A 115,343-nucleotide genomic window follows, 5' to 3' on the forward strand; every position below is an offset into this window, starting at 1 on the left:
ACGCTTTTTCTACCTTCTTTGATTCGGTGATGTCGCGAGCAATGGCATAGGTCAAACCTTTTTCAACAAGAGGACGAGATACCCAACTCAACCAGCGATAGCTTCCGTCTTTGCATCGATACCGATTGACGAAATTAATAACTTTGGCACCCATTTTCAGTTCCCGGCTGATTATATCCTGGGTTTTCTTAAGGTCCTCGGAATGAATAAAATCTAAAAAGGGTTTATTCAACAATTCATCTTCAGTGTAGCCTAATATTTCTGTAAATGCTGAATTGACCTTGTGGAATGTGGCGGTATTGATATCGGCAATACAAATCATGTCTAATGACATGTTAAATATATTGTCTATATCCTCCATTGCCTGTTTCAAATCCGTTATATCAATCCTGTATCCAGCCAGGTATTTTTTTTCTCCCTGCTGGATGCAAAATTTGTATGTGACATAATGTTTGCCGTTAAACTCTTCATAAATTTTCAGTTGCTTCCCGTTATTAACGACATCAATATCCTCGCGTGTAATTTTTTCAGCGAACTCATGAGGGAAAAGTTCACCCATTGTCTTGCCAATCATTTCAGGTACAGGAATACCCCACGTATCAACATAATTATCACTGGCATACAGAACTTTACTTTCATTGTAGGATACTGTTTTGAGAAATGCGGAGATAGGCGAATGCTTGATAAAAAAGGACAGAAGTTCAGAAGACCTTTGGGTGGTTTCATCCATGAGCTTTCGCTCAGATTCCGCCAGCTCCAACTCCCTGACCCGTTGTTCCAACTCTTCATAGCTTGGTTTTCTAAGCATTAAAGATCCCAATTTTCATCAAATTTATACGATTTTTTTTGTATCACTATATTGTTTATTGAATCATAAATGAGATACTTTGAATAGAATTTACGAAAATTATGAAGAGAAGGATTCATTGGTAATTATACGCATTTAAGTGGTTCATCCGGTTTAAGCGTATTTTCGACATAAAAATGTGGACATACTTATACTTCTCTTACAGAGACTTCACTCAACTGATAAAGGAGGTAACCATATGTCCACGAGCATATTGTATCACGGTTTTGGCATTCGAGGTTATCACTATGTGCGTACAGAATCCCAACAAGGAACGATTGTCTTTACTATTTTGAAAGACCGGACTGCGCTCCGCTGTCCCTGCTGCCAAAGTAGCGATGTCATCAAAAGGGGCACGCTGCCTCGTTAGTTCCACAGCTTGTCTATCGGAAGGAAAAAGACGTATATCAAACTACATATCTCTAGGGTTTTCTGCAGTATTTGCGATACTGTTAGGCAAATTCCCCTCGCAACATTTTGGTTCAGATGATTGAGTAAGCTGCATCATTCAAGCTCTTGAATACCATATATAGAGGTCGCCCTTTTTTTTACCTGAGGTTTACTATCAAATAGCATATATCGATCATTTTCTATTCGAAATGGTCGAAGAATACTTCTTAATTATCTATAAGCAGTAGCTTATAGTATCAACACTGAGATTTAGAAACCTGTAATAACGCCCCCCCCAGCCACTTAACAACCTGAATAATTTACTCTAATACTAATCATACACATGATGTAAGCTCAGTAATTATCTATTACGAAGGTTCTCATTTTTTAAGAACTGCCCCTCGTTTTTTGCTCTTGTTTCCGAAGGGCAATCACCATACGCCGCAATGATTGTCTCGTCAGATGCCCGGATGTTGTGATAGGAATACATCCATTTTCCAATACGGCAGATTACGATTTATTGATTCAGGGGGTCTGCTCGGGCACCCACAACGGGATGGATAGCGTCAACCAGCAGGAGTCGCCTTCAAGACGGTTTTTTACGTTAAACTCGTGAAAATAGCGAAGACTCACAGAAACAGGTAACGGCCCGGCCTGAATTGTCCCAGATAAACCCGGACCGAAAGCGCTTACCCTGCCCTCAAAGTCACCGAGCGTTGCGCCCGCGCCGCTATCACCTGAGATTTGCTGGTAGTGGTAGCCATTCAACCCGATTGAGAATGCCGGTGTGAATTGATAAAATGCAGATGCCTCGAGGTGAAACTCGGTGCCTGTCTCGTAATCCGTATCGTCGTTCTCACCATTAAAAGTAATACCGGTAGCTGCCGACAATTCAATGCTGTTTTGCGGAAATGTCCACGTCCCGGCGACGCTGATATCGCCAGCCCATCGGTTCAGGGCAACATTGGCAAGCCTACCGGCATCGTAGCTGCCGACAGGTACATTCACACTGGCGCTAACGAGGTAGTGATGATTATCTCCATGCCAGCCAACGAGTGCACTAAATGCAGGATCGCCAACAGCCCAGCGATCGTCGGAGAGAGAGACAGGCCCCCGGACGCCAATACCGGGGATTACTAAGGCAGCTTCTGCGCTCACATCCGAATTACCGTAAACAAAGGTTCCCGAAAAAGCAAGATCACCACCTAACACGTCAAAAGGGGTCAACCAGAGTACTGTCGGCAGCGCGAGGAAGACGTCGGCATCGAGCCCCAGGGAGAGTGTACCGCCGATAGGCAGACTTCCTGAACCGGAAGCATCGGCGCTGTAGTAGTAGGTAGGTAGGGAGAAAATAATGCCTTCCATCTGGGGTAAAATCCCTGCACCCTGGCCGCGCTGGCCCATCAGGTAAAAACTGCTGCCTCCCTCGGCGGCAACAGCCGAGCCTGCAGACAAAGTGAGCAACGTTGCGGCCAAGATCGCAGTCAGATGCAATGAACGCCTAGTCTGCCGGAAAAAAAGAGACAGCCAGGCCTTGGTCCGAAAGAGCGCGGGTGTTGCCAATACAGTGGTAATGGCCCGCTGTTTAATTTCCAAAGATTTCATCAACATTCTCCTAAGGTGTTTGAAAGTAAGGACAGCCATAGCGACCGCTGCATCATTTCCATCAGTTAATGGTTCATATTACGCATACTACACACATTGCTTTTGCCGCCTTTCATCCTCATTGAGCCACCAAATGCCCGGCTATTTGGTGGCAGTATAAGCAATATGAATTTTCTCGATCTTGCCGTTGAATTTGAACGGCGCGCGATCAAAGTAATCCAGTGATACCGGGGATCCCAAATCAGCACCTACATCAAAGGTTTCAGAGGCAGTATGAACAGCTGGAACCGATCGTTCAATGCGTCCCTGTCCAACCTGTTTTCCGTTGACAGTCAAGGTAACGGTCGCCGGGGCCATGCGCTCCTGGGAGTCATATCGTGTTTCTACCTCGATCTTGACTTTACCAGTTGGGATTGCTGAATCAGAGGCTATCTTATAGCGATTCAGGGTCATGGCATTATACTCGGCCTTTAAAAATCCCTTGTCCATGTAAACAGTGAATCCTGAGGAAATACCGCCTAAGGCAAAAAGGACTCCTTCGGCATCATGACCAATTGCTGCATCGATCACCGCCAGGGTCGAGCGTCCACTGGCAAATTTGGGGGCCATCGCCTCTGGAATCCGATCCTGTCCTTCATAAAAATACCATTCGGTCAACGGCGAAGAGGGCAATTCACTGGGATTGAAAAACACCGTGTACATGGAAGCACCAATGGGATATACAAGGTTCTCTGTTGCTTCTTTAGCAAACAAGGTTTTTAATTCAGCTAATTTCTCTGGGTTAATTTGGGCCAGATTTTCCGATTGTGAATAGTCTTTATCCAGGTTGTACAGCTCCCATTCCTCTTTCTCTGGCTCCCAATTCATCACGCCGGTGATGTCGGTTGACCAAGGTGCCCTGGGACCGAAAGTTCCGGCAAACCATCCCTCATGGTAGATCCCCCTGCTGCCAAGGATTTCGAAATACTGGGTCTTTTTGGTGGTCTCGGCATCGGGCTGATTGAACGTATACACCATGGATGTTCCATCGAGGGGCTGCTGCTCTATGCCATCAACCTCCTTTGGAGGGGTGATGTCGAGTATTTCGTAGAGGGTGGCGGCAATATCGTTGACATGATGAAATTGGGAACGGACTTTACCATCATGTTTGATTTTTTTCGGCCAGGATATGACCAGTGGCGTCCTGGTTCCGCCGAACTGCGCTGCGACCAGCTTGGTTCCCTGAAACGGTGCTGCTCCCGAATAAGCCCAGCCATGGTGATACATGATGTCAAGTTTGGGTCCACCCAGCGCATCCATTCCACCGTAATTCTTCTTAAGAATATCGATCTGCTGTTCGATGGTTGAGGGCATCGCATTCTGGGCCAGCAATTCACTGATTGTGCCGTTCATGCCTTCAGCCGAGGGGCCGTTGTCGGAAAGGATATAGAGAATCAGGGTGTTGTCCAGCAGACCCTGTTGTTCGAGTTCATCGACGATCTTGCCGTACTGTACATCGGTGTGCTCCAGGAACCCGGCAAAAATTTCCATCAGGCGGCTTTGGAATTCCCGATTTGATTGTGGAATGTCATCCCATTTCTGCATACCTTTTGCCAGCGGATTGAGAACGGCATCTTCTGGAATCCAGCCCATAGCCTTTTGTTTTTCGAAGGTCATACTACGCAGGGCTTCCCAGCCTTCATCAAATTTTCCTTCATATTTATCCGCCCACTCTTTGAAAATATGGTGAGGACCATGAACCGCCCCGGGCGTAAAATAGAGCAAAAAAGGTTTGCCCGGGTTGAGGGTGTTGCTGGTTCGCATCCATTCGATGGCTTTTTCCGCCATGTCCTCGGTCAGATGATATTTGGGATCATGGGGCGCTTGGACAGGATTGGTATTTTCGAACAGCACGGGTTCATACTGTGAGGTTTCTCCGGCGATAAAGCCGTAAAAATAGTCAAACCCGAGCCCAGTGGGAAAGCGGTCAAACGGACCCAACCGAGTAAGATCCGTCACCGGTGTATTGTGCCACTTGCCAAATGCTGCGGTATTATAGCCGTAATATGACAGCACCTGAGCAAAGGTTGCTGTCGATTTGGGGATCTTACCGACATACCCGTCCCAGTCCGATGCCAGTTCTGCAATCTGCCCGGCACCGACACGGTGATGGTTACGCCCGGTCAGCAATGCGGCCCTTGTGGGCGAACACATGGCGGTGGTATGAAAGGCGTTGTAGCTGATACCTGATGCGGCCAGTCGGTCGAGCGTTGGCGTATGGATAGGGCCGCCGAACGTGCTGGGATTTGAAAAACCAGCATCATCCGTCATGAAAATGACGATGTTGGGGGCATCTTTGGGCAGATGATTTTCTGCTTTGCGCCACTGGTGTTTTGAGTCCTTCAGGGTTTTGCCGACCACACTGGCTGACCCCGGCTCGGGAAAAGGTAACACATCCTGAGCGCTGACCATCCCTACACACAAGAACATCGACACAGTCACCACTGAACATATACCGTGTGTTTGTTTCATTGTTTGCCTCCAATAGCTTGATTTTATGTAGCCAGAAAGAGTCTTTTCTCTGAGCGACGATCATCAACGCCCCTTCATCACCTCAACGAGGACCTGGCCGCGAGTACCCGAGGGCGGCTTGGTACCCGCTACGGCGGCGAGGGTCGGAGCCACGTCAATGGAGTGGATCTCCCGAAAAACTTTCCGTGGTTCGATTCCGGCACCGGCGAAGATGACCGGCACAAAGGTGTCGTAACGCCAGGGTGACCCATGCGTGGTCGCCACCGTGAGCCCATCGAAGTCATTGATAAACCAGTGCGGCTCGAAGACTATGAAGATATCGCCGGATCGGCGCGGATTGTAGTTGTTCAGCACCGATTGCAGCAGCGGCGTATCGGGAAACTCGCCATGAGCCATCGCCGTGCTGGAAACGGCCAGAGCGACGCCCTTGAATTTGACGAGCTCTGCGGCGATCGCTTCCTCGACCTCACCGAGTGAGAGCCCCTTTTCGGCGATAAGCTCGCGGTCCAGATAGAGGTAAGGGTGGGCATATTGCCGGATCAGCTTCTCCCCGACCCCGAAGCGTTTCTTCAGTGCAGCGAAGCCTGCCTCCTTTTCCCATGAGTCAGGGTCCACGTAGCTGGCCTCGAAACCATATTGTTGCAAATCCCCCGGCGCCTCCGGACTACCATGGTCGGCGGAGAGCACAATCAGGGTGTGCTTCAGCCCGACCTTTTCGTCGACATACGCGAGGAGCTCTGCAAGCGTGCGGTCGAGCCGCAGCAGGTTGTCCTCTGCCTCAAGACTCGATGGTCCGAATAGGTGGCCGACGTAATCCGTTGAGGAGAAACTGACGGACAGGAAGTCGGTTACAGAGTCGGCCCCAATGGCTTCGTTCTCTATCAAAGCCTTGGCAAACTCAAGGGTCAGCTCATCGCCCGCCGGGCTCAAGGTGAGAAAGGTGCTGAATCCCTTCCCATCCGCCGGTCCGAAGGGATGCGGGAAGGTCCGGCCGAAGGGTGGCATGTCCAACTCCCAGGCCTGGTCGTCGCGGTCGCCAAACAGATAGCCCGAACGGTCCTGGAGAAGTTCCCAGGAAGTGTCGGCAAAACGAAGAGTGGGGTCGGTCTTGTTGAAGGCGGTGACCCATGTGGGATATTCCTCGTAGTAGAAACGGCTGGTGACGAATTCTCGGGCATTCTTTGAAAACCAGAAGGCCTTACCGGCGTGACCCGCGAACGAGACCGCGCCGCGATCCTTGACCGAGACGCCGAAGACCTTGGCCTTGCCGGCTGTGTGGATCATCAGCTCGTCGCCGAAGGTCGAGACCAGCATCGCTGCGGGTGACCGTCCGTCAGTGCCCGCCACCTTCTGGGTGGGGTCGACCTCCGACTTCTTGTCGACGTCCGCGCCCTCGGTCAGCAGTCCGTAGCGGTCGTCCTCGATATTATAGGTCAGGGAGCCGGTTCCGCGATCAAACCAGATATTGCCGATCATCCCGTGGGCCGAAGGGTGGGCGCCGGTCGCAAGGGTGGCATGTCCGACTATGGTCTCGGTGTTGGCGTGCATGTGGTGGGCATTGCCATAGACGATTCCCTCTTCTAAGAAATAGCGAAATCCGCCGTCGCCCATGCGATCAAGAAACCGCGCTGGCATGTCGCCGCGCAACTGGTCGACCGTGATCTGAAGAATCAGCTTCGGTTTTTCGGTTTCCGCCGACGCGGCGCTCTGTGTAACGACTGACAGGGTGATGCCTGCAAGCGCCAGCGCGAACCAGGTCGTGAAATTATTTTTCATAACTCATTCTCCGTGGTTGGTCTCGTTGAGTGTTCCAAGTATTTAATTTGTAATTTCGCGTTTCCCTGTCGTCATAGCTATAGCCTGGAAAGAGTCTATCTCGATCGGATCGGCCACGGCGGCGGATTCGGCGGAAGAAGTAGCGGTAGAGCTTTCTTTCTTGACCGCCGGCGGCGACCAGTCGCCCGAGAGCGCCTCGGGTTCGGGGCCGTAGAGGCGCATCACGAGGTAGAATGGTCCTTCCGGAGCCGGCAGCCAGTTTGCTTCCAGGTCCTTGCCCGGAGACTCCTTGGAGATGTAAAATACCAGCGAGCCATCCTCTCCACGCACATATTCTTCCAAGCTTGGCGAGTTGAGCAGGTAGCGGTCGAGCGGGTTGTCGATGAAGAGCTGGGTCTTACCATCGTACATCGTCACGGACCAGAACGCCTTGACCGGCGGCAGGGCGTCCTTTTCGAAGGTCAGAGTGTAGTTTTGCTTCGATGCATCGAGTGGTTCCCCATCCGCATCAACGATGTAGGTCGGGTAGATCGCCTCGGCGGCGGAGTTGCCATAGAGGCCCGTGTGAGCCGCCGCCGAACGTAGCATATCGGTGCGGTCGAGCTTGTAGTTCTTCTTGGTGCTCTTGGTGAGAAAGTCCCGAGTGCCGAAGATCTTGCCGCTGACGAGTGGGTCCTTTGTGGTAGCCCCGACAAATTTCTCGATCGCGGAAAAGCCCTCCTTGACGCCGACCTTCAGGGCCTCCTGCATCTCCGCCGGCAGGGCCGAGAAATCAAAGTCGCCCACAGTACCGATGCCGATGCTGGCAAGCTTGTCCCAGAGCTTCTTCTCACCCTCGCCCTCGCCGGGCGAACCGAGCAAGCCCATCATGAAGTCGAGGTAGCCGAAGAAACGCTCGTCGAACTGGGAGCCCTCGTCCCACTTTGGGAAGTTCGGCTGCGGCGCACCAGCCGGGGCTTCTTTGCCAAGGAAGTCGCTGAGCGGCTGCAGGCCATAGCTGGCCTGGATTGCCTTGACCTTATTGAGGTCGTCGGGTCCAAGCAACTGGGTACGGGTCACATTGAACACAAAGCCGGTTTCGCTCTTGATCACGTCGGTGATCCCCTCCGGTTTCTCTCCGTTCCAGTCCGGTCCGGCGATGAGAAACTTGCCGGCGTCGTTACCGGTGGTCAGGGTGCCGACGTAGGCGAAGTTGTAGGTGTATAGGTCAACCAACTGGAAGTGATAGAAACGGTCGGGCTCCATTTCCGGTACGCTCAGAACCAGCGGCTCGCTACGAACATCCATCCAGAACATGCAGTAAGGCGTGTCGGTATTCGGGGTGACGACCGCCTTGTCCTCTGGAGTGAACAAACGCGCCACGCAGGACATCTCGTTAAACGGTCCCTTGTAATCGGGGCTCTTTGAGTCGATGGTATAATTCCACATCGTCTTGTAGTTCATCACCATCGGGAAGCCATAAAGGTAGGCTTGCTTGGCAATAACCTTGGCCTCAGCGGCAGTAAGTGTGTTTTCGGCTGCAGTTGCCACCGTATGGCCTAGAAGGGCCCCTACCAAGAATGTTGATGCGATCAGCGCCGTTACCAGTCGTATTGTATCACTGACTCTCTTCATGATTTCTCCTTTTGTGAACAGCGATGTTCAATCAACACGCGAAAGTGCTGGCGGCACCCAACCACCATCCCGTACGCTCTCTTTCGGCACATACAGGCGCATCGCCAGCTTGAACGGACCGGTTTTCGGTGCAGGCAGCCAGTTTGCTTCCTTTTCCTTACCCGGCGATTCGCTCTGAATGTAGATGGTCAGTGAACCATCAGAATTAGGTTTCATGCCGCTTCTGTCGCCGATTGCATACCGGTTCAGTGGGTTGTCCACCAGGTACCCTTCAATGTCGTAAAGAGTCATTGACCAGAACGCGTCCGCCGGTGGCCAACCACCCTCCTTGAAGGTCAGTGTATAGCGATGCTCGCCGCTGAGCGGTTTTCCGTCGGCATCGTTCAGCGCCAGCGGATAAAAGGCATCCTCGAGTAAGTTTCCGCCGATACCGACGAAGGTCCACGCGGCACGATACGCGTACTTCCTGCCATAACGCCCCATGTCATAGGTCAGTCCCCACTGGTTGACCATCTTGCCGAGACTTTTCATCTCGGCCGCCATGGCAGCCTTCCCCAGGGCCACGCCCTCCTCAAGGGCTGCGACAACATCGGCACCGAGTCCGTCGGTGGAGAATGGCGCACCCGGCGCGATGCCCAGCGAGTGCAGCTTTTCCAGGGTCGGAGCATCCTCGTCATAGGCCGGATTGGTCGCCAGGAGGCGATTGAGGTTGCTGAAGAATTGCTCGGCATTCAGGGCCATCACCTGCTCGTTGACCAGGGTCTTACCATCGGCTCCTTCCTTCAGGGGCACATTGGCCGGCGGTGTGTATGGCTTACCCCAGGCAGACAGGGGCGTCAGCTTATACTCGTCCTGGATCCGATTGACAGCGGCGTAGTCGTCGGCACCCGCGCAGTAGGTGCGACCGCCGATGCCGCCGAGATTCGTCGGCGAGCGCAGCAGCTCCATTCCCTCCGGGACCGTTCCCTTCCAGTCCGGCCCCGCGACAAGAAATACGTGTGGGGCGTCTCCACTGTGCGTCCTGGAACCGGGTACCGCCGGCACTCCATTCCAGGCGTCGACGATCTGCATCATCCAGTAGCGTTCACCCATGGCCGGCACGGAAAGCACGAGCGGCTCGGCCTTGAGATCAATCCAGGCGAGCGAGTAAAGGTTGTCGACGTTAAAGCCGACAATCGAGCGGTTCGATGCGTCGACGAACTTTCGGTAGTGAACAAACTGATTGATAGGTGCCCGGGCCTCGCCCGCCTCTGTTACGTAGGTGCTGTAATCGACCTGCTTCTCGAACATGACCAGCGGCAGCCCGAACACCCAGGCTTTGGTGGCAAGGTTTCTTGCAACGTCCGGCGCAATCGTATCTTGTGCACCAGCATTTGAATCCAGAGCAATTACCATTGTGAATGCCACAACGATAGACATTATAAATGTTTTCATCATAGATATAGTATTCACTGTTCTCACATCCTCTTTTCGAATTTCTATTGCATTGACCCTATGATCCGCTAGTTGCAGCTAATAACGGCATTTGCCTGGATGGTTTGGATAAACTGGCCTGTGAGTCCCCCGGAATGGATTCCACTCAGGCAAATTTAAAGACCACGATACTCACAGTCTGTGTTTTTTCTTTTCCCTGCAAAACAAAGTTAGGATTGAGGTACAAATCGATTCGGCCAGTTGTAGGCACGATCTCTCACTCGTTGTTTTTTTTGAGCACCGGTCTCGGCATCGTCCACTCGCCGCTCATGATTTCCGGCCCAGGGAGATAATAGCGTATGGCCACGTCGAAGGGTCCGGCGGGGACCTCCAGGCAGTTCACATCGCCGTCTTCGCACTTGACCTTGAAGCGGAAGGTGTAGGTGCCATCCTCATTTTTGACGGCGGTCGTGTTGTTGATGTGGTAGCGGTCCTCGCCGTTGGGGTGGAAACGACCGGTGGCGGAGTCATAAACGGTGACCGACCAGAAGGCCTTGACCTTGGGCACCTCCGTCGTCAGCGCGTATTCACCCTTCGAGCCGTCGAGGGTTTCTCCGGCCTCGTCGTTATACCATGACTCATAGGCACTGTGGGAGGTCGCCGGTCCGCCCCAGCCCTCCTTGGTGCCGGTGGCGAAGTTCAGATACGAAACGTCCTTGCCAGGTTCCTGACCTGGTCCGGCGATCATCTCACTATACGGAACGGTTTTCTTCGCTTCCTGCATGCGCTTTTCGGCTTCCGGCGCCACCCGTTCGTCGAAATCGCTCAATACATCGACCACGGGGAACTGGCCGATGGTGGGGCCTTCAATGGTCATGCCATCGTAAACGCTAAGGGCATCGTTAAGGTCGGCCGGGTCATTCTTGTCCTTGACCTCGATCCGCGTTATGACCGCAGACAGGAGCGACGGCACTTTCACTGCCTCACCGGTGATGTTCGCGGGCTCTTCCCCATGATAAAGAGTGTAGGCTCCTGCAGGGCGGATGATGTTGCGATAGTTCGCATTGCGGTCGTCCTGCAGCTGGAAAGCGCTGAAACGCTCTTGGGATGGCGCCGCAGAAGTAAGCACGACGGGCCCCTCCCCCAGGTATATCCAGGCCATTCTATAGAGGGTGTCATTGTTACTTCTGACGATCTTGTCCTCGCCGGCCTTGAGCAGGGCTCGTGGCGTATTGACCCAGGTGTTCAGCTTGGACGGATCCCCCCCGGTTTGCAGTAACACGTAGCGATAGGTCTCCTGATAGGGAAACCGCCGCAGGTACTCTTTGACATGCGCCTCAAAGTCTGTCCCGGACACCTTGGCTTCGATGCTCTTTGAATCAGCTGTGACAGATTTCTTGTCAGCGCAATTTGCCAGTATTGGAGCGAGAAGGGCCCCGACCAATAATCCTGTTGCGATCAGAGTGGTTGTTTTTCCCATAGTGTTACTCCTTGTTTATTTCGAGGCCTCTTGATGTGCTACTTTGATTCCACAGGTATCGCTTTTGGAAATTTCCATGTACCATCGAGAATCTCCTTTCGCGGTCGGTACATGCGGACGATGTAGTTCCAGCCGGGCGCAACAGGGAGGAAGTTGTCCTGCCCGGGGTCGCCACCAAAGTGGATGGTGACACTTCCGTCCTCATCCTTCTTCGAGGTGACACTGTTGTAGGAATAGGCGTCGTGTTCGTTGACGATGAACATGCCTTTGTCGTCGTAGACGGTCACCGACCAGAAGCCGTCTACCGGTACGTCCTTAACGGTCATGATGTAGGGGGTATTGCCATCATTCTTTTCAGGAACGCCGGCAGTATAGGTGGAGTCCTGATTCGGCAACCCACCCCAACCGTAGGCGGCGCAGAGCAGCCAGTAGATCGGGTCGAGTTCTTCCTTTCGGCCAAAACAGGTCCCGGTGGGGGGCAAGGCGGCCGCGACGACATTGATCTTCTCCCGCATCGCCTCGACTTCCTCCTTCTTCCAGCCGGGATACTCGAACTTGCCCTTATCCGCCTGCTTTACGATGATGGCGTCCTGCAGGGCATGAGCCGCCTTCACATCTTTCTCGTTGTTGGGATCGAGAAAGGTCCGGACCAGAAGAAGCGCGTATCGGGTACCGACTGTCTTTTCATCGAGGACGACCTCTTTCGGGCCGTATTCCGCCCAGATAGAATGATCCTGGCTGACGATCATCAACGACTGGTAGCGGTCTCCGGGGTCAGGAAGGGTAATGGTCAGCGGCGAGGTCACGTCGAATACCGACCAGGAATAGAGCGTGTCCCGGTTGGGACGGACCGTGTCCTTGCTGGTGACATCGTAGGCTTCTCTCACATGAGCGAACTTCCCGAAAGCGTCCATATTCTCGACATAGGTTCGCATCTGCAGGTCGGTCTCCGCGCGAACGTAGTTCTGAATCGTCACTTTGGGAGAGTCGGCGGCCAACACGCAGAAACAGGGAACGATCGCCATTGCGAAGGTCATCCATATGGCGATCAAACTCTTTCTTATCATCGTCATCATACTCCTTGTCCTCATCCTCTTTGGTTGATCGTATTTTCTCACATGACACTATTTAGTAATTTTTGGTCACCTGTAATGCATACGCACACCAGGCCATGTATTAGTCAGGCTGCAGACAGTTTCCGACATCCCCCGAAATAGTTTCTGGATTGGTACTAATTTAGATTGTCGTCTTTATAATATTTTGTTCCCTTGGCTGTGAGTTCCAACGCCAGGCCATCATCAGTCAGTTGGTAAAGCCATACGCCGGGTGAAATAGACAAGGCGCCGGCAAAGGCACCGCCCTCACCGCTTGCCTGGGCCGCAACGGTAGCCTGACCGCCAAACTCCCAACCTGAGCTGATAAACCTGTCAAAATCACTCTTATATTCAAATACCCAGATCAGCCTGAATTTTTTTATCCCCATTCCAAGCCCGGCTTGTACTTCGATCATTTTCATGTAGGTGTTTTGCCCGGTCGCGTTGTCTACCGCTAAACCTTTACCTGTGCCACCACCTGCAAATAAGATTTTCAGTCCGAAATTATTGAACACTGCATAGCCGGCAGCTTTTGTTATAGCATTCTTGGTGGAAGGATGGATTCTGTATAAACGCTCAAGCGTATCATTTGCCATTTTCTGAATGTCTGATCTTTGCTGTTCAACCTGTTTGTTAGTCACCGCCTGCAAAGGCGCTACGGTTATGGTGAAACTTAAAAACGACAAGAGAACAGCAACGATTCCTGGTACGAATAATCTGCGCACATTCATTAGAGTATCTCCTCCATACTGAGTTTGCTCATTCAGCTCTTAAGATGCCTATTAATTCAACATCTCAGCCTTGGGTGGGGCCCAGTTTCTCATCTTCTCCATGTCGGGCACATAGACCCGAAGGATAATGTCAAGATTTTCATCTTTGCGATTAATGGGCAGCCAGTTCTCCACAGGTACGTTTTCAGGTTTTTCCGCTGCAACATATATTTCGATACCGCCCTCTTTGTTCAACTTCATACCGCCGTTTTCCCCAACGCTATACTTTTTCCGGTCATTGGGAATGAAAAATCCGTTTGCACTATCATAAAGAGTGAGTGACCAGAAAGCCTTGGCGGGAGGCAGGTCGTCTTTTGCCATGCGAATGATATAATCGTGCTGTGCATTCATGGGTTGACCGTCACTGGTGGTCACTGGAGGGTACATTGCTTCTGTGGCCGGCAGCCCGATCGGGCCGACAACGGATTGCATAACCAGCACGTCCAGCGAAATATTGCCTTTGAGCTTGAACATGCTCATGCCGCTCTTTGCTGTTTCTGCAGGATCCATAGCACGGGCAAATTCAACTTTCCTGAGCTTCTCGGCAATGGTTCTGATTTTTTTTGCGTCAATACTGGCTATTGTATCAGCATTAAATATTTTTCCGGGTTCAACACCTAATGGTTTAAGTTCTGCAAGTAATGCCTGATCCAGTTCATTATTTGGGTCAAAAGTGGTGTGGTTAACCACAAACTGCATGACATTCAGGAAATTGTTTTCATACACATCAAGGTCAGTCTTACCGACCTCAGGAAATGTTACATCATTGATTTCTTTCGCTGGCTTTCCAAGGAACTCAGATAAGGTAATAAGCTTGATGGATTGCATCTGTCCGACAATTTTTTCAAATCGGGCTTTATCCGTTGCGTGAGGCATCACCCTGAATACTGCTGAAACAAAATCCCCTGTCATTTCAAAGACTCGGTCAACACCTTCCACCGGACTTCCATCATAGTCTTCGGTGCGTGCTGTATAAAACATGACCTTCTCGGGTTTTTTGAAATCACCTTTTGTAACTGATAGCGGGACGTTGACATAATGATCATAACCAGTGACCATTAACGATACATAACTTGAATCAAACGCAGGCATCTCTATAATGACCGGGTCTTTGCGCAGATCGAGCATGCAGGATATATAGAGTGAATCATTATTGGGACGGGCAATTTCCGTCATCGTATGGTCTTTGAGTTTGGTGTCGACGGCAACAGTATTCCATCCTCCCTGAGTGAGGGCGAATTTGTTATTGACGTTGTACATGGCGATGTACTGGTATGAACGTTTTACGATGTTCATGAGTTGTTCGTCACTCAGATCCACGGAAATGTTTTTGGCGGCCGCAAGTGTTGTTCCAATTACACACGCAGTCAGCAAGACCGTTAAGGTCATTCCTACAAGTGTTCTGTTCATGGCGCCATCTCCTTTTCATCTTTCCTTGTTGGTTGGTGTGTCAATCACTATGCGGTAGACCAGAGAGCATGAAAAACTGATCTACACAAGTACCCGAGCACCTCGCCAATAGTTGATGAAGACTCCTGCATGATGCCGGAATAGTCACCCCGATGTTTACGAGCTCAGTGATCAAAATCGTTATAAGCGATGTCTTTCGCGGCGGCCCTGGAATGTGGTCGACTACCCAAATCCGGTCTCGTTAAGCATGACGATCAGAATGTAGAGGCCGTCCTCCTGCAAATGCAGACCTCAACCTATTTTAGCTCCTTGATAGAATTCAGAATAGCATCAATAGTATTAATAGTATCACAGGCCTCGACAGCAGCCTTATCAGTACCTGCCTTGCTAACACAGTCAGTATATTTTTTGGTCAGGGTAATGCGGGCCTCACTGGTTGCGCCCTCTTCCTTTTTTTGCATCTTAGCGCTGTTTGAAGCACAACCAGCAAAGAAAACCATTAGACCTATAGCTGCCATCAGATGACATGTACGTTTCATTTTCACCACTTTTCTGTAGTGTTATTAATCAAATAGAGAACTTATTGAATAATGCCTCCTACCCATAATCTTTGTTTATTGCAGAACAACATCACGGTAAAACACCTACCCATTCACTCATATCTTCAAATGTATCTAAAATTTCCATGAAAGCCCTAAGACGATGCCGTCCTGCGAGACATCATAGAGATAATCGTCATCGTCATAGTCGACATCGAGATACCGGTAGCCAATCGTGGTTGCAATAGTGTCTGTCCACTGGTAGCCGAGATTAATATTTCCATCCCAGATTAAGTCGGAACCGGCTCCAAACCCGCCAATAATAAAAAAACCGTTGAGAAAAAACTTTGAAGTGCCGAGCATGGTTCTGCCTTTTAGACCGATGATGGGGTCTATCCAACCCTCCCTGTTATCGATCGCGTACCTGCCGAGAGGTCCACCGCTCAGGGACAATTCTGAATCCACCGACCAGTACCTGAGTCCTGCCAGACCATCAAGAAAGGCATTATCTATCTCAAGAAAACGGTAGAATCCAACCGCCGACACAATCCAGGTTTTAGTTCGAGAAGTAAGCGTGGTGAAATACTGACCGGGAATCGGAGCATCCCCTTCAATATCGCTATAGGCCAGATCTATATTAAAGCCAAATGAACCTTTTCGTGCTTCGCCGACCATTAGCAGAGCACCGTTGATATTGCCGAGTATGTCATCTGAAAAGCTTATGTCGATGTCTGCCGGCGGTAGTCCGGGAAGTGTCGCTATCGTTCCCTTTTGTCCGGCAAGCCAGGCATAGGGAGCAATATTAAATTTCCAGGAATCTTCCCCGTTCGAAGCAAAAATCTCTGAAGGAGATAGCGTACACAAAAATAACAGACTGCAAAGAACTGATACAACAACTCCATGGCAATTAGATTTCATGTCACAACCTTTTAGCAGATATTTATTCTCACGAACGGCCATGTCCTTACGATAACGCCCATTGCCCCTACTTTTGAAAAACACGGAGTATCTATTTTTCAGCACGTCCTTTTCGTCTTTCACCAGTCGCTACTTGGGCAGCACGAAATTGGCCTGGAAACGAAAGCGGAAGCCTTCTGCACCGCTATCGGGCGAATCCAGCCAGTAGCCAACGCCAGCCTGCAGGCTGACCGGCAGTTTGCCAATTTTAACAAGCTTGGAGACCGCCGCATTCACTGGTACTGCCCACTGCTCAGTTTCCCAATTATAGGTTGTTTCAGATTGCATGGATAGAGTCCAGGCGCTGGGCCAGGTGTAGGCAACGAACGGCTGCATGAAGCTGTTGCTTATATCAGGCCGATCGGAATCACCGGCAAAGGACCAGACATGATTCACGAGAAAGCCTAGTGTCCACGGTCCATGCATCGTAACGGCCACGCCGCTTGGTCCGGCACCCCATTTTTTGCCGCCAAGTTCGGGTTCTGTTGCCGTCGGCATCAAAAAAACTGCACCGAGACCCCATATGAGCCCTCCGGGCCCGGGACTTTTCGGTGATGCAAAGAGCGACAGGTTAAGATCACCGAGGCCGAATTGAGATCCCGAGTTCAGAAAGATATCTTCCTGATAGGTGACCGGCAGGATTGTTCGGGTAATCATATTCCACTCATCATTCATGGCAAATGGAATGACAGGCTGGATGTTGGTCTGCAGTTTGCTGCCTTCATCTTGCAGGCCGATATCCTGATCATAATTCATCTGGATGGGCAACGTGATGAGATCGGCGATCGGATTGGACAATTCCTGGGCTAGATCGGCATCACTCGCCAGAAGCGACTGGGTGAGCAATAAAAAGACCGCACCCGTCATCATTGGGAAAAAATATTTTTCTCGCATAATTACTATGGTTGTCCTCACTGTTTTTTTGAAATGTATTATACGAACAAGAGTACTCGTCTCTGTCTCCCTCGATCATACTGAACACAAAAAAAGTGTATCTATTCAAACACCTCGGCCCCTTTATCGTCGATATGGGAGGCGTAATGTAATCCGTCCTGCTGTCGAACCAGGCCCCTTACATATTGTCCCTTCTTGTCGTACAGCATGATACCAGCATTGCCGTCCCTAAAGCCGAGACCGATCTGTTGCACCTCTTTGCTGTCTGAAATGAGCAGGCCGTATCCCACCTTCTGGTCGCCTCCCATAGCCAAAATTTTCGAACCTTTAGTATCGACCAGCGCAATACCTGGCATACCATCATCCATGCCCAACCCTATTCGGGGTCTGCCCTCTGCATCCGACACCATAATGCCGTTCCCCTTGCCGTCGGCGGGTACACCAATTCCCAGGACGCGATTGCCTGTGCTGTTGTAAATACTGATGCCGATACCTTCCTCTTTGCTTGAACCAATCGTGATAAGCTGGTTGCCCGAACCATCCCGAATGGTCAACCCTTCGGCTGATATCTGGCCGAACTGTGCATCATGCAAGCCGCTCTTTGCACCCAAGAGAAACAAAGGCACAAACAACAGGCTGAGCATGATCACACAACGTTTCAGTAGTTTGTTGTGTTTTTCAATCCTATCAAGGCGCACCTGAAGCGCTGTTATTTCCCGAACTGAAGATTGCATTGTGGTTCTCCTATATATTTTTTAAAAATCTCAGTAAACGGCTTAATAACCGTAGCCTCGCCTTCGTGCCCTCTCATCATTAAGCAGTGCACCTCCGAGAGCACCTGCACCTGCACCGATCAATGTGGATTTAGTATCTCTTCCGATTGCCTGACCGGCTACCGCGCCGACTGCACCCCCACGCACTGCGCCATGCTGAGCCGGAGTTGCATACGGTGAGCAGCCGACACCCATGAAAAGCATTGATACAAGCAAACTTGCCAAAAGTATTTGCGAACAGATAATCTTCATGCCAGTCTCCTGTTTACAGATTGTCCGAATTTGAGATACAGGCCAGCCCGTTAGGTGGTAGACCGCCCCTGCCCCTTTACATTCCGATAACTTTTGCAACTACATCCTGCTATTTATCTGATTGAGAAAATGAAACGTCTTTCTGATATTTTTAGAAAATTCCAACCCTTAGACGTTGTATTTGGAGCCTACATTTACCGTGTTCAAGATCGTGGCACGCTTGAGATTATACCGCAGCCATACAACTGATATCGAAGCCTCACTTCGTTCGCTTATCTGCGAGCATTATTTTTGGAAATTCCGAAGAGTTTGACAGGTAAGCAAGCAAAGCGAGACTCCGCAGAAAGCCATTGTCGGACAGCCTCCTAGTCAACACGACTCCGAAATTGAAGCACTTCAACACATTATCTATTGTCTTTGCAGGGAGTCTGGAAAAACCCTTTATCATTCAAGCATCTCACAATTTCTTCACTTTTTCCAGAGAAGCGTTTTACGAACTGAAAAATGTTGGGATGGATCACCAGCATAGTCACCCTCCTGTTTACACACTTGGCCATTAAGAGATTCTTTGAAAAAAATGGTACTATGCAGAAGTTGCGTGTTCAGTTGAAAATCGACGTTTCGCTTAACGGCAAATGTTCTATATTTATACAGATTCTCAAACATCATTTCATCTCTTTGAGGGTATGTCAAGGTCGGCTAAAGAGCAAAACATGCCAGATCCAGATGCATATTTTCTGACTATGAGGGTTGGTATGTCGCGCAACCACCAATGATGCAACAAAATGTTAGGCGTCGAGGTGACGATATGTCTTCATCAGTACCCGATCCGGCAGCAATTTCTGAAAAAATCGCCTGTTCCACGTTTCATGCAACCAGGGTGCAGCGTGAATTTTTCTGGCAGGATTAATCTTGACAGTTGATATGGGGAATACGGAATATCAGTATCTGTTATCTGTCATGTTCTCAAATTGTTTCAGCTTTCTATAAAGGGTGGCTATCCCTATACCAAGATTTTTTGCCGCTTGTGCCTTATTGCCGTGTGTGGTCTCGAGAACTTTGAGGATATGTTCCCACTCAACGGCGGCGAGAGTCCTGGAGGCAGTATTTTCATGAAAAGGGGCCGGTCTCTGTAACTCTTCGGGGAGGTCGTCCAGTTCAATACGGTTAGATGACGCGAGTGCAAGTGCATACTCCACGCTGTTTCTCAGCTCACGAACGTTTCCCGGCCAGCTGTAGACCATCATCTGTTTTATCGCCGCAGGGCTGAAGGTGACAGAATCGCGGCCTGTGTGTTGCACAATGCTTTCGGTAAAATGGTTTGCGAGGGCCAGGATGTCTTCCGTTCGCTCACGCATAGGCGGAATTTTTAATTCGATTACTCTGAGCCGATAGTAAAGATCTTGTCTGAACCGGCCATTTTCAACCTCTATTGCAAGATTTTTATTTGTTGCGGAGAGTATACGCACATCGATCGGTCGTGATTTTGAGTCACCTATACGTCGTACTTCACGTTCCTGGAGAACCCGTAATAGCTTGACCTGCATGGGGTAAGGCAGATCCCCGACTTCGTCGAGGAAAAGAGTTCCGCCGTTAGCAGCTTCAAACAGACCAATCCTGTCAGAGACGGCGTCCGTGAATGCCCCTTTGATGTATCCGAAAAGCTCACTTTCTAGGAGAGACTCAGTAAGTGCACCACAATTGACAGCGATAAACGGACGATTGCCGCGGTCGCTGTTGTCATGAATGAGTCTGGCGAATTTTTCCTTACCGACTCCGCTTTCTCCGCTGATAACGATGGTGGAGTCGACCCTGGCAATTCGTTTGGCGAGATCTATTGTTTTACGCATGGCAGTACTACGTGCTGAGAGCTTCTCGTACACGACTTCTTCGTCTACTATTGCGATCTGTCTCTTTCTTACCGTGAGTTGCTTCTCGAGGTTTTTAAGCTGCTGGTTGAGTTCCGGCAAGAGGGAATCAATTGCTTCCGGTTTGAAATAATTCAGCTTATCCTGATACTCCGATTCCCATTGCTCCTTGGGTCTGCCGACAAGACGGCACACCTCGTCCCCTTTTGCCGCACACTCCATTTCTATAAAATAGATATCCTGCCCGGTACGGTTTGAAACATAACCCGATGCAAAAGCAGCCATGGTCCAGCAAACCGGTTCTTCCGGGACACCGTGATGCAGGAGATATTGCTCCGCTTCATATGAATCTTTCCAGGTGGATTTTATTATAATATGGCCGTTTTCATCAGTATCCCTAGCGAGGGAAAGGTGCGTGAGCTGGCCGTGCAGAGTATGCAGTCGCGGTCCGGTGGAACTGTCTTTGTGCAAAAGATCGGGCCAGTCTTTCCTCAGACTTTCTGCTGTACGCCATCCGTGTGCATAGCCGAAACGGGAGAATATCGTTCTCGCGGCCTCTGTGCCTATTGAATCGACAAGCTCCTTCTGCAGTAAGCCAAGTGCCATTGCGTCCAGGAGCACGACCCGCTGGTTCAGTAACCTGATGATGCCGCTTTCAGGTGAAGTTTCGAGAAGATCTTTCAGGTAGAGGTCGTTCGCTTTCATGTCTGCTCCTTATCAAAATGATAATCCTATCTATCAAAATGATATGGTTTGTCAAGAGGGATAGATGAAATCCTCCGAAATTTAGCGACATATAACAGTGGCATGAAATGTGCTTAATCAGCGCATCGTTTATCTGATTAATGTGAGAAAGCGATACCGTATCCATCATTACACAGAGGAGTGTTTTGGCTGGCAGACGTTATTGAATCGATGAAAAAGGAGAAAAAGGAATGAGCAAAGGCACTTCACAAGATGAAACAGCAGTAGATCAATACACTGCAAATGTACTCCAAAACGGTATCTCGCGTCGACGCTTTCTGTCTTGCACGGCGTTGGGGGCCGCGGGTATCGGTATCATGGGGCTTACCGGCCTTGCAGGGAAGAATGCTGAAGCGGCACAGGTAGACCAGTGTACCGAGTTCGCCAAGAGTTCTGATGGTGGCGCGACACTAAATTTCATGCCGAAGCCTCAGCCAATTGCAGACAAAGACATCGCCTCAACGAAGACTTTTGATGTAATCGTTGTCGGTGCTGGTGCTTCAGGAGTTCCAGCCGCCCTTTCTGCCGCGGAAAATGGCGCTAAGGTAGCAGTAATCCAGAAACACCCTATGCCTGTTTCGCAGGGGAATACCGGTTCTGGTATTGTCCTGGAGAAGAGCGACAAGGCTGGCGTCGAGGCATTGGTTGCAAAACTCATGAATGATAATAATCATCGTTGTAACCCTGCCCTTCTCAGGCAATGGGCTTACAACTCCGGTGAGGCAGTAAAATGGGTCGTTGACCGTGCCCAAAAAGGTGGTTCACCGGTCGTCGATCAGGGCAGTAAACCGCAGTTTGCCATTCGCAAGGTCAATGGCTATACGCTGAATTATGTGACCTCATATTTTGGACCTAAGCCGTATACCGCAGGTGACGGTATGCGCGCCCTGGCCAAAACTGCTGCGAAGGCTGGAGTAGAATTCTTCTTCAATATGCCAGCTTCCCAACTGGTTCAGGGCAAATCGGGCGAAGTCATCGGTGTTATCGCCAAGGGCCGGGACGGCAAGTATACGAAGTTCATGGCAAAGAAGGGAGTTATTCTGGCTACAGGTGATTACCAGAACAACGAGGCAATGTGTAACTACTTCATTCCCGATTTGAAACACTTTGGCCGCAAGCAGATGGATCGGACCGGTGATGGTTTCGCCATGGCCTATTGGGCTGGTGGTGTTATTGAGCCTATCGGTCACACCAAGATGTTACATGATTTTGATGCAGGCCCTGCCTCAATGTGCGATATGCCTTTTTTGGCCGTAAATCGTGAAGGCAAGCGATTCGTCAATGAGACAGTCGCGATGTCGCTTTTTAATAACTATCTGCGTGACGCCAAAAACGCCGGACACTATTCACAGGTTTTCGATGCAGATTATATGACACGGGCAGCAGACTGGCCGGGTAAACTGATATCGCCTGAAGGGCTGAAAAATTATATGCCTGATGATCCGTCGCCTAAGCATGGGGTATACGAATCGCAAACTAATACACATGTCGCTGACACCCTCGAAGAACTAGCTAAGAAACTTGAGTGCGATCCGGCAACCTTTGTGGCGAGTGTCAAACGTTATAATGAGCTTTGCGCCTCCGGCAAAGATGACGACTTCGGTAAACCTGCCAACCGCCTGGTTCCAGTCGAAAAAGCACCATTCTATGGTATTCACCGCAGAGTGCGTGTTTCAACACTCTGCTCTGGTATGTTAGTCAACGAGAATCATCAGGCCTTAAATGCTGATGGCGCGCCTATCAAAGGTTTGTATGTGATCGGTAATCTCGGCGGTGGCTTCTACGGTGGTGTCGATTATCCGCTCACAGTCTTCGGACTGTCACTGGGAAGATGCTACACCTTTGGCTATATGGCTGGAAAGCATGTAGCGAAGCTGTAGGCAAATATTACGAACAATGGAAAGGTTAAGACTGTTCCTGTAAAATATTTATGATTGGAGAAATAATGAATAACACTACTCTGCATACGTTCGTGTTTGCCATTGCATGTACTATCTTCCTGGGTGGTATTTTTGCAAACGGCGTTTATGCGACAAGTGCTGCAAAAAAAGAGGTCGTTGCATTGGATCAGTTCCATGCCGGCATGGATGTTACATGCGCAGATTGTCATGGGGACGAGAACCAAAGAAAAGCAGTACCAATGGCAAAGTGTCTGGAGTGTCATGATACGACTGAATTAGCTGAAAAGACAGCGAATATTACACCGACCAATCCTCACAAAAATCGCCATTACGGCACCGAGGCCGATTGTAATCTCTGCCATCAGCAGCATTCGAAGTCGGAAAACTTCTGTCTTCCTTGTCATGCTAGATTTGATTTTGTCGTCCCTTAAGCAATATGGTGTTCCGGTGGTAGGAACGTGGTTTGCTGCCTGATGCGACAAAATAATCGGCATGCGCCAATCCCCGATCTCTCAGTCAGGTGGTGGGCCCATCTGCAGATTAACAAAGCCACCGGTATTGCCGGTGGCTTTGTCATTTGAATCCAATAAACTGGTTAGGGAAAATAGTGAATCAAGTGAGCAAAGGAAGCCTCTGTAGAATGGCTTTTCAATTCCTACAGCGTTATCTGTAAATAAATGGTCATTCTCGGACGGCCTCCGAGGAACCTGTCACTTTATGCGATAATCTACTTGGCAGTCTCAAATACTGTATAGTCAACATGCATCGAGAACCTCTCTCACTTTAACAGCTATTTCTCTTTTAGAAAAAGGTTTGGATATATAAAAAACGCCGTCTTCCAATATGCCTTGATGGGCAATGACATCAGCCGTATAACCGGACATGAAAAGGATTTGGATATCCGGATAAATGCTTTGGATGTGCCTGGATAATTCTAAACCATTCATTTTAGGCATAACAACATCTGTTATTAAAAGAGCGATCTCTTCGATTTGATTTTGGGTCAATAGGATAGCCTCATCTGGACTGGTGGTAGACAGTACATTATATCCCAGTGTCTCGAGTATTTTTTTCACAATTTGCATAATCGAATCATCGTCTTCGACCAGTAATATTGTCTCGTTTCGACCTAACGGAATCTCTACATTATTGTCCATGTGAGCTTCAACAGTTTGGCCTTCATACCGGGGTAGATAAATCCTGAATGTTGTCCCTTTCTTTGGTTCACTGTAGACGTTTATGAATCCGTTATTCTGTTTGACAACGCCATATACAGTAGACAACCCAAGCCCGGTGCCCTCGCCAAGATCTTTGGTAGTGAAAAACGGTTCAAAAATATTTTCCAGGATATCAGGCTCTATTCCACTGCCATTGTCACTGACAGCAAGCAACACATAATCACCAGGAACAAAGCCAGCATGATCATCGCAATAGTCCTGATTAAAGGTGACATTTTGGGTTTCAACAGTAACCTTTCCCACGTCGGCTATAGCGTCGCGAGCGTTAACGCAAAGATTAGCCATGATTTGATCAAGCTGAGATGGATCAAGTTTGACCGGCCAAATTTCTGATCCCGGCAACCATTTCAGATCGATGTTTTCCCCGATAAGTCGCCGAAACATATTCAGCATATTATTGATGCTATTGTTCAGGTCAAGCACTTTGGGAGCTATAGTTTGTCGGCGAGCAAAAGCCAGTAATTGTCGCGTGATATCTGCCGACCGATTTGCCGCTGTTAAAATTGCTTCAAGATTTTTTCGTAGTGGGTCTTTCGGCTTTATTTGTTCAAGAGCCAATTCAGAATAGCCGATAATGATACTGGACAGATTGTTATAGTCATGCGCTACGCCGCCCGCTAATCGGCCAATAGATTCCATTTTTTGAGCTTGATGTAATTGTTCCTCAAGTATTTTCAATTCACTTATGTCAGTCCCTATTTGGAGTCTTACGATGCGACCATCAGTCCACTCAATAGCTCGATCATGATTTATATAGAATTTTCCTGTTATAGGATTCTTGTCTTGCCAGATAACTACATCTGTAGGTTTACCGTTTTCATCTATTAATTTATCATTGCTACAAATTGAACAAGGGCCGGTCTCTCCCCTGAAAACTTCCCAGCAGATTTTATTTGTCAGATCCTGTCCAAAACTTTCTTTCATGTGCTCATTCATAAACAGAATCTCATAACTATTCATATCTGCCACATATATGTTCGCATCAACACTATCCAAAACTGTAAGAAATCTCTTATGTGATTCTAAAAGCGATTGCTCTGCCAGCTTGCGGTCGGTAACATCGGTAACAATTGCTTCTAACGCGATCGGCACCCCATGCTCATTGCGGATTAACAAGTTTCTTTGGTACAACCATTTAACCTCACCTGATTTATGTATAATTTGATACTCATAAGATAATGGAGCATCTCCATTTAAAAGCCTGGCCCACTGCTCTTTAAAATAGTTTCTCCAATCAGGGTGGATCAATCCCTTTATTAATATGGGGGAACGATAAAACTCATCCGGTGTATATCCCAAAAGATCAATAGATGCAGGATTGACATATTCATAGTGCCCCTCAGGCAGAGTCATCCGGTAGATCATATCCTGGGCATTTTCTGTCAATCGTCTGTATTTTTCTTCACTTTTTTGCAGTGAACCGATCAACTCCCGTAGTTGACCAGCCATGTCATTGAATGATTGAGCCAAATGGCCCAGTTCATCACGGCTGGTGATCGGCACCTGGACCGTCAAATCACCAATGGCAATTTTACGGGCGATGTCGGTCATGTTGATAATAGGCTGTGTGAGTTGACGAGCAACCACTATCGCAACGGCCATCACTACGATGCCAATGACTGAGACCAACCATAGCGTACTATTAATCTGTTTTCCGACCGGCTTAAGGAAAGCCTCTCGGGGCTGGACCACAATTACCCGCCAATTGGTTTGCTCAAGCGAGGCTGAAGCGGCTTGAACTGGTTGATTTGAACCTGGCGCCAAGGGGGCGGTGAACGTCGCTGAGCCTGTATTTGATTGCAATGCTTTCTCAAAACCGGGCAAATTGACAATCAGGTTGTCCTGAGAAATTTGGGGAATTTGGCCTGCAGATTGCAGTTTATCGAGTAGTGAATCACTTAATCGGCGGATGGTCTTGAATGCCATATCCTGGTTATTTGAGTGGGCCAGTATGAGGTGATTTTGATCTAATAGTAAACCAAAGGAATCAGGACCGGCCAATCCAGAAGTGTTGGCAATCATGTCTTGCAGAAAGGCGACATTCAATTGAATGCGCAGCACTCCCACCACCTCACCTGCAACATTGAATATCGGCCCGCTGACATAAAAGAATGCCTGCCGGGTAACTTTGGAAGAAAAGAGAACTGGTGAAATGTAGGGGGTACCAGTCTGAAGGGGCTCCCGGAAATAAATTTCCTGGGATTCATCCCTGCCCATACTCCACGAGTGGGTATCCAAAACATTGATACCGGCAGCATCCAACACGGCATAGGGCGTCGACATGAAGAAATTTTTTCGGCTCAGAGTGCGTAAAATCGTTGAGACAAGGGCCTCTTCATGGCTACCTGGACGCTTTTCAGGTGTCAATTTCAAATATTGAGCAAAAGGTTTTAACTGGCCGGCGGCCTGAATTTCCAGCAGGTTTTCGAGCAGAAGCTGATCGATTCGGCTGGCGGTCTGTTCAGATGCTATGGTTAAGGTTTGATTGGCAACGTCCGTGAGGTTCTGGGTGACGCTCCGGTTGTTCAACAACGCCAGGATGATCAACGGTGCCAAGGCCAATATCAAGGTGGTGAGTATGACTTTGACCTGCAGATTGATAGGGATTAGACGTTTCAATATGCTCCCGTGGTAGCCTGGTTAGTCATTGAGGACATGTTGAACCCAACCCCGTTCGATAGCTTCCAACCATTCCGGACGCGGCTCTGGCAGACGATGTTCGGCTAAAATGCCTGAGGGAAGAGTTGCCACCCCTCTTGGCAGTTGGTTAAATTTCTGCCGCCATTCCACTGGCAACAGCATGGGGTCCACGGCGGGGCTATCGCCCCATTTAGTGATCTTATCCAACTGGGCTTCAGGGGATAGCAGGAGGTTAGCCACAACCATGGCCCCGGCCTTACTAGAAGAATTGTAGGGTATGGCGACGTAATGGGAGTCAGCCAGTGTCCCACTTTCAAAAACAAAGGTTCGAGTTAGGGGCGGATAAACGCCGCTGGCGACGCGCCTGGATGCATTGGCCACCTGATAGTCGATATCAAAAAGAACCTCGCCGGCTATGAATAGCGCTTCCTGCTCAGTAGCCGACGCGGGATAGGTCTTTCCTTGGTTCCATAAGAATGGTTCGATCTCATTAAGAACATCGTAACACGCTGGAAGATGTTGATCTGCAATGGATTGATCGTATTCTTCCTGGAAAAACTGATATTTGCCCGCCACCCAGTAACATATATGACAAACAAAGGCGGTTCCGGTAAAGTCCGGCAGGGCCGGATAGGTAAATTTGCCGGGGTTGGCTTTGATCCATTCCACAAGGCCCGGAATTGTTGTGGGCGGAGATTTGACCTTTGCTTGATCGTAAGCGATCACGATCTGTCCTTTGCCATAAGGTGATTCGTAGCCATCTACAGGAAGGCCGAAATCCTTGGCAATGATCTCGTCGTTCCAATCGACAAAAACGGTATTGGGCAAATACCGGGACCATGGGCCATAGAGGAGTTGCTCCTTTCGCATGGCCTGGTAGTTCTCACCATTGATCCAGATCAGATCAACAGCACCGTTCGTATCTTGACCAGCAGCATGTTCGCGCCTGACCGTATCGACTGAGTCGACAATATCGCTGAAAACCGCATTGAGGGTGATCCCGTAGCGTTCACGCAACCGACTGCCCACATAATCGGTCACCCAATCATTCGTTTCCTGACTGCCGCCCCACATGTACCAATTCACAGTTTGCCCTCGGGCCATATTGACAATATCGGCCCATTGTTGGTCTTCAAAACCCGGCGGAGGAGATTCACCTTCCGGGGCTAGAGCCGTTTCTATCGGCAAGGGGGTTGTCTTTCCTGAAGTGGGAGAATCTGCTGGGGTGTCATCACGTTCAGATTGACAACTCACCAACACAAACATCATAAGCAAGACCATTATCATTCGGTAGAATGATGACTTCATTGGCAAAAAACCTCTAAGAGGAAGTATATTGTGAAGCAGGCCACCAATCATCAGCACTGCTATCCAGATGCTGAGATTTTCGTCAACGATAAATGTTCGTTGGGCCTGGGTTTACATATCAGTAAAAATAATGGAGGTAAGTTTTCAATTACAGATATTCTTTTTGCTACAGCAAGTAAAGATGCATCCGGCAATTATCATGCCGAATTGCGAAGTTGTCTAATCCGACCAATCCCTTATAATAGGATATCAACATTCAAAATGCGTGTAAAGGAGAGCCTGCCAGAGATGTATAGTGTAGTTAAAAAAAAAGGGGCAGGTCCGCTTTTGGCTCTTCTTTTCTCGACGAGAAATTCAAGATAGTTCCTAAGAATCTTTCAGCGCCTGTTCTTCTCTTTGCATGTATGGGGTTACACTTGGCAAAATTAATCGAGCACCAAGTATTTCTACTTGATATGTTCCCTGACAGGTAACAATAGGCAAACTAAATTGCGGGCATTATGCATGCTTTAAACCGTGATCTATCCCCAATTACGTTCTTTTCGATTGCTTTCTTATCACCCCATCATCAGATTCCTCAAGTTCTTCTGAAGTGATCAGGCGGTAACGTGTACTTCGTCCTCCACCCGGATTTTGAATCAGAATCTGGCGGGACACGAGTTCCCGCATATCTCTAAGTGCCGTGTCCGGTGAGCATTTGGCGCACTTTGCATATTTCGAGGTGGTCATGTGTCCCTTGAAATTGTCGAGCATGCGATTAATAATAAGGCGTTGTCGCTGATTCACAGGATCAGACTAATCCGGTTCCACAGTTCAGCCTTAAAGAGTACCGAGGATAGTGTATCTTCGGCATTATCAATAGCATGCGAAAAGCAATTTAAAAACCAGGACAGCCAAAACGTAATATCGACACTGCCTTTTTGTTGTCTCTCAAGCTGTGTGTAATATGCTTTGCGTTCCTTCTCAATTTGTTTTGACATAGAATAGAAGCGGCTTGACGTTCCATCTGCCCTTGCCAGGGCCATATCCGCAATTGCACGCGCAATCCGTCCATTGCCGTCTTCAAATGGGTGAACTCACCCGATGGGAGGGGAAATGCCTAAATCAACATTCCCCCTTAATTACAGATATAGAGAGCAACTTCTTAGAGTCCCTTTGATGGTTTAGTTCTCGCAGTCAGCTGATAGAGCCATCTGCAAGATAGCAAAGCCACCCGCTATTGTCAGTGGCTTTGCTATTTAAATTCAATTATTGATATTATTTGTTTTCAGAAGCCAGTAACATTAGACGATTATGCAGGTACACGTTGCTGCCATAGAGTTTGGGAGTGAAGTGTTTGCGGAGGAGGATCTGCACTATCGTAGCAAAGCTTCAATTTTGAGATATACAATTGAGTGAAGATATGGCTGAATCATAGCGTTACCTTTTCAATATCATCAGGTTCCCCGATCCAGGCTTGAGGGCAGGTCGTTCTTTCTCTGTTTACCACTTATGCTACTTCTTCTGTTAATTTCATTACTATTTGCGTAACATGCTTCCCACTGTTATACAGCAGGGCCATAACACAATATTTCATCAACTGAAAAACAAAGAAAATACATGTCACGTAAAATTAAAAAGAATCTGCGTCGCTCAAAACGTTTGCAAGGTGATTCCCAAACCATCCTGATGAAGGCTTCTCTTGACCATCGGGAAGGAAGACTGGCGGAGGCGCAGAAGGGCTACCAGGAAGTACTGAAAAGGACACCTGATTGGGGCCAGGTACTGAATGCTCTTGGAACTGTTTATCTGGATAGCGGACAGCTGGACAAAGCTAAAAAGACATTTACAAAAGCAGCAGAGTTGAAACCTCTGAATATTTCAGCATGCTATAACCTGGCGATGCTACAACAGCGGGAAAATGACCACCAGGGTGCCATTACTATCTACAAGACAGTTCTGGAAGCACAACCTGATTTTGGTCAGGCATGGAACAATCTTGGGGTCGCCTACAGGGAGACTATAAACCCGGATGAGGCATTATCCTGTTTTCAAAAGGCAGTTAAGTTCGCTCCTGAAATGGCCGAAGCATGGAACAACCTGGGGGTGGCGCAGGATGAATTCAATATGGTTGAGAATTCTTCAACGTCATACAAAACAGCAATAGATCTGAGACCGGATTATTCTTCTGCCCACTTCAACCTCGGGATGTCCCTGCAAAAACTTAAACGATTTCAAGAGGCGGAGGAACATTACAAAAAGGTCCTTGAAACTCAACCGGAAGATGAGGCAGCACAATTCATGCTCCAAAGCCTCGGGACGACGAACGCAACTCCTGATGCAGCACCGGTGGAACACGTACGCAGGATATTTGATCAGTGTGCAGGTACATTTGAAAAAATCCTGGTAAATGACCTGGAGTACAGGACTCCTGAGCTTCTTTTTAATTTGGTTACCCCATTGTTAACTGAAGAAATGAATATCCTGGATCTTGGCTGTGGAACAGGCCTGGGCGCCCAACTCTACCGTCCGTTTGCAAAAAAACTCACGGGAGTGGATGTATCTTCAAAAATGGTTGAAAAGGCAGAGGAAAAGAATATCTATGACTTCCTCCATGTTTTTGACATGCTACAAGACTGGAATTTCCCGAAAAAATTTGACCTGATTTATAGCTCTGATGTTTTTGTCTACTTCGGGAACCTCCAGCCAATCATCAAGTCCATATCTTCTGCTCTTGCAAACGATGGACTAATCGCATTTTCCGTTGAAAATCTCCAAGAGAGCAGCGACGACTACCGCCTATTCCCCACCGGTCGCTACGCACATTCCCACCACTATATTAAAAACTGTCTCGAACAATATGGCTTGGAAGTATTGGTAGAAACCGAATCTGATATCAGAAAGCAATCGGGCAATCCGGTCAAAGGATTATTATTTGTTGCCCAAATAAAGAGGTATAAGTAATCGTTTCATAAAGTTACTTATCGTTTTAGTTTACATGTGCCAGGTGTTTAAGATCCTGGCGATAGATGTCTATCAGGCGTAAAGTTGTGTTCATAGTACATCCCCCTTCCTGCCCCTTTGCTGCTCAATCCATCTACAAAAGGTCATAACCCAGAGCAGAGATAGAAAATAGTTACACACCAGCAACCACCTCTACAATCATGATCAATTACTGGTTCTTACATATTATATATATGTAAGAAATAAGGCCCTATGGAAAATTCCGATAAGGCCTCTTTTTATATTAAGTGAGTGCAAAATGTGAACTTCTGCCCTTCCTTACGTATTTCAGTGAGGGGATAATTAGTTTCAGATTGGAGCCGAACAACGCTCATCACACCATCCTTTGCAGTATTTTTTCTCTTTGTTTCTTTTGCCTGAAAAGTAAATGAGGGAATTACTTGTTACCGACTCAAGTGAACAAGTAGTTCTATCTGACCAACCGTTCCACTTCTGCCTTGAGCTTTACTTCTGTCTTCCTGATACGATCTCTTCAGTTTTTATGATAACTCTGTAACCTTGTGGTTTGAAATTAATCCATATAATCTTGCGCTGATCTATAAAAGTTGATACCAAGCAAATATTATGAATGAAAATATACATATCAGTGGCGAAGAAAAGATTTATCTCGACTTACTTGTGCAGCTTAACATGCTTGATCTCAAGAAGACTGCGACCTGTAAAGATCTGCCACTTCGACCAGATGGAAAGGTCATAATAGAGTCATTCGGCAGGAGTTACCTGATCCATCAGGAGGGTGTAACTGTTCACGACGAGAGGCCTATCTCTTTTAAGCAAAAACTGGCTGTAGTCAGCTATCTTTTGTCAGAATCGACCGGAGCACCCTCATTTGATTTTGTCCCCTTTAGTCACCTTGGTGGTTTTAATATCGGCAGAGAACAACACATCAGCAAAAGCGTTAAGCAGCCTTTACTACATACATTCGGTGACGACTACGAGCTTTTGGTTAAAGCGGCATTGAAGATTGGTGGCATTCCAAAAGAGAGTGACAGCTCCAGCAAACATGTGTGGTTGTTTCACGCTCTCCCTAACATCCTCATACAGATCATCTTTTATGAGGAAGATGAAGAATTTCCGGCCGATATTCAGATCTTGTTCGACAGTAAAGCGCTCGATTTATTAGGGCTGAAATGCTTGGGATTCCTGCCTGGATATTTCACACGAACCTTGATTGATGCAGCCAATGGGTACTGAGCCGTTTCTTGAGATACACTTATTTCTCTGGAAATGAATGAACGACTTCAATCATCTCTTTCCTCAACCATTTGTGTTGTTCATCTTCCTGGTAAGATTGATGCCAGATCATATTCATTTTTCCTGCAGAAAAAGGAAAAGGCAGCGGAGCGAATGCAAAATCCCTCATCTCGGTAAGCCTCATTAATACAGGCAGGGTTGCCAGCATATCTGTTCCTCTCAAGTAGGTTGCAAAACTCGAAAAATTTGGAACAGATATCTCTACTCTGCGAGGATGTCCCCTGCTCTCTAACGTATCATCCACCCCTCCCTTAAATCTCCGCAAAAAAGAGAGGCCTATATGTCCGGAATGTAAATAATCCTCCATATCTTTTGGCGCGTCTCTCATCGTTGGATCATAAAAAACAACTGTGTTCATAGGGAAAAGAGGCCTTTGCATGATATCTGCTGAGTCAGGCCTGAACCCGGTAATGCCCAGATCACATTTCTTTTCACGCAGGAGTTCAACGGTTGGTACCTGAGGGGAGATAACCTCGAGACTAAAACGTTTCAGTTTCCCTTTAACCTGTTCATAGAAACGGGGCATAAGCAAACTGGACTGGAAATCGTTGGCAGCGATAACCAGATCTATTTCGCTCTCTAAAGGAGAAAAAGAGGACGTTTGAACAAGGCTTTTCATTTCGCCCAGTATCCGCTCTACCTTTTCAGCCATTTGGTACGAGTAAGATGTTGGGGAGACAGTTCTTCCCGACCTGATAAAAAGCGGATCCCCAACAACTTCACGTAGCTTCTCTACTGTATGGCTCACAGCTGATTGTGTAATACCGAGTTTATCCGCAGCACCCGTGATAGTACCAACTTCCATTACGGTGAGAAATACACGCAGGCTTTTTCCGTCCAGTGACAACCAATCGATTTTCTTCATACATAACATGAGAACCCATCTGTTGTTCTGATGCAATAAAAATCGCATAATGATCCCGACAACCTAAAGGATACATTTCTCAAATTTGGAGACGAACAGATGTTTATTAAAAAAACCATTCTTACAGCAGCTCTTCTTTTTACTGCCTCTTCTGCCATGGCAGGCAACAGTTGGTATATGTCCGCCGACCTGGGCGTACTGCTTCCGGATGGTGAAGCATCCCACGCGGGAACAAACTCGGCCAATACCCCAAGCTATGATTTTGATGAAGGTGTCGTGGCTGGCCTGGCAGTTGGTTATTACATCAATGATGCATTCAGGGTGGAAGCAGAGGCACGTTTTAGAAGCCAGGAAACGGAAGATGGCAATCTCGCAGGCCTTAACTCACGCTCCCCTGAAATGTTCAATCTAGGTGGCGAGGTGGATACAACCACAATCATGGCCAACCTTATCTATGAATTTGACAACACAACCAAATTCACACCGTATATAAAAGGTGGCGTAGGTATTGCCTACTCAGATGCACGAGCAGACCTTGATATTCAACCAACATTTACCACCTTTGGCTTCACTGATCGCTGGCAGTATCCCGATAATGAAGAGACTACCTTCGCCTGGTCCATAGGAGCAGGTGTTGATTACAATCTGACAGAGAACCTCCTTCTTGGCCTTGAATATCAATATATTGATATGGGCGATATATCTACCGGGGTCGACATCAATGGTGATTGGATCGATTATGATCTCAGTTCACACGAAATCACTGTTGGTATCACCTATCTTTTTTAAAACAACTTTTTCTATCCGAAGACTAACAACAAAGGGAGAATACAAATATGCTGAGACAATGTGCATCAATCACACTGGTATTTTCATTAATTGCACTCGGCACTTCAGGATTATTAATGACTTTTCTGAATAGCTACAGTTTTCAACTGCAAATGCACCCTGTGCATAAAATATTCGGAATCATCATGGTTCTTGCCGGGTGTCTTCATGCATACCTGAACTTCAAGCCGATCAAGAACTATCTGAAAAACAAAAAAGTGGTTGTTCTTGGTGCGACCCTATCAGTTGCTCTCATTTTTCTCTTTGTTGTTGGCATAAACAAGCCATTGGACATAGAAAAAATTGAACAGATTCAACATATAATGTCGCAGATGGAGTCACAGCAATAGACCGGTATAACGTAAATCAAAACATATCACAGCAGATGAAAAGAGGTCAGAAAATGAAAAAATTGTGTTTACTGCTCATCACCCTTTTTGTAGTCGCCGCACCTGGCATAGGAATGTCGCAATCCCATTTCTCAGTGGATACATTCGAAGATTTCACCCTTCACACCTATCTGTCAAATGACCCTCTGGGCGATGTTTCCTTTATTATAGAATCAGAGAAAAAACTTGTCATCCTGGAGCCTCAAGGATTCAAACCAAACATTGATGAACTACGCGGCTATGTGAAAAATCTTGGCAAACCTGTCGAAAAAATTCTTGTCAGTTTTCATCCAGCCGGATTGAAGACCTACAAGGAAGGTGAAACAGTAATAACCAAACCTATGGAGGCATTCCTCCACAGTGATGCTTCGAAAGGAATGCTTGCCCATTTTAAAGAGGCATTCAAAGGCCAGATGGATGTAGAAATCATCCAATTTGACGCTGTCATTTCCAGCGACAGCACACTGGAAATCGATGCTGTTTCCTACACCTTGTTCCCTACCTCACTGCCTGGAATGCCGGGAGTCAATATCGATATTGACGGCAAGGTCCTCTATCAACATTTTGCACCGGCTGAGAACAGTCATCCATCACCTTTTCACATCAACAGCATACACGCTATTGATGGCGCACTTACAGATGCACAGAAAGCAAAGGAAAATGGGTACGTACTCTTTGTTGGCTCTCACTTCCCTGGAAAAGGAAAGGTAAATGATCTTGAATTCCATATCACTTACCTCCAAACAATGAAGATTGCCGCAAATGAAGCTGCAAATGGTGAAGAGTTTATCGCAAAGATGAAGAAATCCTATCCTGGACTCGATGGCGAGAAAAACCTTGAGGCCATCACAGGTAAAATATTCAATTAAACGCTCTCTATATCGGTGGTGATAAATCTCTCACGCTATCTGCGTAAATCTGTATTCAACACCACTCATAGAGAAAAAAACACAACCTGAGTGCAGGTGATATACGAGGTATTACACATGAATTTGAATGATGTATATTCAGCCTTATCCAAGATCGGGAGTTTAACCATAACAACTCTTGATGAAGGCACTATGCACAGTCGGATAATCAGCATCTGCGGCGGTGATGATGATGGTATTTACTTTCTGACAATGGACGTTAAGCCATTCTATCGCCAACTGAAAAGTAATCCGCAGATTTCCATTTGCGGCATTTACCCGTCAGGAAGAAAAGAAGGCAAAAATGCAGCTGGTCAACCATACTGGCCTCCAGGATTTATGTTACGTATTACTGGTGAGGCCCGCGAGGTTTCTAACGCTGAAATACACGATAAAGCTGCAGCAGGCAGTGAGTTACACCAGTATTCCCAGGACGAGGCAGCACGTTATCCAGCAATGAAGCTTTTTTGTATGTTTAAGGGAAAGGGTGAATTATTCGACTATGATTTCGAGTTGGAGAACCGTGATCATAAACTCCTGCGTAAACGATTCGCTTTTGGCGGTGAGACTGCAGGCGCGGCCGGGACACGTATTGATCCTGATAAATGTGTTGCCTGCGGCGAGTGTTCTGAGGCGTGTACCTTTAATGCCATTGTGGAAGGAGACGTTTACCAAGTACTGGGCGAGCGTTGTGACGAGTGCGGCAGCTGTATTATAGCGTGCCCTGTAGAAGCAATCGAATGTTCAAAAACTATGTAGTTCCTATCCTTGAGCTGAGTTAGTCACTTTACACGTCCATCAACCTCAGGTTAGAAATTCATGAGATCAGTCTCCAGCACTGACCTCATGAATTTCTCTTCTTGTTTACAAGAGTCTATTCCAGATTATCACCTTCCGGTTAATTCAATATGACTCTTTATCCTCCGTTCACATGGGGGGTTGCCAACTCACGTGGTACACTTTTCTGTGTGCTAACAAAAATACAATCTCGACTTTCCTCCCATTTATAACGGTTCAAGCGTATTACATCAACCGAACGCCCCCTCTTTTATGACGACGATCATAAAAGTCGTTTTATTTTCCTTCGTTACTGAAACAAAGCTACACATTTATGACCATCATCATAGTTCGAAAATCTTCTTTAACGTAAGCAGTGATGACATAAAAAACATGAATGAGCCCTCAATTTAATAAAGATTCGTTTTGGGCATACCACCGCTTTCGGTATCCAGGAGACAGTAATGAAAATATACGATGTTATAATCATCGGGGCTGGCCCAGCCGGTATGACAGCGGCTATCTACGCAATCAGAGCGAACATGTCTGTACTTTTACTCGATAGACTCTCGCCGGGTGGCCAAATGGTTAACACCAATGAGATAGAAAATTATACCGGCACTGGAAAAATAAATGGGGCAGAACTCAGTATGCAGATGTTTGAGCATACTCAGGAACTTGGGGTTGAATTCGATTATAAAACAGTTCGTGGAATACGTGACAACGGTTCAACAAAATCCATTCTCTGTGAAGAGGAAGATACCGTTTATGAAACCAGAACCATCATCCTGGCAACAGGCACTGTTCCAAGAAAACTTGGCGTTACCGGTGAGGAAAACTTCTCTGGAAGCGGTATTAGCTGGTGTGCTATCTGCGACGGAGCTCAATACAGAGACAAAGATGTAGTCGTTATCGGCGGAGGCAACTCAGCAGTTGAGGAATCCATCTACCTTGCTGGAATTACAACCTCTCTCACCATAATCACGATGTTCAATCTGACAGCTGATCCAAAGGCCTGCGATCAGTTACGAAGTCTCCCCAACGTGACAGTCCATCCCTATCAAGACATCCTTGAATTTACCGGGGACGGAGCCTTAGATGGCGTTCGTTTCAAATCCACCAAAGAAGATGACACCGAGCAACACGTTAGATGTGACGGAGTATTCGAATACATCGGGCTAGAAGCCACCTCGGAGAGTTTTGAAAATCTTGGAATAACAAACAAATTCGGGTTTATCGAAGTCGATGATGAGATGAGTACTTCGATTAAAGGGATATACGGTGCAGGCGACATCACCCACAAGAAACTACGCCAGATCGTCACCGCATGTTCCGATGGTGCAATAGCCGCCAACAGTGCCGCAAAATATGTTGAAAGCTTACGAGCCTGATCTTCAATAATACAGAGAGGAAGAGAAAATGATCAAGGAAATCAACACGGAAGAATACGATGCCATGGATAAATCTGACCCAATGCTGGTGAAGTTTTATTCCAAGACCTGCGGCCCCTGCAAGATGCTCGCTTTTGTCCTTAAAGATATCGATAAAATGAATCCTGATTTCAAGATTTTCACAATCGATTTTGACGAAAACAAGGAACTCAAAGAACGATTGGAAGTCAAAGGTTTCCCAACCATGCTTTTCATGAAGGATAGCAAGGAAATACAACGTCTTACTGGCCTTAAACAGAAGCCGGCTATCATTAAAGAAATTGAAGCGATCGCTTAATTCACAATATTTTATATAGGACTAAGGAGAATCTAAAATGGGCAACAAAGTCACTTACACCAGCGAAGATCATCTTATTACCCGTCAGGCGCGTGCCGAAGAAGCATTTTTGGCAGAATTCAAAAAGGGCGATTACACCATCGATAATCCTTATGTCGTTGAAAATCCTTATCTAATAAACCCGCTCTGTGCCATGGTACTCTTCACAACCGCAGAAGAAGTCGCACCAACCATCACCGTCTGCGGTAAGCGTTTTTCTCGTGAAAACCTGAGTCATACTTTTGCACCGGCAAAAGAGCATAAGTTGCCTGTTCTTGGACTCTATGAGGATTTTGTAAATAAAGTAGTTATTTCTCTACCCAATGGAACAGAAACAACTGTAACGATCACCACAGGAAAACTGCCCGAGGCGGTTTGTCGCTGCAGAAACATCACAACTTCTGCAGACTATCTGCAGGACAACTTCATGTTCCTCACCCCAGCCGGAAAGAACCTGCCCACAGCCTATGATTACAAGGGAAATGTTCGCTGGCTGCTCACTGAGAACACAATGTTTGACATAAAACGTGCAGCCAATGGCAATCTTCTCACCGGTTCCAGCAGGTTTTGCCGTATGCCGTACAATGCAACAGGTCTTATCGAGCTCGATATGCTCGGCAAACTTTACAAAGAATATCGTCTGCCCGGAAACTACCATCACGACCAGTTCGAGATGGAAGACGGCAACCTGCTCATCCTGACCCAGGATTTCCACACAGACACCGTTGAAGATATGTGTGTCCTCGTTGACCGAAATAGTGGGGAAATCCTCAAAACCTGGGATTACAAAGATGTCATCCCTCAAGATGTTGCAGGTTCCGGTTCACAGGACGCCCCGGACTGGTTCCACAACAATGCTGTTTGGTACGACAAACTAACAAACTCTCTATCTCTCTCAGGTCGCCATCAGGATGCTATCATCAATCTTGATTTTGATAGTGGCAAACTCAACTGGATTGTCGGTGACCCGGAAGGATGGCCACAAGAGCTGGTAGACAAGTATTTTTTCACCCCGGTTGGTGATGTGGATAATTTTGACTGGCAGTATGAGCAACACGCCTGCGTCATCACCCCGGAAGGTGATGTAATGTGCTTTGATAACGGTCAATACAGAGCAAAGTCCAAAGAAAATTATATTAAGAACAGTGAAAACTTCTCCCGCGGTGTTCGTTACCGAATCGATACCGAGAAGATGGAAATCGAACAGGTCTGGCAGTACGGCAAGGAACGTGGTCAGGACTTCTTTTCACCATATATCTGTAATGTTGAATACTATGCCGACGGTCATTACATGACTCACTCCGGTGGTATCGGTCTCAAAGATGGAAATGCAGCTGATGGACTTGGTGCCTTTCTAGATACAAATGACCCTACAGTTGAACTTCGTTCCATAACCGTTGAAGAAAAAGATGGCGTTGTCCTCTATGAACTGGAAACAGAAGGTAACTTTTACCGTGCCGAAAAACTCCCCATTTATCATGATGGGGACAATGTCACCCTCGGTGCAGGCCAGCTCCTTGGAAGTCTTGACGTGACTCCAGAATTTGATACCGTCCCTGATGCTGAAGAAGTGAACGAACAACCGGACTCTTTTCACAACATCATTATCGAAGAAGACGAAGACCGCTTTGTGTTCCATGGCAAGTTCGAACGCGGTACCCTGGCCATGCTTTGTGTCGAAGGCCCCGAAAAATGTCACAACTATTATATCAATACAGCAGCCGTTCATCACCTTGCTATGTGTTCAGGTGCATTCCTGGAAGATGACGACCGAGATGTTAAGATGAATATCAGCAAAATTGGCCTTACCAAAGGTAAGCTTGCCATTAAACTGATCATCAACGACAAGAAATACGACACAGGAGTTTCCATACTGATCTAAGAGGTACTCCCTCCCCGCCTTGCGGCTGGGAGGGAATACGCGATCAATACAGTGACAGATCCCTCAACATCACAATTTTACCAGGAAACGACTATGTCTAATAGAGTCAAATGGATAATCACGCTGCTTGTACCCTTACTTGTGTATTGTATCCCGACAACAGATGCATTTACGCTTAAAACAAAACTGTTTTTCATATGTACTCTGTTCCCAATTTTAATTGCAGCTTTCGATTTGCTGCCCATGGTCATCTACTCTCTGGCCTTCCCCTTTCTCTATATTTTTGTTGTTGGCGTACCACCAGATATTGCCTTTAAACCACTCACAATGCATGTCCCATATATCATTATCGGCGGGATGATGCTGTCTTTAGCTCTTGAAGAGACAAAGCTGCTTAATAGAATTTCCTACGGAATTCTGAGTGTAACAGGAAAAAGTTTTGCCGGTTTAATCTTTGGTATAATGCTGATTGGTTACGTTCTTTGTTTCCTTATCCCAGATATTGGCACCCGAACAATTATCCTAGCCACCTTTGTTTACGGGATGTGTAAATCGCTTGATCTCAAACCGGGCTCCAGAGCCGGTGCAGCACTTATGATCACGGCTTCATACGCCGCCCTTAACTCAGCTCATAACTACTATCTCAATCAAGCATACTTCCCATGGGGGGCATCTGGACTAGAAATTGAGTTTATGGATTTCATAAAACTCTTTATGGTTCCTCAAACGATTTTTTTCTTTCTGTCGACATTTATAGTGTTGCTTTTCTTCAAGCCTGAGAAAAAATTGGAAACCAGAGATTTCTTCATAGATAAACTCAAAAGTCTCGGTAAAATTACATGGCAGGAAGTCTTTGCTATGGTCATCATTATTATCACACTCTACATGTGTGCTAACAACACCGGCGCGATTGGTTGGATCTTCTGTATTTCTGCATCTGTTTTCTATCTTCCTATCGTTGGCATTGGTAAAGCTGAAAAGCTTACCAAAGTAAACTACCCTCTTTTTCTCTTCTTAGCGGGTTGTATGGCTATCGGTATGGCAGGCGGATTCAGTGGAGGTGGTAAATTTATTGCCGATTCAGTGACCCCACTTCTCACTGGTGCCAAAGAATATACAATTGGTATGCTCTGGTTGTTCGGTGTTCTTGTAAACTTCGTCCTAACACCACTTGCAGGCCAAGCGACATTATCTATGCCTGCAGCGCAAATTGCCAGTAATGTTGGCCTAGACCCAAATATCGGCGTTTTTGCCTTTGTACAGGGTCTTGAACAAGTGCTTTTACCATATGAGTATGTGCTTGTTCTGATAGTTTTTTCATACGGTTACATAAATATGAAGGACTTTGTAAAAGGGTATGGTGGCAAAATGCTACTTAGCATTGTATCCATAATGACAGTCGGTATCGGATACTGGAAACTGATAGGAGCATTCTAGTAGTTTTCACATTTACAACAAACAGTTATTTACTCGCCTCACCTCACCCAGAGCGGAATCTTATTCCCTCTGGGTACCTCTTTATCCCCACTCTTCTTGTAGAATTCAAACATACGACAAATTCTGTCCTTTCATGTATTTATTTCCACCACTGAGTAGTGTAAAATGCTTTGATTTATGTCGGTCTACCTTCAAATTTGAGGTAAACTTTTGGGCCCTTCATGGTGTTTTTACGGAGTGAATATATGATCGAACTGAGTCAGGAAGGGAAAATTGAACTTTTCCAAAATTCTGCTTTTTTAAAGGGAGTAACACTGTCAACTCTTTCTGATCTTGCGAGTATAACCCGTGAAGTACGTTACCCAAAAGGCGCAATTATCCTCAGAAACGGCGAATTTAATAGTGAAATCTTCATCGTTTCCTGCGGCCTGCTAAGAGTCAGTGCCTGCTCTGAAAGCGGTAAACGCATTACCTTTTTATTGGTCAAAAAAGGTGAACCTTTTAATATTGTGAGTCCGTTCATTGACCGTCCCAGGTTTCTTGAGGCAGAAGCTGCCAGGGATTCAAAATGTTTACAGATCAGTGGTCCCTGTTATCTCAAATTTCTTGAGTCCCACCCGGACATCACCCCCCATGTCATCAGCTGGATTGCGCCTGCAATTGACAGTGCCCTCTCAAGAGTTTTTGACCTTATGGAAAAAAAAGTTGAACGTCGTATTATGCGAGTCCTACGAACCCTTTCTGTTAAGTTTGGTTCACCACTCTTTTTCACCAATGCTGAACTTGCTGAAGTGACTGGAACGACCACTGAATCAACTATCAGAGCTGTCAAAATACTTCGCGATCTTGGTGCGATAGAAACGCAACGAGGGAAAATATGGGTCAAAGATCTCAATGTATTTAAAGATGATAGCGAAGAGCATATCCGTATTTAGTCCTCAACTATCACTTAGGGGAATGTTCTAACGTTGGAAGAAAAAGGGACTATCCCAGCTGGAATAATCCCTAATTTGGGTTTATGTCAGAAAATCTATTGTGAACTATTCTGCTGCAAGTTCCTTGGCGTATACAAGGTAGTAATTTCGACCTATAGCACTTCTTTGCTGATCTGCCAGAGCTTTTAAAGCTGTAATTTTAACAGCTGTTGCTTCTTTCTTATACTTCTCCAGAAGCATCAGCATATCGGCGAGTTCCATGGCCCACTGAAACTCCTTGTCTGATACCGCTTTATTCATGTTTTCAAAAAGTACCTTTTCTCCTCCTGCCATATTAGCAAGTCGCTGCGCTTTTTCTCTAGGAACAGTGGGGAATAAATGTGTAGGATTTCCATCGAACCAACCTAAAGTGCCGGCAAAATAGGCCCGAACAGACCAGTCAACTGTTCCCAGGAACTCGTTGAGATAATATTTTTCCGTTAAATTCTTTGGAAGCGTAACATAGCTGACCAACTCATCTGGAGTTAACCCCTTATTCATTCCTTCAGCCGTTTTCTCAACAATGTAGCGAATAGCATCCCTGTAATCGGCTAATGCTTGATTGGCCTCTGGACCGGAAATCGGACGGGTATGACCAGGCACCAGGTGCTCAATAGGGAACTGGGTCATATGATCCAAACTATCCGCCCATACACTGAAGTCTCTGTATACAGTTCCACGGATTGCATAAAGATTAGGAAAAGTTTGATAGAAATTGTCACCGCTGAATAATATCTTTTCTTCAGGCATCCATACAAAGAGCTGATCATTGGTCTCGCCCGGTGCTTTATACAACTCAAATTTGACACCAGACACGGTGATTTCCATGTTGTCATCGAAAAATGTCCGGGTGGGAGCAACAAAGCCTTTGCCTAACCCTTTATTGTTAATGGATGCAGGCCCAAGTCCCATACTAACCTTTTCAGTATGAGGCTCTAATCCCTTAATACCGTATTGGCGGATGGTGCGTTTTTGAAGGATTTTATATGGTCCCACCTTTTTTAGGTTTTTATCATCAAGTGGATTGATCAGGTTGGAACGTGCGATGATTTCTGGATTTGAACCTTCTGCTGTGAATACACTGGTTCCACTGATGTGATCCCGGTGACCGTGGGTATAAATAATGGCTTTGATCGGTTTATCTGTAATTTTTCTAAAAGACTCCAGAACCCCTTCAGCAGACCCTATACTCTGGGTTGTATCGATGATGATCACACCATCATCACCAATGATCATAGATGCAACTGATGCAGCGTGACCTACAGCCACGTACACGTTGTCACCTACTTTTAATACTTCCTTTTTAAACATCTTGGCTGCATGTTCTTTCATTGCGTCAAGATTTTCGCCTGCAATTACGTTTGTGGTTGCGCCAATAAAAAACATTGAAAATGCGGCAACCAAAAAACTCAATGGTGCTCTCATTGTTGTAAACCTCCATGATTAAAATGAACTTCCGCAAGCAACCGGTGCGTATAATTTTTGCCCAGATACCTTTTCGCTTCTGTCTTTAGTGTTGTTTACCGAGAACGCAGAAATTATTGTATGATCGAGGTCATAGAGTATGTGATTTAATGACTGAAAGGGATGGGATGTAGATCAACTTGATAATCAGGAAAATGCATAGCATGAGTACATTACTAATTGTTAAACCCAACCTCATGTGATAGCGAAAGCATCATTTCTGCAGAAACATCCTGTTTATACGCAATACTTGAACAGTTCGTAAAACAAATCTATTATATCTCAAAACGGGTACTTGCCAGATTAAGTCGTTACTACTACACTTGAAAAGTTTTCGATCTACGTATTACACAGGTATTGGATACTCGGCCAAATTCCCCATGACCATTGTGCCTAATTAGTTCTGATAAATCCGGGAAACACTCCTCAAGTGAGGGGTAAAGTACCGTCATGCCATTCATGAAAAGGCGAGAGTTTGCCATGGACCCATTGCTGAGAACCAAATTTCACATACCTCTTCTGCCGCCTGAAACTGTCATACGGCCACGCCTCAGCAACAAACTTTCTGTATCAAACACGCTGTCACTGATCTGCGCACCAGCCGGATTCGGAAAAACCACCCTTGCAAGTGGTTGGCTCAGCCATCAACACGCTCCAACAGCCTGGCTTTCATTAGATGAAAATGACAATGATATCGAACGATTTTGCAGATATCTGTTTACTACCCTGGATCGTACCCGGCCCGTTGTCGCCCAAAAAGCTCTCGCACTTTTGCAATCAACTCATCCAAAGAGATTCACCACAGCAATTACTCAACTGATCAACGATCTGGAGCAGGCAGGACATCCCCTCATCCTCGCCCTTGACGATTACCATCTGATCGACAATCAGGAGATCCATGCAGCCATAACTTTTTTAATTAACCATCAGCCGCAACAACTGCACCTACTGATCATCAGTCGTGCAGAGCCACCATTACCAATCGCCAGGTTACGTGCGAAAAACCAACTGGGTGAGCTTGGAGCTGATGAACTCCGTTTTAACACCGAAGAAGCGAGTACTTTTCTCAACTGTTCCATGGCCCTCAACCTGACAGGAGAGCAGGTTGCCCAATTAGATAAACAGACCGAAGGCTGGGTCACAGGTTTACAGCTGGCAGCTCTGTCGCTGCGAGAACTCCCGGAAGCAACAAACACCTTCATCGACAATCTGTCAGGTGAAGATCGCCATATAGCCGATTATCTTCTCAGTGAAGTTATTATCCATCAGCAGCAACAGATACAGGAATTCCTCATTCAGACATCCATCCTGAAGCGGATGAATGCAGATATCTGCGATAATCTTCTTGGGATTACCAACAGTCAGCAGATTCTTCAGCAGTTAGAGAATGATAATCTCTTCATCATACCTCTCGACAATAGACGGTGCTGGTATCGCTATCACCATCTCTTTGCCCAAATGCTGACCAGTCATCTTCGCAATCGCAGCAAGGAACAGGTCAGCCGTCTTCATCAACACGCGGCAAACTGGTTCATGACCCAGAGCATGTGGGAAGAAGCCATAGACCATGCACTGGAAGCACAGGACTACGATCAGGTCATCAACCACCTGGAGACAAATATCGATCAGATTCTGGCCCGGGGAGATTTCAACATGTATCTCAGGTGGCTGGGTAACGTTCCCCCCGACTACCTCCCCCCGGCTCTGACCTTGCACCAGTTATTTTTTCTTCATGAAATGGGGGAATTTGAAGCATTTGATCTCTGTTTACAGCGCATAGAAAAACAGCTTGGCGAACCTGTTGATGGCATATCAGGTAAACAAACTGTTGAACATGGAATTCTTGCAGCGATCAAGGGCATTCGCTGCGCATCATTTTTTGCCGTAGACGAAGCCTGGGAACATTTCCACAGCGCCCTGAATATTCTTTCCGAAGAGCAAAGCTTCTGGCTTATTATGACTCTTGGTGGCTACGGATTCTGCAACCGGGTCAGAGGCAACTATAACGAAGCGATTCAGATTTTCAAACATGCTGCAGCAATGGCTTTGAGAGCAGATCTCCCTTTTTGTTTTTTTATGGATTCGATAGCTCTCGCCAAACTCAATATGGAATATGGCCATCTCAAACACGCACTGCAGACCTGCCAGACCCTTATAGACTACAAGGCGACTGACGAGGGAGAAGTTCCTTTTTCCGGCCTTGCCCATATCGTTATGGGGCAGCTGCACTACCATTCCGGAGAGTTGGTTCAGTCCGAAAAACACCTCAGGCACGGTTTGAATACAATAGTTAAAGACGGTGACGTTTTTTCAATCGTCGATGCGTATCTCACTCTGGCCCAGTGTCTTCTCAACCAGGGAAAACCGGAGCAAAGCTCAGAAGTTATGGATGAAATGAGCGCCATCATCGACGCACTCGAACCATCTCAGGCCGTGACCATTATCGCGCAATCCTGTAAGGCCCTTATTCACGTACTCAGTGGCAGACCCGACCTGGCCCATAGATCGTTTTTGCAAAGCGATCGCCAATACCTTGCAGGTAAGAGGTATCCGGATTTATTCCCACTGAATTTTCAGGGAATCTACCGAACCAGTCAGCAGTCTTTGACATACTACTCAAACATCATTCACCTCATTGCTGCCAAACTCGACCTTGAAATGGACAGAGCGGGAGATGCGCTTGTACTGCTGAATGAACTCGTTGTACAATTTGATGAGAAGACCAGCCTGTTGTTCCAAGCCGAAGTACTTATTCAGGTTGCCTTAGCGCACCGCTTACTCGGTCATGAGAAAGAGGCGTATACCAGCTTGAGAAAAGCTGTCACCCTGGTCGCACCTGAAAACTACTGCCAGATATTTATACGGGAGGGTCTTCCGGTGTTTGAGCTACTCAACCAGATGAGCAGACAACAGAACTCTGACGCCCCGGAAACAGAACAGTTTATTGCCAGAATACTGGCAAATATTTCTCATTCTAACTCTCGTGGTAAAGGCAAAGCACAGCACTCCCCTTTTGGTCTGACCCCGCGTGAGGTAGAGGTACTCAGCTGCCTGGCACAAGGAGCAAGCTACGCGGAGACAGCTGAACAGCTCTTTGTTTCCATCAACACACTAAAAACACACACTAAAAGAATCTACAACAAATTGGGTGTCGGCAACCGGACCCAGGCCATCAATACAGCGATAGAGCTCAATCTCCTTCCACCATTTTCTCCCTAAACCCGTTGAAGGACTTCTTTCCCGCTCCAGTCCTTGCATTAGATTGCGAAAATGGGAATCAATTGACGTGGTATTATGCCACTCTATTCTCTTTGCCAGTATCAGCAATGACCGCACCAGCAATTGCCGTTTTCATCTCCTCCTTGGTTGCAGACTCACCACGTTCACCCGACATATGTTCTGGTATATGAACTGTAACTTTTCGAGGAGCAAACTGGATATCATTCTTGGCAAAATCTTCCTGAACGGCTCGAAATACCTCTCTTCGTAAAACAAATTGCTCCCCCGGAGTTGTTTTAAATTTCATTCGGACGACAAGAGCTGAATCATCATCAATCATTTTTACTCCCTGGGACTTGAGGGGCTGTAAAAACTTAGGGCCATGCTCTGGATGTTCAAGAAAGCGTAAACCTATTTTTTTGATGATTTTGCGTACTTTTTCAATATCTGTATCTGCCGGCACCCTGAAGTCTAACTTCATCAGAACATAATCGCGGCTATAATTGGTAATGGAGCCCAATTCACCATAGGGGATGGTGTGAACACTTCCTGTAGTGTGCCTGAGGCGAAGGGTTCGAATAGAAATGTGTTCGACAGTACCTTTGTGGGCACCGGATTCAACGAAATCACCAATACGAAAGGCATCATCGATTAAGAAAAAAACACCGGAAAAGATGTCGCGAACCAGCGTCTGAGCCCCAAACCCAATAGCAATTCCAAATATCCCTGCACCAGCCAAAAGCGGACCAATTTCAATACCAATACCAGAAAGAACAACAAAGAGAGTGATAATTGTAATACATATGATAATGATTTTTTTGAGAAGCAGTAAAAGTGTGCTTTTGCGAGAGCCACCAGCCCCACCTTCATCCATTTCTTCCTCTGCCTGATCTCCATTATCCATGTTTTTATCGATCAACTGGTTCAGATATTCCCAAACAAAATAGGCAATAGTAACCGCAGCTGAAGCACTGAATATGGCACCCACTACTCCTTTGGAGAAGGCAAATTCCACACCCCAGATCTCCAAAAGAAAAATCACAAGACCAATGAGGATAAATACCCGTGCTGTGTTGTGCATCTGGATAACCATTTTGCTTGCCTGTCGTGGCTTCGAAAGCTCTACTCCATCTCTATCGTCCTTCACTTGAGCAGGATCAATCTGATTGGAGACCACAATATCCTCAGGGTTTGCAGGATCTAACGGAAAAGCAGAACTGAGAAGACTCCAGATGAGCATTTCTAACAATATTGCCCCGGGAACACTGGCGATGCTCAAAGCAAAGGCTCTGAAGTTGTCATTCCCCATAAGTAAACTCACATCTCGAATAGCAACCATTCCAATCAGGTAGACTGATATCAGGAGATACCATCGTTCATAAATCCAGGCGGTAGCTTTGCTTTCTTTTGCAGATACAGAATGTTCTGCCATAAAATCTGTGAGCGTGTGTCTGTTCTTAAAGATCATGTGTAGCATGATGAAAAAACCAACCCACACCCCAAAGAACTGTAAGAATAGAAATGTTTCATCCGATATACCCAAAATGGATAGGGTAAATAGAGTACGGCCAATGAGAGGAGTGACAATAACAACAGCACTGAAGTAGAAAAATAACACCTGAGCAGCGTAATCTGTTATGGGAGTGATGCGTGCTGTTTTTGAGTTAGGACAAAACACAAAGGCGAAGATTACAACTAACACCCGAGCTGAGAAAATCGGGGCCAGATAGCCGCCGGCAATCATACGGGTGTTGCTTCCTTCAACAAGAGTCAGTGCAATTAAAACCATTGCAGCATAGAAAAAGACTGCAAAATAGAGTCCATTCAAAAGAAGCAGGAGACCGTTTCGGAGAACCTTATTGAAGAAATATTCCACCGGTGCTTGTTCAAAATAGTGTCTAACAGGAGAAGTCAGACGTCTTACATACCTTTCAAGACCAAGCGAAACACCGTAGATCAAGAGCACTTTAAGCAGGGTGAAAAGGACAAATAGAAAACCTTTTCCCTCTGATAAGTTATTCATAGCCAAAGCAACATCACCAGGCAGCCTAAAAAATCCCTCCACAAGACGATCCAGGCCAGCTTCTAACTTCTCGAAAGAGTTTTGAATACTAGTAATCTGTCGTTGGATCCTATGTGTTGTCGACATTCCTGCAACAGCAGTGATTCTACCTGCAGGTTCTTCGTTACCAGAAAATGCTCCTTTGGTTTTGGCAACAATCTCATGGATATCAGCTGAAGCACCACTGGCCAGAACTGGTTCCATTACCTCTTGAGAAGAGCCATGCACTGCAAATCCCAAAGTACATACAAGAATAACAAGAATCGCAATAAAGCCCGGATGAGATTTTTTTGTATTTCGTTTAACACCCGATGGGTGGTTTAGCAGTTTCATTTAGCGCCTATATTTTTCATTGCAAGAGGTAGAATTCTAAGGTGTGCGTCTGGTGCAATCGCAGTATGCCAACTCTATTGAATTAAAAATACAGATGACTTCTCATGTTACACATGAATGATATCGATCGTTCGTCTATTGATGGAAAAAATATGACTGTATTTCTACCACCAATCGTCCGTAGCACTTTCACAGGTGCCACGGATAATCTCTGTATCACTCAGATAGTTGAAGAAGTAGAGACAATTCTTAGTGAAGGGAAAGATCGTGTTCAAACGACATTCTTTGACCTTCTGAAAACGAAAGAGATTTGAGCGTTTTCAGGTTCAGCAGAGAACAAAAGTTGCTGGCGTGATCAGGTATCAGAGTGCTTTTTCAAACGCTCCGTCCATTGTTTCATCTCTTCATCTGACAATGTTGACTGGATTGGGGATTGTGGTTGTGATGTCAGCTCATTGGTAAGTGATTTGAGTTCAGTAACTAGACGGATTTCATCAGATATGTTCCTCCCTACGTCGGTGATGATTAACAGGGAGCCGATAAGAACAAAGACGATTATCAGATGTTCTTTTACGTTGCTGTTTTTGAGCTTTTGTTGACCCATATATTTTTTACCAAGGTTTTGAGGAATCTGATACAAGCTTCGAGTGGCTTAAGCGGACATAGGTAGCTGCACCAGGGGCGGTGGATGAAAAGAGAAGCTAATATCACCAGGCCCAAAAGAAAAAACTGTGGGATGGTTCCTTTCAGGTCGAACAGGGTGCCGAAAATTTCATAACTGGATATGCCTGGATTGCGATACAACATGGCAATAACGATTGCTGCCAGGAATAAGCCGCGTTGCAGCCATTTTAGCAATGCTCTGTAGCGTGAAAGAGAATAGTGCCTGGCGCCACCAATTTTACCTATACATTCCTGAGCGGCACCAAAAGGGCAAACCCAGTTACAATAGGGATTTTTGCTGGTCGCTGTCAAAGAAAAGAAAATCCCTCCGAGCAACAGGTACCAGTAGAGATGGGTATGCCAGTCGGGCCAGAACCCGAGCACCATTTTATTGATAAGGGAAATGGTTAAAGGATTGGTATAGATAAAACCGAAGACAACCATCCCCGTCAGCATAGAGAACCAGCGCAGCTGTTTTTTGTGACGAAACGATTTGCGCCGACCACCAAAGCCAAGGGCAAACAGTCCGAGCAGGACGACTTCAGGCAATCCTAATTCAATCTGTAGAGGTAACTGCTTAGGAACTGAAAATTTGAGATCCTCTATAACCGAATGTCGACTTCCATCCAGGGTAGCTTCTGCGATCCCACGAGAGGTGTAGGTCGCACCACTTACGCCGTCAATATCACGGCCAAGCACAAACTGGGTGTTATACGTTTTACCGATCAACCGGGAGAAAAAATCGTTATCCTGAACCCGTTTAAACCAGCTGGGAGTTTCACGGTGGCGAATAACGGACAACCCTGTAATCTTGCCTTGCAGATCAATTGCAACAGCGAGGTTCATTGGTCCTCCGTAGCCGTCACCTTCTCCGATGGAGATGTAGCCGAGGAGCTGGCCGGAGCTGTAGGCTGTATAGCTCCCATGTGTGGTTTTTTCGATCTGATCGGCCGTAGGCATCGCCTGATGAAGATATGGCTCCACATCTGCATTTTCTATGGTGAACCCAACGGTCCATGCGGCAATAATCAGGAGAATTGTACCCAGCCAAAAGGCAGTTTCTCCCCGTTTCCTTCCAGGAGCTTTAGCCACTGCCGTTGCACTGTATTCCGGGCTGCGATGACTGTTGAGGTGTGCTGGTTTTTCAGTGATGGAATCAGGTTGCATCTTGAGTACCGTAGTTATTACCTTGTTCTCACTCGTGTATTGCCTTACTCACATCCGGATTCTCCTACCCTACAGCAGGCTTGAGAATCCGGACCAGGAGGCTGCCGGGTTACTGGGCAGTTATTCTACGCCTCGCACGAATCGAACGTTGAATGACAACCGCCATGATAATGATCGGCACTCCCAGAAAAATAACGGTTAACCAGGCGGCTCGTGGCTCACCTTCGTTAAACGAGGAGATAAAGGTCTGCCCGAGAAACATAAAAGTCACAAAGGAAATAAGTGTCAGGGTCAGTTCGTGCCAGACCAGCTTGACGTTTTTTTCTTTAAGCAAGGTATAGAGATAAAGCGCCCCGCCTCCCATAATAAAGCCAAGCAGCACATACCAGAACCAGTTCCAGCTGACGATACGCATAATAAATAATCTCCTTTCTCTAAGAACGTGATTTATCTAAACCAAACAGAGGAATATCCATAGGATCAACATCCCAGGGAGACTTCTCTTGTGGTGGTTCCTGGCCGTAGCCAAAGATGTCGTCCATTTCTCTGATGGCATTATTGAGAGCAGGAGCTTTGGCAATAGCGATGCGAACCAGATCATGCATGACCGCTTCATCGAATTTGGTGAAGGGGCAGACTGCCTGGCAACGACTGCAGTCGGGATCTCCACCGAGCATGTAGGAGTAGCATTTCTTGGCGTCCTGATACCAGCCCTTGATACCTTTTGCCTGCCAGGGCTTGTCACCGCCCCAGAATGGTTCATCACTTTTCGGAATAGCTTCAGATGGGCACATCTCAGCACATTTTTTACATGCCTTACAGAATTTAATAATCCCGGCATCTATTGGCTTGGTTTCTGCTAGGGGCAGATCCGTTACGGTCAGCATTACAGTACGGAAATTTGTACCCCACTGCGGGCTTACCAGAATACCGGCGCGACCGTATTCGCCCAGGCCGGACATGATTCCAAAACCGACGCTTCGACCTACGGAGCCGGTATGGCCGCCATAGTACTGATAGCCGAGACCGCGCAGGAATACATTGAGGCGATTGGAAAAGATATTGGCTCTTGAATATGCCGCAGTATTGGCAGATGCCCAGCTCATACGATCTGTATATTGTGCCATCCACAACGATTGAGGAATGACAGCGCAGATGACCCACAAGTCCTTATCCGGTAGTACAAAGGTACCGTCACCTGCATCATAGCCTTTTTCTACGTTCTCAAAGCGTATGAAGCCATAGAGGAGCTTTTTGGTTTTCTCGTTGAGCTTAACAAAGCCCATGTCGGCTGCTCCTAAAATTCGTCCGGCAACGCGTAACATACGTGAATTTTCTTCAGGTGTGCCTTCGTAGCGCGGAACTCCGAACTGTTCGGGAGTGTAGAACATGGTTGGATGTTCCCATCCGTTAAACGACTTAATATCAGGTCCTGTCCAGGAGGGAGCTATTGAGCTGAGCGCCCCCCACCCCCAACAGTTTGCGTCTCCCAAAGCACGATCTCGAATTGAATAGCCGGGAACATTTTTTTTGACTTTCTCCGTTGTCGAGGCAATGTTCTGGGCATGGATTGCCATATACTCTTTGGGATTGTCCCAGGCTTCCGGGTTGAACAGAGATTTATGGACTCCTGGAAAGATCTCCATATTGTCCCAGTCGATTTCTAACGTTGGTACATCGACCTCCTTAACCCACCAGGGCAAGTTGCGATCCGCATAGGGCGATGCCATCATTTCATCGAGATCGGCAAAGGATGTCTCGGCCGTTCCCCCAATCCCGAGAGCACTTGCCCCTGCTACACCTGCTCCCAGACCCAACATTTTCAGGAAATCACGACGCCCGACTGTTGAGTGATAGGTTGATTTTCTCGAACCTGATTGGCTCATAGTTGTACCTCTCACCTGATTTAACGACTTTGCAAGGAAGTTAATTTCTTGCGCTTAGTTTTTTATTGGGGGAATCTTAGAGGGGAGGATGCTATAAAAAAACACCCCTACGGGTGATTTTGATTATTTGCTGATGGTCACCCAAAAGGGTGATGTGTAATGAGAGAATTCGTGGAATCCTATGGCAGTTTATTGTAACGACCCTGATGAGGCATAAAATCTCTGAGAGTGGTTTAAATGAAACGTAAATGCACACCCTCAAGTAAGGTATGGTGAGTTATGAATAAAAAAAACGACATTCCATCTCACTATTATAACGAGGCTCCCAATAACGTTCAGCATGCAGATGGAAAACCTCTCCTGTCACTTGATCCACAATTTCCGGTCGTCTTAACAACATTTGAGATGATGACTTCGTCTAGCCAGGCGGATTACCCTCATCGTCACGATTACTATGAAGTGCTGTATATTAATGACGGCGAGGGGGAGCATGTCATTGACTTTGAAACATATACCATTCAACCTCCCACGTTCCATTTTCTTTCAAAAGGTCAGATCCATTTTTGGCAACTGAGGAAACCGTTGAAAGGTTATGCTCTGATTTTCCCAGAGGAGTTTATGGATTTTTCAACCTCGAGCATTATCAGAACGCAGGATTCAAACTTCTTCCACCATATTGAACAGGCTCCATTTCTCCCTATCGATCGGGAGCATTCTACGATGTTCAACGACTTAATTAAGATGATTGAGAAGGAGTTTAATAACGAGGGTGCACGAAGTCTTACGGTTTTACGTGCCTATCTTCACATCTTGCTCACAGAACTTCATCGTTTGTATCGTGTTGAACATCCACATGAACATTCTACGGCACCTTCGTCACTGGCACGTAAATTTAAGCAATTGGTATCGGAACATTTCCTCACAAACCAATCCGCTGAGGATTATGCCAGAAGAATCGGGGTTAGCACCAGCCATCTGAGAGACACTGTCAAAGCGGTCACCGGATATGCTCCCGGGCATATCATCCGTGGCAAGATTGTTCTTGAGGCGAAACGATTACTTGCCCATAGTAATGAAACCATCGCTGAAATCGGTTATCGCCTCAACTTCGATGATGCATCGTATTTCGGGCGGTTCTTTAAGCGAGAAGCCGGCATGAGCCCTGCAGTTTTCCGCCGTCAGATTCGAGAACAATACAAGATTGTTCAGGAGTAGCACACCCATCAGGGTGCCCTTCATCCTTTTGAGGCGGCTACCTCACGCTTTCCTACAGCAAACCAGCAAACCAGTAAAAAGTACCATGATTTCCGCGCTGAGTTACTTCTAAAGTATCACCCAATATTGTCTACTTATTCGAAACAGGCACATATTTACTATCTAATAGCATCTGCATGCATCGCAGTGTGTGCCATTCCACGACATGGATCATCTGACCTGATCGTTTCCATGTCTTAACGAGAGACAAAAATGTTATCTTCTTTGAAGGATAACGAATTGGAAGAGCATAACTATGTCACACCAGGAAATCGGTCAAACCATTATAGATTATAAGAGAAACGGTGACCATTTTGGCCTGGTCTCCTTTGCCATTCAGGTAATCCCTACCCTGGTCGATCCTCTTTTTAAAAGTCAGATCTTAAATGAACAAGGACTCGCCTACCTGCATCAACAGGAGACTGCAAAAGCCGAAGAGAGTCTACTTCAGGCACGTGATCTGAACCCGAAAGGCGAAAATATCCAGTTCAACCTTGGTAGCCTTTACCTTCATTCCAAGCGATATGCATCGGCACAAAACTGTTTTTCAGCCATTAAGCAGCAGAACCCGAACCATACAGGTTCTCTCTACAACTGCGGACTGATCCACTTTTACCAGGAGGAACTCGAAGAGGCACTCAAGTGCTTTAACCGGGTCATGGAACTGGAAGAGGATTTTGCCGGCGCCCATTATCATGCAGGTGAAGTCTACTTCGTGAAAAAAGAGTACGGCCAAGCGGTCGCCTGTTACGAGAAGACCCTGAAGTTGAGCGAGGATTTTGTCGATGCGCAAAAGTCCAGCATCTACTGCTACTACAATATGGGGGAATACAAAAAATCCATCGAAAAAGCCCATAGCCTCATGCAACTCCATGGCCCAGACCTGCGAATCGTCAAAACCATCGGTGATGCCCACTTTGAACTGGGCGAATTTAACGAAGCGATCGAAGCCTACATCTTCATGACCCAAATAAACGAAGAAAGTATGGGACACGTGATGTTTCAGGCGAAAAAGATGGTCCTCCCAAAAATACGCCCCAATGCAGAAAAGTTTTTCAGAGAAATTCTGCAACATTTTCCAGAATATGAGGATCAGATTGAGGAACTACGACACACGATTTCCCGCATTAGCAGAGAGGAACAACAATGATCAAAAAACACACACCAGACTACGTCAACGATCCTAAGAATTACCGCCCGAAAGAAGAGCCGTTTGAAAACGAGATGGAGACTGAAACTGCTCCAGAGTCTAAAAAAGAAGCGCCCAGGGATCTCTCAAGGCGTAACTTTCTCAAGATTGGAGGCGTCACTGCAGCCGCCGCAGCTGCTGCAACAGTTGGAGGCGGTGCTCTTGCCGGTTACCAGATCGGAAATTCCAGTCATGCCCGTACAGGGTATAAGGATTTCAATCCGGAAAACATGTTTTTCAACCGAAAGCCCTTTACTGTCGATAATCCACCCGCCTTCGTCAAGAAAGGAAAAATCAGCCGACCTGAGTGGTATGAATTTTTCCCCGAGCGGAAGATGGCATTTTACGGCCTGCTTAAGTCCGGTGCCTGGAATCCTAAGATGGGCATTGACACGTTACCGGGTGAAATCGGTGACTACTACCGAGCCAATCCCACGAAGTATGAACTGTCGCTGAAACAGCTCATGGCCCACAAAAAACGTGAACAAGCCTGGAAAGAGGGAAAGTTCAAGCGTTACATCATCGCTTCCGGTTACTCGTCGGCCAACCACGCAGCCATTGAAGAAGGACACGGAAGCGAAGCGCACACCTTCCCGGCCCGACCAACCACTCCACCGGAAGAGTGGGATTTTCGCAATATCAAGCTCGATGAACCAATGAAGTTCAAGTCGAAAAAGCATGCATCCGAGTTGGTCAAGCGGATGGCTCACGCTTTCGGAGCCACCCTGGTCGGGATCACCGATTTTGATCCAACCTTCATGTTCAAGAACCATATGAGGGGCATGCCCGGTAACGGCCACGACGGTGAAAACAACTGGGGCGACAAGGTGCCTCAACATTGGAAGAGCATGATCGTCATCGGTATTCCCATGAACTGGGACACCACCTTGAGCGCCATCGGCTATTCCACCTCCTACGACGGCTATTCCCGTTGCCGCCAGGCCGCCGGGAAACTTGAACATTTCCTTAACTATATCGGTTATCCCGCCCGCGCTCAGGTGCCTCCGTTTGATTACGAAGTGATGATTCCTCCCTACGCCCTAAAAGCTGGTTTAGGTGAGCACAGCAGAGCCGGATTGCTGATGGCCCCGGAGCTTGGCTCCAACGTCCGTCTGTGCGGGGTCGTAACTGACATCGATTTCGAGTACGACAAGCCAATCGACATCAAGATGACCCATTTTTGCGAAAAGTGTAAAATCTGTGCCGAGACCTGTCCTTCGGGTGCCATCTCCTTTGCCGACCGTCCGGATCAGGAGGCCTTCGGCTTCAAGCGCTGGGTTCTTGACAGTGAGAAATGTGCGCTATCTTGGGCCGCCAGCCCCACCGAGCATGGTGACGGCTGTCGCATCTGTATCGGCGTCTGTCCCTACACTAGAAAAAATACCTGGATACACACTATCTCCCGCGAAGTTGAGCCGCGTGACCCGACCGGTCTGTTTGCTTCCGGCCTACTGGCTATGCAGCATGGCTTCTTCAAGTATCCGGAAGCAGAAGATTTCAAGTCCGACTGGGACGGCGGCAAGGAAGCGACGTATCACAACCCGCCTAAGTGGCTGCGGTCTGAGGAGTATTTTGAAAATGTCGATAAAACCTGGGAATACCGCGGAATATAAGGAGATACTAGTATGTTTGATCCCAACAGCACAATTATTCAATATCTTTCCTGGATGATCATGGGCGCCTTGCAGGTGTTGATTATTCAGGGCGGCCTGGCCTGGGCCAAAGAACGCAACATAGATGTGAACTGGTGGAAAGGGACCTTGGTCTATGGGTGGTTCGTCTCTCTGGTGGTTACCATTGCCGGTGGATTTACCTTGTACGGCGAGCTTGAAGGAAATGCCGGCTGGTATTTCATCGGCGTCCTCGGTGTCGGTCTGTTTGTTATCGGCCTGGCCATGATGAAGCTCCTGTTTTTTAGAAAAGCTCTACCAAGTCAATAAGTAGGCAGTAATCCGATCATGTTAAAAACGAGCGAGAAAATATTTGCAGTTCTTTCGATCCTCCTGCTGTGCGCAGCCTGGGCCGGTGGCTACTATAGAACCGGCAATCAGGTGTCCAGCCAGCTACAGCAACTGGGTAGTGACATCGGATACCTTGAGAGGGTAAACGATCAGCTCTACCTTGGTCACAGCAAAGAAGAACCAGGCACCTCAACAATTTTTGCAATTGAAGAGTACTCCGGTTACGGCGGCCCTTTACAGGTAGCGGTCGCTGTTAAAGATAAGGTCGTCGAAACTACGGCTGTCCTTCATAGCAACGACACATCCACCTACGTAAAAGAAGTGGTCAGCAAAGGGGTTCTGAAAGCCTTTATCGGTCAGTCAGTCGAGGATGAACCACAGGTCGATGCGGTAAGTGGAGCAACCTTATCATCCCGTGCAATTATAAACGGTATCAGGCACGGGATGGATGAAATCGGAGCTGCCTACTATGATCGCCCCTTGCCGGAGAAAGAAGAGCAATTCCCTTTTGGCATCAAGGATGCGGTCATCATTCTCCTTTTTGTGGCCGCCCTGCTGCTACCTCTAGTAAGGGGCGTATGGTTTAAACGGCTGCGCTGGGGCTTGATGGTGCTCTCCATAGTGCTGGTCGGCTTTGTCTTTGCCTCTCAATTCAGTATCGCTACAGGGGTAACCTTTTTAAGCGGGATGTGGCTGCACGGTCTTGCCTCGTATACCAGCCTGATCTGTCTGCTGCTTGCCGTAAACATCTTTCTTTTTACCCGCAAGAATCTGTACTGCTCGTATGTTTGCCCCTTTGGGGCGGCCCAGGAATGCCTTTCCGTGATTACCAATTGCAAAGCTCCGGACAAAAGCAGCCCGTTCGTAAAATGGACGCCTCGGGTATTCTTTCTGCTGGCTCTGATGGGGGGCCTGTACTTCAGAAACCCCTCGGCTTTCAGCTACGCACCTGTCAGCGTCTTTTTTAACGTCATCGGTTCCCGGGTTCTCTTTGTCATGGTGATACTCATCATCATCAGCTCCCTCATTATAAAAAGACCCTGGTGTAATCTCTTCTGTCCGGCAGACAGTATGTTTTCTTTCTTACGTTTTATGCGTAGCTGGGTGCTGCCGGCAAACAAGTTGAAGTCATCATGAAAAAACACGTAACGTTATTTGTATCATTGCTCTTATTGATCACCTGCGCCATCGAGGTGGGCTTAAATATTGAGACTCTTTTGAAGCAGGAAGCGGATAGCGTTCTCTACATCGAAAGGAGTAGAGGAGAGGCAACATCTACCACCCGGGAGGGTCTGCTGGATTTTGATTATTCTCTCGAAAATTTACCGAATGCAGGAAGTTAACCTGTGATGGACTCCTAAAAACGCCGATCTACTTCGTTGTAGGTTGTAATCTTGCCTCCGCCACACCAAATAATCTACCGGATGACCGATCAAAACACCACGCCTCATATATCGAAATTTTGTTCAGAGCCCATCGACAAATTGAGTTCGACGTTTAAAGATCTCATCAACCTGTAATCAGGAAAGAATGAGCGTTTGAGGAGCTATACGATGAAAAACAATGCAAACCGAGTCCTGCGATGGGATAAGAAAGAACACACGAAATACGGGCCGGAAACAGTAATTAATAAAGTCGTATTGAGTGGGAATGGGAAATCCAGACTATCTTGGATAGGTTAATACAATAAACCGCTAAAATTGAATTTTTCTCTGACCCTTTCTATTTTGACTCAAGCAAAGACTTGCCCCTCCTCTTACATAATCCAATGACAATGCACGGTTTTGAGGCAATCCTTAGCTGCAAGACCACTGAGGTTCGCCTTGGTTCTAATTCTGTACAATAGCCAATTTCAGACGCTGGAGGGATGGTAAAATTGAATAGAACAGTTTGATTCCAAAACCTGTCACTATTAAGAGTGGAAGCAACATTATTATAGAAATCCTTTCTTTTACGTTTTCTTTCCTCATTGTTTAATCCTCTAGTTTAGTTTCCATCCGCAAAGTATGTGTCTCGGAACCTTCGTACAACGGTTCAAGATAAAGGTACGACAGAAATTTTTACATAAGTAGACGGCCTCAAGAAGCCGGACTAACTCGACCAGCGAACAAAAGAAGTTCACAGGATACGAGTTTATATGAGAAAAATATGTACTACTGTAATATGCAGGAAGTCTGGAGCAAATATGGAAATAACAATTATTGGTCAGGAGAATTGTACGATTAAACCTTTAGTCACTCATTCATTTCTGGGTGGTCTTTTTTACCGGCAAGGACTCGAAAGCTCCCTCGCCCTTCCGGCTCCAGCAGGAGCCGTAGTCGGTAATTCGATTTTTCAACAGTCCTTAAAATCGACACCTGAGTGAAAAGAAGTGGAGGGCTATCGTTTCATTGTGGGTTCTTGATCTTTAGAAAAAGCGGGAGGGGTCATTATGTTGATTGACTCAGGCCATGCCTGACAAAATCATGACTCTCGATAGTGTTAAAGCAAATACTTTCTATTGATATCCACCTGAAATCATATCATTTTAAACATAAATACAATTTGAGGTTACCCCTGAGAAGGTAAATTGACCACATGAGTCGGTAGGGTTACTACAGTAAGAACCTTACGTTCATTTCAATATTTACGCGATTCTTGAGGTAGCAGTGCCCCTCCAGAGAACATTTGTCTCCACAATTACATCTTTTGCTTTCTATATAAAAAAGGCCCTATGGAAAATTTCCATAGGGCCTCAAAGAGAACTAAAGCTACCAGTAAGGTTTTACCCAGCCTTTCCACCGATTAGTGAAGGGATAAGTATTTACCGATTTGGACACAACAACACTCATTACACCATCTTTTGTAGTATTTGGGCCTTTGATTTTTTTAGCAAAAAACCAAATGAGCTCCCCTACCCAGTCTTACTTGTAAGCATGACATTCATATCGTTATCTTTTTGATGAGAAATCAGGGTCAGGCTATCAGACTCTTCGATATGGCAGATAGGTCGGTTTCCACATACACGCTTCTACATATTCTGTTAAATCCTTGCTATGCAGTTCATGGTTTGGATCATTTTTAATTTCTTCCTTAATCACCTCAACAGCAACATGGAGGGAAATCGTTCGCAAATTTTCAATTTTAGGAAAAACAGTACCCGCTTCCAGGTCTTCTTCAGCTACACAATCAGCCAGAGCATACGAAGCGGTTGTGAACATATTAACTGATACTTTCTTGAATTTGGTCAAGATCGCGGCAAGACCAACACCGGGAAAAATAAACACGTTGTTTCCCTGGCCAATTCTGAAAACCTGTCCGTTATGGCTCACATCAGCAAACGGGCTTCCTGTTGCCACAATTGCCTGGCCCTTGCTCCATCTATACAGATCCTCCGGCAACGCTTCACAGTTACTCGTTGGATTAGATAGAGGAAACACCATAGGCCGCGAGGTATAACTCATCATTTGGGTGATGTGCTCTTCCTTGAAAGAAGAACCTATGCCACACGTTCCGAGAAGAACGGTAACTGGCACATTATTAATCACTTCCGTAAGAGACGCTTTACCTTCTTCTTGTACTTTCCACTCTGAAGCAATCAAGTGAGATTTGGCATACGGTTTTTTATAGTCTTCAAGGTTTTCACGATCCTCAAACACCAGCCCCCGGGAATCCAGAATATAGATTTTGTCCTGAGCTTCCGTTATATCCATCCCTTCCCTCACCAGCCCTGCACAGATCTGATCAGCTACACCAACTCCGCCTGCCCCTGCTCCGTAGACCAGATATGTCTGGTCTGACAGTTTTTCATTTTTGATTTTCACTCCATTGATAATTCCAGCCAAAACAACAGCACCAGTGCCCTGAATATCATCATTAAACGATGGTAAATCATCAATATATCTATGAAGATTATTAAAGGCATTCGATTTGCTGAAATCTTCCCACTGTAACAATGCCCGCGGAAAACACCGTTTTACCTGAGCCACGAATTTTTCAATAAACTGATCATACTCCTGACCAGCTATACGCTTTCGAGGAACACCCAAATACATAGGGTCATTCAGCAATTCAGTATTATTTGTGCCAATATCAAGAACAATAGGTAGACAACAGGCAGGGTGTATGCCAGCGCCCAAGGTATACAGGGAAAGCTTACCGATAGGAATTCCCATACCTCCCACACCCTGATCACCAATCCCCAATATCCCCTGACTGTCTGTAACCACGATAATTTTTATATCCTGAGATGCGAAATGATGAACCATCTCACCCATACTCTCAACATTTTCAGGAGTTATGTACAAGCCTCGTGGTTTCTGATACCTGTGGCTATACTCCTGGCAGGCCTTGCCAACTGTGGGAGTATAGATAATGGGTGCCATTTCATCTACGTGCTGAGCCACAAGTGCATAGAAGAGCGTTTCATTACGATCCTGAAGAGATCTGAGAAAGATATACTTCTGAATGTCATCTTCAACATTTAGATAGCCTTTGTATACCCTCGCCAACTGGTCTTCAAATGTCTGCAGTCGGGGAGGAACGAGACCATCTAAATGAAAGGCTGCCCGTTCCTCTTCACTGAACGCTGTGCCTTTATTCAGGATCCTATCGTTTAATAAATCTACACCGACAAGAGCAACTGGGCGGAATTCATTCCCTTCAAAATCCTGCCACTTCAAATACTGTTCGATTGACATGCATTTACCTCTATTATTTTAGCTATAGTCCCCATTTTCATCAGTTCAGACGATGCCAGATCCAACGCTTTTCAGTAGTTGATGAGAGTTATCACTCTTCTCACTATCTACGTGCAAAACATTGCAGAAGATGTCGTCATATGGACTGACGCTAAACGTAACGGCAGTTATTGCCGATGATTGTTAGGCCCAGACCTATGCTTGATGTTGAGATCGAGTAAATACACATTCAGCGTTGCGGAGTACCCTCTCCTTCAAGCAGAAAAACTCTTTAATCTTCAAAGGGTTCGACCGGGTGAAGTAAACATGAAAGGGATAAGAAGAAAAGTCGATAATATTGATCCTAACAGTGAATAAGTCTTATAGTTGCTCATTCTGATCCTTCCCTAAAAAGGTGAGCACTCAGTTAAACCAATATTTTGAAATTGTTAGGAGGCCGTCCGAGAATGGCCTTCGAGGACGATCGGTCAAAGAAATAGTATATAAACCTGATATCTATAAAGACCTTCTTTATAAATTGCTGCAGGAATTACGAGCCCCCAAATGCCATATTTTCCAAGGGAATAGAGTCCCGGACTGAACAAAAAAATAGGCCCAATGGGAAATTACCATAGGGCCTTTTTCTATATTAAGTGATTGCAGAAACTAAACTTTTGCTCTCCCTTTAGCGAAACACTGGTTAAAATGTTCGATTATCAATCACCCGTGTTCCTTTTCCATCAAAGCGCTCCAGAGTACGCTCTTCAACCAGTTTCACATCAACACCGACACCAAGTTCAGAGGCTAGTCGCTTCTTGATGGTATCAACCAGAGTGCGCTGCTTTTTCATGGCATCAAAGAACATCGACTCAACCACCTCAACCATAACCGTTAGTTTGTCTTCATTATTTTCACGATCAACAATTAGACGGTAATGTGGCTGTGTACCTTCAATGTCAAAGATTACTGATTCAATCTGGGTAGGGAAGACGTTTACACCTTTGATGATCAACATATCGTCAGTTCTTCCCATAACGCGGTGCATACGGGTTAGCGTTCTGCCGCATGGACATGGTTCGGTCATAAGGCGGGTAAGATCCCGGGTACGATAGCGGATGACCGGGAATGCTTCTTTAGTCAGTGTGGTTATTACTAACTCGCCGATCTCCCCTGGTGCAACAGGCTCAAGAGTATCAGGATCAAGTACCTCAACAAGAAAATGATCTTCGTTAATATGCAAGCCGTTACATTCCTGACATTCTCCGGCAACTCCCGGCCCCATGATCTCGGAAAGACCATAGTTGTCTGTAGCTATAATTCCGAGCCGTTCATTAATTTCCGCACGCATTCCTTCAGACCATGGCTCGCCGCCGAAAAGACCATACCTCAATGACAGCGCGCTTGGGTTCAGCCCCATATCCATCATCACGTCAGCCATTTTAAGCGCATATGAAGGAGTACAGACCAGTGCTGTAGTCTTAAAATCCTTCATTATCTGGATCTGGCGTTTGGTGTTACCCGCAGAAATTGGAATTACAGATGCACCTACTCGTTCAGCACCATAATGCAGCCCAAAACCACCTGTAAATAAGCCATAACCAAAAGCAATCTGGATAACGTCCTCAGGAGTTACTCCGGCACCGCACAAAATCCTGCCAACAAGATCAGACCAGGTATCGATATCCTTACGACTATACCCAACCACCGTTGCCATACCAGTGGTGCCTGAAGACGAGTGGACCCTGACGACATCGCGAAGAGGCACTGCAAAAAGACCGTACGGATAATTGTCCCGCAAATCCTGTTTCAGTGTAAACGGAAAATCCCGAATATGATCAAGAGACGTCACCTTGGAAACATCGAGGTTTTTATCCCTGAAGGTATTGCGATAAAATGGTACACGTGCTGCAACCCGCTGCAGTGTATGCTGCAGGCGCTCGAGCTGAAGTGCTTCGAGATCCTCCCTCGGCATGCACTCCTCTTTTTGCTGCCAAATCATAATCTTTTCACCCTGTAAAGTTCTCTGCAATTGTATTTCTCAGCGCTTTAGAGGGCGCAGATCTGTGCACCGGTAAGCAGCGTATAGCCATCTGCCAGCAACGATTCAATAGCCTTGTTCATATCTTCGAAACGGAAAATAAGCACTGCATTTTCACTGCTCTTATTAACGAAGGCATACATATACTCAACGTTGAGCCCTGCCTTTTCAATTGATCTCAGTACTGTTGCAAGTCCGCCCACCTCATCAGATACCTCAACAGCCAGAACGTTGGTTATTCCTACGGTGAATCCGTTCTCTTTAAGAGCAGTTTTGGCTTTTTCAACATCATCAACTATCAAACGCAAGATTCCAAAGTCGGCAGTATCAGCAACAGAGAGAGCCCGAATATTGACCCCTTCTTTAGCGATGATAGAGGTGATTTCAGCCAGCCTGCCAGATTTGTTCTCTAAAAAAACTGCAATCTGTTCTACGCGCATATTCTTCCTCCTCGTATATCCATTGTAAAAGGAACACCCTTTACTCAAGACCATAACTGTTCAACAGTGCTCTGCAGGTTTGCAAGCAGCGCGTCAGGCTATACAACAGGTATACCTGGCGGGCTGATCGCGAAGCTGGAGGGTGCTGTCGGACAGTTATAATTTTCTATTGTCGAAAACTCTCTGTGCCTTACCTTCACTGCGCTGGATGGTTTTTGGTTCAACCAGTTTCACACTGCAGGTAACTCCCAGATAGTCCTTGATGTCTGCCTTGATCTTCTTCGATAAGGTCTCAAGCACCCTGATCTCATCAGAAAAGACATTTTCGCTCACTTCAACCTGAACCTGCATAGTATCGAGGTTACCCTCTCGTTCTACCACGATCTGGTAGTGAGGTTCAACTCCATCAATACCCATGAGGACATGTTCTACCTGAGATGGGAAGACATTAACACCTCGGATAATAAGCATATCATCTGTACGGCCGGTCACCTTCTCCATACGTACAAGTGTTCTGCCACACGAGCAGGTCTCGTGCATAAGCCGTGAAATATCCTTGGTTCTGTAACGAATAAGCGGGAATGCTTCTTTGGTAAGTGTAGTGAATACCAGCTCACCTTTCTCTCCAGGAGGTAACACTTCACCGGTATCCGGATCAATAATTTCAGGCAGGAAATGATCTTCGAAAATATGCATGCCACCTGAACTTTTAAGACATTCCATGGCAACACCAGGGCCGATAATTTCAGAGAGTCCGTAAATGTCGACGGCTTTGAGGTTAAGCTTACGCTCTACCTCTTCGCGCATATTCTCACTCCACGGCTCGGCACCGAAAATACCTACTTTAAGAGACAATGATGAAGGATCGACATCCATTGCTTCCATGGCATCAGACAGGTTCAGTGCGTACGATGGAGTTGCCATCAGTACGGTTGAACCAAAATCGCGCATGATATTAATCTGGCGTTTTGTATTGCCACCGGAAACAGGAATTACTGTGGCTCCAAGTCGCTCAGCACCATAATGAGCACCCAGGCCACCGGTAAAAAGACCGTAACCATAGGCATTGTGAACCATATCGCCGCTATTCGCTCCTGCGCAGCAGAATGCACGGGCCATAACACCGGACCACAACTTGATATCTGCTTCAGTATAACCAACTACCGTCGATTTACCCGTTGTACCGGAAGAAGCGTGTATTCGGACCACCTTATCCAACGGCACGGTAAACAGACCAAACGGGTAATTATCACGCAAATCGTCCTTATACGTGAACGGCAACTTGCTGAGGTCAGCAAGCGTTTTAATATCTTCAGGCTTTACACCAGCCTCATCCATTTTCTGCCGATATGGTGCTACTTTCTCATACACCCGGGCTACCAACCGCTGCAGCCGTTTGAGCTGAATAGACTCCAGCCCTACCCTGGGCAGGGTCTCAATCTCTTCTTCCCAGTACACGGTCGTCATTGTCTTTCCTTTCTATACTCGTATTTCAGTTCAGAATATAAGCGGCATACGTTTCATCAGAAAACCTGACGGTCTTCTGATGAAAACGTATCAGGCACTATTTAGTGGTATCTCTTCCTGCTTTGTACGCCTTAATATTCACTTCGCGAAATTTTTCTGGAACGCGGGTTCGAATCGCCTCTTCGAATATAGCACTATCAACCGGCATGAACGCTGCCATAGCACCAACCATTACCACGTTTGCAGTTCGTACTTCACCCACTTCGCGGGCGATATCAAATGCATCTACCGGCACAACTTCAATGCCTCGCGATGTCAGTTCATCCAGTACGCCTTCAGGGTATTTGGCATGACCTGTTGCTACTGCGGGCGGCAAAATCTGTTGCGTATTCACTACAACCTTGCTGCCTTTATGCAGGTAAGGAAGATAGCGAACTGCTTCCATCATCTCAAACGCCACTTGTATGTCTGCACAGCCCGGCTCAATGAGTGGAGAATACACCTTCTGACCGTAACGCAGCTGCGCTGTTACAGAACCACCACGCTGAGCCATACCGTGTACTTCACTTTTCTTCACATCAAAGCCTGCAGCGAGCAGACCGAGTGCCGTAATTTCACTGGCCAGAAGAATTCCCTGACCACCAACCCCTGAGAAGAGGATATTTCCTGTTGCTTCCATTATTTTTCCTCCTTTCTGGTGATGGCATCAAACTTACATAGAGATGCACACTGCCCGCAGTCGTTACAGAGGATCTCATCAATCTTCGAGACGCCCTTCTGCTTCTTACGGAAACCCTTTGCCTCAGCTTCGCCTTCGCCAAATGCAGTCCAGCTTAATGCAGGACAACCCAGACGGATACAAGCCATACAACCCACGCAGTTTTCCTGATTCGTAAAGTATGAAACAGGTTTGCGCTCTTTTAACTCAGGCAGCAATACACACGGTGCCTTAGAGATAACTACTGAAGGTTCTTCAAGAGCAATTGCATCTTTCAGTACCTTTTTAGTTTCATGTATCTCATGCGGATTAACCACGAAAACATGTTTTACACCAATGGCTCTGCACAACCCTTCAATGTCGATCTCGTGGGCGGCTTCACCTTTAATGGAACGGCCACTTGCAGGGTTGTTCTGCTGACCGGTCATCGCGGTGATTCGGTTATCGAGGATAATCGTTGTTCCACCGGACTCGTTATACACCGTGTTGATAAGACCCGTTACACCTGAGTGCATAAAGGTTGAATCACCGATTACCGAAACAACGCTCTTATGGCTTCCCTCACCAAGTGCTTTCACCATACCGTGGGCAATTGTAACTGATGCTCCCATACAGACACAGGAATCCATGCTGGAAAGTGGCGGCAGAAAACCAAGGGTATAACAACCGATGTCACCAGAAACAAAAACGTTCAGCTTTGAAAGGTTGAAAAAGATGCCGCGATGCGGACAACCTGCACACATATTCGGTGGTCGCATCGGTAACTGGACGGGAGCGAACAGATCTTCTTTCGGCTTCTGTTCAATCGACTCACGAACAATTGCAGTGTTCAACTCGCCCTGATTAGGAATCAGATCTTTACCGATACACTTTACTCCCATTGCCTTGATATGATTCTCAAGAAATGGGTCAAGCTCCTCTACTATATAAAGTTCATCAACAGAGTCGGCAAATTCACGGATAAGATTTTCAGGCAGCGGCCAGCACATTCCAAGCTTTAAAACAGTAGCTTCAGGAAAGGCCTCTTTTACATAAAGATACGAAACACCGGAGGTGATAAAGCCCCGTTTGGTGTCGCCCGGCTCAATTCTGTTGAACTCGGCAGTCTCTGCAAGCTCTTTACATTTATTCATACGTTCTTCAACGTATACTCTTCTGCCGCGGGCAATTGCCGGCAGCATAACCATCTTGTCCGGAACCTTTTTAATGCCGCAAGCCGGATTACCGGTAACCATTTCACCTTTTTGAACCACACCTTTTACGTGCGAGATTCGAGTGGTGATTCGCAGAATTACAGGTGTATCGAGCTCTTCACTCAGGTTGTAGGCAGTTTTGAGCATTTCCTTTGCTTCGGCAGGATCAGATGGCTCGAGCATTGGCACTTTTGCTGCAAAAGCATAGTTGCGATTATCCTGCTCATTCTGGGATGAATGCATCTCAGGATCATCCGCGCTCACCAGCACCAGACCACCACATACCCCGGTGTACGCCGCAGTAAAGAGCGGATCTGCTGCCACGTTTACACCAACGTGTTTCATGGTGGCGAGCGCACGGGCACCAGCGTATGATGCACCGATAGCAACTTCGAGCCCAACTTTTTCGTTGGGAGCCCACTCAGTGTAAACCCCGTCATATCGTGACAGGTTTTCCATAATTTCCGTAGAAGGAGTGCCGGGATAGCCGGAAGCCACTTTGACCCCGGCCTCTACAGCACCAAGCGCGATAGCTTCGTTGCCGGACATCCAGAGTGCGTTTTCGCTAATCTTTGTCACAGTATCTCCTGATTTTTATAAGTCTGTATACTCATGGGCTGCAGCATGTTTTTTTGCCAATTATCTTTCGTAAACCACAACCGTTGGGCAATTGAGCAAACTACTCCGAAAACAACTATGCAGGCAAGTCTTTTTCAGACTTTATTAAACCTTTTCAGGAGCATTGCTTAACAATATTAACCAGTAGCCCAATCATAGTTTTTGTCCTGAATATTTTCTGTCAGTATAATGATCAAGCCTTTGTTTTGACAACTTTAATGTTTACCATATAATCCATGAAGATGATCTCTTGATAAAAGCGAATAAACTGGTATTTTCTGAAATTATCATCCTATAAAACCTGACAATACCATCACAGTATTGATATTTTTTTTTAAAATTGGAGGAAGGACTATATGTATATCGGCAGAATAATGCACACTGACCTGGTAACGGTATCCCCCGAAACCAGCCTGGTTGACGCCCGTGACACACTTGAGAAAAAGAACATTGAACACCTGTTGGTGGTTAACGAGAAAGGCAAGCTCGTAGGCCTGGTATCTGATCGGGATCTCAAACAACACTGGGCCTCTCCGGCAACCTCACTTTCCACCCATGAACTTAACTATTTACTACAAAAAGTTCTGGTTAAAATGATCATGGTTAAAACTGTCGTCACAGTCCCCGTAGATACTACCATTGAAAGAGCTGCCTTTGTTATGCAGCAGCACAACATCAGCTCACTTCCGGTAATGGAAAATGACGACCTGGTAGGAATCATCACCAGTACAGACGTCATGAGCGTGTTGCTTGATGCTATCGGAATCAGCGATGACTCAATGCGCCTCGGTGTGTTTGTTAAAGATAGCATTGGTGTAATGGCACAGGTTGCTGCAATCTTAAAGGACGAAAAAATCAACATCCAGAGTTTGCTCACCTGGCCGGAGAAAAAGCATCCTGGAATTTCCCAGTTGGTTATGCGTGTTGCTTCCCAGGATGGTATAAAAGCAATCAATGCTCTTCAGGAAAAAGGGTTTAAGGTTAAGAGCGGCTACGCTAAAGACATCACCCCATATCTCCCATAATAGCTGCAGTATCTTCAATCGCCATCATAGCAGTCCGTCAGCTTTCGGGCTGCTATGATCTTTATTTACAATTTCCCTGCCTTTTCAACTCCGATTACTGAGCAAAAATATTTTTTTGCACTTAAAACTCCCATTCCTCAATTTCCTCGTTGTGTTTCCCGCTGTAAAACCTTATCAAACAATTGCTTTAATATAGACATGTAGCTCATTAGGATAAGGATTGAAAACGTGAGTGAAAAACGATAGGATCAACAGGCCGTATTGTATTACAATATTGCAGCGAAAAGTCGGCTTGCTCAAACATAGAGCCTTTATATTGCACCATTACATCCTGGTATCACGTGGAAAATACAAACGCATATTTCGTACAGTGGTTTCGAAAGGTTTCTCCGTATATTCATGCTCATCGAGGCAAAACCTTTGTGATCCTTATTCCGGGTGAATGCCTGGCCCAACCTGATTTCATCAACATAGTAAGTGATATAGCTATATTGCAGGCATTGGGTGTCAAGGTAGTAGTTGTGCATGGGGCACGGCTGCAGATCGATGAAGAGCTCAGCCAGGCGGGTTTTAGTTCCAGCTTCCACAACGGTGTTCGCATAACAGAAAGAGATCACCTTAGCTTTATCCTGAAAGCTGTCGGTATCGCACGCTGGAGACTCGAAGCCCTCTTCTCAAGCGGTCTGCCGAACTCACCAATGTACGGAGCAAAACTGAAAATCAGAAGTGGCAATCTCATTACAGCAATGCCACAAGGCATTCTTGACGGTATTGACCACCAGATGACAGGCAAAGTACGTAGTGTGGATGTACAGACAATAAAAAACATCCTCAACGATAACGCACTGGCACTGCTCTCTCCACTTGGTTATTCAATTACCGGTGAAGTATTTAACCTCTCGTTTGCTGATGTTGGTATTAGTGTTGCGGTCGCTCTTCAAGCTGACAAAGCACTTATTTATAATGATGACGGCCCTATCTATGACAAATCAGGCACACTTTTTCGGCAACTTACTCTGGCACAATGTGAGACATTTTTAACCGAAGAAACAGAACATGCCCCATCCAACTCTTATTTTTCTCTCAGGGCCGGATACAAAGCCTGTAAAAAAGGAGTACCACGCTCTCATATAATTTCTTCAAGCGAAGACGGTACTCTCTTGAACGAACTGTTTACCAGAGATGGATCCGGAACAATGGTATACAGGGATAGCTACGAAACCACCCGCCCTGCCCGACTGCAGGATGTGGCCGGTATACTCAACCTGATATCTCCTCTTGAAGAGAAAGGTATTTTGGTAAAACGCTCCCGCGAATTGCTTGAAAATGAGATCGACTATTTCACGGTTCTTGAAAAAGACGGCCTTGTTATAGGTTGTGCAGCACTCTATCCGTTTGCAGGCACTCCAGCTGGCGAACTTGCCTGTGTCGCCGTAATGAAAGAGTACCAGAAAGGTGGTCGTGCGCGAAAACTATTGAATTATGTAGAGGAGCAGGCAGGTAAACTTGGTCTCGAAGCCATCTATGTGCTGACAACCAGAACTTCTCATTGGTTTATTGAACAGGGTTTTGAAGAGTCTACGGTCGAAGAACTCCCTGCTTCCCGTAAAGCTCTGTACAATTTTCAGCGCAATTCAAAAGTTTTGGTGAAAAACATTTAGGTGAAACAAAATACCATCGATGCATCAGGTAATTACACCCTTCTTCAAAGCTCTATCTTCGATGGTATTTACTCAATTTTCTCTGTATAATTCCCTTTTTCTCTCCTCCAACCAAATCTCCAAATTCAAATTCGTAACAGCAACCACAATACAGTAATTGTCTAATTTTTGCAGATAGTTAAAAAACCTACCCTAAAATGCACATTTTTTTATCCTGCATTGTTAGGGTGTTACACAATCTTCTCTATAGAATAAAAATAATTAGTACTAAAGTACAATTACTATCACTTGGAGGCAGCTATATCTTTATATGAAGGTTACAGAATAACACCGTCATATGGAGACAAACATGGCTAGCGAAAATACCCCGAGCACCACCTCTACTAACCAGCCAATCGGTTCAGCACTTATTGTTTACGGATCTGTTAAAGCCGAATCCCAGGAAGGCACTACCAGAACCATACAGCCCAACAGCCAGATTTTTGCAAACGACAGAGTGATCACCGGCAATAACGGTATGGTCTCAATCGTGTTCAATGACGCAGCCAAGACCCAGCTTGATCTGGGTAGAATGTCTGATGTGCTCATCGATGAAGAGGTATTTCAACCCTACGCACCTGAAGATCTCAGCGAAGCTGCAGCAGAAGTTCAGGACATCCAGGAAGCTCTGATCGCTGGTGAATTTGATCCGACCGTCGAACTTGAAGCTCCGGCAGCCGGTGCTCCTGCAGCTGGTGCAGTCGCTGATGCAGGCGGTGGTAGTTCTTTCGTCAAATTTGACCTTACCGCTGAAGAAGTAACCCCTGAATCAGGAGCGGAAACTACTGGAATCGATTACAACTTTCTCCAAAGCGAACCAGATGTTCTTGAACCAATTCCGGAAATACCAGTTGCGCCTGTAACTACAGTAGCAGCTGCAACTTTTGCCGCACCAGTACCAGCGGACACTCCAATTATTCCCCCACCACCGCCGCCACCTACACCTTTTACACCAACACCGATTGCACGTGTTGTGGAAGAAGAAGCCATTGAATATGAAACCCAACTAGCCGACGCTGCCTTCCCACTCTTTTTATGGTTTTCTTCGGACGGTAATCCTGACGACATAAAAGCTCCTGACACATCAACCCCTGAGGATATTCCTGAGGACCCATTCCAGCCAGACTCAGAAATCCTCACCGGAACATTAGCTGGAGCATTGACAAGTGGGCCGGCAACCTTCTCACTTATATCAACAGCCAACCTTCCTACACTCTGGTCACAAGGTCAGGAAGTAGAATATTATCTTGATCCCAATGGGCAATTCATAATAGCCGGTATTGGTATTACAGGTGGTGGTGATTTCCCAGAAATAGAAAGACCAGTATTCAGTCTCGAAGTAACCGCAGATGGAGAGTATAGATACATTCAATATGATCAGCTTGACCATACGCCCAATGATCTCTCGAACAACCCGGCACCAGACGAAAACATTGAGCTACAGTCTGGCTTGAATCAGCTTTCATCAGTAAATGGTTTAGACTTCTCAGGTTCCCTTCAAGCAGTACAAGGCGGAGTCCCAACTACCTTCCCTGACGGACTGTTCGTTTTCACTGTTGTCGATGATATCCCTATCGCTATTGACCCAGGCGAAAATGCCATATTCGAAACCGTACTCGAAGACGGCTTAAACCAGCAGGTTGTTCCAGATTTAAATGAAGGTGATGTATTTCTGCAAAATCCTGATTCATCTCTTGGCAACAGAGAAAGCGGTGAAGGTATAGACTCAGATGAGGCATCAGGTAATATCTATAGCCAGAACTCAATTGCAAACCTATTTAAGGTTGGCGCAGACGAATTTCCTAATTTCCAAAGTGAAGGACCTAGCCCGGAAGCTCTCTATGGTATCACAACCGATATCAATTTACTCAACGGCTTGCCTACCCTGTTCTCACACGATACTCAGATCCAATACTCGTCAGATGGACAGACACTTACTGCAACAGCTGGTGATACTGTAATTTTTACATTTAGAATCGATCCAAACACGGGTACGTGGCGATTCGACCTCGAGGACCAACTCGACCATGTAGCAGGAAATGGTGAAAACCTTGACCTTAAAACTAGTATTGATGACTCCACTCCATCGATCTCAGGAATCGATTTTTCTTCAATCCTAACCGCTGCGGATTACGATAATGACAAAATTACCGGCGCGGCACCAGGTTCCTTTATTATCGCAATTCAAGATGATATTCCTGTAGCAATTAACCAACCAACCGCTATTGAAGCACAGGTCGAAGAAGATGGCATGTCACTTGTTGCCGGTGATCTCTCTGAAGGCAACAAGGATGCCGGCGATTCTAACACTGATGACGAAGATGCTGGATCAGGCGCTACTTCCGTGGCTACACTCTTCTCAATAGGTGCAGATGAAGACCTCGCCCCAACCGCAACTCCGATTGTCAACTACGGTTTTGTTAGCGACGTATCAGGGCTTGATAGCCTTGGCCTCACTTCAAAAGGCGAGGCAGTTACTTTCACCTCTGACGGCCAAACCCTTACCGGTTCTGCTGGCGGACGTGAGATTCTCACTGTTGAGATTAAGGCAGCGACAGGAAACTGGGAAGTTGATCTAAAGGATCAGTTCGACCACGTCGGACCACAGGAACCTGGCGTAGAAAACTCCGATTTAATAAGCAGTTCCGGCCCACTCAGTTCCATCGATCTCTCAAGCTATCTTACCGCTACTGACTTTGATGGTGACACCGTAGCTGGTGCGGCACAGGGAAGCTTCACTCTCACCATTGAAGATGACATTCCTAAAGCTGTCACCCAACCTACAGCAATCGCTGCCAGCGTTGAGGAAGACGGAATGTCACTTGGTACCGGAGATCTTTCTGAAGGTAACAAGGATGCTGGTGATTCAAACACTGATGACGAAGATGCTGGATCTGGTGCTACTTCTGTGGCTACACTCTTTACCGTTGGTGCAGATGAAGATTTTGATCCGGCTGCCACAGCGGTAGTTAATTACGGCTTTGCTACTGACGTATCAGGTCTGGATAGTCTTGGTCTTACCTCAAAAGGTGAGGCAGTTACTTTCACCTCTGATGGCCAGACCCTTACCGGTTCTGCCGGAGGACGTGAAATTCTCACTGTCGAAATTAAGGCAGCAACAGGTAACTGGGAAGTTGACCTGAAAGATCAGTTTGACCATGTCGGACCACAGGAACCTGGCGTAGAAAACTCCGATTTAGTAAGCAGTTCCGGCCCACTGAGTGCCATCGATCTCTCAAGCTATCTCACCGCTACTGACTTTGATGGTGACACCGTAACTGGTGCAGCCCAGGGAAGCTTCACTCTCGCCATTGAAGATGATATCCCTAAAGCTGTCACCCAACCTACAGCAATCGCTGCCAGCGTTGAGGAAGACGGGATGTCACTTGGTACCGGAGATCTTTCTGAAGGTAACAAGGATGCTGGTGATTCAAACACTGATGACGAAGATGCAGGATCTGGTGCTACTTCTGTAGCTACACTCTTTACCATTGGTGCCGATGAAGACTTCGATCCGGCTGCCACACCGGTAGTTAGCTATGGCTTTGCTACTGACGTATCCGGACTGGATAGCCTTGGCCTCACCTCAAAAGGTGAAGCGGTCACCTTCACATCTGATGGCCAGACCCTTTCCGGTTCTGCCGGAGGACGTGAGATTCTGACTGTCGAAATTAAGGCAGCGACAGGTAACTGGGAAGTTGACCTGAAAGATCAGTTCGACCACGTCGGACCACAGGAACCTGGCGTAGAAAACTCGGATTTAGTAAGCAGTTCCGGCCCACTCAGCTCCATCGATCTCTCAAGCTATCTCACCGCTACTGACTTTGATGGTGACACCGTAACTGGTGCAGCCCAGGGAAGCTTCACTCTCGCCATTGAAGATGATATCCCTAAAGCTGTCACCCAACCTACAGCAATCGCTGCCAGCGTTGAGGAAGACGGGATGTCACTTGGTACCGGAGATCTTTCTGAAGGTAACAAGGATGCTGGTGATTCAAACACTGATGACGAAGATGCAATATCTGGTGCTACTTCTGTAGCTACACTCTTTACCATTGGTGCCGATGAAGACTTCGATCCGGCTGCCACACCGGTAGTTAGCTATGGCTTTGCTACTGACGTATCCGGACTGGATAGCCTTGGCCTCACCTCAAAAGGTGAAGCGGTCACCTTCACATCTGATGGCCAGACCCTTTCCGGTTCTGCCGGAGGACGTGAGATTCTGACTGTCGAAATTAAGGCAGCGACAGGTAACTGGGAAGTTGACCTGAAAGATCAGTTTGACCACGTCGGACCACAGGAACCTGGCGTAGAAAACTCTGATTTAGTAAGCAGTTCAGGCCCACTGAGTGCCATCGACCTCTCAAGCTATCTTACCGCTACTGACTTTGATGGTGACACCGTAACTGGTGCAGCCCAGGGAAGCTTCACTCTAGCCATTGAAGATGATATCCCTAAAGCTGTCACCCAACCTACGGCAATCGCTGCCAGCGTTGAGGAAGACGGTATGTCACTTGGTACCGGAGATCTTTCTGAAGGTAACAAGGATGCTGGTGATTCAAACACTGATGACGAAGATGCTGGATCTGGTGCCACTTCTGTGGCTACACTCTTTACCGTTGGTGCCGATGAAGACTTCGATCCGGCTGCCACACCGGTAGTTAGCTATGGCTTTGCTACTGATGTATCTGGTCTGGATAGCCTTGGCCTCACTTCAAAAGGCGAGGCAGTTACTTTCACCTCTGACGGCCAAACTCTCACCGGTTCAGCTGGCGGACGTGAGATTCTGACTGTTGAAATTAAGGCAGCAACAGGAAACTGGGAAGTTGACCTGAAAGATCAGTTCGACCACGTCGGACCACAGGAACCTGGCGCAGAAAACTCCGATTTAATAAGCAGTTCCGGTCCACTGAGTGCCATTGATCTCTCAAGCTATCTCACCGCTACTGACTTTGATGGTGACACCGTAACTGGTGCGGCACAGGGAAGCTTCACTCTCGCCATTGAAGATGATATCCCTAAAGCTGTCAGCCAACCTACTGCAATCGCTGCCAGCGTTGAGGAAGACGGTATGTCACTTGGTACCGGAGATCTTTCTGAAGGTAACAAGGATGCCAGCGATTCAAACACTGATGACGAAGATGCTGGATCTGGTGCCACTTCTGTGGCTACACTCTTTACCATTGGTGCCGATGAAGATTTTGATCCGGCTGCCACACCGGTAGTTAGTTACGGCTTTGCTACTGACGTATCAGGTCTGGATAGTCTTGGTCTTACCTCAAAAGGTGAGGCAGTTACTTTCACCTCTGATGGCCAGACCCTTACCGGTTCTGCCGGAGGACGTGAAATTCTCACTGTCGAAATAAAAGCAGCAACCGGTAACTGGGAAGTTGACCTGAAAGATCAGTTTGACCATGTCGGACCACAGGAACCTGGCGTAGAAAACTCCGATTTAATAAGCAGTTCCGGCCCACTCAGTTCCATCGATCTCTCAAGCTATCTCACCGCTACTGACTTTGATGGCGACACCGTAACTGGTGCGGCACAGGGAAGCTTCACTCTCGCCATTGAAGATGATATCCCTAAAGCTGTCACCCAACCTACAGCAATCGCTGCCAGCGTTGAGGAAGACGGAATGTCACTTGGTACCGGAGATCTTTCTGAAGGTAACAAGGATGCCGGCGATTCAAACACTGATGACGAAGATGCTGGATCTGGTGCTACTTCTGTGGCTACACTCTTTACCATTGGTGCCGATGAAGACTTTGATCCGGCTGCCACACCAGTAGTTAGCTACGGCTTTGCTACTGACGTATCTGGTCTGGATAGTCTTGGCCTCACTTCTAAAGGAGAGGCGGTCACATTCACATCTGATGGCCAGACCCTTTCCGGTTCTGCTGGCGGACGTGAGATTCTCACTGTCGAAATTAAGGCAGCGACAGGTAACTGGGAAGTTGACCTGAAAGATCAGTTTGACCACGTCGGACCACAGGAACCTGGCGTAGAAAACTCTGATTTAGTAAGCAGTTCAGGCCCACTGAGTGCCATCGACCTCTCAAGCTATCTTACCGCTACTGACTTTGATGGTGACACCGTAACTGGTGCAGCCCAGGGAAGCTTCACTCTTGCCATTGAAGATGATATCCCTAAAGCTGTCACCCAACCTACGGCAATCGCTGCCAGCGTTGAGGAAGACGGCATGTCACTTGGTACCGGAGATCTTTCTGAAGGTAACAAGGATGCCGGCGATTCAAGCACTGATGACGAAGATGCTGGATCTGGTGCCACTTCTGTAGCTACACTCTTTACCGTTGGTGCAGATGAAGACTTTGATCCGGCTGCCACGCCAGTAGTTAGCTATGGCTTTGCTACTGACGTATCAGGTCTGGATAGTCTTGGCCTCACTTCTAAAGGAGAGGCAGTTACTTTCACTTCTGACGGCCAAACCCTTACTGGTTCTGCCGGAGGACGTGAGATTCTGACCGTTGAAATTAAGGCAGCAACAGGAAACTGGGAAGTTGACCTGAAAGATCAGTTTGACCACGTCGGACCACAGGAACCTGGCGTAGAAAACTCTGATTTAGTAAGCAGTTCCGGTCCACTGAGTGCCATCGATCTCTCAAGCTATCTTACCGCTACTGACTTTGATGGTGACACCGTAACTGGTGCGGCACAGGGAAGCTTCACTCTCACCATTGAAGATGACATTCCTAAAGCTGTCAGCCAACCTACTGCTATTACTGCCAGCGTTGAGGAAGACGGGATGTCACTTGGTACCGGCGATCTCTCTGAAGGTAACAAGGATGCCGGAGATTCAAACACTGATGACGAAGATGCTGGATCCGGTGCTACTTCTGTGGCTACACTCTTTACCGTTGGTGCAGATGAAGACTTTGATCCGGCTGCCACACCGGTAGTTAGTTACGGCTTTGCTACTGACGTATCAGGTCTGGATAGTCTTGGCCTCACTTCTAAAGGAGAGGCGGTCACATTCACATCTGATGGCCAGACCCTTACCGGTTCTGCAGGAGGACGTGAGATTCTGACCGTAGAGATCAAGTCTGCAACAGGTAACTGGGAAGTTGATCTAAAGGATCAGTTCGACCACATCGGACCACAGGAACCTGGCGTAGAAAACTCCGATTTAATAAGCAGTTCCGGTCCACTGAGTGCCATTGATCTCTCAAGCTATCTCACCGCTACTGACTTTGATGGTGACACCGTAACTGGCGCGGCCCAGGGAAGCTTCGCCCTCACCATTGAAGATGATATTCCTAAATTTAACGGAGAACTTCTCAATCATCAGGTCGAGGAAGAAGGACTTCATAACTTCGATTCCGCTTACACAGGTCCTGGTGTTGAAGGCTCGGAAGGAAATGAAGATGAAACAGGAGCAACCGAATTCGATGGCGATCCAAACCTGACAACTGCAACTGGTTCACTCTCGACAATTATTACCTCCGGAGCTGATGAAGATCTGACATACAGCTTCGTAGATGATGTTCAGGATGCCTTGGCAGATGCCAACCCAGGCCTGACTTCAAATGGCGCAACTGTAACGTATAGTGTCGATAACAATACCAACACATTAATTGCTGAGGCTGAAGGACGAACGGTATTCACCTTGAATCTTGATGAAGATACCGGCGACTACGATTTCGAGCTGCTCGACCAACTCGATCATGATCCTCCTGCCCCGGGCACTGCAGTGGAAAACAGTTTGACCCTCAACCTCGGAGCATCCATTCAGGCTGAAGATGCTGACGGCGACACTGTAAATTTTGGTTCAGTTCCGGTCGGCGATCAGACACAGGATGGGCTGAGCATTGAAGTTGCTGACGACATTCCTGAGGCAGTTGAAACACAGGTGGTACCAGGTAATATGAACCTTGTACTTATTCTTGATAATTCAGGAAGTATGTACAGCAATGAGATCAACTGGCAGGGAAGTACAACTCCACGGATTGACGCAATGCAGGCATCAGTAGTGGCCTTGCTTACAGGGCTTGCGGCAGACGGTGTTGCCGGCTCAACATATAAGGTGCACCTGGTTGAATACAATACGGACTCATCCTCTCTCGGCACCTTCACCATAACAGGTGGCGATACAAGTTCTGCTCAGGCAGCAATCGACGCTGTAAATGGTATGGTTCAACCTGATCCCCTTTCTGGTGATCAATTTACGAACTACGAAGCAGGCTACCAGCAAGCATTGGATTGGATTAATAATGGCGATCCGTTAACAGATGCTGATGTGACTGGAGCTCTCGTGAATGAAGTTCTCTTTATTTCTGATGGAGACCCAAACAGATGGAACGACCCTGATTATGATGAGCCTGGTGGACCAGTAGTACAAGGCTCCGGGGGTGGTTTTAATACAGATGCACTCAATCAGGTTACAGGTAGCGATGGTTCTAATGAAGTTGAAGATCTAGGTGACTGGGCTGACAATGTAAGAGCCATTGGAATTCAGGTAACAGACAATCAGGACGACAGACTGGATACTCTGGACCTGACCGGCGATGCATTGAACATCACCTCCGGTGATCAGCTCCTGGCAATTCTGCCTCAGTTACTTGAACTGCCTCTGCCAATTATCACAGCTTCTGTTGAAGAAGATGATTTAACAGTTGATGGTGATAATGTTCTCGACCCTGATAGCAGCACAGGAATCAATGAGGATGGTTCAACAAATGCTGACGAAGACTTTGGTTCATCAGTTTCCACTGATGCCACAAACATTTCAAACCTCTTTACTGCAGGAGCAGATGAAGATTTATCATTCAAGCTCTCCGATAATATCGGCGGAATCCCTACGCTCTACTCTAATGGCGAAGCGTTAACCTATGATGTGGTGGGGAATGTTCTTACAGGTACGGCAGGTGGTGAAACGATTTTCACATTTACAGTCAATACTGACGGATCGTGGATATTCGACCTTGATGGTCAACTCGATCATGTTGCTGGTGATGGTGAGAATTATGACCTGAGAACAGGTGACGGCACAGCTGAGGTTGGAGGAATAGACCTCTCATCAATCATTATTGCCACAGATGCAGACGGTGATGAGGTATTGGCTGATACAGGTGCCTTTGTGGTGATGATTCAGGATGATGTTCCTGTTGTCGGTACGCCTCAGGACAGCTTGCTTGCTATCGAACAAGGCAACAGCCTGACTGCCAGTCTTGATATTGTTGGCTCAGGCGCAGATGATCCTTTGAGTATTTCTTTAATGCTTGTTGAGGGGGAAGATGTCCTATCTATTGGAGGTTCACATTTCACCGGCGGTGGAGATCCTCTTTTCTGGCTTGATAATGGTGATGGCAGTTGGTCTGCTGTATCCAAAGACGGTTCCGGCAATCTCGATTCAGCTTCAAAGTTTTTTACTGTTAGTGTAGATGAAGCGGCGGGAACCTATACAGTCACTCAGGATGGAGACCTCGATGGAGCAAGTTCTGTCAAGACAATCGACTTCTCAGATGCTTTAAATGGTGGCAACACCTATGAAGCAGTATTTGGTAGTGGTGGTACCAGCTCAACGGTAGGCGATGTAACAACCTACTCCAACGGTGTCTTTGTCTGGGCCAGAGCTTCTCAGAACCTTTCCGACCCTTTTGGCTGGGATGGATCCTCTGATAGCTGGACCAACGATTCAGAAACTGTAAACTATGCCAATCAGGGGGTAGGTGTTGGTGGAGGTAGCATGATAAACGGTGTTACTACCGGAGGCGATCGTGCTTCTGATATCCTGTCATTCAAATTTTTCTCTGAAGTCGAGGTGGACAATAGCGGAAACAATCAGGAATCTGTAAGGCTTAACCAAACCAATTCTTCAGTCCTTGACCTTAGCGCTGTCACATTAGTTCTTGACCATTTAGGTACTGCTGAAAAAGCATTTTATACTCTTTGGAATGACGGCAAACAGGTGAGTGGAGAGGTTTCTATATCAAACTCCGCTTCAAGTAACAAAGGAGGAAACAGCTCGGATGATTTCATTCTCAGCATCGATGGCTCTTCTTTAAATACTGGTGAAACAGTCTTTGATGAAATTCGACTTGAAGCTGGCACAGTTGCTGGGAAGGGAGCACCAAACAGCTCCGATTTCCGAATCCAGTCTGCAGAGATAGAGATATTCCAGGAAGGTGTCGATGAATCGATCCTGATCCCTGTTGAGATTGCAGATGCCGACGGAGATGTTATCGAAACTGATTTCAGCGTCACCTTTGACGGCAATACTACGTTGAATGCTGAAGATGCCGACGCTGCCGATGGAGATGTTTCTACTTCCGGAATGGTAATTTCAGGTAGCAGCAACAGTGAAACCATTACAGGAACAGACTACGATGACACTATAGATGGTGGAGCTGGTGAAGACAATATCGCTGGTGGAGATGGAGCCGACACAATCTATGGTGGTGCAGGCAATGACTTCCTGGCCGGTGGGGAAGGCAATGACTACCTGGTCGGTGATATTGACGACGACCTCATCTTTGGAGGTGAAGGCGATGACGAGCTGCTGGGTGGAGCAGGCGAAGATCAGATTATAGGTGGTGAAGGTTCGGATATTATCGACGGTGGTGATGGTGATGATATCCTCGTCGGTGACGATGTTGAATTTGGCGCGACTCCGGACGACACTGTTATTGTTGAGGATGAAGCTGCAGATACTATAGTCGGTGGAGATGATATCGATACAGGCGGTGATGTGGCTGCAACAAATCCTGTAAATGATGACACTTTGGATACTGAAGCAACCATGGATGATACTGATATCGATAACCTGGTGCCACCTCCAGATCCAAGCGTAGTATAAACGACAAACCCATGAACTGCCTCACTGCTTACAGCTGGGGGGCAGTTCTTAAAATGCAATCATTGTAGACATAAAAAAACTCCAGTTCCTGCTACACAGGGCTGGAGTTTTTTTATGTCTGCAAATTGACCAGGATGTATTACAACACATCTCTCGACAACCTTTCGGCTTCTCTAGTCAGCTAATTGCTGAACAACTATCTTTACATTTACTTGTCTCTGGTTCCAAATACCAATTTACCACCCAGATGACCGGCAATCCCTGTAGCCACAAGCATCGTCACAGCAATACCAAAATAGATCATCCGGAATGGAGAATCAACTTCAGCAACACCCGGCTCAAAGTAACGCCATGCAACCAGGGTAATAAGCGTCAGAGTTACAATTACACTACATGCTATCTTTGCGAAAAAAACAAAGGTCTTTGCACCTTTATACCTGTTCTTCCATTCAGTATAACCGGTAAAAAGAACGAGCGGCAGAGTAACTAACACCCCCACAAAATTGTAGTACGCCGCTGTTTCGAACCCATTAATACCAAGAAAAACGGAAACAGCCAGAAAAATAACAGCAATCGGCAGGATACCGTTCGGACTGTGAACAGAGATAGGATGAAGATGAAACTTCATAATCATTCTGGCCAAAAACCCAGGACGCTGATCTTTGACGGCAGGACTTTCAGCGCCTTTAGCAGAAGGTTTTTCTTCAGCAGGCAGCTCATTTCCTTCCTCATCAACTTCTACAAATTTATCAGGACCTGCTTTACAAATGGGACACTCCTCCGGAGGAGCATCGCCATCATGGATATAGCCACAAATAGTGCATTTCCATCGTCTTGATGAGCCCTCTTCAACTATCTCTTCAAATTTTTCAGCAGGCGCCTTACAGAGCGGACAAACCTCAGGGGGGGTGTCGCCTTCATGAATATAACCACAGACAGTACATTTCCACTTTTTCATATATCCTCCAGCATGGTGAGTGTGTATTTAGTTAGGAATATTTCATTTGGGAGGCAGTCTACATGCAGAATCGAAGAATTCCGAGTATTTTTTTTAATAGGATTACTTAAAGATAGCCTGGAAGTTTTCTCTAAAAGTTATTTGTTCGATCGCCAATCATCTCCCTGAAAAAGACAACGATTCACAACTACAAGGATATAACCGGCGATCCATTCATATAATACCTATTCACACACTATTTTTCGAGAAGCCTGTTTTAAGCAAATCCCGCAACTCTTCTTCTGTAAGATCATTGTTTTCGATGAGTTGGCCTTCAAGATAATTGAGCGACAGATAGACAAGGCACGCTTCAATGTGTTCACTGCGGTCGCCGTCTTTATGCATATATTTATCAAATTCGTCTTCAGCCCCCTCAGAAATACGTTTGGCTATTCGCTGCTTTCGAACATGATCTTCAACATCCAATGCAATAACATGTACCTCCGTTTTCGACAGCAATGTTTTTATTACTCTAACCAGATACCAGGGAAGACGTATTTGCTCCGATGATTTGAAATTATGTGCAAGATAAAATCCGAGAGCACGCATACAGTTATGACCAATCACAACCAGCTTTTTCTCTTTCGGTAAACGAAAACGGCGCAGGTCCCAAAGAGTAACTAAACAAACAAGCATGGGGAGAAGAGGTCCAAGATGCTTAAAAAAACGCAGAAAAAGTTTTTCCTGCAATGTCTCAAACGTCCCTTTCCCCTCACTGCTTACTGCACATGTTGGTGTACCGCTGAAAAATCGTTGGCGCTTCTCTACCTCTCCGCCCGATTCATGAATCATTTTCATCAAGACATTAGCTACATGATCCTTACCTGATGCATCTGTGCCAAGTAACAAAATCACATCTGGGATGTCCCAGGGGTATGTTTTAGAAGTCATAGTCTATAGCAGTTATATGATAGAAAAAAAAAGGGTGCCTCCCGCAACACTCTGCGAAAAACACCCTGCAATATAGAAGAGGATGACGAATACGTCAATTCTCTTTAAGATATAGCCTGTTACACAATTACACCATCCTCAATGTGAATAATGCGTTGAGCGCGCTTGGCATATACCGGATCATGGGTAACCATTACAACAGAGAGACCTTCTCCGTGCAGCTCAGAAAGCAACTCCATAATCTGGCCGCCGGTTTCTTTATCGAGACTGCCTGTTGGTTCATCGGCAAATAACACTTTCGATGACTTCACCAAGGCTCTGGCTATTGCTACACGTTGCTGTTCACCGCCTGATAGATTACCCGGCAATCTATCAGCTTTATCAGCAAGCCCAACACGGGCCAGACATTCATGGGCCTTTTCCACTGAAGATTTGTGCACCGGTTTCATCGATTGCATAAACGGGAGTAGAGTATTTTCCAGAACAGTCAGGTAAGGCAACAGATGGTGAAACTGAAAAATTACCGAAAAATCGGATTGTCTCAGCTTATTGAGTTTTTTATCTGAAAGTGCAGATAAATTGTCTTCATGGTAGTGCAACTCTCCGTCATCAGGACGCACGAGAGTCGAGAGCACATTCATAAGTGTTGATTTACCAGAACCCGAGCGCCCGACAATTGAAACGAACTCACCCTGGCCAACATCAACTGACACTTCCTTCAATACAGGAACAACATTTCCGTCAGTATTGAAACTTTTGGTTATATTTCTAGCTGATAACATTGCTTATCCCCTTATTTATATAGCGACAAGCGCAGTTGAAGGTTCTACCCGGGCACCTTTCCATGATGGATATGCCGCAGCAACAACAGTTATCACGATAAAGCCTGTAGTTGTAATCAACAATTGCTCGATTGAGAAAACTGGTTTTGCCCCCTCGGCCATTGCCAGAAACTCAAGCACCTTGAAGCTGGCACCAAAACCTATCAGGTATCCGAATATCCCGGCAATACCTCCAATAAACCCAGCCTCAATACAGAAAATGAGAAATATATCGGCCTTGCCATAGCCGAGTGAACGAAGGATACCTATATCCTTTTTTCGTTCATTCACAGCGGAAAGCATTGATACACCAACCATGGTTGCTGCGGTAATAAGTATGACAACACTAATTGAGAGTGCCAGCTTCTGTACAAAATTAACAGAAGCCATACGTTGATTGACCACATGCTGAAGAGCAGTTATCTCTGCACCAGGCAATGCTGCCTGTAACTGTTCAACAATATCTTCGATTGGACAACCTGCACAAAGAGCAGCAACTTCTATAAAGCTGGTTGCACCGCTTTTACCAAGCACATCCTGCAGGGAGGCCAGGCTCATGAAAAGAACGGTATCATCATCAGCACCGGTCTCATAGAGTATCCCGGAAACAGTAAATTCACGGTCAAGAACAGTTACTGAATCACCCTGCTTGATGTGGAGTTTTTCAGCAACTTTACTACCTACCAGAACCTCTTCGGGCAGTTGTGGAAATTCGCCTTCTGCCGCCCAGTAGCTTTTTATGCCACGCTCTTCACGCCAATCCACCCCTACCACCGCAATCGCGGTATCTTTAACCTTGGCCATGGTTACCAGTTTGGGTGCTACAGCACTTATTCGATCCTGTAACTGGATTGAGCGAATGGCTGAAACTGTTGCTTCCTGAGGCAGTTCATGGACATCAAAGAGCATATCACCCATATGAAAGCCACCGTAACTTACACTCAGCTTTTCTGTAGCTGGCGAAACAACAATATTGGCACCAAAGGCTGTAAGCTTTTTTTCAAGACTGTGGCCAACTACCAGCGACACCTGGTAAAGCGCAACAATCGACATAACACCCAAAGTGAAAACCAGAAGAAGAAGCAACGTTTTCGTGGGTTTTCGCCGGACATTTCTCAACGGAATAGTCAATATATTCACATCAACCTCCTAAAAGAAACGTGCGCCGGGAAGAATATCCGCTACCTTGATTACAAGGTTATCACCAACATTTGCGCGTCTGAGCGGTGCCGGGTTACAGCCACCTTCGACCACATTCACCTGGCTGGTGTGAAAACGCCTGCCGCAGTTGTTGCAGATCATATAATCGCCATCCTGAGTGTAGCCTTTTTTGGCAGGAAAGCAGACATCGCAGGCATCAAAAGCCGCACGGATAACACCGTCCCGACTTTTGACCACAAAGAATTTTATTTCTTTGCCATCACTCTTATAAACAAAATGATGGGCTTTGCCGTCATTCACCTTGTTGAGCGGAATACGGACTTCACCGTCAACAGCTTTTACTTTTTTATATTCACCGAAAATGCCGAAGACGGCATGGCTTTCAAACGGGGCAAACAGACCGGTAGTGAGCACAACTGCGATAAAAGCAAAAAGAAATTTTCTCAACATAACGTAACCTTTATAAAACGTTCTTAATCGTTCTCGCAGTTAAAACAATACTGCGGGATTTTTCTTGTCAAAATTCGTACAAGACCTGACAGGCAGGCGGGAACGTTAAATCAGAAACGTGCAGTTAAGCGTATAGATATGGTGTGGTTTGTAAGGAAATGAGGCGTAATTCTGTTCGTGATTATACAGAGACTGCAGATTTGTAACAATCTGCAAATCGTGTGATGAGGGCGATTTAAGCCCCTCAATATGTGGTATCAGATTAGCGGCAATACTCTCCTCGGACTCGCTGTTTCCATGACATACGCTGCCAAATGAACAGGATTCAGGAGTTTTCTCATCCGCACCATTATCTGTTCTATCAGAGTCATGACCGTTCATGTCTGCACAACATGGCGCAACAACAACCGCGGCTTCGCAATGCGCACAATCCGGAAGGCAGTTCACCGACTCAGCCTGAGCCAGACCCAAAACCATCAGTGCAACAATGACAAACTGGATTAATATATGACGAGTAATATGTTTCATAATAATTGGAATCATCTCACTCATTAAATACTACACTGTGGCACACGTCGTCAAGATCAAAAGCACTTGGTACTAGAACCTTAGGAGGCTGTCCCGGAATAGTAAGTTCCTCTCAGATCGAGGCAAAAACGAAAAAATCACCGAAGGCATATATACTATTGCGAAGATAAATTTTCGAGTTTAACGAAAATATGGGTGGAAATGGCATTGTCGGAGAGCCTCCTGGGATAGCACATACCCGCAACTATCCCACTCACTTTCACAAAGCTTAAAGACCAATTTTGGAGTCAATTTCATCAATCTGTTCCTGGGCTGTCTCCCACTTACTGTACCATCTTTCCAGCCGTCGTTTGCAATCTTCGTACTTTTTACTAGTTTCAGACCAGGCTTTTTCGTCAGTATACAATTCTGGATCAGCCATCAATGCTTCCAGCTCATCCTTCTCTTCTTCATGTTGTTCAACCTGCTCTTCGGCTTCTTTAACCTGCTTGAGAAGTGGACCGGCCAATTGACTTCTTTTCTGACGTTTTTCGGCTTCGAGTTTTTTCTGCTCTTTTCTGCTTAATTTGGAGCTGTCGTCATTTTCCTGTACGGTATTGTCCGTATTTGCCGAAGACTGCTCGTGTTCTTTGGCTCTTTCGGCAATCTCTTCCATCTTTCTCAGGTACTCAGTCACATTCCCTTCAAACAGTGTTACCCGACCATTTTTTACTTCAAGGACCTTATTAGCAAAACTATCGACAAAATAGCGGTTATGAGAGACCACAACGATGGTACCGTCATACTGGGCCATTGCTTCCTGCAGAATTTCCTGTGAGCTCATATCCAGATGGTTTGTCGGCTCATCAAGAAGCATCAGGTTGGCCGGAGTTGCAATCATCTTGGCAAGTGCCAGGCGGCTTTTCTCGCCACCAGAGAGAACAGCAACTTTTTTATCTACCTCTTCACCGCGAAACAGAAATGCCCCCAGCAAAGAACGCATGCGGGTGATGGTTAAATCTTCACCGCTCAGAGCCATTGTATCTAATGCAGAAAGTTGAGGCGAGAGCTCCTGGGCCTGATGCTGACCGAAGTAAGTGAGTTTTACATTTGATCCAAGCCTGATAGTACCGCTATCACATTCAATCTGAGAGGCCAGAATTTTTAAGAGAGTTGATTTTCCAGCACCGTTAACGCCTACCACAGCAACTTTATCGCCACGCTGCAGCTGCATCGTTACATCACGAAATACTTGCTTTGAATTGTAACTTTTGCTTAACCCTTCCACCATAAGCATATCCCTGCCTGAAGAGGGAGCTGGCGGAAAGCTGAAGTTGATCTGCATTTCATCGTCACCAAGTTCGATCAGATCCATTTTATCAATCAGCTTCAGACGACTTTGAACCTGCTTTGCTTTTGTAGACTTAGCACGGAATCGATCTACAAAACGCATTGTCTGACGAATTTTAGCCTGCTGGTTATCGTAGGCAGCCTTCTCGACGTTTCGCCGTTCTTCTTTATCAGTAAGATAAAATGTATAGTTGCCCTTGTATGTAGTCAGCTTGCCATAACTGATCTCCCAGGTTGATGTGGTCGCTTTATCGAGAAACGTCCGGTCATGGGAAACAACTACCATCGCTCCTTTATAGGATTTTAAAAACTCCTCTACCCATGTAAGTGACTCAAGATCAAGATGGTTGGTGGGCTCATCAAGCAGAAGTAAGGATGGTGCCTCAAGTAACATCTTGGCAAGCTTAAGACGCATCAACCAGCCACCGGAAAAGGTGGAGACAGGTGCGGTCATATCTTCCTGTTTAAAGCCCAGCCCCAGCAATACTTTTTCGATTTTAGAACGCATCGAGTAAATATCACTACCGTCCAGCTGATGCTGAATCTCACCCTGACGTTTGAGTAATTGCTGAAAATCTTCGGAATCTGTAGGGCAGTTGCCCAGCTGTTCATTGAGCTGCTCGACTTCCTCCTGCAGCTTCAAAAGAGCATTAAAGGCAGTCTCGGCTTCTTCATAAAGTGTTCTGCCGGTCAATATTTCATTGGATTCCTGAGGCAGATAGCCAACGGTGAAATTTTTCGAACGGGTTACTACACCATCGTCGGTTGCAGCAACACCACCCATAATCTTTAAAAGTGTGGACTTCCCCGCACCATTTACCCCGATAAGGCCGATTCTGTTACCAGAATGAACCTGTATCGAAACATCTTTAAACAGATATTTTTCGCCGAACCGGATATCCAAATGATTAACTGACAACATATTCTCTACTTCCCCGCGCCCTGTTTTTATCAGGGATAATTATAAATCGATCTTTAAAACCTAATTGCTCTAATCGATGAAGGTTCATTTTCTTCATGCCAACAACTGCCGATACATCGCGATGAGATATATGTAGCTCAAGTTTCTCACCAACCTTCAATCGATTCAACTGCTGCCGGATCTGCCGCAGCCAGCCGCGTGATGTGACCAACTCTCCAAATGCCGGATGATATGGCCCGGCTACAACTTGTTGTGAAAGTGTCTCAGAGGGCTGAAGCCCCATACGCACTACAGGTATTGCAGCAGCATCAAAAAGCTTTTTAGCTCTTCTGGTCAGAGCAATAGCTCTATTCATTGAAAGAGGTGTATATATACCTTGCCGGTACATATTCGCAAGCTCGGATCCTTCAACCACAACAGCCGGATACAAACGTATCAGGTCGGGCTGTAATTTTATTGCTTCACGCACAGTTTTAAAAAAAGACCGTGTTGTATCGCCTGGCAAACCCGGCAACAACTGAACACCTACCTGAATACCGGCCTGTTTTAATAGTCTAACCGCGTATCTACTATCGTCTGCAGTATGACCTCGTTGTGACAATTGCAGAACGTTGTCGCTTAACGACTGAACCCCCAGTTCCACGGTTTTCACATGCATGTCTTTTAGCCAGTGTGCAATATCCTCGCTTATACAATCAGGACGGGTCGACATCCTGATTGATTGCACACTGCCATCAGCAATATACGGAGCTACTGCATGCAGCATTCGCCGTTGTTCATTCTGCTCTATACAGGTAAAGGAACCTCCGTAAAATGCTACCTGGACATCAGTATGGCCGGGACTTCTCGCCAGCCATTGCTCAACCGTATGGGTAATTGCTGAATTACTCGCATGACTGCCCTTTTCCTTGCCGGATATCGCATGCTGATTGCAAAACAAACATTGATGGGGACAGCCACGATGAGAAATAAATATAGGGATCACAAGCCCCATCTACTACTCCTCATTCTCTTTCAGGCTTTTCAGTGCCGTAGAGGCCGCACGCTGTTCAGCTTCTTTTTTCGAACGCGCTTCACCTGTACCAAGCACCTGATCCTGAAAGAGCACAGAAATAGTAAACACTTTCTTATGGGAAGGCCCCTCTTCATTATCAAGCCTGTAGACGGGGCCTTCGTTATGCTTCTCCTGCAAAACTTCCTGCAAGCGGCTTTTTGCATCAGCGATCAGCATTTCTTCTTTCTTGCTTTCAATTGCTGGTACAAAGAGTCGAGTTACCATCTCCGTAACAGTTGCATATCCGGCATCTTCAAATACAGCACCAATAACCGCCTCAAAAGCACAGGAAAGAATAGAAGACTTATTACGCCCATGCGATGCGTCTTCACCTTTGCCTAAAAAGATAAACTCTCCCAGTTCAATCTGTCGTGCCATATTTGCCAGATGCGTTTCGTTCACAAGCGCTGCCCGTAATCGGGTTAGCTCCCCTTCCCGCATCTCTGGATATTTTTTGTACAATATGTGTCCGACGACCAGATCGAGCACTGCATCACCTAAAAATTCAAGTGTCTCGTTATTATTACCGGCCTGCGACTGCTCAAAAGCAAAAGAAGAATGTACAAGTGCTTTCTGCAGCAAACGCAGATCGGTAAAGCGATATTCCACGATTTTTTCAAACTCGGTCAACAGTTCTTTATTACTTCTTACTAATGAATCGATGTCCATCCCCATTTTTTTTTATTTTCCTCTTGTCAAAATTTCTAACTATGGTAAAAAGGTCTCCACGCTTGAGGCGGCGTAGCCAAGTGGCTAAGGCAGTGGTCTGCAAAACCATTATTCAGCGGTTCGACTCCGCTCGCCGCCTCCAGATTTTCCAAAGGGGTTACAGAATTTATTCTGTAACCCCTTTTTTTATTTCTAAAGTATAAACATGTTCGTTTATACTTCCGAGGCGAAGTGCGGTTCTTCTTACCTGATATTGGTTGGGAGGTCAAGTTTGAGCCTCAATGTGTAAATGCTGCGGGCAATAAAAAAAGGGAAGGAGCGCAAATCGCTCCTTCCCTTTTTTTATTGCTGAAGAAAAGTTCTGTTACTTTTTAGAGGCTCTTCTGCGTCCGATTCCTGCAATACCGATAAAACCGGTACCGAAAAATTCTTTATCTATAAAACAGAATAAGCAATCACCCTACAGGACAGCATACTAATCAACTACAGCAACTTCGCCAACATACGCACAGGTCCTGTCAAGAGATACGCACTTCTCCAGATGAGAGAAGCACTCAATTTCAAGATAGTTAGGATATTATGAAAGAAGACAGGACGCCCCCGCAAAATTTGCCGGAGGCGTATGTCTTTGGCAAGTAAAATTTTAGCAAAGATTTTACTCCACTTCTATTCCCCAAATCTCTTCAGAATACTCACGGATTGTTCTGTCGGTTGAGAATTTACCCATACGGGCAACATTAAGTATCGCCATCTTAGTCCATTTTTCAGGGTCTAGAAAAACATCATTCACTTTATGCTGGCAGTTGAGATATGACTCAAGATCAAGCATGAGCAAATATTGATCATGTGTATCCAAGAGGCTATCCACTAATGGCTGGAAGAGATTTTTATCTCCCTTACTAAAAGCACCATTGCTAAGACTATCAATAACATTTTGGATATGCTCATTTTCTTTACAAACCTGCATCGGGGTTCTGCTCGGGTTCAGCCGTTCAAATTCAGCTTCTTCAGCGGTCATGCCGAATAAGAAAAAGTTTTCTTCACCTACCTCTTCCCGAATCTCAATATTGGCTCCATCAAGGGTCCCGATTGTCAGGGCACCATTAAGGGAAAATTTCATATTTCCAGTTCCTGAAGCTTCTGTACCCGAAGTGGATATCTGTTCGGATAAATCGGCAGCAGGCATAATCACCTCCGCCTGCGACACATTATAGTTAGGCAGAAAAACTACTTTCAGGCAATTATGAATACGTGGATCATTATTCACAACATCAGCAATTGAGTTGATCAGCTTAATTATAAGTTTTGCTCTCCAGTACGTTGGTGCTGCCTTTCCGGCAAATACCGCCACCCTCGGTGCCATGTTATGGTCCGGATTACGGAGCATATACTGATAGAGATAAATAAGATGCAGGGCATTCAGCAATTGGCGTTTATATTCATGAATACGCTTAACCTGAACATCAAACATCGCATCAGGATCTACCACGATATCAGTATGCTCCTGAATATATTTTGCCAGTCGTGCTTTATTAGCTATTTTAATCGTCTGCCATTCTTTACGGAATTCACTATCTTCGGCTAACGGTTCGAGATTTCGAAGTTGATCCAGGTCTGTAATCCAGCCAAACCCCAGATTCCTGCTGATCAAATCTGCAAGTTCAGGATTGGTCTGCAGCAACCAGCGCCTAGGGGTAATTCCGTTAGTTTTTGAATTGAATTTTCCTGGATAGAATGCATCGAATTCAGGGAAGATCCTTTCTCGTAAAAGTTGTGTATGCAACGCAGCAACACCGTTTACAGAATGGCTTCCAACTATTGCCAGATGGGCCATACGTACTTTCTTGACCGGGCCCTCTTCAATAATGGACATCTTACTCAATCTCCCCGGATTATCCGGAAATGCCTGCGCTACACTCTCAAGAAATCTATGATTTATTTGATAAATTATTTCCAGATGTCGTGGCAATACTTTCCCGATCAGATCCACCGTCCATTTTTCAAGAGCCTCAGGCATTAATGTATGGTTTGTGTAGGCAAAGGTATTGACTGTTATGTCCCATGCTTTCTCCCAGCCTAAACCCTCAATATCAAGCAGGATACGCATTAATTCAGGGATAGCGATAGCCGGATGAGTATCATTAAGCTGAACGGCTACCCTCTCCGGGAACAGATCAAACGATGGGTGTTTCTTTTTGAATCTCCGCAATATATCCTGGAATGTTGCAGCAACGAAAAAGTATTGCTGCTTAAGTCGTAACTCCTGACCTGCATAATTATGATCAGGCGGATAAAGCACTTTTGAGATTGTCTCAGAGCTTACTTTAGCCTCAACTGCACCGATATAATCCCCTCTGCCAAAGTAACTGAGATCAAGCTCACGTGATGCCCGTGCAGTCCATAATCGCATATTGATCACATGATCATTCATATAACCGGGAATCAGCAGATCACATGGAGTCGCCATAACCTCTGATGTTTTTACCCACTTAGCCCGATAATTCCCCTTCTCATCCTGATAACTAGATACGTGTCCGTAAAAGTGTACAGGAAATACAGGGACCCTCCTGTCAAATGCCCAGGGAGTCCCGTATCTCAACCAGTTGTCAGGACTTTCAACCTGATGGCCATCTACTAGTTGTTGGAAAAAAAGCCCATATTCATACCGTATCCCATAGCCATATGCAGGAATTTTCAAAGTAGCTATAGAATCCATAAAACAGGCGGCAAGTCTGCCAAGACCACCGTTACCGAGGGCCGCATCCTCTTCTTCTTCACAAATTTCACTCAGGTCGTAGCCAAGGTCCAGAACTGCTTTTTTCACATCATCCATTACCCCGAGATTGATCACACTGTTCATCAGGGATCGACCAATCAGAAACTCCAGCGAAAGGTAATAGACGCGTTTTTTGCGTTTGGCATAAAATGTCTTCTGCGTGGCAATCCATTTTTCCACCATGATATCCCGCATGGTGTAGGAAAGCGCTCGGGCAATATCCGGAGCCCCTGACCTTTCAGGGTCCCTTCCCTGAAAACTCAATAAATGATGAATGATATTCTCTTTGATCGCCTCAGCATTGGTATCAAAATGTAATTCTGAACAAGGGTCTTCATCCTGACCGGCTTTTGACAATACTTTTTTCTGCACTTTCATTTTTCTTTGCTCCTGAAAAAGTATGCTCGCCTTTCGGCAGCATCAATATAGGTTGTTTAATGCAGATTTAATGTTCTTTGATTCCTTCTGGCCAAAACACTAGGATGCCGTTGCCGCACTGTTTGATTGCTCAGTCATTAATACTAGTCTAACAGCTTATGGCTCCTATACACTTTGCCACTTTTGTTCCGTCACTGTCCAGTTATTGTAGCAGACAACACAATTTCTTGATAGTGATGCCACGTTGTGGTATACCCATATTCCATTTCGTGTCTTATCGTAGCTATTTTCAATCGCCTATTACCCAATAAACCTTGAGGAATTCATGACTAAGAAAAAGCAACAGCAACCGGTTTTGACATTTGTAATCATTTTTGTGATTGGATTTTTTTGCGGTGCCGGATTTGCAGTAATAAAGATGGGCTCTGGCAGTACGCCAGGTTCCACGCCACAACAGGCTGCAACACAATCTAATGATACGTCTATCGCAATCAGCAATCTAGAAGCAGAAGTTACTGCTAATCCTGAGAATTTCAAGGCATGGGTTGATCTTGGACATCGCTATTTTGACAGCAACCAATATGCCAAAGCAATTTCAGCGTATACAACTTCCCTGAATTTTCACTCCGGTGATGCTAATCTTCTTACCGATCTTGGCGTAATGTACCGTCGTACTGGTGAGCCGCAAAAGGCAATCGAGTGGTTCAAAAAAGCTCAGGCCATGAATCCACAGCATGAACCCTCCCGATTTAACGAAGGAATTGTTCGGTATTACGACCTTAAAGACACACAGGGAGCTATTGCAAGCTGGGAGGAACTGCTTAGAATAAACCCAGACGCAACCGGAGGCAATGGTCAGAAAATCAGTGAATTTGTAGAGCACATAAAAGCTGAACAAGCTCAAAAGTAACCATGGCCGTAAATGTGAAATAGATACTGTCATATTTACCCCAAAGGCACTGGTGCCTTTAGACGATAGATTTTTAAAACAAGGACATACTATGAAATTGGAAACCCTCGCCATTCACGCCGGCCAAACAATTGATCAAGACACCCTCTCACGTGCTGTCCCTGTTTATCGTACCAGTGCCTACATGTTTAAATCCACTGAACATGCGGCAAATCTTTTCGCACTCAAAGAGCTGGGTAATATCTATACCAGGATAGGAAACCCGACCCAGGCTGTACTCGAAGAACGTATGACTATGCTTGAAGGTGGAGCGGCATCTCTTGCCCTATCTTCCGGAACAGCGGCTATATTTTATACCATCATCAACATCTGCCAGCATGGTGACGAAGTCGTCGCAGCAAACAATCTTTATGGTGGTACAGTCTCACAATTTGATTCTATTTTACCGCAGTTCGGTATTACTGTGCGCATGGTTGACCCTTCTGATCCAGATAATTTCAAGGCAGCGATCAACGAAAAAACACGAGCAATCTATTGTGAAACAATCGGCAACCCAGGCCTCAACATGACAAATCTGGATGCACTCTCTTCAATAGCTCAAGGTGCCAACCTGCCGCTAATTGTCGATTCAACCTTTACCCCTCCAACGCAGCTGCGTCCAATTGAGCATGGTGCTGATGTGGTAATCCATTCTCTTACTAAATGGCTGGGCGGGCATGGAACAGGTTTGGGTGGTATTGTTATTGATGCAGGTAAATTTGACTGGACCGACCCGAAATTCAGTTTATACAACGAACCTGACACATCATATCACGGGCTCAGGTATGCTCATGATCTTGGTGAGATGAATCCCATTGCATTTGCATTACGGATGCGTCTTGTGCCTCTGCGCAATCTTGGCGCATGTATAAGCCCAGACAACTGCTGGATGTTTCTGCAGGGGCTGGAAACACTCGCCCTCAGAATGGAAAGGCATTGCGAGAACGCACTGACCGTAGCCAATTTCCTACAGAACCACAGTGATGTAGATTCTGTTAATTACCCTGGACTTCCCGATTCCACAGGCCATGATATTGCAAAAAAGTACCTGAAGAAAGGGTTTGGCGGAATGGTCTCTTTCAGTATTCGTGGTGGTCGTGAAGCAGGCAGGAAGTTTATCGACAACCTGCAGCTTTTTTCTCACCTGGCTAATGTTGGTGATGCTAAATCTCTTGCTGTTCATCCTGCAACGACAACCCACTCGCAACTCTCTTCAGAGCAACTGCAGGCGGGCGGTATTACAGACGGCATGATACGCCTCTCAATAGGCATTGAGCATATTGATGATATAATTGCCGATCTGGCTCAGGCTATTACTGCGGCTCAAGTCTGATGGTGTCGTAAAAAGCCCGATCTTCTTCATTGTAGGTTTTTCACATGAACTCGAAATACCACATGTATTATTGATGTCCTGTGAAAAATACTACGCCTCATATCTCGGACTTCTCGAAGTCTACGCTTATCTGACTTAGCCATCCGATAAGCATAGGCCCAGGAGGCTGTCCGACAATAGGGGTTTTGGCAAAAATCGAGACATTTTCAAAAAACAAGCACAGCCATATAGTTGATATCGAAGTCTCACTTCGTTCGCCTATCTTGCGCGCATTGTTTTTTTGAAAATTCCTAATATTTTGGACAGATAGCGTAGACTTCGAAAGACTTTTTTACTAATCCATCAAGCCTGAAATTTAACAACCTTCAATCAGGACATCTGCGGACGGTTCCATGACAACCGATCAACACAATATAACAGAACTACCATCACGCCCTCACGACTCTGTTGGGGTTGTGAAAAAACAACAGTATACCTTTGCACACCCTCCGGAGGAACTGGTTCTCGAAAGCGGCGCACGCCTCGGGCCTGTTACTATTACCTTCGAAACCTACGGAACTCTCTCACCGAACAGAGATAACGCAATTTTGATAGCACACGCCTTTACGGGTGATTCACACGCTGCCGGATATTATAGTTCTGATAGTGAAGATGCCAAACCCGGGTGGTGGGAATTCATGATTGGTCCCGGTAAAGGTATTGATACCGACCGCTACTGTGTTATCTGCTCAAATATTCTCGGCAGCTGCATGGGCAGCACCGGCCCCAGCTCCATAAACCCTGATACAGGTGAGCCTTACGGCATGGAATTCCCCATGATGACCATCGGGGATATGGTAACGGCCCAGAAGGCATTAATTGACCACCTGGGTATTGAAAAACTTGTTTCAGTTATTGGTGGATCAGTCGGGGGAATGCAGGTTCTTGAATGGTGTGTCAGATACCCGAACATGGTTCGCTCGGCTATCCCTATTGCCACAACCATGCGCCACTCAGCTCTGGCGATCGCCTTTAATGAGATTGCACGACAGGCAATCATAGCCGATCCCAACTGGAATAACGGGGACTATTATGGTACCGAAAAACCCGATCTAGGACTGGCTGTAGCTCGCATGGTCGGGCATGTGACATACCTCTCCGATGAGGCCATGCGCAGGAAATTTGGCAGAAGGCTTCAGGATAAAAATGATTTTTCCTATGATTTCGGAGTTGATTTTCAAGTTGAGAGTTATTTGCGGCATCAGGGAACAAAGTTTGTCCAGCGCTTTGACGCCAACTCGATGCTCTATATCACTAAAGCGTCAGATTATTTTGACCTTAAAGATCGTGTCTCTACGCTCCAATGCATTGCAGAGCCTCATCGCTCACACTCAAAATTCCTGGTAATATCTTACAGTTCAGACTGGCTATACCCGACTTATCAGGCAAAAGAACTCGTTCAGGCCTTAAAACGTACAGGCCAGGATGTGAGTTTCTGTGAAATTGAAGCGGATTGCGGCCATGACGCATTTCTCATTCCCGATGAACGTCTTACCAACCTGATACGAGGTTTTTTACATGGTATCCCCGGAAACTGATGCAATCAGATTTGATCTCCAGGTTATTGCCGACTGGATAGAACCCGGCTCAAAAGTACTTGATCTTGGTTGCGGTAAAGGAGATTTGCTCGCCTGGCTCACGACAAACAAACAGGTCCGGGGAACCGGTATAGAAATGAACAAGGACAAGGCTGCAACGTGTATTGCGCGAGGGTTGAGTGTCCTGCAGGGTGATCTGAATGATGAGGTACAGGACTATCCAGATAAGCATTTTGACTATGTGATTTTAAGCCAGACACTGCAGCAGATATTTGAACCGGCGCGCTTGCTGTATTCGCTTTCACGGATTGGCAGACGGGTAATAGTTTCGTTTCCAAATTTCAGCCATTATTCGAGCAGACTGCAGTTGCTGCTGAAAGGCACAGCCCCAAAAAACGATCAGCTCCCCTACTCCTGGTATGACACTCCAAACATCAGGGTTATCACCTTCTCTGACTTCAGGAAATTTGCCAGTGATGTCGGTTACACAATCGTCAAAGAGATTGCTATTAACACCAACAGTGCTAATAGTGCCGGTAACATTGTTACGTATTGCCCGAACCTGAGGGCTACCTACGGAATATTCGTAATCGAAAAATAATTCATAACCGTATTGCAGTAATACCCTACTTATCTGGAAGAAATTTTATCATGTCAATTCAAACCAAAATCGGTCCGGTAACCGACTCTCTCTCAGCGCTCTGTGACCATATACATTCCTCATCGAACTGCAAGCACGACAAGGTTCCGGCTGTAGTAAAAAAACTGCTCTCTTCCTGGCAGGCAAAGGAATGTTATGACCATATCAGCCCGGTTTCTATTCCTTCACACGCTCAGGTAATAGATATTGTTAATCAGATTCGTCGAATTCTGTTTCCCGGATATTTCACCAAAACAAAGCTGCACGCATCCAACATTGAATATTATATCGGCAAGGAGACAACAGATCTCTACGAAAAGATGTCCGAGCAGATAACCATGGCAATCCGCCATGACTGCCGAAGACACGGTCAGCCATGCACCGCCTGCGAACAGCAGAGCCACCAGATTACTTTAGATTTTATTGAAGCTCTGCCATCGGTTGCCTCAGTACTGGCAAGCGATATTCGTTCAACACTGGCAGGTGATCCGGCAACCGATAATCCTGATGAAATCATATTCAGCTATCCCGGTTTAATGGCAACGACTATTTTTCGCGTAGCACATGAACTGTACGAACTCAAAGTGCCCATTATTCCAAGAATCATGACCGAATACGCTCATAGCCTTACCGGAATAGATATCCATCCGGGTGCGACAATAGGACCGGGCCTGTTTATTGATCACGGCACCGGTGTGGTTATTGGTGAAACTACTATTATCGGTAAGAATGTCAGGATCTATCAGGGTGTAACCCTTGGTGCTCTCTCATTACCACGTGATGCCGGTGAAAAGTTGCGCAACATGAAACGTCACCCAACCATTGAAGACGATGTAATTATCTATGCAAATACAACAATCCTCGGTGGTGACACGGTAATTGGTGCCGGATCGATTATCGGCGGTAATATCTGGCTTACAGAGAGCGTCGAAACAGGGACACGAGTACTGTTGAAACGTCCGGAACTTATTTATTCTCATCCCAAAAAGCACGACTAATCCACCTAATCATTACAACCCCATGAGGTGATATATGGCCAGCAACATTACAGCTACAATCGGTAATACTCCACTGCTCACTCTGGACAACTTCGGCGCAGACTGCGGTGCAACGATTCTAGCTAAGCAGGAGTCCCGCAACCCCATGGGAAGTGTAAAGTGCCGTATCGCGGTATCAATGATCGAGACTGCGCTCAAGGATGGTTCTATCAAAGCCGGCACAACTGTAATAGAACCCACAAGTGGCAATACAGGTCTCGGCCTCGCATTTGTCTGTGCAACAAAAAATATTCGCCTTATCCTCACTATGCCAGAGTCAATGAGTATAGAGCGGCGTAAACTCTTAAAACACCTCGGAGCTGAACTTGTGCTTACCCCTGCTGCCCAAGGTATGAAAGGTGCAATAGCAGCTGCAAAAGAACTGGCTGATAATACAAAAAATGCATTTATCCCCGATCAGTTCGGCAACCCGGCTAACCCGGAAATTCATCGCCGTACAACAGCTGAAGAAATCTGGCGCGATAGTGATGGCGAAGTAGATATTTTTGTCGCCGGCGTTGGTACAGGCGGCACCATTACGGGGTGTTCTGAAGTGCTGAAAAAATATAATCCCGCAATGCAAACTATTGCTGTCGAGCCGGCTGACTCCCCGGTTCTTTCAGGCGGCAATCCAGGGCCTCATAAGATCCAGGGAATCGGGGCCGGATTTATACCAGCCATCCTGAACCGCGAAATTATTGATGAAGTGATGACTGTAACGAATGATCTGGCGTTTGAAACAGCCAGGGAATTAGCGAAAACCGAAGGTGTCCTCTGCGGAATTTCCTGCGGTGCCGCAGCGCATATTGCACGCGAAGTTGGGCGCAGACCCGAGAATAACGGAAAGCGCATAGTGGTTATCCTGCCGGACACTGGTGAGAGATATCTCAGCACTCCACTACTTCAGGAATAACTGCGACATCACTCTATCTTTCTATCCGATACAGCCAGCGTAATTGAGTGGTAATTCCGGCTGTATCGTATTATGCTTCACGATTATTTTAGCTGATGCTGTTCTAAATTAACTGTGAGGCCGGGACCATCGAAACACGACACTTAAGAATTTTCACTTCTGTTTACAAGAGCCGCAGCTTTACCAAAGCCGCTGAGATACTACATACTAGTCAGCCGACTGTAAGTGAGCATATCCGTAACCTTGAATTACGCCTGAACTGTAAACTGTTTGACAGACTCGGGCGTACCATCATGCCCACCAAAGAGGCAGAAATTCTTTATCCACGCGCTCTCGCAATCCTTGAAGACCTTCATAAACTTGAAGATGAACTGGCAATGGCCGGCAAAAGTGTTACAGGTGAATTGATTCTCGGGGCCAGTACCATACCTGGTGCATATATTCTGCCCTCAATCGCCGCCTCATTTAAAAACAGATATCCCGGAATTTCGTTTGAAATTCGCATTGACGACTCTGCCAAAGTCATCGAATCAATCCAGTCAAATGATATCTTTATTGGTATTGTAGGTGCTCAGATTCCTGCCAGGAAAATCTCCTATCAGCAATTTGCAGAGGATGAACTGATACTTATCTGTTCAGCTAACAGTGACATACCTGAAAAAATTGCACCCGAATTTCTTCCTGAATTACCGTTTATTCATCGGGAACACGGCTCAGGTACCAGGAAGAACATTGAGTCTTTTCTCTCCCAAAAAGAGATAGGGCTAAACCAGCTTAATATAGTGGCTACCCTTGGCTCCAGCACCGCAGTAAAAGAAGCCGTTAAAGCTGATCTGGGAGTATCGATTATTTCCAGATACGCTGTTCAGGATGAACTTATCTCCGGCAGTGTAAAGCACATTGACATACACGGCCTGACAATGAGCAGAATGCTCTATATAGCATCGGCCTCAAAACGCACGCTGCCACACCATTATCAAGTGTTTTTGGACTCGCTTCTTCAACAGGTGGAAGACTGATTACAGAGGGGTTTACGCCCTTCTGCCTGATCACGCAAAACAGAAACATGCTTTGCCCGCACATCATTTCAAACAGCTTTCACCCGTTGCATTCCTAACACACTAATGGCATAATACGTTAATACAATCACAGCTTTTCCAGCCACAGCTAACCAATTCAAATATCATACATTTTTTCTATGGATAACAGAGGATTATACATTCAGCTCATAAGTATTCACGGGCTTATTCGAAGCAACTCACTTGAACTCGGCCGGGATGCCGATACTGGCGGCCAGACCAAGTACGTCGTTGAACTTGCCAAAGCATTGGCAAGTCATGAAGAGGTTGCTCAGGTTGACCTGGTTACCAGACTCATCAATGACAAAAATGTCAGTGACGATTATAGTCTGAAAATTGAACCGATTTCAGAAAAAGCACGGATAATTCGTATACAATGCGGTGGCAGAAAATATATCCGCAAAGAACTGCTTTGGCCTCATCTTGAAGAATTTATAGATAAAACGATTAAATTTATCACCTCGCAACCGCGCCACCCGGATATAATTCATGGGCATTATGCTGATGCCGGTTACGTTGCAAAACAACTTGCAGCCGCTTTTGATACTCCGTTTTTTTTCACCGGTCATTCAATGGGTAAAAATAAGCAGGCCAAACTCCTTGCAGACGGTTTAAAAGAATCGGAAATAGAGCGACAGTATAAAATTACAACCCGAATAGATAACGAGGAGAATATCATTCGCAGCGCGAATATGATCATCACCTCCACTCAGCAGGAAATTGACAAACAGTACGGACTTTACTCAAACTACAAATCAGCAAAATACTGTGTAATTCCGCCAGGAATTGAGCTTGACGCGTTTCATCCATATTATGATTCCCAACTCGATATGGATTTAATGAGTGAAGAAGTCAAACAGACGAAGGTTACTCTTCGTAATGAATTATACAGATTCTGGAGTAAACCTGAAAAACCATTCATTCTAGCCCTCTGCAGACCGGATCATCGAAAAAACATTACCGGGCTCATAGATGCCTACGGTACCGATAAAGAACTCCAGGCTCTGGCAAATCTAGCAATCTTTGCAGGTATCCGTCATGATATTAACTCTATGGAGGAAAATGAAAAAGCGGTTCTGACAGATATGCTACTGCAGATGGATCGCTATGACCTATACGGGAAACTGGCTATCCCCAAACAACATGATTTTGCAACTGAGGTACCCGCTCTCTATCGTATGTGTGCACAAAGCAAAGGTGTGTTTATCAATCCGGCACTCGTCGAACCGTTTGGTCTCACACTGATTGAAGCATCAGCCTGCGGCCTGCCAATCGTTGCGACCAATGACGGTGGACCGGTTGACATTATAAAAAACTGTGAGAGCGGCTTGCTGGTAGATGTGGGTTCAACATCTAAAGTGATTGATGCCCTGCATAAAATTCTCATCGATCCTGAACTTTGGGAAAAATTTTCAAACAACGGAATTAATGGCGTAAGAAAACATTACAGTTGGTCTGCACATTGTCAGGCAACAATTGATCAATATAAAAATCAATTACCTGCATATAAAGATGTAGCTGTAAAAGGGAAAACATCTGCAACCCGTCCTCTACGCCCTTCGTTTGGTAAGCGCCTTGCAGGGATCAAAAAACTCATGATCACCGATATAGACAACACCCTTATCGGAGACAACAACAGCCTTTATCAACTCCTTGAAATACTTGAGTCAAAACGAAGAGAACTTGCCTGGGGAGTGGCTACCGGTCGTAGCCTTGAACTGACCCTGGAAGCAATGACAGAATATGACATCCCCATGCCGGATATCCTTATTTGCTCCGTCGGAACGGAAATGTATTATGGACCAGACCTTCGTATGGATAAAGGCTGGCAAAGACATATATCTCATCTATGGAAGCCAGAGCGCATTAAAGAGGCTCTTGCGGAATTTGAGTGGTTGGTATTTCAGGAGGCAGAAGGCCAGCGTAGCCATAAAATCAGTTACTATCTGGAGAACACTGATAACAGGCTTGAACAAATCAATGAAGTTCTTGCCGACAACAGATTACGCTGTCAGGTAATTTACTCACACGGTCAGTTCCTCGACATTCTCCCTTACAGGGCATCTAAAGGCAAAGCGGTAAATTACCTGCAGTATAAATATGAGTTCCTCCCGCGTTATGTCATGGTTGCGGGCGACTCCGGAAACGATGCGGACATGCTGCAAGGTAAAACTCGCGGTCTCATTGTCGGCAATCACAGCGACGAGCTCAATTATTTAAAAAAAATGCCTCGCACATATTTTAGCGAGGGGAAGTATGCCGCTGGAATAATCGAAGGATTACAACACTACGGCATAATTTCATAGTGAAAGACGTTGAGTGGGCGTTGATTACTGCCTCTTGTGTCACGTTTTGAAAGTTGTAGGTTGGTACAATTAAATCTATCAAAAACGGTAAGGGGCAGGAAGATGATTCTACATCCTGAAAGTTAAGAATCACTACTACTATTCAAGCAAACTACGCTCTTCTACAGAGAGGAAGTGGTCTGAAGCACTCAGTCGCTTCAGTCGTAAATGCAATACTTTCTGGAGCATGAAGTTCATTACATTCTGATAATACCCAATATCACTTCTAAATTTCCACTGTTTCCGTGCATTGAGTTCTAACAGAACAGACCGTATCGACTGGTGCTCTGGTGCACTGTCGCGTATTTGAGCTTCGAATTGTGTATTCAACTGAAATACAAACGGGATATTCTCTGGTTCCACTCCGCTCAAAGACCATGAAAAGTCGGATTTCAAGCTCGCTTCTCCTATATATGCATCATATATTCGTGTATTTCCGTCTTCCGGCGAAACAAGAGAGAGCACCAGCCTCTCTTTATGGGAATACATATAATATGTTTTCCCGGGTACTGGTTTGAACTTGAACTCGCAAGAAAGAACCACAAGGGAATGAAGGTAGTCTGTAGCAATTCTTTTCAGACTATCTCTATGGACTGAAGGGAGTTGAAGGGTTTCCTGGGCCTGAGACAGTATGCCCAGCGTCTGGCATGTCCCCTTCCCCTGCGGGTTTGGATTCTTAGAGGAATACTCGGGTTCCACATCAACACAATGTGAATTTTCTGAACGTAAATCTTTAATTACCATTGCATAGGAACAGAAAAAATTGATCAGCAGGTCACTACCCCTGACTCACACGATAAATTTCTTCGATAGTGGTTTGGCCGGCCAGGACCTTATTTGCGCCATCACTTCGCAGAGTAATCAGACCGTTTTCTTCTATGGCACGGCGTTTTATCTCATTTGCATCTGAGGTTGTCAACACCAGGCTCTTCATCGCAGGCGTCATTATCATGAGTTCATATATACCTTTTCTGCCGCGATAGCCCGTATGATGACATCTGGTGCATCCTTTGCCCCTATAGAGTTCAACGCCTTTAAACTCTTCTGGGTTTAATCCGATTTTCTTAAGTTCCTCAGGATCTGGTAAATATGGTTCTTTACAGTTTTCGCAAAGAATACGTACCAGACGTTGAGCAAGAATTGCATTTATTGATGAGGCGATAAGAAACGGTTCAATTCCCATATCACGCAATCGGGTAATCGCACTAGGAGCATCATTGGTATGAAGGGTAGAAAACACCAGGTGGCCTGTTAAGGCAGATTGAATGGCAATTTCAGCTGTCTCTGAATCACGTATCTCTCCAACCAGAATCACGTCGGGATCCTGTCGAACTATTGAGCGAAGTCCCGAAGCAAAGGTAAGATCAATTTTCGAATTCACCTGAACCTGGCCAATACCACTAATTCGATATTCTATCGGATCTTCAACTGTAATGATATTGATATCGGTATTGTTAATTGAGGTAAGCGCCGCATAGAGAGTAGTTGTCTTACCCGATCCGGTTGGTCCTGTAACAAGGACAATACCGTTAGCAGCTTTAATCTGGGTTGAAAAGTCAGCCAACCTGTCAGCTGGCATTCCCAGATCTGCCAACGACATCAATATTGAAGACTTATCAAGTAAACGTAACACCACCCTTTCCCCAAAGGCTGTAGGCAGTGTTGAAACTCGAACATCAATTTCCTTATTGCCAACCTTGAGCTCAATACGACCATCCTGCGGTAATCGCTTCTCGGCGATATCGAGTTTGGCCATAATCTTTACTCTGGATACCAGTGTGGATTGCACATGCTTAGGAGGACTGAACATATCATATAAGATGCCGTCCAATCGTTGCCTGATCTTCAGACTGTTTTGATACGGCTCAATATGGATATCGGAAGCACCCTCGCGAACCGCTTGCGCAAACATAAAGTTCACAAGTTTTATGACCGGCGAGTCACTTGTATCGTCCAGAAGGTCGCCAACTTCCCCTATTTCACTGAACAACTGCTCGGGATCCTCATCGTCAATATCCTGCATCACCTCTTCAGCAGTATCCTGTGTCATATCATACGCATAGTTAATTGCGCTGACAATTGCCTGATGAGGGCATAGTACCGGTCTCACTCCCTCCCACTGCAACATACGCCGCAGATCATCCAAAGGCTGAAACATTGAGGGATCATTAATAGCAATAAACGAATCCTCAGCAGTTACTACCGGCACCATACGGTTTTTTTTAAGAAAGCCGATATACACACCAGCTGTAAACTCTGTCTGAATCTCGGTCGGCAACTGTTGTGCGACCTCTATCTCAAATTGAATACCAAGCGCCTTCAGAACGTCAAATTCATCAATTGCCTTACTCTTAATAAGCAGTTCACCAATACGTTCCGTTCCGGTACCCGCATTAATAGCATCTCTGATTACCTCAGGTGACAAGTTGCAGCTCTCCTGCAATATTTCGCCGAGTTTTTTCATGTAGGTACTGTCATCCTTGATGAGAATAGTGATATCACAAACATCTCAAACTTATTGCCTGGTGCGCATTTCCTGTCGTAACCGCTCGATATTTTCTCGTGCTATACGTACAAGCGGCAGTCCCTGTTTATCAGGATCACTCGCTTCAACGGCTGTCGCTGCTGTTCCGGTTGTAATCACTTGCTGATAATAGTCGAGAGCCTGCCTGTGCTGCCCTTCTCGTTCTGAAACAACACCAATATTTAAAAGCGTGTATGGATTATTGGAGTCATAGGCGAGCGCCTCCTCAAAATAGTCACGTGCCTCGCGTAACCTGTTATCCACAAGTTTGGCATAGCCCCTTTCGGTAAGTATTATTGCATGCTGCTTATTCTCACGACTATACATCGTCTCTGTATCAACACCAGGCATCACAGATTTCATTACATCTTCTTTTTCTAGCGTTACACCAGCGATATCAGCCGGATTTCGAACTATCTTTGGGGTAATAAAGATGAACATATTGTTTTTGACTACACCGGTTGACTTAGATTTGAAGAGCCATCCCAATCCCGGAATATCGCCAAGTAGTGGCACCTTAACCTCACCAACTGTTGTATCCTCACCAATGATACCTCCAATAACAACAGTATCCATATCATTGATTATAACATTGGTGTTTGCGGTCCTTCTAAACGTTGTCGGTGTGAGTTCCAAACTGCTGGCTTTCAATTTTACGATTTCCGTCTCAATCTCCAGACGCATGGTATCCGCCTGATTGATATGTGGCGTAATAACCATCTTGGTTGCCACATCCCGATATTCATACTGCGTATAGTCCTGTGCGCTGTCTGTGGTATTCTGACTGGTAATGTACGGTACATTCTCACCGACACTGATTTCAGCCTTTTTATTATCTGTAGTCAGAATCTGCGGTGCAGAAATAATATTGATATCGGAGTCACTCTTATATGCTCTTAATATTGCTCCGATGTTCGGAAATGTCACGCCACCAATCTTGATTCCCTGTTTCAGCACGCCGAAAGAAAAACCATCAGGAAGAGAAGGATCTTCTGCATCAATACCTCCCAGCAAAGAAAAGGGTGAATCAGAATTACTACTAAATCCTGAAGCAAGTGCCCCTGTACTATCAGCAAATGAACCACCCAATGCCCATTCCACACCTACATCAAAATCCTTGCTGGTATTCACCTCCAGAATCAACGCTTCCAGGTAGACCATCTGGCGAGGAATATCGAGCTTTTTGATCACCCCTTCGAGCACTAAATATTCTTCACGACTTGCGGTAATAATCAGTGAATTTGTCTCCTCATCTGCTGTTATCTTAACATCCTTCGATATCGCAGGAGCCTTGCCCTTGTCGGTTTCTGCCGCCTGGGATGTTGGCAGAGCCGTCAACACTTTTGCAAGTTCAGTTGCGTAAGCATTTTGCAGATAAAAAACATGAATATTCCCTTCACCACGCTGCACCGGGGTATCAAGCAATTCAACAAGATGTTTAACCCGCTTGATTTCATCCTTGCTTGAGAGCACCACAAGTGAATTAACACGTTCATATGGCACAACCTTGACGGTCCCCTTCTGGATTGACCCTTTTTTGCTGGCAGTTGTACGCTGGTAGACTGTATTGAGAATCTTTGCAATTGAGCTGGCGGCTGCGTTCTGCATCGGGATCACTGCCACCTCTTCTGTGGTATATTCAACATCCAGCTCTTTAATAATCGCCATCAGACGCTGAATATTGGATAGCGTTTCGGTAATGATCAGCATTCCCGAGTCTGGATGAGAGATAACCACCGATGTTTTTGAAACAAGTGGCGTAAGCACCTTTTTCATATCATCAGGGGAGCTATATTCTAAAGGTACCAGCTGAGTAACAACCTTATCTTCAGGATGGCGCACCATCCCCATTCTAATAGTCTCAACGCTCTTTGATCTTGCTGCAGCAGATGGCAGGATTTTTATGACTGAACCCGATTCAACAGTAGTAAACCCGTGAACTTCAAGAACGGACTCAAAAACTCTATACGCCTCTTCTTCTGAGATTTTAGTTGGCGAAAGAATTGTCACATTTCCCTGTACCGACTTGTCGACGACAAAGTTCTTTTTAGTCAACTCACTGATATACTTAATAAACAACCGTATATCTACATTATCAAAGTCTATGGTAATAAACCGTTTACTGACGGTTGAACCACTATTTTCGATTACCGTCTGTCCATCGTCAGCCGCAATAAGCCCTTCAGCTGTAAAGCAAACGATAAATGATAGTAGAAACATTAGAGGTAATCTCAAACATCTCATGAACTCTTCCCCTGGTAGTTATTAGCGGGATAGTTAAAATAAAGACTACCCCTGATATCTGTAACTCTTTTACCACTACTACTGCTGCTCCGGCTCCTGCTCCTGCTCTTCCGGTTGCTCCTGCTCTTCCTGCTCCGTTTCCTCTTCCTGCTCTTCTTCCTCTGCCTCCAGCTCCTGTTCAACTTCCTCGGTATCATCAGGAAGTTCAATATCTCCAAGAGATTCAGGCGGAACTTGTTCTCCGGTTGATCTAACAACTGTGCTTGCTGTTGTACTTCTTGGGCGGACAATTCGTCGTGTGGGTCTCACTACTCGCGGCTTCGTAATACGTTGTCGTGTTGTTACGTTTTGGTTTGAACCTGTTTGCGCTCCAATAGTTCCTCGTCGCGTAGTCGGACTGACCGAGGTGGGACGCTGTGACCTCGGTCCAAATTGAGCAGCTTCACTCATATCAAGCATTTCATCTTTGCCATTATGACTAAGTATCACCTTTCCTCGCCGAATCTCTTTTATATCAGCCCCCTGAACCTCATCACCAATAGCATAAAGTTCCTGTTTTCTATCTTTTTTATTCAGAATAATAGCACGACTATTTTCACCACTGCCGATGGTTCCCATCAACACAACTTCAAGCTCAGTAACCTCTAATTCTTCTTCAACTTCTGGCTGAGGTTCTTGTATTTCACCCGCTACAGGAGGTTTCCCAAAGAGATTCCTCTTCGTTATTATCGAATAGTTAACTGTTTTCCTCAGATTCTCGTCGTTCACATCCCCACTCTCAACTACTTTTGGATCTGCAGGGATCTCTACCTCAGTAACAGGACTAGTGAGGACAAACCGCTCTAGCGCGAGATAAAAGCCTTCCACCCCTGCAACACAAGCCACTGTTATCACAAGAAACGGAAGAATATTGAAAATTCGCGTAGTCATTATTACTTACCTATAAGGTGCCGAACCGAAACCTCGGGTTACCGATTGTTCCAGAAATATTAAAGGGCAAGGCTGTCTTTCTGTACTGTTTTTGCAACCTTTTTACGACTCGAAGAACTTGAGGCTTTTCTTTTAAAAAGTCTTTTTGCGGCACCAGACTGCCGCTCACATTTACATTGCTTGATTCAACTCTGTCGGAGATGTTTACACTTCCTTCAAATTCCGCATCTATCTCTTTTCCCTTAAACGTCCCTTCTATCAGCTCAAGTGACCCGTTTTTAAAAGTCAATCCGGCCTCCAGAGATATAACCTCCATCTCTTTCAGTGACAACACTGGCTGCATCAATGAAAATTTTCCATCTCTGAGGGTAATCACTCCTTTAATATCTTTGTCGCCTCCCGCCATTGAAGCTGAGTACGAGCCTAAAAACTTCAGCTGGCCGGAAATCTCACGTCGCGATACCATGCGCACATATTTAGATTGCGAGATATCTACAGCTGATAATTCTATGTCATCAAGTGTGAATTTATCATCGCGAGGAGCAAACAGGAGTTGACTCGTGAATGTGCCGTTATAAAGATCGCCACTTAACGAATAATCGAGTCCAAAGCCACTCAAAATTGGACGAATACGTATGTTTTGGAGGCGTAGTATTTCGTCTCCGGAAGTTTTTTCTGCGATTACAGCCTTGTTGAGATAAATATTAAAGGGCAATTGCAGTTTGAATGTTCCAACATTGACATCAGTTCCCTCAAATGCCTCTTCGATTTTTCTTTCAGCAAATTTTTCAAATTTATCTGCGGGAAACCGAACATACAGCAAAACGCAGGTCAGCAGCAGTGCATACAAAAGATAACTCAGGAATTGCATGACTGAAGGGGCTCTCATCTCCACGATTATGCTGCCTCCATGAACGTAACAATCTGCAGTATCACATCGAGATACCCCTGTTTCTTAGCACTCACCTGTATAGACAACCGCTTAATTGAAACGACGTTCTTTTCGGATTCAGTTAAGTTTAGAAATCTAACCAGTTGCTCAAGCGTGACATCCTGTAGCTTCAATTCAACAACAGATTCTTCCAAAGAACCACCTTCAGCTGATATAACTGAAGGTTTCATATATTTAATCAACTCCTTCACCTGCGATTTCTCGGCTTGCTGGTCCAGAAAGGTAAACAGTGTGAACCCCTTTGCGCGCTTTGCCAGATTTGCCTTAATTCCACCTTCTTCAATTCGAAGCTCGGAATATTCCTGTTTGAGGAGTTGAATCTCAACAAGTTCCCGTTCCTGCAATTCAACGGATTTGATTAAACGATGCCTGGCCTCTATATAAGGCGATAAAATAAAGTGATAGAAAAGAACACCCAGAATTGCTAAACCTGCCCCCAGCACGAGCAACCGCTCCCGGGCTGACATATCATCGACACCGGTCTTGGCCCGAATATTTTGAATAACATTTTGTAATGATGAGATATTCATAATCTATTATTGCAGTGCCAGTTTCAATTCAAAACGGACTTCTCCACCTTTGGGAGCGAGGTTTGCCGAACTGATTGTTACGGACTTAAAATATTCTGATTTTTCCAATTCTTTCTTTACATTATCAACAGTGTTGAAGTCTTTGGTTTCTGCTTTAATTCGTATATCATCCTGATCTGCTACTAATCTGGTGATTACAATAGGCAGGTTCTCTGGAATCCTTGAAGATAACTCCGAAAGCAATGCAAGCTTGCCAAGGTTTCCCCCGCCTTTGCCCCCGCTCCTGTATACTTCACGCGTTTCGTTAATCTTAACTGTCAGTTCTTTCAGCGGGTATCTAATTATCTTTGCCTCCGGCATAGCCTGCTGCGCAACGGCAAAAACTTCATTTTTCAATGTATCCCTTCGATTCTCAAGTTCATTGAATTCCCAAAAAAGAAACAAAAACACACCAAGACTGAGGACTCCGAGTGGCACGACAGTGGCCATAACGATTTTTCGAATATTTTTCAGAGAAGGTTGTTTTTTAAAATCACCCTTCCTGAAATTCAGAACTGCACATCCTTTCCTATTGTAGGTTGCAAGAGCAAGAGCACGGTTCATCATGGCCGGGTTCCATGGCATGCTTTCCGACGGCTCAATCTTGACCAAGGGCTGCCGGGCGATATCACATGCCTGGATATCAAGAGGCAGTGCCTCTTTAAGCTGACCAAATAATTCCGGATCTAACCCTACACCGCCATTCACAAAACATGGTCCACCTTTTTCCAGCAAGGCGGCGTGCCCGACTGAAAGCAGCGTCTGCTTGACAGGCAACACCAACCGACGCACCACCTCATTAATCTTTTCGGGATTTTTCACATCAACCGTACACCCGTCATCAGCAAGGGAAAAACCGGCAATATCCTCGGCGTCTACCCCCAGAGAACGAACAAGTGCAATTTTGCCATTATTGATAAGGATAAGCGTTGTCTGCTTGAAACTGATATCGAGGAGTACAAACCTTTTCAGTCCTGTGACGGAGGCTAAAACAGCAGCGGTCTGTAGGCCACTTACCCCGAATAATTCGGGATCGAGACCCTCAGCCTGAAAGGTGGCAAGGGTGTCGGCAACGAAACCTTTGTCAACCATTGCTGCAAGAACCTCAGTTCCCTTACTTTCAATTTCAGAAAACAGGTAGTCAATATGTAAGTCTTGAATCCTGTGGGAGGTGAGCTCCTCTATCTCAAAAGGGAGAACTTTTGCGACCTTTCGCTTATCAACAAACGGGAGTAGAAGATTTCTAAAAAAACAGTTTTCAGCACTTACAGACAGCCGACAAGCCCCATCCTTAAAGCCTGTCTGCCTGATAACATCCTGAACAGCTTCAGCAACTCCTCCCTCTTTGGCGATAGCGACGCCAAAACCGGAAACCACTGAGATTTTCTGGTCAATGTCCAGCATCACTCCAGAAACACAATCGTCATGGATATCTATTGCGAGCAGATTTTCCACCGATATCACTCCACTTTCCGATAGAGGAAACTGACAGTGTTTTCTTTATTTCGTTCAACTATTGCAGTCATAATTCTTCGTTGATCATTAAAAACACCTTCAGCATCTATTTTAAAATAGGAGCTGGTAGTTGAAATCACCTTTCCCGACAACTCAATGTCGTTAGGAAACCCTGTAACGTCACGATACCATTCTACGGTTTCAAGGTTTTCGTAATTACCTTCCTCATTTCGAAATTCAGCCAACAATTCTGACAACTCCGCCGTCATAAAAGAGTGCATTGCCTGCAGCAACTCCTCTGATGCCGTATTAATGTTAATTGTGCCATCTGAGCCATACACCGTTATATAATCAACCAGTCCGGGACGATCTTCGTCACCAAACAGCAATTCAGGGGTGATACCCTTTACCAACAGCAAATCCTCTATAACAGTTACAGGACCATTCTGACATTCATATGAATTTTCCAATGATCTGTAATAGCTAGATTCAGCACCGAAATCAGATTCCCGGTCATCACTGTCGAGCCAATCTACAAGAGCATCCACAATTTCCCGAGCCTCCTGTTCATCCTCTATGCCAAAGGTACCGGAAAGAAGCAATCTATTCAATATTTCTCTGTTTTCATTGGTATTTTGTTCCTCCTCGCCCTCCTGTTCACCTTCACTTTCCTGAACAAGGCTATTAATCTGTAACTTCCCGGACAGATCAGTTATCTCAAGATTCAATACACCTCTACCAAATAAGCCGGGGAAAGATTCCACATCAATTACTGCCCACTGGTCCTGCAACGTATCGTATGTATTGGCTTTACCATCTGCTTCAAGTAACGCAGCAGCAATGGTAAACCCTGATTTAGAAATCATTCGCAAACGCTGCCCGTCAAGCTGGGCCGCTGATGCAAAATAATTCTGCCTCACGGACCTGTTAAACTGAACGGTCACTGCAATAAGCAGGCTGATTACCATTATGGTGATCAACAGCGCCATGCCTTGATTCTCAGCCAACTTCTTGATACGCATTATTCGTCCGCCTTTTTCTCAGATGGTGCTTGAGGAATGGCAACAGAAGTTCTAAATGTCACACCTTCTTCAACGGAATCCACTTCACCCAAAAGTACATTTATGCGTACCAAAGCCGGTAAATTGATGGCAGTAGCCTGCTCTTCAGCATCTTGCAGTGATTCTTGTGGTTCACTGTCCCAACTATCCCGCTCATCTCCATCCGCAGTAACATAGGTGACCTGAAAGGCCAGGAGTCCCTGCGCAAGCAGCAAGCCGTTATCTTCATCGTCATCTTCAACTTCAGTTTCACCAGGCCGCATCGGCACGTCAGATCGATAAAGATTGATACGCCCCGACTCATCTTCTTCAGCGGTATACCTGAGAATAGTTCGCCCAGCCTTCTGTTCATTTCTATTAAACAGAAGATGTGCAGATGAGGTAAAGGAAAGATTATCTCCCCGATTACCAGCCACCTCTCCTTTTTCTCCTTCGAGATAGCCACCTTCACCAACATATAGCGACTCGAAATCCGCTGTTAATCGCTCGAGTATAACACGTGCTTCAGAAGTAAGATTCACCTGCTTCTCAACACCGTTTACGGTATGAAATGTCGCCCTATATGCTCCATAGACGGAGGTGACAACCACGGAAAAAATAAATATCGAGGTCAGTAACTCTATAAGAGTAAAGCCACTTTTCTTGTCTGCCGAAGAAAAACAGCTCATTGCTCAAGACTCTCGCGACCGTAATAGGTGAACGTCGCTGAAAACAATTCAGACTCCCAGCTTATAATGATATCTAATCGTTTGATAGGATCCTCAAGTTCCTCCAACAATTCAACATCTCCAAAATCTGCATCCAGCACTTCAACTTTCCAGGTAAAGCCTGAAAAATCATCACCGAATTCACCTTCATCATCTATGAATCCGGCAAGGCCTGACTCATATTCGGCAATTTTTTCCTGTGCCAGCAAAGCGGCAGTAGAATTAAATTTTGACTCAGCAGCTAAAGAAAGACTTTGAGATTGAGAACCAAAGAGGCTTGTAAAGGCAATGGCGATAATTGCAATCGCTATCATCACTTCAAGCAATGTGAATCCCAACTCACTACAGGGAAGAGCACTGCAGGAATCATTAGGCACAAAATCTCTGATAGAGATATTATTGGATTTCATAATACCCTTCCTGTACCTCAATACCCGGAAGAAGTGGAGAAATCACTAAACTCAAGCCATCTCCATCATCATTTTCAAGATGGAGTATTGTCTGATCAAGATACCCCTGACGACTTATCCACAGTTCAGGAACCCCTCTACTGGTGGTACCTGTTGCTTTAGCCCAGATGTCGCGCAAATCAACATCTTCGTGCAATTGCAAGACACCTTCTTCAGGAGGTTCCTGTTTTCCCGGACGCTCTTCTCTCTCTTGAATGTACCAGAGTCGATTCTCATCAATATCTATATAAAGCAGATATGATTGTTGTTCACGAATCGCTTTCTCCCGCACACCTCCAACATAGCCGATGATCTTCCGACTTGCTGATTTCAGCGGATCATCAAACAATGTGTCCCGCATTGCAGGCACGCTGACTACCAGCAACAAGCCGATCAACGCGACAACTATAATGAGCTCAAGTAAGGTAAACCCGGATAGTCTCTTAACGGTTACAACCCCATTGCTTTTAAAACGAAGTTCCCCCTCAATCCGCAGAACCCACAGAGGCAATTACTCAATCTCCCAGCTGTTCACATCTGCATCATTGTCCTCTCCTCCCGCTTCTCCGTCCGAACCATAAGAACTCAGATCAAAATCCCCCTGAACTCCAGGACTGAGGTACACAA

Annotated in this window: 86 protein-coding genes, 1 tRNA gene and 1 pseudogene (2 of these 88 only partly in view); 34 read left to right on the plus strand and 54 right to left on the minus strand. The window is 46.1% G+C overall.

Annotated elements, in window-relative coordinates; all coding sequences use genetic code 11:
- The 16 genes from FCL46_RS15190 to FCL46_RS15270 form a co-directional block, all read right to left on the minus strand.
- Positions 1–808 carry the 5' portion of a PAS domain S-box protein gene (locus FCL46_RS15190; RefSeq protein ID WP_136806769.1) on the minus strand. It extends 1,538 nt beyond the left edge of the window, so the window shows 808 of its 2,346 coding nt (coding positions 1–808); it begins with the start codon at positions 806–808; its stop codon lies beyond the left edge, outside the window.
- Positions 809–1,762: 954 nt separating this feature from the next.
- A complete protein-coding gene (locus FCL46_RS15195; RefSeq protein WP_167505837.1) occupies positions 1,763–2,641 on the minus strand; it encodes a SphA family protein in 879 nt (292 codons plus the stop codon).
- Between the two features lie 342 nt (positions 2,642–2,983).
- The gene (locus tag FCL46_RS15200) at positions 2,984–5,353 is read right to left on the minus strand and encodes an arylsulfatase (RefSeq protein ID WP_136806767.1); all 2,370 of its coding nucleotides are present in this window, start codon (positions 5,351–5,353) and stop codon (positions 2,984–2,986) included.
- A gap of 63 nt (positions 5,354–5,416) precedes the next feature.
- Positions 5,417–7,129 carry an alkaline phosphatase family protein gene (locus FCL46_RS15205; protein WP_136806766.1) on the minus strand — a complete coding sequence of 571 codons (1,713 nt, stop codon included), beginning with the start codon at positions 7,127–7,129 and terminating at the stop codon, positions 5,417–5,419.
- Between the two features lie 42 nt (positions 7,130–7,171).
- A complete protein-coding gene (locus FCL46_RS15210; protein ID WP_136806765.1) occupies positions 7,172–8,743 on the minus strand; it encodes a DUF1254 domain-containing protein in 1,572 nt (523 codons plus the stop codon).
- A 27-nt stretch (positions 8,744–8,770) separates the two neighbouring features.
- Positions 8,771–10,180 carry a DUF1254 domain-containing protein gene (locus tag FCL46_RS15215; protein WP_136806764.1) on the minus strand — a complete coding sequence of 470 codons (1,410 nt, stop codon included), beginning with the start codon at positions 10,178–10,180 and terminating at the stop codon, positions 8,771–8,773.
- A gap of 253 nt (positions 10,181–10,433) precedes the next feature.
- Entirely contained in the window at positions 10,434–11,636 is a 1,203-nt protein-coding gene (locus FCL46_RS15225; RefSeq protein WP_136806763.1) for a DUF1214 domain-containing protein, read from the minus strand.
- Between the two features lie 38 nt (positions 11,637–11,674).
- Positions 11,675–12,703 carry a DUF1214 domain-containing protein gene (locus tag FCL46_RS15230; protein ID WP_217909442.1) on the minus strand — a complete coding sequence of 343 codons (1,029 nt, stop codon included), beginning with the start codon at positions 12,701–12,703 and terminating at the stop codon, positions 11,675–11,677.
- Positions 12,704–12,867: 164 nt separating this feature from the next.
- A complete protein-coding gene (locus FCL46_RS15235; RefSeq protein WP_217909443.1) occupies positions 12,868–13,461 on the minus strand; it encodes a lipid-binding SYLF domain-containing protein in 594 nt (197 codons plus the stop codon).
- Positions 13,462–13,512: 51 nt separating this feature from the next.
- On the minus strand, positions 13,513–14,910 hold the full coding sequence (locus FCL46_RS15240; protein WP_217909444.1) for a DUF1214 domain-containing protein: 1,398 nt from the start codon (positions 14,908–14,910) through the stop codon (positions 13,513–13,515).
- Positions 14,911–15,206: 296 nt separating this feature from the next.
- Positions 15,207–15,449, minus strand: a complete 243-nt coding sequence (locus FCL46_RS15245) for a hypothetical protein (protein WP_136806761.1) — start codon at positions 15,447–15,449, stop codon at positions 15,207–15,209.
- Between the two features lie 135 nt (positions 15,450–15,584).
- Entirely contained in the window at positions 15,585–16,490 is a 906-nt protein-coding gene (locus tag FCL46_RS15250) for a hypothetical protein (RefSeq protein ID WP_136806760.1), read from the minus strand.
- A 6-nt stretch (positions 16,491–16,496) separates the two neighbouring features.
- The gene (locus FCL46_RS15255; protein WP_217909445.1) at positions 16,497–17,300 is read right to left on the minus strand and encodes a hypothetical protein; all 804 of its coding nucleotides are present in this window, start codon (positions 17,298–17,300) and stop codon (positions 16,497–16,499) included.
- Positions 17,301–17,401: 101 nt separating this feature from the next.
- A complete protein-coding gene (locus tag FCL46_RS15260) occupies positions 17,402–18,034 on the minus strand; it encodes a hypothetical protein (RefSeq protein WP_136806759.1) in 633 nt (210 codons plus the stop codon).
- Positions 18,035–18,076: 42 nt separating this feature from the next.
- Positions 18,077–18,325: a YMGG-like glycine zipper-containing protein gene (locus tag FCL46_RS15265; protein ID WP_217909446.1), complete on the minus strand. Its 249-nt coding sequence runs from the start codon at positions 18,323–18,325 to the stop codon at positions 18,077–18,079.
- Between the two features lie 941 nt (positions 18,326–19,266).
- Positions 19,267–20,898, minus strand: a complete 1,632-nt coding sequence (locus tag FCL46_RS15270; RefSeq protein ID WP_136806758.1) for a sigma-54-dependent Fis family transcriptional regulator — start codon at positions 20,896–20,898, stop codon at positions 19,267–19,269.
- A 230-nt stretch (positions 20,899–21,128) separates the two neighbouring features.
- Between FCL46_RS15270 and FCL46_RS15275 the strand changes: the two genes are divergently transcribed.
- Positions 21,129–22,817, plus strand: coding sequence for an FAD-dependent oxidoreductase (locus FCL46_RS15275; RefSeq protein WP_136806757.1), 1,689 nt, complete (start codon positions 21,129–21,131; stop codon positions 22,815–22,817).
- Between the two features lie 65 nt (positions 22,818–22,882).
- A complete protein-coding gene (locus tag FCL46_RS15280; RefSeq protein ID WP_136806756.1) occupies positions 22,883–23,269 on the plus strand; it encodes a cytochrome c3 family protein in 387 nt (128 codons plus the stop codon).
- A 324-nt stretch (positions 23,270–23,593) separates the two neighbouring features.
- On the opposite strand, the gene FCL46_RS15285 is transcribed toward FCL46_RS15280, so the two are convergent.
- The 3 genes and pseudogenes from FCL46_RS15285 to FCL46_RS28895 form a co-directional block, all read right to left on the minus strand.
- A complete protein-coding gene (locus FCL46_RS15285; protein ID WP_167505835.1) occupies positions 23,594–26,623 on the minus strand; it encodes an ATP-binding protein in 3,030 nt (1,009 codons plus the stop codon).
- 93 nt (positions 26,624–26,716) lie between these two features.
- Positions 26,717–28,024 carry an ABC transporter substrate-binding protein gene (locus FCL46_RS15290; RefSeq protein WP_167505834.1) on the minus strand — a complete coding sequence of 436 codons (1,308 nt, stop codon included), beginning with the start codon at positions 28,022–28,024 and terminating at the stop codon, positions 26,717–26,719.
- Between the two features lie 531 nt (positions 28,025–28,555).
- Positions 28,556–29,100: pseudogene (locus FCL46_RS28895) on the minus strand (Fic family protein); the annotation flags it as partial.
- Positions 29,101–29,623: 523 nt separating this feature from the next.
- On the opposite strand from FCL46_RS28895, the gene FCL46_RS15300 reads away from it, so the two are divergent.
- Positions 29,624–30,967 (plus strand): tetratricopeptide repeat protein, encoded by a 1,344-nt coding sequence (locus FCL46_RS15300; RefSeq protein WP_136806753.1) that lies wholly within the window; start codon positions 29,624–29,626, stop codon positions 30,965–30,967.
- A gap of 624 nt (positions 30,968–31,591) precedes the next feature.
- Positions 31,592–32,221, plus strand: coding sequence for a DUF3786 domain-containing protein (locus tag FCL46_RS15305; RefSeq protein WP_136806752.1), 630 nt, complete (start codon positions 31,592–31,594; stop codon positions 32,219–32,221).
- Between the two features lie 19 nt (positions 32,222–32,240).
- On the opposite strand, the gene FCL46_RS15310 is transcribed toward FCL46_RS15305, so the two are convergent.
- Positions 32,241–33,146 (minus strand): LysR family transcriptional regulator, encoded by a 906-nt coding sequence (locus FCL46_RS15310; protein WP_167505833.1) that lies wholly within the window; start codon positions 33,144–33,146, stop codon positions 32,241–32,243.
- 99 nt (positions 33,147–33,245) lie between these two features.
- Between FCL46_RS15310 and FCL46_RS15315 the strand changes: the two genes are divergently transcribed.
- The 9 genes from FCL46_RS15315 to FCL46_RS15355 all read left to right on the plus strand — a co-directional run bounded on the left by FCL46_RS15315 (position 33,246) and on the right by FCL46_RS15355 (position 42,069).
- On the plus strand, positions 33,246–33,935 hold the full coding sequence (locus FCL46_RS15315) for an outer membrane protein (protein ID WP_136806750.1): 690 nt from the start codon (positions 33,246–33,248) through the stop codon (positions 33,933–33,935).
- 47 nt (positions 33,936–33,982) lie between these two features.
- A complete protein-coding gene (locus FCL46_RS15320) occupies positions 33,983–34,324 on the plus strand; it encodes a DUF4405 domain-containing protein (protein ID WP_136806749.1) in 342 nt (113 codons plus the stop codon).
- A 53-nt stretch (positions 34,325–34,377) separates the two neighbouring features.
- Positions 34,378–35,232, plus strand: a complete 855-nt coding sequence (locus tag FCL46_RS15325) for a hypothetical protein (RefSeq protein WP_136806748.1) — start codon at positions 34,378–34,380, stop codon at positions 35,230–35,232.
- A 117-nt stretch (positions 35,233–35,349) separates the two neighbouring features.
- Positions 35,350–36,030, plus strand: coding sequence for a 4Fe-4S binding protein (locus tag FCL46_RS15330; protein WP_136806747.1), 681 nt, complete (start codon positions 35,350–35,352; stop codon positions 36,028–36,030).
- Positions 36,031–36,512: 482 nt separating this feature from the next.
- The gene (locus FCL46_RS15335) at positions 36,513–37,439 is read left to right on the plus strand and encodes an NAD(P)/FAD-dependent oxidoreductase (RefSeq protein WP_136806746.1); all 927 of its coding nucleotides are present in this window, start codon (positions 36,513–36,515) and stop codon (positions 37,437–37,439) included.
- Between the two features lie 28 nt (positions 37,440–37,467).
- On the plus strand, positions 37,468–37,776 hold the full coding sequence (locus tag FCL46_RS15340) for a thioredoxin family protein (protein ID WP_136806745.1): 309 nt from the start codon (positions 37,468–37,470) through the stop codon (positions 37,774–37,776).
- A gap of 37 nt (positions 37,777–37,813) precedes the next feature.
- Positions 37,814–39,697, plus strand: a complete 1,884-nt coding sequence (locus FCL46_RS15345) for an aryl-sulfate sulfotransferase (RefSeq protein WP_136806744.1) — start codon at positions 37,814–37,816, stop codon at positions 39,695–39,697.
- 93 nt (positions 39,698–39,790) lie between these two features.
- Positions 39,791–41,134 carry an SLC13 family permease gene (locus tag FCL46_RS15350; RefSeq protein WP_136806743.1) on the plus strand — a complete coding sequence of 448 codons (1,344 nt, stop codon included), beginning with the start codon at positions 39,791–39,793 and terminating at the stop codon, positions 41,132–41,134.
- A 245-nt stretch (positions 41,135–41,379) separates the two neighbouring features.
- Complete coding sequence (locus tag FCL46_RS15355; protein WP_167505832.1) at positions 41,380–42,069, plus strand: Crp/Fnr family transcriptional regulator; 690 nt, start codon at positions 41,380–41,382, stop codon at positions 42,067–42,069.
- Positions 42,070–42,174: 105 nt separating this feature from the next.
- Here the strand turns inward: FCL46_RS15355 and FCL46_RS15360 are convergent, their stop codons facing one another.
- Positions 42,175–43,440 (minus strand): alkyl/aryl-sulfatase, encoded by a 1,266-nt coding sequence (locus tag FCL46_RS15360; protein WP_167505831.1) that lies wholly within the window; start codon positions 43,438–43,440, stop codon positions 42,175–42,177.
- 612 nt (positions 43,441–44,052) lie between these two features.
- On the opposite strand from FCL46_RS15360, the gene FCL46_RS15365 reads away from it, so the two are divergent.
- The gene (locus FCL46_RS15365; RefSeq protein ID WP_167505830.1) at positions 44,053–46,791 is read left to right on the plus strand and encodes a winged helix-turn-helix domain-containing protein; all 2,739 of its coding nucleotides are present in this window, start codon (positions 44,053–44,055) and stop codon (positions 46,789–46,791) included.
- Positions 46,792–46,864: 73 nt separating this feature from the next.
- Here FCL46_RS15365 and FCL46_RS15370 read toward each other — a convergent pair whose 3' ends face one another.
- A complete protein-coding gene (locus FCL46_RS15370) occupies positions 46,865–49,186 on the minus strand; it encodes a mechanosensitive ion channel family protein (protein WP_136806739.1) in 2,322 nt (773 codons plus the stop codon).
- A gap of 152 nt (positions 49,187–49,338) precedes the next feature.
- Here FCL46_RS15370 and FCL46_RS15375 point away from each other — a divergent pair, with 152 nt between their 5' ends.
- The gene (locus FCL46_RS15375; RefSeq protein ID WP_153307120.1) at positions 49,339–49,500 is read left to right on the plus strand and encodes a hypothetical protein; all 162 of its coding nucleotides are present in this window, start codon (positions 49,339–49,341) and stop codon (positions 49,498–49,500) included.
- Positions 49,501–49,541: 41 nt separating this feature from the next.
- On the opposite strand, the gene FCL46_RS15380 is transcribed toward FCL46_RS15375, so the two are convergent.
- From FCL46_RS15380 to FCL46_RS15395, 4 genes are all read right to left on the minus strand, one after another.
- Positions 49,542–49,790 carry a hypothetical protein gene (locus FCL46_RS15380; RefSeq protein WP_136806738.1) on the minus strand — a complete coding sequence of 83 codons (249 nt, stop codon included), beginning with the start codon at positions 49,788–49,790 and terminating at the stop codon, positions 49,542–49,544.
- Complete coding sequence (locus tag FCL46_RS15385) at positions 49,757–51,016, minus strand: FMN-binding protein (protein WP_136806737.1); 1,260 nt, start codon at positions 51,014–51,016, stop codon at positions 49,757–49,759. The genes FCL46_RS15380 and FCL46_RS15385 overlap by 34 nt, the downstream gene beginning before the upstream one ends.
- Before the next feature lie 109 nt (positions 51,017–51,125).
- Positions 51,126–51,431 (minus strand): hypothetical protein, encoded by a 306-nt coding sequence (locus FCL46_RS15390; protein WP_136806736.1) that lies wholly within the window; start codon positions 51,429–51,431, stop codon positions 51,126–51,128.
- Positions 51,432–51,450: 19 nt separating this feature from the next.
- Positions 51,451–52,902: a reductive dehalogenase gene (locus tag FCL46_RS15395; protein ID WP_136806879.1), complete on the minus strand. Its 1,452-nt coding sequence runs from the start codon at positions 52,900–52,902 to the stop codon at positions 51,451–51,453.
- A gap of 279 nt (positions 52,903–53,181) precedes the next feature.
- On the opposite strand from FCL46_RS15395, the gene FCL46_RS15400 reads away from it, so the two are divergent.
- The 7 genes from FCL46_RS15400 (at position 53,182) to FCL46_RS15430 (ending at position 59,671) form a co-directional block, all read left to right on the plus strand.
- Positions 53,182–54,117: a helix-turn-helix domain-containing protein gene (locus FCL46_RS15400; RefSeq protein ID WP_136806735.1), complete on the plus strand. Its 936-nt coding sequence runs from the start codon at positions 53,182–53,184 to the stop codon at positions 54,115–54,117.
- 295 nt (positions 54,118–54,412) lie between these two features.
- Positions 54,413–55,306, plus strand: a complete 894-nt coding sequence (locus tag FCL46_RS15405) for a tetratricopeptide repeat protein (protein ID WP_136806734.1) — start codon at positions 54,413–54,415, stop codon at positions 55,304–55,306.
- Positions 55,303–56,958, plus strand: coding sequence for a reductive dehalogenase (locus FCL46_RS15410; RefSeq protein WP_217909448.1), 1,656 nt, complete (start codon positions 55,303–55,305; stop codon positions 56,956–56,958). The genes FCL46_RS15405 and FCL46_RS15410 overlap by 4 nt, the downstream gene beginning before the upstream one ends.
- A 12-nt stretch (positions 56,959–56,970) precedes the next feature.
- A complete protein-coding gene (locus FCL46_RS15415; protein ID WP_136806733.1) occupies positions 56,971–57,285 on the plus strand; it encodes a hypothetical protein in 315 nt (104 codons plus the stop codon).
- A gap of 18 nt (positions 57,286–57,303) precedes the next feature.
- The gene (locus FCL46_RS15420; RefSeq protein ID WP_136806732.1) at positions 57,304–58,443 is read left to right on the plus strand and encodes an FMN-binding protein; all 1,140 of its coding nucleotides are present in this window, start codon (positions 57,304–57,306) and stop codon (positions 58,441–58,443) included.
- Positions 58,440–58,649: a hypothetical protein gene (locus FCL46_RS15425; RefSeq protein WP_136806731.1), complete on the plus strand. Its 210-nt coding sequence runs from the start codon at positions 58,440–58,442 to the stop codon at positions 58,647–58,649. Before FCL46_RS15420 ends, FCL46_RS15425 begins: the two co-directional genes overlap by 4 nt.
- 842 nt (positions 58,650–59,491) lie before the next feature.
- The gene (locus FCL46_RS15430) at positions 59,492–59,671 is read left to right on the plus strand and encodes a hypothetical protein (RefSeq protein ID WP_136806730.1); all 180 of its coding nucleotides are present in this window, start codon (positions 59,492–59,494) and stop codon (positions 59,669–59,671) included.
- Between the two features lie 598 nt (positions 59,672–60,269).
- Here FCL46_RS15430 and FCL46_RS15435 read toward each other — a convergent pair.
- The 6 genes from FCL46_RS15435 to iorA all read right to left on the minus strand — a co-directional run bounded on the left by FCL46_RS15435 (position 60,270) and on the right by iorA (position 68,369).
- A complete protein-coding gene (locus FCL46_RS15435; RefSeq protein WP_136806729.1) occupies positions 60,270–61,985 on the minus strand; it encodes an NAD-dependent malic enzyme in 1,716 nt (571 codons plus the stop codon).
- Positions 61,986–62,664: 679 nt separating this feature from the next.
- On the minus strand, positions 62,665–63,963 hold the full coding sequence (locus tag FCL46_RS15440) for a phenylacetate--CoA ligase family protein (RefSeq protein WP_136806728.1): 1,299 nt from the start codon (positions 63,961–63,963) through the stop codon (positions 62,665–62,667).
- 47 nt (positions 63,964–64,010) lie between these two features.
- Complete coding sequence (locus tag FCL46_RS15445) at positions 64,011–64,442, minus strand: ACT domain-containing protein (protein WP_136806727.1); 432 nt, start codon at positions 64,440–64,442, stop codon at positions 64,011–64,013.
- Between the two features lie 156 nt (positions 64,443–64,598).
- Complete coding sequence (locus tag FCL46_RS15450; protein ID WP_136806726.1) at positions 64,599–65,909, minus strand: phenylacetate--CoA ligase family protein; 1,311 nt, start codon at positions 65,907–65,909, stop codon at positions 64,599–64,601.
- A 97-nt stretch (positions 65,910–66,006) separates the two neighbouring features.
- The gene (locus tag FCL46_RS15455; RefSeq protein ID WP_136806725.1) at positions 66,007–66,588 is read right to left on the minus strand and encodes an indolepyruvate oxidoreductase subunit beta; all 582 of its coding nucleotides are present in this window, start codon (positions 66,586–66,588) and stop codon (positions 66,007–66,009) included.
- Complete coding sequence (gene iorA / locus FCL46_RS15460) at positions 66,588–68,369, minus strand: indolepyruvate ferredoxin oxidoreductase subunit alpha (RefSeq protein WP_136806877.1); 1,782 nt, start codon at positions 68,367–68,369, stop codon at positions 66,588–66,590. The genes FCL46_RS15455 and iorA overlap by 1 nt, the downstream gene beginning before the upstream one ends.
- 425 nt (positions 68,370–68,794) lie before the next feature.
- Between iorA and FCL46_RS15465 the strand changes: the two genes are divergently transcribed.
- The 3 genes from FCL46_RS15465 to FCL46_RS15475 all read left to right on the plus strand — a co-directional run bounded on the left by FCL46_RS15465 (position 68,795) and on the right by FCL46_RS15475 (position 81,976).
- A complete protein-coding gene (locus FCL46_RS15465; protein ID WP_136806724.1) occupies positions 68,795–69,463 on the plus strand; it encodes a CBS and ACT domain-containing protein in 669 nt (222 codons plus the stop codon).
- Between the two features lie 341 nt (positions 69,464–69,804).
- The gene (gene argA / locus FCL46_RS15470) at positions 69,805–71,124 is read left to right on the plus strand and encodes an amino-acid N-acetyltransferase (RefSeq protein ID WP_136806723.1); all 1,320 of its coding nucleotides are present in this window, start codon (positions 69,805–69,807) and stop codon (positions 71,122–71,124) included.
- A gap of 349 nt (positions 71,125–71,473) precedes the next feature.
- Entirely contained in the window at positions 71,474–81,976 is a 10,503-nt protein-coding gene (locus FCL46_RS15475; protein ID WP_167505829.1) for a retention module-containing protein, read from the plus strand.
- A gap of 208 nt (positions 81,977–82,184) precedes the next feature.
- Here FCL46_RS15475 and FCL46_RS15480 read toward each other — a convergent pair whose 3' ends face one another.
- The 9 genes from FCL46_RS15480 to rnc all read right to left on the minus strand — a co-directional run bounded on the left by FCL46_RS15480 (position 82,185) and on the right by rnc (position 90,804).
- Entirely contained in the window at positions 82,185–82,934 is a 750-nt protein-coding gene (locus tag FCL46_RS15480) for a rubredoxin-like domain-containing protein (protein ID WP_136806721.1), read from the minus strand.
- Between the two features lie 228 nt (positions 82,935–83,162).
- Positions 83,163–83,864 carry a hypothetical protein gene (locus tag FCL46_RS15485; RefSeq protein WP_136806720.1) on the minus strand — a complete coding sequence of 234 codons (702 nt, stop codon included), beginning with the start codon at positions 83,862–83,864 and terminating at the stop codon, positions 83,163–83,165.
- A 119-nt stretch (positions 83,865–83,983) separates the two neighbouring features.
- Positions 83,984–84,646 carry an ABC transporter ATP-binding protein gene (locus tag FCL46_RS15490; protein WP_136806719.1) on the minus strand — a complete coding sequence of 221 codons (663 nt, stop codon included), beginning with the start codon at positions 84,644–84,646 and terminating at the stop codon, positions 83,984–83,986.
- 15 nt (positions 84,647–84,661) lie between these two features.
- Complete coding sequence (locus tag FCL46_RS15495) at positions 84,662–85,825, minus strand: ABC transporter permease (protein WP_136806718.1); 1,164 nt, start codon at positions 85,823–85,825, stop codon at positions 84,662–84,664.
- A gap of 9 nt (positions 85,826–85,834) precedes the next feature.
- Complete coding sequence (locus FCL46_RS15500) at positions 85,835–86,296, minus strand: DUF2318 domain-containing protein (protein WP_136806717.1); 462 nt, start codon at positions 86,294–86,296, stop codon at positions 85,835–85,837.
- 105 nt (positions 86,297–86,401) lie between these two features.
- Positions 86,402–86,824, minus strand: coding sequence for a hypothetical protein (locus FCL46_RS15505; protein WP_136806716.1), 423 nt, complete (start codon positions 86,822–86,824; stop codon positions 86,402–86,404).
- A 268-nt stretch (positions 86,825–87,092) separates the two neighbouring features.
- Positions 87,093–89,075: an ABC-F family ATP-binding cassette domain-containing protein gene (locus FCL46_RS15510; protein WP_136806715.1), complete on the minus strand. Its 1,983-nt coding sequence runs from the start codon at positions 89,073–89,075 to the stop codon at positions 87,093–87,095.
- Complete coding sequence (locus FCL46_RS15515) at positions 89,062–90,069, minus strand: elongator complex protein 3 (protein WP_136806714.1); 1,008 nt, start codon at positions 90,067–90,069, stop codon at positions 89,062–89,064. Before FCL46_RS15515 ends, FCL46_RS15510 begins: the two co-directional genes overlap by 14 nt.
- Positions 90,070–90,072: 3 nt before the next feature.
- The gene (gene rnc / locus FCL46_RS15520) at positions 90,073–90,804 is read right to left on the minus strand and encodes a ribonuclease III (RefSeq protein ID WP_136806713.1); all 732 of its coding nucleotides are present in this window, start codon (positions 90,802–90,804) and stop codon (positions 90,073–90,075) included.
- 60 nt (positions 90,805–90,864) lie between these two features.
- Between rnc and FCL46_RS15525 the strand changes: the two genes are divergently transcribed.
- A tRNA-Cys gene (locus tag FCL46_RS15525) sits at positions 90,865–90,940 on the plus strand.
- Positions 90,941–91,453: 513 nt separating this feature from the next.
- Here FCL46_RS15525 and FCL46_RS15530 read toward each other — a convergent pair.
- Positions 91,454–93,952 (minus strand): glycogen/starch/alpha-glucan phosphorylase, encoded by a 2,499-nt coding sequence (locus FCL46_RS15530; protein WP_136806712.1) that lies wholly within the window; start codon positions 93,950–93,952, stop codon positions 91,454–91,456.
- A 325-nt stretch (positions 93,953–94,277) separates the two neighbouring features.
- Between FCL46_RS15530 and FCL46_RS15535 the strand changes: the two genes are divergently transcribed.
- The 8 genes from FCL46_RS15535 to FCL46_RS15575 all read left to right on the plus strand — a co-directional run bounded on the left by FCL46_RS15535 (position 94,278) and on the right by FCL46_RS15575 (position 103,786).
- Entirely contained in the window at positions 94,278–94,862 is a 585-nt protein-coding gene (locus FCL46_RS15535) for a tetratricopeptide repeat protein (protein ID WP_136806711.1), read from the plus strand.
- Positions 94,863–94,953: 91 nt separating this feature from the next.
- On the plus strand, positions 94,954–96,234 hold the full coding sequence (locus FCL46_RS15540; protein ID WP_136806710.1) for an O-acetylhomoserine aminocarboxypropyltransferase/cysteine synthase family protein: 1,281 nt from the start codon (positions 94,954–94,956) through the stop codon (positions 96,232–96,234).
- 392 nt (positions 96,235–96,626) lie between these two features.
- Positions 96,627–97,811 (plus strand): homoserine O-acetyltransferase MetX, encoded by a 1,185-nt coding sequence (metX, locus tag FCL46_RS15545; RefSeq protein WP_136806709.1) that lies wholly within the window; start codon positions 96,627–96,629, stop codon positions 97,809–97,811.
- Positions 97,792–98,412 (plus strand): methionine biosynthesis protein MetW, encoded by a 621-nt coding sequence (gene metW, locus FCL46_RS15550; protein WP_176371608.1) that lies wholly within the window; start codon positions 97,792–97,794, stop codon positions 98,410–98,412. The genes metX and metW overlap by 20 nt, the downstream gene beginning before the upstream one ends.
- A 50-nt stretch (positions 98,413–98,462) precedes the next feature.
- On the plus strand, positions 98,463–99,449 hold the full coding sequence (locus tag FCL46_RS15555) for a serine O-acetyltransferase (protein WP_136806708.1): 987 nt from the start codon (positions 98,463–98,465) through the stop codon (positions 99,447–99,449).
- 34 nt (positions 99,450–99,483) lie between these two features.
- Positions 99,484–100,401 (plus strand): cysteine synthase A, encoded by a 918-nt coding sequence (cysK, locus tag FCL46_RS15560; RefSeq protein WP_136806707.1) that lies wholly within the window; start codon positions 99,484–99,486, stop codon positions 100,399–100,401.
- A gap of 149 nt (positions 100,402–100,550) precedes the next feature.
- Positions 100,551–101,420, plus strand: coding sequence for a selenium metabolism-associated LysR family transcriptional regulator (locus tag FCL46_RS15570; protein ID WP_228723428.1), 870 nt, complete (start codon positions 100,551–100,553; stop codon positions 101,418–101,420).
- Positions 101,421–101,599: 179 nt separating this feature from the next.
- Positions 101,600–103,786, plus strand: coding sequence for an HAD-IIB family hydrolase (locus FCL46_RS15575; RefSeq protein WP_136806705.1), 2,187 nt, complete (start codon positions 101,600–101,602; stop codon positions 103,784–103,786).
- A gap of 138 nt (positions 103,787–103,924) precedes the next feature.
- Here FCL46_RS15575 and FCL46_RS15580 read toward each other — a convergent pair whose 3' ends face one another.
- The 12 genes from FCL46_RS15580 to gspG all read right to left on the minus strand — a co-directional run.
- Positions 103,925–104,524: a DUF2452 domain-containing protein gene (locus FCL46_RS15580; protein WP_167505828.1), complete on the minus strand. Its 600-nt coding sequence runs from the start codon at positions 104,522–104,524 to the stop codon at positions 103,925–103,927.
- 79 nt (positions 104,525–104,603) lie between these two features.
- Positions 104,604–106,289, minus strand: a complete 1,686-nt coding sequence (gene gspE, locus FCL46_RS15585) for a type II secretion system ATPase GspE (protein WP_136806703.1) — start codon at positions 106,287–106,289, stop codon at positions 104,604–104,606.
- A 51-nt stretch (positions 106,290–106,340) separates the two neighbouring features.
- The gene (gene gspD / locus FCL46_RS15590; RefSeq protein WP_167505827.1) at positions 106,341–108,569 is read right to left on the minus strand and encodes a type II secretion system secretin GspD; all 2,229 of its coding nucleotides are present in this window, start codon (positions 108,567–108,569) and stop codon (positions 106,341–106,343) included.
- Positions 108,570–108,671: 102 nt separating this feature from the next.
- Positions 108,672–109,523, minus strand: coding sequence for a type II secretion system protein N (locus tag FCL46_RS15595; protein ID WP_136806701.1), 852 nt, complete (start codon positions 109,521–109,523; stop codon positions 108,672–108,674).
- Between the two features lie 10 nt (positions 109,524–109,533).
- A complete protein-coding gene (gspN, locus tag FCL46_RS15600) occupies positions 109,534–110,412 on the minus strand; it encodes a type II secretion system protein GspN (protein WP_228723429.1) in 879 nt (292 codons plus the stop codon).
- An 8-nt stretch (positions 110,413–110,420) separates the two neighbouring features.
- The gene (gspM, locus tag FCL46_RS15605; protein WP_136806699.1) at positions 110,421–111,005 is read right to left on the minus strand and encodes a type II secretion system protein GspM; all 585 of its coding nucleotides are present in this window, start codon (positions 111,003–111,005) and stop codon (positions 110,421–110,423) included.
- A 6-nt stretch (positions 111,006–111,011) separates the two neighbouring features.
- Entirely contained in the window at positions 111,012–112,499 is a 1,488-nt protein-coding gene (locus tag FCL46_RS15610; RefSeq protein ID WP_136806698.1) for a PilN domain-containing protein, read from the minus strand.
- 5 nt (positions 112,500–112,504) lie between these two features.
- The gene (gspK, locus tag FCL46_RS15615; RefSeq protein WP_136806697.1) at positions 112,505–113,521 is read right to left on the minus strand and encodes a type II secretion system minor pseudopilin GspK; all 1,017 of its coding nucleotides are present in this window, start codon (positions 113,519–113,521) and stop codon (positions 112,505–112,507) included.
- Positions 113,521–114,228 carry a PulJ/GspJ family protein gene (locus tag FCL46_RS15620; protein ID WP_136806696.1) on the minus strand — a complete coding sequence of 236 codons (708 nt, stop codon included), beginning with the start codon at positions 114,226–114,228 and terminating at the stop codon, positions 113,521–113,523. Before FCL46_RS15620 ends, gspK begins: the two co-directional genes overlap by 1 nt.
- Complete coding sequence (locus FCL46_RS15625) at positions 114,225–114,677, minus strand: type IV pilus modification PilV family protein (protein WP_136806695.1); 453 nt, start codon at positions 114,675–114,677, stop codon at positions 114,225–114,227. Before FCL46_RS15625 ends, FCL46_RS15620 begins: the two co-directional genes overlap by 4 nt.
- Entirely contained in the window at positions 114,664–115,227 is a 564-nt protein-coding gene (locus tag FCL46_RS15630; RefSeq protein WP_136806694.1) for a prepilin-type N-terminal cleavage/methylation domain-containing protein, read from the minus strand. Before FCL46_RS15630 ends, FCL46_RS15625 begins: the two co-directional genes overlap by 14 nt.
- Positions 115,228–115,343 carry the 3' portion of a type II secretion system major pseudopilin GspG gene (gene gspG / locus FCL46_RS15635; protein WP_136806693.1) on the minus strand. The gene runs 358 nt beyond the window's last position, so the window shows 116 of its 474 coding nt (coding positions 359–474); the start codon falls outside the window, past its right edge; its stop codon occupies positions 115,228–115,230.

It is taken from the genome of Desulfosediminicola flagellatus, from assembly GCF_005116655.2.
In the GTDB taxonomy this organism is placed as follows: Bacteria; Desulfobacterota; Desulfobulbia; order Desulfobulbales; family Desulfocapsaceae; genus Desulfopila; species Desulfopila flagellata.

Bases quoted from the DNA above. Each gene is read 5' to 3' on its own strand.
- FCL46_RS15335 (WP_136806746.1), top strand. From the start codon at position 36,513: ATGAAAATATACGATGTTATAATCATCGGGGCTGGCCCAGCCGGTATG.
- FCL46_RS15355 (WP_167505832.1), top strand. From the start codon at position 41,380: ATGATCGAACTGAGTCAGGAAGGGAAAATTGAACTTTTCCAAAATTCT.
- FCL46_RS15370 (WP_136806739.1), bottom strand. From the start codon at position 49,186: ATGAAACTGCTAAACCACCCATCGGGTGTTAAACGAAATACAAAAAAA.
- metW (WP_176371608.1), top strand. From the start codon at position 97,792: ATGGTATCCCCGGAAACTGATGCAATCAGATTTGATCTCCAGGTTATT.
- FCL46_RS15245 (WP_136806761.1), bottom strand. From the start codon at position 15,449: ATGAAACGTACATGTCATCTGATGGCAGCTATAGGTCTAATGGTTTTC.
- FCL46_RS15305 (WP_136806752.1), top strand. From the start codon at position 31,592: ATGAATGAAAATATACATATCAGTGGCGAAGAAAAGATTTATCTCGAC.
- gspD (WP_167505827.1), bottom strand. From the start codon at position 108,569: ATGTTTCTACTATCATTTATCGTTTGCTTTACAGCTGAAGGGCTTATT.
- FCL46_RS15215 (WP_136806764.1), bottom strand. From the start codon at position 10,180: ATGATGAAAACATTTATAATGTCTATCGTTGTGGCATTCACAATGGTA.
- metX (WP_136806709.1), top strand. From the start codon at position 96,627: ATGACAACCGATCAACACAATATAACAGAACTACCATCACGCCCTCAC.
- FCL46_RS15225 (WP_136806763.1), bottom strand. From the start codon at position 11,636: ATGGGAAAAACAACCACTCTGATCGCAACAGGATTATTGGTCGGGGCC.
- FCL46_RS15390 (WP_136806736.1), bottom strand. From the start codon at position 51,431: ATGCGTATCGTCAGCTGGAACTGGTTCTGGTATGTGCTGCTTGGCTTT.
- FCL46_RS15595 (WP_136806701.1), bottom strand. From the start codon at position 109,523: ATGACTACGCGAATTTTCAATATTCTTCCGTTTCTTGTGATAACAGTG.
- FCL46_RS15290 (WP_167505834.1), bottom strand. From the start codon at position 28,024: ATGAAGTCATCATTCTACCGAATGATAATGGTCTTGCTTATGATGTTT.
- iorA (WP_136806877.1), bottom strand. From the start codon at position 68,369: ATGTCCGGCAACGAAGCTATCGCGCTTGGTGCTGTAGAGGCCGGGGTC.
- FCL46_RS15310 (WP_167505833.1), bottom strand. From the start codon at position 33,146: ATGAAGAAAATCGATTGGTTGTCACTGGACGGAAAAAGCCTGCGTGTA.
- FCL46_RS15415 (WP_136806733.1), top strand. From the start codon at position 56,971: ATGTTTGATCCCAACAGCACAATTATTCAATATCTTTCCTGGATGATC.
- FCL46_RS15255 (WP_217909445.1), bottom strand. From the start codon at position 17,300: ATGCGAGAAAAATATTTTTTCCCAATGATGACGGGTGCGGTCTTTTTA.
- FCL46_RS15455 (WP_136806725.1), bottom strand. From the start codon at position 66,588: ATGGAAGCAACAGGAAATATCCTCTTCTCAGGGGTTGGTGGTCAGGGA.
- FCL46_RS15360 (WP_167505831.1), bottom strand. From the start codon at position 43,440: ATGAAAGAACATGCAGCCAAGATGTTTAAAAAGGAAGTATTAAAAGTA.
- FCL46_RS15300 (WP_136806753.1), top strand. From the start codon at position 29,624: ATGTCACGTAAAATTAAAAAGAATCTGCGTCGCTCAAAACGTTTGCAA.
- FCL46_RS15405 (WP_136806734.1), top strand. From the start codon at position 54,413: ATGTCACACCAGGAAATCGGTCAAACCATTATAGATTATAAGAGAAAC.
- FCL46_RS15235 (WP_217909443.1), bottom strand. From the start codon at position 13,461: ATGAATGTGCGCAGATTATTCGTACCAGGAATCGTTGCTGTTCTCTTG.
- FCL46_RS15425 (WP_136806731.1), top strand. From the start codon at position 58,440: ATGAAAAAACACGTAACGTTATTTGTATCATTGCTCTTATTGATCACC.
- FCL46_RS15500 (WP_136806717.1), bottom strand. From the start codon at position 86,296: ATGTTGAGAAAATTTCTTTTTGCTTTTATCGCAGTTGTGCTCACTACC.
- FCL46_RS15210 (WP_136806765.1), bottom strand. From the start codon at position 8,743: ATGAAGAGAGTCAGTGATACAATACGACTGGTAACGGCGCTGATCGCA.
- FCL46_RS15410 (WP_217909448.1), top strand. From the start codon at position 55,303: ATGATCAAAAAACACACACCAGACTACGTCAACGATCCTAAGAATTAC.
- FCL46_RS15485 (WP_136806720.1), bottom strand. From the start codon at position 83,864: ATGACTTCTAAAACATACCCCTGGGACATCCCAGATGTGATTTTGTTA.
- rnc (WP_136806713.1), bottom strand. From the start codon at position 90,804: ATGGGGATGGACATCGATTCATTAGTAAGAAGTAATAAAGAACTGTTG.
- FCL46_RS15200 (WP_136806767.1), bottom strand. From the start codon at position 5,353: ATGAAACAAACACACGGTATATGTTCAGTGGTGACTGTGTCGATGTTC.
- FCL46_RS15620 (WP_136806696.1), bottom strand. From the start codon at position 114,228: ATGAGCTGTTTTTCTTCGGCAGACAAGAAAAGTGGCTTTACTCTTATA.
- FCL46_RS15340 (WP_136806745.1), top strand. From the start codon at position 37,468: ATGATCAAGGAAATCAACACGGAAGAATACGATGCCATGGATAAATCT.
- FCL46_RS15395 (WP_136806879.1), bottom strand. From the start codon at position 52,902: ATGAGCCAATCAGGTTCGAGAAAATCAACCTATCACTCAACAGTCGGG.
- FCL46_RS15445 (WP_136806727.1), bottom strand. From the start codon at position 64,442: ATGCGCGTAGAACAGATTGCAGTTTTTTTAGAGAACAAATCTGGCAGG.
- FCL46_RS15265 (WP_217909446.1), bottom strand. From the start codon at position 18,325: ATGAAGATTATCTGTTCGCAAATACTTTTGGCAAGTTTGCTTGTATCA.
- FCL46_RS15330 (WP_136806747.1), top strand. From the start codon at position 35,350: ATGAATTTGAATGATGTATATTCAGCCTTATCCAAGATCGGGAGTTTA.
- FCL46_RS15420 (WP_136806732.1), top strand. From the start codon at position 57,304: ATGTTAAAAACGAGCGAGAAAATATTTGCAGTTCTTTCGATCCTCCTG.
- FCL46_RS15475 (WP_167505829.1), top strand. From the start codon at position 71,474: ATGGCTAGCGAAAATACCCCGAGCACCACCTCTACTAACCAGCCAATC.
- gspN (WP_228723429.1), bottom strand. From the start codon at position 110,412: ATGAGAGCCCCTTCAGTCATGCAATTCCTGAGTTATCTTTTGTATGCA.
- FCL46_RS15540 (WP_136806710.1), top strand. From the start codon at position 94,954: ATGAAATTGGAAACCCTCGCCATTCACGCCGGCCAAACAATTGATCAA.
- FCL46_RS15260 (WP_136806759.1), bottom strand. From the start codon at position 18,034: ATGCAATCTTCAGTTCGGGAAATAACAGCGCTTCAGGTGCGCCTTGAT.
- FCL46_RS15385 (WP_136806737.1), bottom strand. From the start codon at position 51,016: ATGCAACCTGATTCCATCACTGAAAAACCAGCACACCTCAACAGTCAT.
- cysK (WP_136806707.1), top strand. From the start codon at position 99,484: ATGGCCAGCAACATTACAGCTACAATCGGTAATACTCCACTGCTCACT.
- FCL46_RS15490 (WP_136806719.1), bottom strand. From the start codon at position 84,646: ATGTTATCAGCTAGAAATATAACCAAAAGTTTCAATACTGACGGAAAT.
- FCL46_RS15515 (WP_136806714.1), bottom strand. From the start codon at position 90,069: ATGGGGCTTGTGATCCCTATATTTATTTCTCATCGTGGCTGTCCCCAT.
- FCL46_RS15625 (WP_136806695.1), bottom strand. From the start codon at position 114,677: ATGAAATCCAATAATATCTCTATCAGAGATTTTGTGCCTAATGATTCC.
- FCL46_RS15345 (WP_136806744.1), top strand. From the start codon at position 37,814: ATGGGCAACAAAGTCACTTACACCAGCGAAGATCATCTTATTACCCGT.
- FCL46_RS15375 (WP_153307120.1), top strand. From the start codon at position 49,339: ATGACTGTATTTCTACCACCAATCGTCCGTAGCACTTTCACAGGTGCC.
- FCL46_RS15365 (WP_167505830.1), top strand. From the start codon at position 44,053: ATGGACCCATTGCTGAGAACCAAATTTCACATACCTCTTCTGCCGCCT.
- FCL46_RS15430 (WP_136806730.1), top strand. From the start codon at position 59,492: ATGGAAATAACAATTATTGGTCAGGAGAATTGTACGATTAAACCTTTA.
- FCL46_RS15230 (WP_217909442.1), bottom strand. From the start codon at position 12,703: ATGATAAGAAAGAGTTTGATCGCCATATGGATGACCTTCGCAATGGCG.
- FCL46_RS15320 (WP_136806749.1), top strand. From the start codon at position 33,983: ATGCTGAGACAATGTGCATCAATCACACTGGTATTTTCATTAATTGCA.
- FCL46_RS15275 (WP_136806757.1), top strand. From the start codon at position 21,129: ATGAGCAAAGGCACTTCACAAGATGAAACAGCAGTAGATCAATACACT.
- gspK (WP_136806697.1), bottom strand. From the start codon at position 113,521: ATGCGTATCAAGAAGTTGGCTGAGAATCAAGGCATGGCGCTGTTGATC.
- FCL46_RS15530 (WP_136806712.1), bottom strand. From the start codon at position 93,952: ATGAAAGTGCAGAAAAAAGTATTGTCAAAAGCCGGTCAGGATGAAGAC.
- FCL46_RS15270 (WP_136806758.1), bottom strand. From the start codon at position 20,898: ATGAAAGCGAACGACCTCTACCTGAAAGATCTTCTCGAAACTTCACCT.
- FCL46_RS15380 (WP_136806738.1), bottom strand. From the start codon at position 49,790: ATGGGTCAACAAAAGCTCAAAAACAGCAACGTAAAAGAACATCTGATA.
- FCL46_RS15315 (WP_136806750.1), top strand. From the start codon at position 33,246: ATGTTTATTAAAAAAACCATTCTTACAGCAGCTCTTCTTTTTACTGCC.
- FCL46_RS15350 (WP_136806743.1), top strand. From the start codon at position 39,791: ATGTCTAATAGAGTCAAATGGATAATCACGCTGCTTGTACCCTTACTT.
- FCL46_RS15450 (WP_136806726.1), bottom strand. From the start codon at position 65,909: ATGACGACCGTGTACTGGGAAGAAGAGATTGAGACCCTGCCCAGGGTA.
- FCL46_RS15280 (WP_136806756.1), top strand. From the start codon at position 22,883: ATGAATAACACTACTCTGCATACGTTCGTGTTTGCCATTGCATGTACT.
- FCL46_RS15480 (WP_136806721.1), bottom strand. From the start codon at position 82,934: ATGAAAAAGTGGAAATGTACTGTCTGTGGTTATATTCATGAAGGCGAC.
- FCL46_RS15510 (WP_136806715.1), bottom strand. From the start codon at position 89,075: ATGTTGTCAGTTAATCATTTGGATATCCGGTTCGGCGAAAAATATCTG.
- gspM (WP_136806699.1), bottom strand. From the start codon at position 111,005: ATGAATATCTCATCATTACAAAATGTTATTCAAAATATTCGGGCCAAG.
- FCL46_RS15555 (WP_136806708.1), top strand. From the start codon at position 98,463: ATGTCAATTCAAACCAAAATCGGTCCGGTAACCGACTCTCTCTCAGCG.
- FCL46_RS15240 (WP_217909444.1), bottom strand. From the start codon at position 14,910: ATGAACAGAACACTTGTAGGAATGACCTTAACGGTCTTGCTGACTGCG.
- FCL46_RS15400 (WP_136806735.1), top strand. From the start codon at position 53,182: ATGAATAAAAAAAACGACATTCCATCTCACTATTATAACGAGGCTCCC.
- gspE (WP_136806703.1), bottom strand. From the start codon at position 106,289: ATGAAAAAACTCGGCGAAATATTGCAGGAGAGCTGCAACTTGTCACCT.
- FCL46_RS15435 (WP_136806729.1), bottom strand. From the start codon at position 61,985: ATGTCAATCGAACAGTATTTGAAGTGGCAGGATTTTGAAGGGAATGAA.
- FCL46_RS15440 (WP_136806728.1), bottom strand. From the start codon at position 63,963: ATGATTTGGCAGCAAAAAGAGGAGTGCATGCCGAGGGAGGATCTCGAA.
- FCL46_RS15465 (WP_136806724.1), top strand. From the start codon at position 68,795: ATGTATATCGGCAGAATAATGCACACTGACCTGGTAACGGTATCCCCC.
- FCL46_RS15325 (WP_136806748.1), top strand. From the start codon at position 34,378: ATGAAAAAATTGTGTTTACTGCTCATCACCCTTTTTGTAGTCGCCGCA.
- FCL46_RS15205 (WP_136806766.1), bottom strand. From the start codon at position 7,129: ATGAAAAATAATTTCACGACCTGGTTCGCGCTGGCGCTTGCAGGCATC.
- FCL46_RS15535 (WP_136806711.1), top strand. From the start codon at position 94,278: ATGACTAAGAAAAAGCAACAGCAACCGGTTTTGACATTTGTAATCATT.
- FCL46_RS15575 (WP_136806705.1), top strand. From the start codon at position 101,600: ATGGATAACAGAGGATTATACATTCAGCTCATAAGTATTCACGGGCTT.
- FCL46_RS15195 (WP_167505837.1), bottom strand. From the start codon at position 2,641: ATGGGCCAGCGCGGCCAGGGTGCAGGGATTTTACCCCAGATGGAAGGC.
- FCL46_RS15505 (WP_136806716.1), bottom strand. From the start codon at position 86,824: ATGAAACATATTACTCGTCATATATTAATCCAGTTTGTCATTGTTGCA.